This is a genomic window from Streptomyces sp. BK239, assembly GCF_004217285.1.
Classification (GTDB): domain Bacteria; phylum Actinomycetota; class Actinomycetes; order Streptomycetales; family Streptomycetaceae; genus Streptomyces.
In genome coordinates, this window is sequence record NZ_SHKS01000002.1 from 511,643 (window position 1) to 625,034 (window position 113,392).

A 113,392-nucleotide genomic window follows, 5' to 3' on the forward strand; every position below is an offset into this window, starting at 1 on the left:
CGGTGGCGGACAGCCCCGTGAGGGCGCCCGCGGCCAGGGCGCCCTTCAACAGCAGTCGTCGGCTGGGGGGTTCGGTCGCGGAGGGATGCCGGGGCGCGGGGCCGGGCAGGGCGGGGTCGGGCAGGGCGTCTTCGCGGCTCATGCGGACTGCCTTTCTGCGGGTTCTGCCGGTGGGGGGAACAAAAAGACACAGAAACGTTCGGCATTTCGCACAAGATCTGCCATCCCGAACGCCGAAAAGGTAAGGGCGGGTCACGGCGCGGTCAACGGGTTGCGCGTGACGGACCTCCGCCGGGCGTGCTCCCAGGGGCCGTCGGCGGGGCGGGGCTTCCGCATGCCGGACCGCCCGTTCACGGAGTGGACGATTCCGGCCCTCTGCGGTGGCGTCGACTAGCGTCGGGGCATGACCAGCGACACCTCCTCCCCGTCCGCCCCGCCGCTCGCCGGGGCGCTCGCCGCCGGCGCCGTCGTCCTCGACGGCGGCATGTCCAACCAGCTGGAGTCCGCCGGGCACGATCTGAGCGACGAGCTGTGGTCGGCTCGGCTGCTCGCCGAGCGGCCGGAGGCGATCACCGACGCGCACCTCGCCTACTTCGAGGCGGGCGCGAACGTGGCGATCACCTCCAGCTACCAGGCCACCTTCGAGGGCTTCGCGAAGCGCGGCATCGACCGCGCGGAAGGAGCCCGGCTGCTCGCGCTGAGCGTGGAACTGGCCCGGGACGCGGCCCGCCGGGCCCGGGACAAGGGGGTCACGCATCCGCTGTGGGTGGCGGCGTCGGTCGGCCCCTACGGCGCGATGCTCGCGGACGGCTCGGAGTACCGCGGCCGCTACGGGCTCACGGTCGAGGAGCTGGAACGCTTCCACCGGCCCCGCGTCGAGGTGCTGGCGGGCGCCGCGCCCGACGTGCTGGCGCTGGAGACGGTGCCCGACGCCGAGGAGGCGGAGGCGCTGCTGCGGGCGGTGCGCGGACTGGGGGTGCCGGCCTGGCTGTCGTACAGCGTCGCCGGCGACCGCACGCGGGCCGGCCAGCCGCTGGAGGAGGCGTTCGCCCTGGCCGCCGACGCCGACGAGGTGATCGCGGTCGGCGTGAACTGCTGCGCCCCCGAGGACGTCGAGTCCGCCGTGGCGACCGCGGCGCGGGTCACGGGGAAGCCGGTCGTCGTCTACCCCAACAGCGGTGAGTCCTGGGACGCCGACGCCCGCGCCTGGAACGGCAGCTCCACCTTCGCCCCCGAACAGGTGCGGAACTGGCGGGAGTCGGGCGCCCGCCTGATCGGCGGCTGCTGCCGCGTCGGCCCGGAAGCGATCACGTCGATCGCCGGCGCCCTGCGGGAGGGCGCGCGCTGACACTGACGCAGACCGGGCGGCGGAGGCCGGCAGGTGCACTCGCGGGACGATGAGCACGCGCCGCCTCCGGACGTGCGGTGGGGGGGCACTCCTGCGGATGCAGGGCGTGTGCCGGTGAAGGCGGAGGCTGGCTGCCGATGACGGCGGATGCGTGCCCGTGACAGCGGGGTGTGCGCCCGCCACACCGGAGGGCGCCCGCGGGCGGCAGGGGAACGCGCGCCCACAGCGGCGTCCTGTGCCCTTCGGCGGCGGCGGTCTCAGTGGTGGCGTGAGCGTCCCGTGCGGCGTAGGCGGCGGACCGCCGAGCGGAGTTCGGCCGCGCGCGGGGGGCGGGCGGTCGGCGCGTCCGGCGAGGCGTCCCGGCGGGGCACTTCGGGGGCCGTGGCCTCGTCGAAGACCGGGATGCCGTCAGCACCGCCGAGCAGTCCCTCCTCCCCGGGCGCGGTGATGTCGCCGGGAAGGAATCCCTCGGTGGCGGTTCCAGTGCCGCTCCCCCACAGTGCGAGGTCGCCGTCGCGCGGACCGTGCGCGGTGTACGCGCCCGCCCCGCCCCCGTCGCCGAACACGCGCACCGGGTGCGTGGGCCCCCACGCCTCCCAGCCGGGGTCGCCGGCCGAAGCGAACCGCACCCACGCCCCGTGCATGGCGTCGGCCAGCTCACGCGGCGCGCCCTCGCCGGCGAGCTTGACGGCCTCGGGCACGTCCCCGGTCTCGAAGACGAAGCCCAGCTCCAGGGCGTGGCAGGCGCCGAGCCGCGGTCGCCCCGACGGCCAGGCGAACTCGTACACGTACGCGGAGCCGGGCCGGGCGTCGGCCAGGCGCTGGAGCGGCCGGCGCAGCAGGTGGTCGGTGATCATCTGGCCGACGATCTCGGCGGTGCCGGCCTCCGGGTGCAGCGCCCGGTAGCCGCGCGGCACCTCGGGACCGCAGTGGCAGCGGGCCATGGCGCCGGCCAGCCCGACAGCGCCCAGCCGGTCGATGCGGTCCAGCAGGCCGCCGGGGACCAGCCAGAGCCGGTACTCGTCGCTCGTCCAGCCCATGAGCAGGTCGGCGTCGCGGGCGGCGTCGCCGTCGACGAGGGCCTGGAGGGGATCGCGCGGGACGAGCTCGCCGTCGACGACGATGCCGAAGGCGGGTCCGCCGAGAACGGGGCTGCTCAGCCTGCCGGTCTCGGCCTGGGCGCCCAGCAGCACCTCGCGATCGACGGCGGCGAACGCCTCGGCCGTGGCCGGGACGCGCATCCGGTTCGCCATCCGGCGGACCATGCGCCGCACCTTGTCGCGCGGGAGGGCTTCCGGCGGCCCGCTCTGCAGAACGGCGCGCCGGAACAGCCCCTGGGCCTGCGGGGCGGCGATCAGGGCGCCGACGCTGATCGCCCCGGCCGACTGCCCGGCCAGCGTGACCCGCATCGGGTCGCCGCCGAAGGCCTCGATCGACTCGTGGACCCAGCGCAGGGCGGCGAGCTGGTCGCGCAGGCCCGGGTTGGCCGGCGCGTCGGGGAACAGGCCGTAACCCTCCACGCCCAGGCGGTAGTTGACCGAGACGAAGACGGTTCCGTCCCGGGCGAAGTGCCGTCCGTCGTAGACCGGCGCGGCCGAGGCGCCTCTGGTGAGCCCGCCGCCGTGCAGCCACACGAGCACCGGCAGCCGCCCGGCAGCGCCCGGCGCGGGGGTCCAGACGTTGAGGTTGAGGCATCCGTCGCCGGGCACGACCGGGTCGGACAGGTACCGGGCGAACGCCTCGGAGTACGGCGGTTTGGGCGCCGTCGGCCCGAAGTCGCCCGCGTCCCGCACGCCGTCCCAGGGCTCGGGCGGCACGGGCGGCCGGAACCGGCGGGGCCCGACGGGGGGTGCGGCGTAGGGGATGCCCCTGAACACGCAGACCCCTGATTCGCGGCGTCCGCGGACGGCCCCGTAGGGGGTGCGGACCACGGGACCGGGCCGGTCCTCGGCCACGGTGTTCTTCCGGCCTGCCATCATCTGCCCACCAGCCCTCCAGGCCCCCGCGGCCTTGCGCCGCGCGCGTGCACCGGCGGCAGCGCCCGGGTGACCGACGCGCGGCGGCCGGTGACCGCCGCGCGATGCCGGGTGACCGACGCCGCCGGTACCACCAGAGCACCACAGCCGCGCCCGGTGTTCCGGCGCACGGGCCTTCCACAGGACTGTTCGGCGTACGCGGGGGCGCTCAAACCCTGCGACCCGCCGTCGCGCACGCCCGCTCGGGCCGATTGACCTCACTCCGGGCCGCACCTACCGTAGAGCGCGCTTTCAGAAAGCGCTTCCCAGGCACCTCAGGAGAGTCATGCCCAGCGCCCAGCTGCCCAGGGCCGTGTTCGCCATGGATCCGGTGCACCTCCCCCTGCTGTTCCCGGCACAGCTCCTCGCCCGGCTGCGGCGGACCGCCGACATCGACCCGGGGTTCGTGGTGCGGGACCTGCGGGACCTCACCGACCCCGCCGCAACCTCGGCACTGGCGGACGCGGAGGTCCTGATCACCGGCTGGGGCTGCCCACGCCTGGACGCGGAGGCGCTCACAGCGGTGCCGGGCCTGCGGACCGTGCTGCACGCCGCCGGCTCCGTGCGGCCCCTGGTAGGGGACGCGCTGTGGAGTCAGGGCGTGACCGTCTCCAGCGCGGTCACCGCCAACGCCGTACCCGTGGCCGAGTACACGCTGGCGATGATCCTTCTGGCCGGGAAGGACGCCTTCGCGCACCGGGAGCGTTTCCGGATCACCCGGACCCACCCCGGGCCCGCCGAGACGGCCGCTACCGGCAACCTCGGCCGGCGCGTCGGCCTGATCGGGGCGTCCCGCGTGGGCCGCCGCCTGCTCGAACTCCTGCGGCCGTACGACTTCGAGGTCCTGCTGTACGACCCCTACGTCGACGCCGCCGAGGCCGCCGCACTGGGCGCGCGGCCGCTCCCGCTGGAGGACCTGCTGCGGCACAGCGACATCGTCAGTCTGCACGCGCCCGACATCCCGGAGACCCGTCACATGCTCGACCGGGAGCGGCTCGCCCTCATCCGTGACGGCGGCATGCTGATCAACACCTCGCGCGGGGGTCTGGTCGACCACACGGCGCTGACCGAGGAGTTGGTCTCCGGCCGGCTGCACGCGATCCTCGACGTCACCGAACCCGAGCCGCTGCCCGCCGACTCCCCCCTCTACCGGCTGCCCAACGTCTTCCTCACCCCGCACATCGCGGGCTCCCTCGGCAACGAGCTGGAGCGGCTCGGCCTCGTCGTCGTCGAGGAGATGGAGCGGGTCGCGGCGGGCCGGCCCCTGGCCCACCAGGTCCGGCACACCGACCTGGCCCGCGTGGCGTGACCCGGTCACGAGGCCGGTACGGTCACTGAGACACGGCTGCCCGAGCGGCGGAGGGCAGTCATGCCGGACGGGAATCCTCCGCCGGAGCCGCGGCGGGGACGCCTCCGCCGGAGCCGCGGGCGGGAACAGCTCCGCCAGAGCCGCGGCGGGAACACCCCGCCAGAGCCGGAACCGGAACACCCCCGCCAGGGCCGGGGGCCGGAACACCCCCGCCAGAGCTGCGGCAGGAACACCCCCGCCGGAGCCGGGGCCGGATCACCCCGGCCCGCGGCTCTCAGCGCCCGCCTCCCGGGGCCTGCCTCAGCACCAGCCGGCGCAGCCGCCGGCGAACTGCTTGAACGCGGCCTGGGTTCCCGAGCCGGCGATCCCGTCGATCGCGCCGGTGTAACCCCAGTTCCGCAGCAGGCGCTGGAGCGCGCTCACCGTGCCGCCGCCGACTTCGCCGTCGATGGCGCCGGTGTAGCCCCAGTGGGTCCTGAGGTTGCGCTGGAACGCCTTCCAGCTGTTGGTGCCCAACTCGCCGTCTATGCGCCCGGTGTAGCCCCAGTTCGCCTTGAGCCAGCACTGGACGTATCCCGCCTGGGTGGCGTTCAGGCCGAGGTTGACCGTCGCGAGCGGAACCGCGGTCCGGGAGGTCGCCGCGGGGTGCGCGGCCGGCGCGGTGGCCGCGAACCCGGCGCTCGCCCCGGTGAGGCTCCCGGCCGCGAGGCCCGCGGCGGCGGTGAGAGTGACGATGGTCCTGGTCAGAAGTCGCATGCGTTTCCCTCTTCGATTCGTAGGGTGGCGCTTGACGTTGGCTGACGCGCTCGTCGTGACCGGTGTCGTGGTGGGCTCCCGCGGTCGCCGTCGCCCTGCGGAACGCTTCGAGAACTGCGCCTCGACGGACGGCACTTCGTGACCGGCGCGCGATGCTCGACGCACAACGCCCTGTGTACGGCGGGCAGTCGCCTGCGCGCGACTCCGCGACCGTGGTGGCGCCGTGCCCCCGGGCGGGACCGCCCGCGCCGGACCGGTACGCGGCCGAAGCTACCGTCTCCCCCGCGCCGGGCGCGTCATCAGAATCGGCCATTGGAGAGAGGGCCGTCGGCCGTGGTGTGCGACGGAGAGGACCGGCGTCTTCCCGCCGAGCCGAGGCACACCTAGGATAGCAAGCGCTTTCTGCGAGCCGTGGGGTTGGCTCCGAAAGGACGGTGGTCGAACTTTCGCTGGCCCTCGGGCGGGGCCGGAGAGGTGGTTCACGATGGTTCGCACGGGCAGTGCGAGCGTGACGGCCGGGCCGACCCTGGCGGTCGTGGCCCGGGAGGCGGGGGTGTCCGTGCCGACGGCCTCCAAGGTGGTCAACGGCCGTGAGGACGTGGCCCCCGAGACCCGCCGCCGGGTCACGGAGGCGCTGGACCGGCTGGGCTACGTGCGCAGACCGCGTTTCGACGCGACGAAACCGCCCCGGCTGGTCGATCTCGTCGTGCACTCGCTGGAAAGCTCCTCCTCGGGCGCGGTGCTGCACGGGGTGGAGGAGGCGGCCCATGACGCGGGCCTGGACGTGGTCGTCTCGGCGGCACTGTCCCGCACGAGGGCGGGCCGCCCGCAGCGCGGCTGGCTGGACAAGCTCACCGCCCGGGGGTCGGCCGGAGTCCTGTTCAACCTGGCCGAGTTGACGCAGTCGCAGTACGCCTGGCTGGAGCAGCACCGGATCCCGTTCGTGATGATCGACCCGGTGGTGGAGCCGCCGTCGGACGTGGTGTCGGTGGGCGCGGCCAACTGGCAGGGCGGCGTGACGGCGACCGAACACCTCCTTGCCCTCGGGCACGAGCGGATCGCGGTGATCGCCGGGCCGCGCCGCAGGATGAGCAGCGACGCCCGGATCGCCGGATACCGCTCCGCGCTGGCGGCGGCGGGGGTCGGCCACCGCCCCGAGTACGTTCGTCACGGCGGCTTCGACGAGACGGTCGCCCGCCGCCACATGCGCGACCTCCTCGATCTGCCCGCGCCGCCGACGGCCGTCTTCACCTGTTCCGACCGGCAGGCCCTCGGCGTCTACGAGGTGCTGTCCGAAAGGCGGTTGAAGGTGCCGGACGACATCAGCGTGGTCGGTTTCGACGACCTGCCCGAGTCCCGCTGGACCACCCCGGCGCTGACGACCGTCCGTCAGCCCCTCGCGGAGATGGCGGCGACGGCGTTACGGCTCCTGGTGCGGATGATGGACGGGGACCGCCCGGAGGGAACGCGGACGGAGCTGTCGACACGGCTGGTGGAACGGTCGAGCACGGCCGCGCCCCGCGTGCGGACGGGGTGATCCGTATCGGACGCGGCACTCCGCACGGCGCTTGGAGGGGCGTTTGCACCGGCCCCCGTCAGGGTGCGCCGAGGCAGCGCACCGGGCACGGACGTCGGCCGAGCGGTTCAGTGCACCCGGATCGCTTCCGCGGGCGCCGTTCGCAAGGCCTGGCGCGTGGGAAGTTCGATGGTCAGGTAGGCCGTGGCGGTGACCGTGAGGGCGAGGGCGGGCAGTAGCCAGGTGGGGCCGGCGGGCCAGGGGCGCCCGAGGAAGCCCTGGCCCAGGAGGGCCAGGGGGATCGCGGAGAACAGCACGGCCGTGGTGAGCGCGGTGGCGGCGGTCACCGCGGCCTCGCGGCGCATCATCGCGCGGATCTGGCGGGGTGTGGTCCCGTTGAGGCGGAGGGCGCCCAGTTCGGCCCTGCGCTGGGCGGTGGCCGCGACCAGTTTGTTGGCGATGCTCAGCAGGAGGTAGCCGAGCAGGACGACGATGGCGGCGAGATTGATCCATGTCTCGGGCGGAACGTCCTTCAGGCCACCGGCGGAAGGGGGGTCGGCAGGCGTGAGGGCAAGGCCGGGGCGGGACGCGGCGAGCGTCGTCAGGCTCTGCCGGGCCTTCGCCGTGCCGTCGGTCCGGATCAGGAGGGACTCGTCGAGTGCCGTGGTGGTGTGTCCGGCGGCCAGGTCGTGGGACAGCACGACCGTGCCGAAACCGAGGCCCCGGCCGTACACGGCGACCACCTCGGCGTCGACCCGTGTGCCGTCACCGAGGAGCAGGCTCACCCGGCGGCCCACCGTCGCGGAGCGCGAGCGGGCGACATCGCTGCTGACGGCGACGGTCGCGCCGGTCAGGCGGTCCAGGCCGCCGTCCTGCACGTCGAGGTCGAGGACGCCTGCCGCCTCCGGGCTGAGGACGGCCGCGGAACCGGACTCGGCCTCCTTGTCACCGAACTGCGTGTACTCCCACACCACGGCCGTCGTGCCGACGGGGGCGGCGGCCCGCACCCCTGCCGTCTTCCGGACGGCGGCGGGCACGTCAGACGGAACACCGCCCAACCCCGGAGCGCTCAGACGAAGTTGGGCCAGGGTGCCGGTACGGATGTCGTGGCCGGTGGCGGCCAGCACGGTGGTCTGGGTGAAGGTGTACGTCAGCACGAACACGACCGCCATGGTCAGGGTGGAGACGATCCCGGCGTTGCGCAGGGCGTAGGCGCGGAAGTTGGCCATGGCGAGCCAGGTCGGCGCGGAGCCGCTGCAGCGCGTCGCCCGGGCCGCAGCGCCGCCGACGCCCCGCACCAGTGCCGGACCTGCGACGGCCAGGCCGATCGCCCCGACGATGCCGGCGATCGGGGTGGCCGTGGCGCCGATGACCGTGCGCAGGAAGAGCGGCGGGACGGACATGATCACGGCGACGAGGACGACGAGCACGCCGATACGCGTCCGGGTCCGCGACGGGTCGCGCGGTTCGCTGCGTGATGCGGCGACCGCCTCGGTGGCCGGCATCCGCGAGGTGCTCCAGGACGAGCAGCGGGCCGCCGCCTGGACAGCCACGAGCAGCAGGAGGAACGCCGCGAAGGCGGGCAACGGGCTGAACGTGAGCGGGAGTTCGGGCGGTATGACGCCACGGTCCGCGAGCAGGCCGCGGAACAGTCCGGCGAGCAGATAGCCGAGGCCCGCGCCGGGCGCCACGGCCACGGCCGCGACCGCGGTGGACTGCGCGGCGGCCAGCCGACGGATCTGTCTCGGGGTGGCGCCGACCGCCCGCATCAGCGCCAGGTCGCGGCGCTGCCCGGCGATCGACACGGTCAGCGCGCTCGCCGTCACGAAACCGGTGATCAGCACGATGATCCCGGACAGCGAACCGGCGAGCAGCACCAGCAGCGAGCGGGAGGCGCCGGCGCCGGGCGCGGCCGCCTCACCCCGCTCCGCGCCGGTGACCACGCGCAGCCCGGTGCCCTTCACCTTCGTACGGATCTCGGCGGCCACCCGCTCCTCGACGCCGGGCGCGGTGCGCAGGCCCACCAGATCGACGCGGTCCGAGCGACCGGAGAGTCTCAGGGCGGTCGCATCCGCGAAGTAGACGCCCGCGCCGGGGGCGTCGACCACCGCCGAGACGTGGTAGTCCGTGGCCGGGCGTGCGTTGACGACGACCTGGACCTCGTCGCCCGGCTCGATGCCCGCCGCGGCGGCGGTGGCGCGGTCCACGGCGATCTCGTCGGAGGCGTTCGGCTCGCTGCCGGTGACGCGGGGGTCCGCCAGCAGCTTCGTCGAGGACCAGCCGTGCCCCGCCACCCGGGGGTCATCGGACGGTACGACCTGCCCGTGGGCGTCGACGAGGGCGGCGGGGAAGCCGATGTCGCCGACTGCCGTGGTCACACCGGGCAACCGGCCGAGCTCGCCGGCCAGTCGGGCCGGGATCCGACGGCGTTCCGAAAGGGCGAGCGGCAGGTCACCGGCCGGGTGGAACTCCTGGTCGGCCGCGACCACGACGGACGCGCCGGCCAGCCGGCCGGCGGGCAGACGGGAGTGGAGACCGGACTCCGCCAGGACGCCGGTGGCGGTGATCAGAGCCGCACCGCCGAGGACCGCACAGGCCACGGCGATCAGCGCGGTGACGCGGTGTCCGGCCATCTGTATCGCGAGACGGAACATGGGTCAGCTCTCTCCCAACGCGACCAGGCGGCTCGCCAGTTCAGGAGCGGTCGGCGACTTGACGGCCTCGACCACGCGGCCGTCCGCCATCACCAGCACCTGGTGCGCGCGGGCGGCGGCGGCCGGATCATGGGTGACCATCACCACCGTCTGGTGCAGGTCGGCGACGAGGTCGCGCAGCAGGTCGAGGACCTCGTGCGCGCTGCGCAGGTCGAGCGCGCCGGTCGGTTCGTCGGCGAACACGACGGCGGGCTTCGCGGCCAACGCCCGCACCAGAGCGGCCCGTTGCTGCTGGCCGCCGGACAGCTCCGCCGGGCGGTGGCTCAGCCGGTCGGCCAGTCCCACCCGCTCCACCAGGGTCCGCAGCCAGTCACGGTCCGCCGTACGGCCCGCCAGCCTCAGCGGCAGCGTGATGTTGTCCTCGATGGACAGCGAGGGGATCAGGTTGTACGCCTGGAACACGAACCCGACGCGTTCCCGACGCAGTCGGGTACGACGGGACTCCTTCAGCCCGGCGATCTCGTGACCGTCGATGCGGACGCTGCCCGAGGTCGGGGAGTCGAGGCCGGCGGCACAGTGCATCAGCGTGCTCTTGCCGGAGCCGGAGGGGCCCATGACGGCGAGGAAGGTGCCGCGTTCCACGGTCAACGACACGTCGTCGAGGGCGCGTACACCGCCCGGGTACGCCTTGCTGACGCCCTCCAGGGCGATGGCGGGGGCGCCTGCGGCGTTCATCGCCGGCCTCGCAGGTTCCGTACGACGAGCGTGCCCGCGCAGAGGACGGTGATCGCACCGCACACCAGGTGCACCCAGGTGTCGGCGCCGCCGAAGGAGGCCGCCACGTTGGCGAGCGAGCCTGCCACCACCGCCGTCCAGAGCAGGGTGCGGACGATGTCCTCGGAGTCGGGCCGGTCGGCGGGATCAGGGGCCGTCGTGTGCTGCATGGGGGTTGCTCCCGGAGTTCTGTGGTGTGCTCCTGCGGTGGCCGCGTGCCGTTCCCGCTGTCGTCACCGACGCTATGGATCAGCACCCCTGGCAGCCGATCCCGCAGCCCGCCCGGTTCGAGGTACAGCAGGCTGTACTGCCCCGCCGCCCGGGTGACGACGAACTCGGCGGCGGCATAGGCTCGTTCGCATGACAGCGGGCACGAGTGGAGCGGCAGACCGACGCGAGGGCCGCGAGAGCCTCAAGGTCGTCGCCCTCCGGAGCCTGAGTTCTGCCGGTGAGGCGATCGCCCAGTTGGCGTCCGGGCTGAACACGGCGCTGCTCGCCCTGTTGTTGCTGCTGTGGCTGGCTCTCACCGCCGCGATGAGCGTCCTCGGCGTCGGACTGCTCATGGCACCCGCACTGCTGCGCACCCTGCACGCCCTGGCCGGCCGGGAACGCGGACGGCTGGCACGCTGGGGCCACGAGGTGGTCGTCCCGCCGCCCCCGCCCACTCGACTGCGGGCCGCACTCGTCGACCGCACCACGGGCCGGGAACTGGCCTGGCTGGTCCGGCACTCCACGGTGGGCGGGCTGCTCGGACTGCTCGGCGTCCTGCTGCCGGCCCTCGCGGTGCGGGACACCGCCTTCTTGCTGTACTGGACGTTCATGCCCGAGGGCGCGACCGCCACCTCCGTGGGCATCGGAAACGCACGCACCTGGCCGGACGCCGTCGCCGTGACGCTGCTGGGCGTGGGCTGGATCGCCATCATCCTGGGGCTGACACCTGGTATGGCGCGGCTCCAGGCGGGCCTCGGGCGACGGCTCCTGTCGGCCGGCCCCGGTGCCGATCTCTCCCTGCGGGTCGCGGAGTTGACCGCCACGCGAGCCGCCGCCCTGGACGCCCACGCCATCGAACTACGCCGCATCGAACGCTCGTTGCACGACGGCGCGCAGAACCGGCTCGTCTCCGTCGCCGTGCTGATCGGGGCGTCCCGCCGCATGGTGGCCCGTGATCCGGCGGGCGCCGACGAGCTCCTGGAACGCGCCCAGTCCGCCGCCGAGGAGGCGCTGGCCGAGCTGCGTGCCGTCGCCCGCGGCATCCTGCCGCCGGTGCTGGCCGACCGGGGCCTCGCGGGCGCGCTCTCCGGTCTCGCCGCGAACTCCGCGGTGCCCTGCCGGATCGACGTGGACATACCCGAACGCTGCCCCGCCTCCGTCGAGGCGACCGCCTACTTCGTGGTCGCCGAGGCCCTGACCAACATCGCCAAGCACAGCGGCGCCCGGCACGCCGTCGTCACGGCACGCGGCGGCGGGGGCCGACTGGTGCTGTCCGTCGAGGACGACGGCAAGGGCGGCGCGGGGGGCGACTCCCGGGCTTCCGACGCCGAGGTGGAGAGCGGCGGCTCCGGGCTCACCGGCATCCGTCGCCGCGTCGCGGCGCTCGACGGCGACCTCACCCTGACCAGCCCGCCCGGTGGCCCGACCCTCCTGACAGTGGACCTTCCCTGTGGATCGTGACGACCGGAGCCCGACCCGTGGGGCTTCGCCCCCCTTGAACCGGACCCTTTGGAGCCTTGCATGCGGATTGTGATAGCCGAGGACGATCCCCTGCTGCGTGAGGGGCTCGCCCTGCTGCTGCGCGCCGAAGGGCTCGACGTGGTGGCCACCGCGGGCACCCCCGACGAGGCGCTGGGCGCCATCGACGTGCACGGACCCGATGTCGCCATCTTCGACGTGCGGATGCCGCCGACCCACACCGACGAGGGGATCGTCGCCGCGGTCGAGGCCCGGCGTCGCCGGCCCGACCTCGCCGTGCTCGTGCTGTCCGCGTACGTCGAGCAGAGTTTCGCCACCGAGTTGCTCGGCGGAGGTGTGAACGGTCTCGGCTATCTGCTCAAGGAACGGGTCGGCAGGGTCGAGGAGTTCCTGGACGCGCTACGGCGTGTGGCCGACGGCGGCACCGCCGTCGATCCGGAGGTCGTCGCCCAGCTGTTCACCCGCTCCCGTCAGGACACCCGCCTGGAACGGCTCAGCCCCCGCGAACGGGACGTGCTCGCCCTGATGGCCGAGGGGTTGGGCAACTCCGCCATCGCCGGGAGACTCGTCGTCACCGACGGCGCCGTCCACAAGCACATCCGCAGCATCTTCGCGAAGCTCGATCTGTCTCCGACGGACCAGGTGGACCGCCGGGTCGCCGCCGTCCTGCGGTATCTGGAGGATCTGCGGCGGCCGGCTTGAGGTGGCGCCGTACGAGGGTGCGGCGTCGTCGGTGTCGACGACTGCCGCCGACCGGGCCCCTCGCAGCGCGTCACTCCACCGTCCCGCCCCTCCCCGCCGATGTCCGTTTCCTACAAGACCGGGGCGCGCTCGGCCGCCTACGGTGAGCGCATGACTCCACGATTCGATGCCGTCGGCCTGGTCGTCTCCGACATGGCCGCCTCCCTCGCCTTCTACCGCAGGCTCGGCTTCGCCTTCCCGGAGGGGGCCGAGCATGAGCCGCACGTCGAGGCCCGACTGCCCGGCGGGCTGCGGCTGATGCTCGACACCGAGGCCGTCGTCCGGTCCTTCCGGCCGGACTGGCGGGCCCCCGTCGGCGAGGGCCGGCACTCGCTGGCGCTACGGTGCGACGGGCCGGCCGAGGTGGACTCCGTGTACGAGGAGCTGGTCGGCGCGGGGTACACGGGCGGGGTCAAGCCCTGGGACGCGGTCTGGGGCCAGCGGTACGCCGTCGTGCACGACCCCGACGGAAACGGTGTCGACCTGTTCGCCCCGCTGGCGCAGGAGTAGGTCGGTCAGCGTCATACCGCTCAACTCCCTTACGTCACGCGCGAGGTGGGCCTGGTCGGCGTACCCGGCGCGGGACGCGGTGTCCGCGTACGGCACTCCCCGCCGGGCCAGGGCGAGAGCGCGCTGGAGGCGCAGGATCCGGGCCAGGGTCTTCGGCCCGTACCCGAAGGCGGTCAGCGAGCGGCGGTGCAGCTGCCGTGCGCTCAGGCCGAGTTCGCCGGCGGTGGCGGCGACCGGACGGCCCTCGGCGAGGGCGGTCACGAGACGGCGCAGCGCCCGGTCGGGCGGGGCGGCCCGCTGCAGCGCGAGTTCCTCCAGCGCCGTCGCCGGGTGGGGCGCGGCTTCGACCCGGGCGCACAGGCGTCGCACCTCGGCCGCCGGCCACAGCTCGGCCAAGTCCACCCGCTGGTCGCGCAGTTCGTGCGCAGGAACGCCGAGCAGGGCGGGCGCGGCACCCGGGAAGAAACGCAGACCGGACCAGGAGGCGGGCGGTCCGTCATGAAGGTGGGCCCGCGTGTCGGGGCCGGCCACCAGCAGTCGACCCTCGTTCCACAGCAGGTCGATGCAGCCGTCGGGCAGCACCGGCTGAGTCCCGGCGCCCGCCGGGCTGTTGGTCCACACCACCGCGCCGGCCAGCCGGGAGGGCCGTTCCTGGTACACAGGCCCAGGCTACGCGCGGGGCGGATGAGACGCGTGGCGGGCCGCCGCCCTCACCGGGTGCTCCTGCGGGCTCCGCCCTCGGACGCGAACAAACACCCCCCGCCCGAGCCGCAGGACTTCTCGGGGTTCTGTCAGTGCGGGGGCGTGTGGAGGATGCCGTTGATCAGGACGTCGAGGGCCCAGGCGTCGCGGTCGCCCGGGGAGAACAGCGCCTGCCTCATGGAGGTGAGCATCGGGTAGCGGTCGGCGGGCAGGGCGGCGTAGTGGCGGTCCGCCGCGCTGACGGTGGTCTCTTCGTCGGACCCCTTGGTGTCGTGGTTGTTCTGCTCGACGGCGGCCGCGGCGATGTGGAGCCACAGGAGATCGACGGCCCAGGCGGCGGCGGTGTCGTCGAGGCCGCCCTGCTTGAGCAGGGCGAGCATGCGGTCCAGGACGAGCAGGGAGTTCCGTCCGGTGGGGATGGCTCCGAGGGCGACGCCGGCCAGGCCCTCGTGCCGGCTCATCGCCGCGATGGCGGCGGTGGCCAGGGCGCGCAGCCGTTCACGCCAGGTGCCCTCCTCGGTCGCCGCGACGGAGGCGAGGGCTTCGTCGAGCATGGCGGCCATGAGGTCGTCGCGGTTGGCGACGTAGACGTACAGCGAGGCCGGGCCGGTGTCGAGCGCCTTGGCGACGCTGCGCATGGTCAGGGCGTCCAGGCCGTCGCGGTCGAGGATCTCCAGGCCGGTGCGCACGACGGCGTCGCGGCTGAGGGGGGCCTTGGTGGGCCGCGCGCGGCGGCTGATCGGCTGCGTCCTCATGGAGGCAAGCCTAGCCGGGCGACGAACACCGTTTGACACGAACACCGTTCGCTCCCTAAGGTCCGACGAACAGTGTTCGTGACGAACATCGTTCGTCCCACCTCCGGAAAGTACACCATGACCAGCACCCTCGCCCCGCCCAGCCAGGCCGGGGCCCTCTCACCCGCGCGGCGCTGGGCCGTCCTCGCCGTGATCCTGGCAGCCGAGGTCCTGGACCTGATCGACGCCACGATCACCAACCTCGCGGCGCCGAGCATCACCGCCTCACTGAAGGGCGGACCGTCCCTCGTCCAGTGGCTGGGCGCCTCCTACGCACTCGCCCTCGGCGTGCTCCTGGTCGTCGGCGGCCGGCTCGGCGACAAGTACGGAAGGCGGCGCGTCTTCCTGACGGGCCTGGCCGGGTTCACCGCGGCCTCGGTGGCCTGCGGACTGGCCGTCGGTCCGCAGACGCTGATCGCCGCCCGCCTCGTCCAGGGAGCCTTCGGCGCCCTGCTGATCCCGCAGGGTTTCGGCATCCTCGGCGCCGTCTTCCCCCGCGACCAGACAGGCAAGGCGTTCAGCGCCTTCGGTCCCGTCCTCGGCCTGTCGGCGGTGGGCGGCCCGATCCTGGCCGCCACCCTCATCGACACCGACCCCTTGGGGCTCGGCTGGCGCTCCGTGTTCCTGATCAACATCGTGCTCGGCGGCGCCGCCCTGCTCGCCGCCCACCGCCTGCTGCCCCGGGACACCGGCGAACGCGGCACGGTGATCGACGCCCCGGGCGCCTTGCTGCTGGCCGGGGCGATGGCCACCCTGCTGTACGGGCTGATCGACGGACCCGCCCACGACTGGCGCGCCGTCTCATGGGCCGCACTCGGCGCCGCGGCGGTCTTCTTCGCCCTCCTGGCCCGCCGCCAGGCCACCGCCCCCCATCCGCTGATCCAGCCCTCGCTCTTCCGCAACCGGGGCTTCGTCTGCGGCCTCGTCCTGGGCGTCGCCTTCTTCGCGGCCGTCGCCGGGCTGCTCTACGTCGTCTCCCTGTTCCTCCAGGGGGGCCTGGGCTACTCGCCCCTGCGGACCGCCCTCACGGGCAGCACCCCCATGGCCGCCGGAATCGTCATCGCCTCGATCGCCTGCTACCGGCTCATCGGCCGCCTCGGCCGCACCCTCGTCCTGATCGGCCTGCTCACGACGCTGGCCGGCACCGCGGGGCTGTGGGCCGCCGTCCACACATCCGGCACCGCGACCGGCCCGGCCGCGATCATCGCCGCCACCCTGGTGACCGGGCTCGGCATGGGCACCTGCTTCGGCACCGTCTACGACATCACCCTCGGGGACGTCACCCCGGCCGAAGCGGGATCCGGCGCGGGGTCCCTGACCGCGGTGCAGCAGCTCGCCAACGCTCTCGGCGCCGCCGCCGTCACCACCGTCTACCTCCACACCCCCGGCCCCGCCCACGCGATGACCCGCAGCCTCCTGGTCGTGGCCGGCATCACCCTCGGCTGCTGCTGCCTGGTCCGCCTGCTCCCCCGCACCGCGCAGCCCCAGCACCACTGACCCGCACCACACCCGGAACAGACACGGAAAGAGCCCACTCATGATTCTCGTCACCGGAGGCCGCGGCGCGGTCGCCACCCGTCTGACCTCGCTGCTCCACCGCGACGGCCTGGCCGTCCGGGTCGGCTCCGCCGCCCCCGAGACGCTTTCCCCGCCCGACGGTGTGGAGGCGGTCCGTCTCGACCTCACCGCCCCGGACACCTTCCCCGCCGCCCTGGCGGGCGTCACCACCGTGTTCCTCTACGCCAGCCCGGAGCGCGTCACCGACTTCATCGACCACGCCCGAGGAGCCGGAGTCACCCACATAGTGCTGCTGTCCTCCTCAGCCGTGCTCAGCCCCGACCCCGAGAGCGACCCGCTCGCCAAGTCACACCTCGACGTGGAGCGCGCGCTGCTCGCCTCGCCGATCACCACCACGATCCTGCGGCCGGGTTCCTTCGCCTCCAACGCCGGCGGCTGGGCCTGGGCCGTCAAGGCCGGACGGCCCCTCAGCCTGCCCTTCCCCGACGCCCACACCGATCCCATCCACGAGACGGACGTCGCCGAAGCCGCCCACGCCGTCATCACCGACCCCCGCCACCACGGCGGCCGGTTCACCCTCACCGGTCCCGAATCGCTGACCTTCGCCGAGCAGGTCGGGCAGCTCGCCGCCGTCACCGGCCGGCCCGTCCCGATCGACCACGTCACCCCCGAGGCATGGAAGCGGGAGTCGGCCGAGTACATCCCCGCCGCCTTCGCCGACGCACTGCTGAAGTGGTGGGCATCCAACGACAAGCCCCTTCCCCTCACCCGCACGGTCGAAGAGCTCACCGGCCGCCCGCCCCGCACCTTCACCACCTGGGCCGAGGACCACGCCGCCGACTTCACCGACCACTGACACCCCGCCCGCACCCGCCCGTCAGCCGGTACGGCGGGTGCGGGAGCGGGCCAGTGCGCCGAGGACGACGGCGGTCAGGCCGAGGAGCATGGCGACGAAGGCGCCGCCCAGCCCGTTCCCGGTGCCGAGGCCGCCGTCGGCGGTGGCCGCGACCGTCCCGCCGACGGCCACGGCGACCGGACCCGCCACGAGAGCCGCGACGGCGCCGTTGCGCCGGGCCCAGGCACCGATGTGCCCCTTGCTGTCGGGGCGGGACAGAGCCAGACCGCCGCCCATCGCGCCCAGGAGGCCGACCAGCGCCGACAAAGAAGCCCCGACCCGGCCGACGCTCAGGGTGGTGACGCCGGCGGCGACCTGCTGCGACGGGTCCGCGGCAGCCGGTCCGGCGCACGCGAGCACGCCGATCAGGGCGACGGTCGCAAGGGTGAGAACGGATCGAACGGACATGAGACGTCCTGCTTTCCTCGAAGTGGTCTGAATGGGTCGTTCGTGAGACAGCCGTCCGCAGCGCGCCTCAGGCGGCGGGGCGCTGTGGCAGGCCCTGGGACAGCGCGTGGGCCAGGGCGAGGGTGCTGAGGGCGAACATCACCACGCCCAGGGGGACATGGAGCGAGGGCACATGGGCGACGCCCAGCGCGACCTGTGCGGAGGCGAGGAGGAGGAAGCCGGTGGCGTACAGGACGGGGCGCGGTGATCCACCGCCCCGTCGCCAGGCCAGGACCGTGGCGAGCACGTACAGCATGGCGGCCGCGTACATCACCTTCGACCCGAAGTCGTGCAGCCAGTAGCCGCGGGACGAGGTCAGCAGCAGGCCCGCGGTGACCGCCTGGAACAGGAGGGTCAGGGTCTGAAGGACGGTCGCGGTTCTGAGGAAGGTGAGGCCGCGGGGCGTGGCGGCCGTCGTCTGCGTGGTCATGGCGGGATCCCTCGTGACGGGTGCGGAGACGGACGGGTGCTTCGGAGCCGTCGGCGTCAGCGCAGGGTGAGCGGGGTCTCGGAGGTGACGCGGGTCAGCTTCCGGGGGTTGCGGACGAAGTAGAGGCCGGTGATGCGGCCGTCCTCGAGCCGGACGGCCATGACGCCGTCGAGCTCGCCCTCGCGGTGCACGGCGAGGGCCGGGCTGCCGTTGACCACGGTGGGCTCCCAGGTGATCGTGGCCTGGAACCGGGCCGCCGAGGCAGCGCCGCCGAGATAGAAGCGGACGATGTTCTCCGCGCCGACGACGGGCCTGAGCGCGGCGCGCTTCACGCCGCCGCCGTCGCTGAGCAGGACGACGTCGGGGGCGAGCACGTCGAGGAGGTCCTGCGGGTTGCCGGTCTGCAGGGCGCGCTGGAAGGACTCCAGGGCGGCCCGGGTCTCGCGCGCGGAGGCCGTCCGGCGGGGCCTGCGGGCGTCGACGTGCGCGCGGGCGCGGTGCGCGATCTGCCGTACGGCCGCCGGGGTCTTGCCGACGGCCCCGGCGATGTCGTCGTAGCCGACCTCGAAGACCTCGCGCAGCACGAACACCGCCCGCTCGGTCGGGGAGAGGCTCTCCAGGACGAGCATCATCGCCATCGACAGGCTCTCGGCGAGTTCCAGGTCCTCGGCCGCGTCCGGCGCGGTGACCAGCGGCTCGGGCAGCCACTGGCCGACGTACGCCTCACGGCGGCGCTTCATCGTCCGCAGCCGGTTGAGGGCCTGCCGGGTGGTGGTCCGCACCAGGTAGGCCCGCTGGTCGTCCACCCGGTCCGGATCGACCTTGCTCCACCGTAACCAGGTCTCCTGGAGGACGTCCTCGGCGTCGGCCGCCGATCCGAGCATCTCGTAGGCGACGGTGAACAGCAGACTGCGGTGGGCGACGAACGCTTCGGTCGCCGGGTCGGTGGTGCGGTCGGTCATCTCCGGGCCCCTCTCCCTCGGACACGCCTGGTCAGGCTGTCCTCAAGACACCACCGGCCCGCCCACCGTGACACCTTGTGAGGCAGATCACTTCTCGGGGGGCGGGGATTCCTCCTCGCCTGGGGCGGTGTTCTTGTGGGAGGTCTTCGCGTGGGCCCGCAGGCGGCCCGTGACGTCCTCCGGGGGGAGGAAGCGGGACCAGCGTTCGGGGAACTCGGAGGGCATGTCGGGGTCGTCCGGGTCGTCGTACTGGTGGGCCGCGGTCAGGCGGGCGACGTACTCGGCGGCCTCCTCCTCGCGCTGCCGCTCGGCGGCGGCCCGCGCGGCGGCGGTCGCGGCGGCCGGCCAGACCCGGTCGATCGCGGCGTTCACGGCCGCCCCGACGAGGACGGCGAAGGCGGACACGCCGATCCACAGCAGGACGGCGACGGCGGCGGCGAGGGAGCCGTAGATGGTGGCGCCCTCGATGGTGCTCTGCAGATAGATGCGGAGCAGGAAACTGCCGAGCACCCACATCGCCAGGGCGACCAGCGCGCCGGGGACGTCCTCGATCCACGGGGAGCGCACCGGCACGGAGACGTGGTAGAGCGTGGTGAGGAAGGCGATCGACAGGACGATCACGACGGGCCAGTACAGCACCTGGACGACCGTCGTAGACCAGGGCACGATCCGTACGACGGCGTCGGGACCGGCCACCATCAGCGGCAGCGCGACGGAGCCGATCAGCAGGGCGGCGATGAACAGCAGGAACGCCACCAGCCGGGTCTTGACGATGCCGCGCACCCCGTCGAGGCCGTACATGACGGTGATGGTGTCGATGAAGACGTTCACCGCGCGCGACCCGGACCACAGGGCGAACAGGAACCCTATCGAGATGACGTCGGGCCGGCCCCCCTTCATCACGTCGTCGAGGATGGGCTGCGCGATCTCGGCGACGCCCTTGTCGGACAGGACGGTGCGGGAGGCGTCGAGGAGGTTGGCCTCCAGGCTGCTGATGGTGTCGGTGCCGGTCCAGTCGTCGACGTAGCCGAGGAGGCCGATGAGGCTGAGCAGCAGCGGCGGCACGGACAGCAGGGTGAAGAAGGCGGCCTCGGCGGCCAGACCGAGGATGCGGTACTCGATGCAGGAGTTGACGGTGTCCTTCAGAAGCAGCCAGGCGGTCCTGCGCTTGGAGACGTTCCGGTAGAGGGCGCGGGCTCGGTGGAGACGCCCGGCGAGGGCCGCGTGGTCGTCGGGGCGCTCGGGGTGCTCGGGGGGCTGACTGGCTGGCTGCACGCCCTAAAGGTATCCGCCGTACGAGGCTCCACTCATCTCCGGTGGGCCCGCTCACGCCGTGCGTGTTGGGCGGTCATGACCTGCGGGGCGGCGGGTACGTTTCGCGGTATGGCAGGCAGCACGCACACCGTGACGAACCAGCCCCCGCCCCTGTTGGGCCATGACGTCTACGCCACCGATCAGGCCCTGGTCGCGGCCGTGGAACGCCATCTCGACCCGGAGCTGCTCGACGAGGCTCGCGGCGAGCTGTCCTCGCTGGGCCGGGCGGCCGGGTCGGCGCAGCTGCACGAGTGGGCGGCCCAGGCCGACGGCAACCCGCCGGTGCTGCGCACCCACGACCGCTACGGCCACCGGATCGACGAGGTCGACTTCCATCCGGCCTGGCACCGGCTGCTCGGCAAGGGCGTCGGCGCGCATCTGACGTCGGCGTGGGCGCGGCCGGGCGGGCATGTGCGGCGGGCCGCCGCCTTCGTGGTGTGGACGCAGGTGGAGGCGGGCAACTGCTGCCCGCTGTCGATGACCCATGCGGCCGTGCCCGCCCTGCGCGCCGATCCCGGCCTGGCCGCCGAGTGGGAGCCGCTGCTCACGTCGACGATCTACGAGCGTGAGCTGCGGCCGGCGCGTTCGAAGGCGGGCGCGCTGGTCGGGATGGGGATGACGGAGAAGCAGGGCGGCAGCGACGTCCGGGCGAACACGACGTCCGCGCGGCCGCTCGCCGAGGACGGGGCGTACCGGCTGACGGGGCACAAGTGGTTCTGCTCGGCCCCGATGTCGGACGGTTTCCTGGTGCTGGCGCGGGCGTCCGGTGCGCCGGAAGCCGGGGACGGCGGGCTGACCTGCTTCCTCGTGCCGAGGGTGCTGGAGGACGGCAGCCGTAACGTGTTCCGCATCCAGCGTCTGAAGGACAAGCTCGGCAACCGGTCGAACGCCTCCGCCGAGGTCGAGTTCGACGGAACGTGGGCGCGCCGGGTGGGCGAGGAGGGCCGGGGTGTGCGGACCATCATCGGGATGGTGGCCGCGACCCGGCTGGACTGCGTGCTGGGCTCGGCGGGGCTGATGCGGGCGGCCGTGGCGCAGGCGGCGCACCACTGCGCCCACCGGGAGGCGTTCGGCGGCGCGTTGCTCGACAAACCGCTGATGCGCAACGTCCTGGCCGATCTGGCGCTGGAGTCGGAGGCGGCGACGACGCTCGGGCTGCGGCTCGCGGCGGCGTACGACGACGGCGGCGAGCAGGAGCGGGCGCTGCTGCGGATCGCGGTGCCGGCGGCGAAGTACTGGGTGGCCAAGCGGTGTGCGCCGGTGGTGGTGGAGGCCGCGGAGTGCCTGGGCGGCAACGGGTACGTGGAGGAGTCAGGGATGCCGCGGCTGGTGCGGGAGTCGCCGCTGAACTCGATCTGGGAGGGCGCGGGCAATGTCCAGGCGCTGGACGTGCTGCGGGCGCTGAGGCGGGAGCCGGAGGCGCTGAACGCGTATCTGCGGGAGGTGGGGCTGGCGCGGGGCGCCGACCACCGGCTGGACGCGGCGATCAAGGCCCTGTTGACGGACCTGGCCGATCTGGACGGCGCCGAGGCGCGGGCGCGGCGGCTGACCGAGCGGTTCGCGCTGGTGTTGCAGGGGTCGCTGCTGGTGCGGTTCGCGCCGCCCGAGGTGGCGGACGCGTTCTGCGCCTCACGGCTGGGCGGCGACGCGGGCGGGGCCTTCGGGACGCTGCCGCACACCCTGGACCTGGGGGCGATCGTGGAGCGGGCCCGGCCTGTGGCCTGAGTCCGCGCCCCGTTTCGGTAGGCCGGGCATGGCGTCCGCCGCGGGCGGGGGTGGTGCCGCGCCGACACGGCACCACCCCCGCGGCGATGGCCCTGCGAGGCCAGGAGCGCCGCTCGGGACGGCGTGGCACAAGTTTCGGGGCACCCGGTGGTGGTCGGCCAGGGTTGCAGGGGGTTGCAACGCATTCGTCCCAGTGGGCGGAGTGTGCCCCTCCGTCACCGGTGGAGGGGCAGTATGGGAGGTCCGGCAGGACGGACGGGGAAGACGTTCGGCGCCCGTGTGCTCTCGGGGAGGCCCAGTGGCGATGTCGCCGATGAACGTGCCGCGGCTCGCGGCGGTCGACGCCGCGCGGGCGGCGCGGGTGCTCAGCGAGGTGCGCGACGCCCGGCTCGCCGGCCGGCGGTCGCCGGTCGCGCCCCGGCCCGTGATCGAGCAGTCCTGGCAGCGGGTGCTGCGCAGCGGAGTCGATCCGGACGCCGGTTCGGGAGCAGGGCTGTTGAGCGCGGAGGAGGTGCGCCGGCGGCGTGAGGCCTCGCCGTTGCGGGAGGTGCTTCCGGTGCTGCGGGAGGGCTTGCTGTCGGCGGCGGACGTGGCCCGGCACATCATGGTCGTGTCGGACGGCGAGGGGCGGGTGCTGTGGCGGGAGGGCTGCTCCCCGGTGCTGCGCAAGGCCGACCGCGTGGGTCTCGAGGTGGGTGCGGACTGGCGGGAGGACGTCGTCGGCACCAACGGCGTGGGCACGCCGGCGGTGGTCCGGCGGCCCGTGCAGGTGTTCGCGGGTGAGCACTTCGTGCGGTCGCACGCGGCGTGGACGTGCGCGGGCGCCCCGATCACCGATCCGCGGGACGGCCGGCTGCTCGGAGTGGTCGACGTCAGCGGGCCGTTGGAGACGATGCATCCGGCGACGCTCGCCTGGGTGGGCGCGGTGGCGAAGCTGGCGGAGGCCTCGCTGCGGGAGTCGCATCTGCGGTCGCTGGAGCGGCTGCGCGCGATGGCTGCGCCGGTGCTGGCCCGGTCGGGCGGGCGGGCCGCGGTGGTCGACGGGGACGGCTGGACGGCGGCCGTGACGGGGATGCCGTACGTGAGCCGGATCGTGTTGCCCAAGTCGCCCTCGCCGGGGCGGCGGTGGCTGCCGGTGCTCGGGTGGTGCTCGGTGGAGCCGCTGGCGGGGGGCTGGTTGGTGCGGTCGGCGGACGGGGCGGCCGAGCCGCCGCCGCGGGCCGCCACCCGGATCGTGCTGGACGTGTCGCGGGCGGGCCGCTGGTCGGTGACGGTGAGCGGCCCGGAGGGCGTGTGGTCCCGGGAACTGACGCCGCGGCACGCCGAGTTGCTGTATCTGCTGGCGGTGCACCGGGGCGGGCGCAGCGCCGCGGACCTGGCCGAGGACGTGTTCGGGGACCGGGGGCGCACGGTGACGGTGCGGGCCGAGATGTCGCGGGTGCGGCGCTATCTGGGCGCTCTGCTGGAACACCGGCCCTACCGCTACGGCGACGAGGTGGAGCTCGACGTGCTGCTGCCGGAGGACCCGGGGAGGCTGCTGCCGCATTCGACGGCGCCCGCGGTGGCCGGGGCCCGGACGGCTTCCGTGCCGTGAGCGTCACCGGCCGTGGTGTGAGCGGTGGTTCGGCGGAGTGTCGAAGTGGAACCCCCGTGCGACCAGCGGTTCGGCCCGGGTCCGAGGTCGACCGTTCCGTGCCCTGAATCGACTTGTGTCGCTGCGTCTTTCCCGCATTGTGAAGTCTTCCTGCCGGGCGGGGGCGCTCTGCCGTAGGCTCCCCCACGGGTCACCCCACCTGTTCCTCGGTCAACGTACGGACCGTTTGGAACAGTTGGCCCGCCTCGGGAGGACGAATGAAGCAACGCGGCCGACATCGCCGGCGCAGGCGGGGAAGAGCCGCGCGGGCGTTCCTGGCGGGAACCGCTCTCGCGCTCACCGCCGCAGCCACCATGATCAGCGCCTCCCAGGCCACGGTCACCGGCAGTCCCGGGGCGTTGAAGCCGCTCACGGCGGCCGCCGACACCGACGCGCTGCGGCTGACGGAGGAGCCGGTGCCGCAAGCCGCGCTCGACCGGCTCTCTGCCGAACTGGGCCCGCCGGTCGGGGTCGGCACCGTGCTGGGCGGCGCCGAGGGCGTGCTGCGCGACTCGGTCGACTGCACTCCCGACGAGCGGGCGGAGCTGCCCGTCTCCCCCGCGGCGGGGCGCGCCTACTGCTGGGGCACCGACGACACCCGGGGCTGGCAGCCGGGCGCGGTCACCACGTCCGGGGACGCCGACGACGACGGCCTGTGGGGTGCGCACCGGGTGGTGCTGTCCGGCTGGTCGCGCAGTACCGGCCCGACGGCCGAGCGGGGGCTGGCCCGGATCGCGCTGGTCGACGCGGGCGACCTGGACCGCATGCGGTACACGTGGGCGCTGCTGGCCGTCCCGGTCGACGGGGGGCGGGACTTCCGCGGGCTCGTCTCGCATGTCTCCGGCATGGTCTGGTACCAGAACAAGCTGCTGGTCACCACCGACGAAGGGGACGGCGCGGCGCTCTACGTCTACGACATGAACCGCATCCACCGCGCCACCGTCGCCGGTGAGGCGGTCGGGCGGGTGCCCGGCGGCTGGTCGGCGCACGGCGCCCGGTACGTCCTTCCGGCCGTAGCCGTGTACCGGACGGCCGGCGGCGCGGGCGCCCCGCATCCCGCCACCGTGTCCCTCGACCGGAGCACCACGCCGGACACGCTGGTGGCGGGCGAGTGGACGCTGGACGGCTCGGACACGGGCGCCCGGCTGTGGCGCTACGCCCTCGACCGGGGTCCCGGCCGCGCGGGCCTCCTCCACGGGGACGGGGCCGGGCAGGTCCGGGCGACGCAGGCGTACCGGTCGAAGCTGACCGGGGTGCGCGGGGTGCTGGCGTACCACGGCGCGTGGTATCTGACGCGCGCCGCGGGCGAGGACGGCGGGCGCGGGACGCTGTGGCGGCAGGACGCCGAGGGCGCGCGGGCCGCGCGCTGCGGGGCCGACGACTCGCGTGCCTGCTGGAGCCCGCTGACCGAGTCGCTCTCCTACGGGGCGGAGTCCGGCGAGGTGTGGGCGCAGTCGGGCCGCACGCTGTTCTCACTGCCGCTGGCCTCCATCGACAGATCAGCGGAGTAGATGATTCCCTGACGGGCATGAGCCTCATCCCCGTGACCACCTGGTCCCTGGAGCAGACCTCGCCGAGTGATCTCCTGCCGGCCGCCGCGCCCGACGGCGACGTGCGGATCGTCCGCTCCGAGGTGCCCTCGCCCGAGTTCAGCCGTTTCCTGTACGCGTCGGTCGGCGGCGACATCCGCTGGACGGACCGGCTCGGCTGGAGCCACGCGCGGTGGCAGGAGCACCTGGACCGGCCGGGCGTGGAGACGTGGGTGGCCTACGAGCGGGGCACGCCGGCCGGGTACGTGGAGTTCGAGCCGCAGGACGAGGGCGCGGTCGAGATCGTCTACTTCGGCCTGATCCCGGCCTTCCGGGGCCGGCGGATCGGCGGGCACCTGCTGTCCTACGGCGCCGCCCGCGCCTGGGACCTCGCAGAGCGCCGGCCGGGGCTGCCGCCGACGAAGCGGGTGTGGCTGCACACGTGCAGCAAGGACGGCCCGCACGCGATGGACAACTACCTGCGGCGCGGGTTCAGGCTGTTCGACACCAAGGTGGAGGAGGAGCGGGAGGTGGCGGCTCCGGGTCCGTGGCCCGGCGCGTTCCCCGTCTGACGCCGGCCCTCATAGCCCGGCCCGCGGTCGCGGACAAGCCGTCGTGCGCCGCATGTGACCGACACCACCCTGGTCTCACACTTCGGGACCACGGTGTCCACATGACGGACGAAGCTGGACTGTGTCCAGATCGCCGTGACACGCTTCCGTCATGTCCGGAACTGGAATTGCCTTGGTGAGTCGGCGGCACGTCGACCTCGGCCGCATGTCCAGCGCCATCTGTCGCGTGAGCTGAGCCCGCGACTCCCCCGGCATCCCCCCGTCTCCAGTTCTCCGCTCCGCGCAACGACGCGCACTTCTCCATGCGCCCGTCAGCGCAGCTCAGAGCCGCTTCCGTCTGTCCCGAAGGACTCATCACCATGGCCGCCACCCCGCAGAACCCTGCCGCCTCAGCGCCCCGCCGCAAGGTGAGCCGTCACCGCGGCGAGGGTCAGTGGGCCGTGGGTCATCACACCCCGCTCAACGGCAACGAACAGTTCAAGAAGGACGACGACGGTCTCAACGTACGGACACGCATTGAGACGATCTACTCCAAGCGCGGCTTCGACTCCATCGACCCCAACGACCTGCGCGGACGCATGCGCTGGTGGGGCCTGTACACCCAGCGCAAGCCCGGCATCGACGGCGGCAAGACGGCCGTCCTGGAGCCGGAGGAGCTGGACGACGAGTACTTCATGCTGCGCGTCCGCATCGACGGCGGGGCGCTGACCACACGTCAGCTGCGCGTCATCGGCGAGGTCTCGCAGGAGTTCGCGCGCGGCACCGCCGACATCACCGACCGGCAGAACGTCCAGTACCACTGGATCCGGATCGAGGACGTACCCGCGATCTGGGAGCGCCTCGAGGGCGTCGGCCTGTCCACGGTCACGGCCTGCGGCGACACCCCGCGCGTGATGATCGGCTCGCCGGTCGCCGGCATCGCGGAGGACGAGATCATCGACGCCACGCCCGCGCTGGAGGAGATGAAGCGCCGGGTCCTGAACAACAAGGCGTACTCGAACCTGCCCCGCAAGTTCAAGACGGCCATCTCGGGCTCGCCGCTGCTCGACGTGGTGCACGAGATCAACGACGTCGCGTTCGTCGGCGTCGAGCACCCCGAGCACGGCCCGGGCTTCGACGTGTGGGTCGGCGGCGGTCTGTCCACCAACCCCAAGCTGGGCGTACGGCTGGGCACCTGGGTGTCGATCGACGACGTCCCGGACGTCTACGAGGGCGTCATCTCGATCTTCCGTGACTACGGCTACCGCCGGCTGCGCACCCGCGCCCGGCTGAAGTTCCTGGTCGCCGACTGGGGCGCGGAGAAGTTCCGGCAGGTGCTGGAGGACGAGTACCTCGGCCGCAAGCTGTCCGACGGCCCTGCCCCCGAGCAGCCGTCCCAGCAGTGGCGTGACCACATCGGCGTGCACCGGCAGAAGGACGGCCGGTTCTACGTCGGTTTCGCCCCGCGGGTCGGTCGCGTCGACGGCGCCACCCTCACCAAGATCGCCGACCTGGCGGAGGCGCACGGCTCGGGCCGGGTGCGCACCACGGTCGAGCAGAAGATGATCGTCCTCGACGTCGAGGAGGGCCAGGTCGACTCGCTCGTCGAGGGCCTGGAGGCGCTGGACCTCACCGCCCGGCCGTCGTCGTTCCGGCGCGGCACCATGGCCTGCACCGGCATCGAGTTCTGCAAGCTCGCCATCGTCGAGACCAAGCAGCGCGGCTCCCAGCTGATCGACGAACTGGAGCGCCGTCTGCCGGAGTTCGACGAGCCCCTCACCATCAACCTCAACGGCTGCCCCAACGCCTGCGCCCGCATCCAGGTCGCGGACATCGGCCTCAAGGGACAGCTGGTCCTCGACGAGAGCGGCGAGCAGGTCGAGGGCTACCAGGTGCACCTGGGCGGCGCGCTCGGCCTGGACGCCGGCTTCGGCCGCAAGGTGCGCGGCCTGAAGGTGACCGCGGACGAACTGCCCGACTACATCGAGCGCGTCCTCAAGCGGTTCCTCGCCGAACGCGAGGACGGCGAGCGGTTCGCCGCCTGGACGGCCCGCGCCGGCGAGGAGTCGCTGACATGAGCGAGCGCGCCGCCCCGTTCTACTGCCCCTACTGCGGTGACGAGGACCTGCGTCCGAGTGAGGCCCTGGAAGGCGGTCACGGCGCGTGGGAATGCGCGGCGTGCAACCGGGCCTTTCAGTTGAAGTTCCTCGGGCTGCTGGCCCAGGGACTGAAGCGATCCGACTCCGGAGGGGCACAGACATGACGACCACTCAGGAAGAGCTCGACACCGAGGAGTTGAAGGCGCTCGCCGAGCAGGCGGGCCGCGACCTGGAGGACGCCTCCGCGCTGGAGATCCTCCAGTGGGCGGCCGGGACGTTCGGCAAGCGCTTCTGTGTGACCTCCTCGATGGAGGACGCGGTGGTGGCCCACCTCGCCTCCCGTGCGATGCCCGGCGTCGACGTCGTCTTCCTCGACACCGGCTACCACTTCGAGGAGACCATCGGCACCCGGGACGCGGTCGACGCCGTGATGGACGTCAACGTCATCACCCTGACCCCGCGCCAGACGGTCGCCGAGCAGGACGCGCAGTACGGCCCGAAGCTGCACGACCGCGACCCCGACCTGTGCTGCAAGCTGCGCAAGGTCCAGCCGCTGGAAGAGGGCCTGAAGGGCTACCGGGCCTGGGCGACCGGGCTGCGCCGCGACGAGTCCCCGACCCGGGCGAACACCCCGGTGGTCGGCTGGGACGAGAAGCGGCAGAAGGTCAAGATCTCCCCGATCGCCCGCTGGACCCAGGACGACGTGGACGCGTACGTCGCCGAGCACGGCGTCCTGACCAACCCCCTGCTGACGGACGGCTACGCCTCCGTCGGCTGCGCCCCCTGCACCCGCCGGGTGCTCGAGGGCGAGGACGCGCGCGCCGGCCGCTGGGCGGGCCGCGGCAAGACCGAGTGCGGGCTGCACGGATGACGACGACGATTCAGGAGAGTGACGTGAGGACCGGAGCCACCGTCTGGCTCACGGGTCTGCCGAGCGCCGGCAAGACCACGATCGCCTACGAACTGGCCGGCCGCCTCCGTGAGGAGGGCCACCGGGTCGAGGTGCTCGACGGCGACGAGATCCGCGAGTTCATCTCGGCGGGCCTCGGCTTCAGTCGCGAGGACCGGCACACCAACGTGCAGCGCATCGGCTTCGTCGCCGAACTGCTCGCCCGCAACGGGGTGCTGGCCCTCGTCCCGGTCATCGCGCCGTACCAGGACAGCCGCGAGGCGGTGCGCAAGCGCCACCAGGCGAACGGCACCGCCTACGTCGAGGTGCACGTGGCCACGCCCGTCGAGGTGTGCAGCGAGCGGGACGTGAAGGGGCTGTACGCCAAGCAGGCCGCGGGTGAGCTCACCGGGCTCACCGGGGTCGACGACCCGTACGAGGCGCCCGAATCGCCCGATCTGCGCGTCGAGTCGCAGAACCAGACCGTGCAGGAGTCCGCGGCGTCGGTGCACGCCCTGCTCAGCGAAAGGGGACTGGCATGACGACCGCTGCCACCGTGTCCGAGGAGACCGGCAGCCCGTACGCGCTGTCGCACCTCGACGCCCTCGAGTCCGAGGCGGTGCACATCTTCCGCGAGGTGGCGGGCGAGTTCGAGCGGCCGGTGATCCTCTTCTCCGGCGGCAAGGACTCCATCGTCATGCTGCACCTGGCGCTGAAGGCGTTCCGGCCGGCGTCGGTGCCGTTCTCGCTGCTGCACGTGGACACCGGGCACAACTTCCCCGAGGTCCTCGACTACCGCGACCGCACGGTCGACAAGCACGGGCTGCGGCTGCACGTCGCCTCCGTGCAGGACTACATCGACCGCGGTGTCCTCAAGGAGCGTCCGGACGGCACCCGCAACCCTCTGCAGACGCTGCCGCTGACCGAGAAGATCCAGTCGGAGAGGTTCGACGCCGTCTTCGGCGGCGGCCGCCGCGACGAGGAGAAGGCCCGGGCCAAGGAGCGGGTGTTCTCCCTGCGCGACGAGTTCTCCCAGTGGGACCCGCGCCGGCAGCGCCCGGAGCTGTGGAACCTGTACAACGGCCGGCACGCGCCCGGCGAGCACGTGCGCGTCTTCCCGCTGTCCAACTGGACCGAGCTCGACGTGTGGCAGTACATCGCCCGCGAGGGCATCGAACTGCCGGAGATCTACTACGCGCACGAGCGCGAGGTGTTCTCCCGCAGCGGCATGTGGCTGACCGCCGGCGAGTGGGGCGGGCCGAAGGACGGCGAGAGTGTCGAGAAGCGGCTCGTGCGCTACCGGACCGTGGGTGACATGTCCTGCACCGGCGCGGTGGACTCCGAGGCCGACACCATCGAGAAGGTGATCGTGGAGATCGCCGCCTCCCGGCTCACCGAGCGCGGCGCCACCCGCGCCGACGACAAGATGTCCGAGGCTGCGATGGAAGACCGCAAGCGCGAGGGGTACTTCTAGAGATGAGCACGATCACCACCGAGGAACTCGCGGAAACGACGCTTCTGCGGTTCGCCACCGCCGGCTCCGTCGACGACGGCAAGTCCACCCTGGTCGGCCGGCTGCTGCACGACTCCAAGTCGGTGCTCACCGACCAGCTGGAGGCCGTGGAGCGCGTCTCCGCGAGCCGGGGCCAGGAGGCGCCGGACCTCGCGCTGCTCACCGACGGACTGCGTGCCGAGCGGGAACAGGGCATCACCATCGACGTGGCCTACCGCTACTTCGCCACGCCCCGCCGCCGGTTCATCCTCGCCGACACCCCCGGGCATGTGCAGTACACCCGCAACATGGTCACCGGCGCCTCCACCGCCGAGCTGACGGTGATCCTCGTCGACGCCCGCAACGGCGTCGTCGAGCAGACCCGCCGGCACGCCGCCATCGCCGCGCTGCTGCGCGTCCCGCACGTGGTGCTCGCCGTGAACAAGATGGACCTGGTCGACTACCGGGAGCCGGTCTTCGCCGCGATAGCCGAGGAGTTCACGGCGTACGCGACCGAGCTGGGCGTCCCCGACGTCACCGCGATCCCGATCTCGGCGCTCGCCGGGGACAACGTCGTGGAGCCGTCCGCGACGATGGACTGGTACGGCGGCCCGACGGTGCTGGAGCACCTGGAGACCGTGCCGGTCAGCCACGACCTGAGCCACTGCCACGCCCGGCTGCCCGTGCAGTACGTGATCCGCCCCCAGGGCCCGGAGCACCCGGACTACCGGGGTTACGCCGGTCAGATCGCGGCGGGTTCCTTCCACGTCGGCGAGTCCGTCACGGTGCTGCCGTCGGGCCGCGCCTCGAAGATCTCCGGCATCGACCTGCTGGGAGAGCCGGTCGACGTGGCGTGGACGACGCAGTCGGTGACCCTCCTGCTGGAGGACGACATCGACATCTCGCGCGGCGACCTGATCGTTCCGAGCAAGGACGCGCCCGCGACCACGCAGGACATCGAGGCGACGGTCTGCCATGTCGCCGACGCCCCGCTGACGGTGGGCCACCGGGTGCTCCTCAAGCACGGCACCCGCACGGTCAAGGCGATCGTGAAGGACATCCCCTCCCGTCTCACGCTGGACGACCTGTCCCTGCACCCGCACCCGGGACAGCTCGCCGCCAACGACATCGGCCGGGTGAAGATCCGCACCGCGGAGCCCCTTCCGGTGGACTCCTACTCCGACTCGCGCCGTACGGGCTCGTTCATCCTGATCGACCCGAACGACGGCACCACGCTCACCGCGGGCATGGTCGGCGAGTCGTTCGCCGCCCCGGAGCCGGTCAAGGACCCCTCCGAGGACGACGGGTGGGACTTCTGACGATGAACTCCCTCGATGTCTTCTCCACGTTCGCGAAGGAGGGCGGCCGCGTCGGCAGCGGCGCCCTCGGCAGCGGGCAGGGTGGAGTGGCGCGATGTGCGCGCTGACGTACGCGCACCGCTTGCGCGCCCCGTCCCCCCACCCTCCCCCACATGCTCGGCTTCGCTCGCAGGCGGGGGGACCCCCACCCCGGAAGCGACGAAGACCTTCTGCCGATCTCCCGGCCACGACCTGAGAGACCGTGACCGCCGGGCCAACGAGAGGAAAGCCTCCCGTGCCTGCCAACCTGCCCCAGTCCGGGCTTCGCTCCACCGGGGGCGTCCGCGCCGCCCGTCCGGGCGCGTTCCGCCGCGGCGTGACCGTCCTGGCCGCCCTTCCCCTGCTCGCCCTCGCCGCCTGCGGTTACGGCTCCAAGTCCGACGACACCCCCTCCGCCCAGAAGGTCGCCGCCGGCGCGCAGAAGATCGACGGTCTCGACTCCGTCAAGATCGGCTACTTCGGCAACCTGACCCACGGAACGGCCCTGGTCGGCGTGAACAAGGGCTACTTCCAGAAGGCGCTCGGCGCGACCGAGGCCAAGTACCAGATCTTCAACGCCGGCCCCTCCGAGATCGAGGCGCTCAACTCCGGCGCCATCGACATCGGCTGGATCGGCCCCTCCCCCGCGATCAACGGCTACACCAAGTCCAAGGGCAAGAACCTGCGCATCGTCGGCGGTTCGGCGTCCGGCGGCGTGAAGCTCGTGGTCAACCCGGAGAAGATCAAGTCCCTCAAGGACGTCAAGGGCAAGAAGATCGCGACCCCGCAGCTCGGCAACACCCAGGACGTGGCGTTCCTCAACTGGATCGCGGAGCAGGGCTGGAAGGTCGACGCGGAGAGCGGCAAGGGCGACGTGTCGGTGGTGCGCACCGACAACAAGGTGACCCCGGACGCCTACAAGTCGGGTTCCGTGGACGGCGCGTGGGTGCCCGAGCCGACGGCGTCGAAGCTGGTCGCCGAGGGCGCGAAGGTGCTGCTGGACGAGTCCGACCTGTGGCCGGACAAGAAGTTCGTGATCACGAACATCATCGTGTCGCAGAAGTTCCTCAAGGAGCACCCGAAGGCCGTCGAGGCGGTGCTGAAGGCGTCGGTCGAAGCCAACAAGTACATCACCGCCGACCCGGAGGGGGCGAAGGCGGCGGCGAACGCGCAGCTGAAGGAGGACTCCGGCAAGGCGCTCCCGGCGAAGGTCCTGGACCCGGCGTGGAAGTCGATCCAGTTCACCAACGACCCGCTGGCCGCCACCCTCAACACCGAGGCGCAGCACGCGGTGAAGGCCGGTCTGCTGAAGGACCCGCTGCTGGACGGCATCTACGACCTGGCGCCGCTGAACAAGGTGCTGTCGGCCGCCGGTGAGAGCACCGTCGACGACGCCGGTCTCGGCGCGAAGTAACCCCGAAGTCGGATGAGTTCCCAGGAGGTGACGACCATGGCCACCACCCTCGCCAAGGCCGAGAGCGCCGAGTCGGTGGAGTACGCCGCGCGCATCGAGCACGTCTCGAAGTCCTTCGCCGGGCCCGCCGGGCAGCAGCTCGTCCTGGACGACATCACGGTCGATGTCGCGCCGGGAGAGTTCGTCACCCTCCTGGGGGCCTCCGGCTGCGGCAAGTCCACGCTGCTGAACCTGGTGGCGGGGCTGGACAAGCCGAGCTCCGGCCGCATCACGACGGACGGGCGTCCGGCGCTGATGTTCCAGGAGCACGCGCTGTTCCCGTGGCTGACCGCGGGCAAGAACATCGAACTCGCCCTGAAGCTGGGCGGAGTGGCGAAGAGCGAGCGGCGCGGCCGCGCCGAGGAGCTGCTCGAACTGGTGCGGCTGAAGGGCTCGTACGGCAAGCGGGTGCACGAGCTGTCCGGCGGTATGCGCCAGCGGGTGGCGCTGGCGCGGGCCCTCGCCCAGGAGAGCCGGCTGCTGCTGATGGACGAGCCGTTCGCGGCGCTCGACGCGATCACGCGGGACGTGCTGCACGACGAGCTGACCCGGATCTGGAAGGAGACGGGGGTGTCCGTCCTGTTCGTCACGCACAACGTGCGGGAGGCGGTGCGCCTCGCTCAGCGGGTGATCCTGCTGTCGTCCCGCCCGGGCCGCGTGGCGCGTGAGTGGACGGTCGGCATTCCGCAGCCGCGCCGCATCGAGGACGCGCCCGTGGCCGAACTGTCCCTGGAGATCACCGAAGTCCTGCGTGGGGAGATCCGCCGTCATGGCCAGCACTGAGACCACCGACCCGAAGGCCTCCGCCGAGGACGGCGCCGGGCTGCAGGGTCTGGAGGCGGGCCTCGACGCCCTGGAGAGCTCCTCGGCGGCCCGTACGCCGTTCCGCCAGACCCTCGTCAACAAGATCCTGCCGCCCGTCCTCGCGATCGCGGTGGTGCTGGTGGTCTGGCAGGCGCTGGTCTCCTTCAGGATCGTCGACGATCCGAGCAAGCTGCCCTCACCGGCCGACGTGGGCGGCGAGTTCGAGGACGCCTGGATGGAGGGCAAGCTCCTCGGGTACATCTGGACCAGCGTCTCGCGCGGTCTGCTGGGCTTCCTGCTCGCGCTGGCCATCGGTACCCCGCTGGGTCTGCTGGTGGCCCGGGTGCGGTTCGTGCGCGCGGCCATCGGCCCGGTCCTGTCCGGACTGCAGTCGCTGCCGTCGGTGGCGTGGGTGCCGCCGGCGGTGATCTGGCTGGGCCTGGACAACGAGATGATGTACGCGGTGATCCTGCTGGGCGCCGTGCCCTCCATCGCCAACGGTCTCGTCTCCGGCATCGACCAGGTGCCGCCGCTGTTCCTGCGGGCGGGCCGGACGATGGGGGCGACAGGGCTGAAGGGGGCCCGCTACATCGTCATGCCGGCCGCGCTGCCGGGCTACCTGAGCGGTCTGAAGCAGGGCTGGGCGTTCTCGTGGCGGTCGCTGATGGCGGCGGAGATCATCGCCTCCTCCCCCGACCTGGGCATCGGTCTGGGCGCGCTGCTGGAGAACGGCCGCAACGCCAGCTCCATGTCCATGGTGTTCGAGGCGATCATCCTGATCCTGTTCGTCGGCATCGCGATCGACCTGCTGATCTTCAGTCCGCTGGAGCGGCGGGTGCTGCGCGGCCGCGGGCTGCTGGTGAAGGGCTGAAAGGCTGACTGCCATGTTCCACAAGCCGGTTCGTCCCGTCCTCGTCGTCATCGCGCACGGCAGCCGCGACCCTCGGCACGCGGCGACCGTCCACGCCCTGGTGCGGCGGGTGCGGTCACTGCGGCCGGGCCTGCGGGTGGAGACCGGCTTCCTGGACTTCAACGTCCCCTCGGTGCAGGGGGTGTTGGAGTCCCTGGCGGCGGAGGGCGTGCGGGACGTGGTGGCGCTGCCGCTGCTGCTGACCCGCGCCTTCCACGCGAAGGCGGACATCCCGGCGGTCCTGCGGGAGGCGCCGGCGCGGCTGCGGATCCGCCAGGCGGACGTGCTGGGGCCGTCGCCGCTGCTGCTGTCCGCGCTGGAACGGCGGCTGTACGAGGCGGGGTTGACGCCCGCCGACAAGTCCTCGACCGGGGTCGTGCTGGCCTCGGCGGGGTCCTCCGACCCGGAGGCGATCGCGGTGATCGCCGACATCGCGCGGGAGTGGTGGCACACCGGTTGGTGCGCCGTGCGACCCGCGTTCGCCTCCGCATCCCTGCCCCGCACCGAGGACGCGGTGCGGGAGCTGCGCGCGCTGGGCTGCTCCACGGTGGCGGTCGCCCCGTACGTCCTGGCCCCCGGCTTCCTCCCGGACCGCATCGCCCGCGGCGCGGCCGGAGCCGACGTGCTGGCGGACGTCCTCGGCCCGGCCCCCGAGGTCGCCCGTCTCCTCCTCGACCGCTACGACACGGCCCGCACGCACCTGCCGGCGGCCGTGAGCGCCTGAGCCGCTCGACCCTTCCGCCGGCGGGGCCGGGTCACCGGCACAGGTCGTCGCCGAGCCGCGTGCGCGCGTACCGCACGGTCCTGCCGCTGCGGGTGCGGGTGAGGAGCCCGGCGTCGTGGAGGATCGCGAGGTGCTGGCTGACGGCGCCCGGGGTGACCTCCAGCCGGTGCGCGAGTTCCGTCGTGGAGGCCGGTTCGGCGAGCAGCAGGAGCAGACGGGCCCGGGGGCGGCCGAGGAGGCGCACGAGGGCCTGGCCTACGACCGGGGGCGGCTGTTCGGCGAGGGTGGCCCTGCCGCGCGCGGGATAGATCAGCAGCGGCGGGCGGGTCGGATCGATCAGGGGCTGGGCGCCGCGCGCGAACAGGGTCGGCAGCAGCACCATGCCCCGGCCCGCGATGCTCATGCCGGCCCATGGCGCGGGCACCAGGAAGTCCCTGGTGTCCAGCCGGAGATGGCTGTCCGCCCAGGTGAGTCGCGCGTCGAGGCCCGGCAGCATCTCGGCCGCGCCCCGCTCCGCGAGCACCCGTCCCCGGTGTGCGAGATCGGCTTCCAGGACGCTCTGTGCGCGGGGCCACCACTCGGCGGCCAGACAGGTGTGCCAGTAGGCGTCGAGCGCGTCCGCGAGCCGGGTGAGGAAGCGGTCGGGGCGGGTAAGCCCCCGGGCGACGACCGGGGGCAGCGCGTCCTCGCTCCGGTAGGCGGCCCGCAAGTCGGCGGCGACGACGTCGGGTTCGGTGAGGCGGACCCGGTCCAGTTCGTCGGCGAAGGCGGGCCGGGCGCGGTCGGGGCGTGGGGTGAGGAAGTCGGGGATCCACATCCAGGGGGCGACCAGCGAGGTGAGCAGCTCACCGTCGAGACCTTCGAGCCGCGGCCGGATCCGGCGCAGCCACGGCCGGTGATGCGGGAAGCGGGCGGGGTCGTTGAAGCAGCGCAGGGAGAACACCGCCTCCTGCAGCGGGGAGTAGGCGAACGAGGTGGTGGCGAGGTCGTCGACGGTGAACCGGAACTCGATCATTGAGCGCCACGCTAAATCAATGCCGCCGCCCGGGGTGCGCCGGGTTGGCTGTCGGCCATGACCATCACCCCGGCCAACTCGGCTCCTGACAGGAGCAGTTCCTCCGAACCCGTGACAAAGGGGCCCGTCTCGCGGGCCGCCGGACTGCTGCCCGCCGATCCCGTGCTGCGCCGTGCCGCGCTGCTGACCCTCGTCAACTCCCTCGGCAACGGCCTCTACTTCCCTCTCGGCGTCCTGTACTTCACCCGGATCGTCGGCCTCGACGCCACATCCGTCGGGCTCGGGATGACGTGCGCGGGACTCGTCGGGGTGGCGGCGGGGGTGCCGGCGGGACGGGCGGCGGACCGGTGGGGCGCCCGGCGCGTGGCCGCGCTGCTGTGGGCGGGCACAGGGGTGGCCACGGCCGCGTACGTGCTCGTGCACACCTACGTAGGTTTCCTCGTCGCGGTGGTCTGCGCGACCGGGTTGCAGATGGCGTCTCGCGGTGTGCAGGGGGCTCTGTACGCGGAGGTGCTGCCGGTGGCCACCCGGGTGGAGTCGCGGGCGTACCTGCGGACGGTCACCAACGTGGCCATGGGGCTGGGCGGCCTGTTCGGGGCGGTCGCGTTGCAGGTCGACACCCGTGAGGCGTACACGACGGTCATCGCGCTGAACGCGGTGTCCTTCGCCGGGCCGGCGCTGCTGATCCCCGGTCTGCCCCTGGCCGCGCACGCCCTGGGCCGTCCGGCCCTCGGCGACGACGCCCCGGCCGGGGACCGCTGGCGGGCGGTGCGCGATCTGCCCTATCTGACGGTGACCGTGCTGAACGCGGTGCTGGTCGTGCAGTACACGCTCGCCGAGGTGGGGCTGCCGCTGTGGATCGTCGAGCGGACGGACGCGCCGCGCTGGACGGCCGCCCTGCTGATGATCGTGAACTGCGCGCTGGTGGCCCTGCTCCAGGTGCCGGTCGCCCGCCGCTTCTCCCAAGTGCCCGGGGCGGTGCGGGCCATGGGCTGGTCCGGGCTGCTCCTCGCCGTGGCCTGCGCGGTGTACGCCCTGTCGGCGGGGCTCTCCCCCGTCTGGGCCGTCGTCGCCCTCACCGCCGGCGCCGTCGTCCACGTCCTCGCCGAGGTGCTGTCGGCGGCGGGCGGCTGGACCCTCGGCTACGCCCTCGCCGACGCCCGCGTCCACGGCGTGTACCAGGGGGTCTTCGGCGCGGGCATGTCGGCGGGGATGATGGCGGGCCCGGCCCTGGTCACGATCACCGCGATCGGTCACGGCTCGGCTGGCTGGGCGGCCCTGGGCCTGCTGTTCGCCGCGGCGGGCCTGGCCGTGGGACCGGCGGTGCGGTGGGCGGGCCGGGACGACTGGCGGGGTGAGGGCGGGTGAGGCTCTCTCACACCTGCGGGCGGGGGTCGCGGCCGCTCGCCGCCAGCGCGCGCTCGAACGGCGGGGCGTCCGGCGGGCAGGGGACGGGGGCGGCGAAGCCGTCGTACCGGCGGTAGAGGTCGCCGTGGCGTTCGACCACGTCGAGGACGAGCCGGGCCGCGCCGTCGGAGACGTGGAACGCCTGCCCGGTGCTGACGGCGACGTCCCAGCCGTGGACGGCCGTCTCCTTGACGATCATTGCGGCGAGGTCCGCCGCGGGCAGCGTGCCGCCGCCGAGATCGACCTCGCCCTCCCAGACCGCCGGGTCGGCCCACGCGTCGACCGCGCGGTCGAGCCGGGCCGCGTACGCCTGCGCCCACAGCGGGTCGGCGGTGAAGTCACGGGTGAGGAGCTCTTCGGGGAGCTGCTTGCGCAGGGCGCGGTGCTCCAGGCCGTGGGAGGTGTAGAGGACCCAGTGGTTGACCATGGCTCTGAGGTCCCAGTCCGCGCAGTGCGTGGGCTTGTCCAGGTCCGCCGCCGGGACGCCGCGGGCGACGCGGGCCGCCTCGGCGGCGCACTCGGACATGTACCGGTGTGTCTCGTCGTGCTTCATGCGTCTCACGCTAGGGGCGGACGCGGCCCGGCTCTTGAACGAACGCGACGGCGTCGTCCGCCAGGCGGGTCAGTTCGCGCACCGGCAGCGAGCCGGGCTCCCTGCGGTCGCGCGCGTGCTCGTTGGCGAGCCGTTGCAGCAGTTCGTTCAGCGGGGTCGGGACGCCGTGCAGCCGGCCCAGGAGGACGATCTCGCCGTTGAGGTGGTCGGCCTCGATGGTCCCCGCGCCCCGGCTGAGGGACTGCCAGGAGGAGCCGCCGACGCGCGGGGCGCCGTCCAGCGGGACCAGGGTGACCTTGTCGCCGCGGACCGCCCGCTGTTCCTCGGCGCTCGCGTACGCGATGCCGGCTGCCCGCAGCACGGCCTCCCCCTCGGCCCGGACCCTCCCGAGCAGCGCCGCCGCCTCCTCGCCGTCGACCGGGCCGCTCAGCGCCTCCAGGGCATTGCCCAGGTTGGACAGCAGCTTGGCGTACTGCCAGCGGGTCACGTCCGGCACGACCGGCGCCTCGAAGTGCGCCTTCTCCAGGTCCGCGGCGATCCGGCGGGCGGTGTCGTCGGCGCCGTGCGGGTAGCGGCCGAGGTGCAGGATGCCGGTGAGGGGGGCGCCGGCGGCGCTGACCGCGCCGGGTTCGAGGTGGGTGCAGGGCAGCCAGACGCAGACGCCGTAGACGTGCCGGAAGCGGCGCAGGGCCAGGCGCTGGCTCTCGACGCCGTTCTGCGCGCAGACCAGGGGCAGCCGCTCGGCGGCCGTGCCCCCGCCCTCGACGGGCGCCGCGCCCCACGCGCGCAGGGCCGCCTCGCTGTCCTGGGTCTTCACGGCGAGGACGAGGACGTCGTCGGCGCGCAGCGTGCCGAGCGCCTCGGGTCCGTCGACGACGGGCAGCCGGTACGTCAACTCCCCCTCGGGCACCCGCAGTCGCAGCCCGCCCTCACTCAGCGCCGCCCGGTGCGCGCCCCGCGCGACCAGTACGACGTCGTGCCCGGCTCCCGCGAGCCGCCCGCCGACGGTTCCGCCGACCGCCCCTGCCCCGATGATGACGTAGCGCATGCGACGAGCCTCGCACACGCGTGTGCACGCCCGGTCAGCCGCCCGTCAACTTCACGAGTTCGACGACGGTGTTCCAGTTGCGGGTCGTCGCGACGAGCCCCTTGGTGAGCCGGGGCCGGGACAGCTGCTGGGAGAGCTTGGAGCGGCCGAGCCCTTCGGGCGCGTAGAGGTACAGGGCGCGGTCGCCGAGGCGGAACCGCTCCGGCAGGAACGCCTCCTGGTCGATCCCGGCGAAGCGTTCCGGGGCGACGGGCGCGGAGAAGTAGGTGACGTGGAGCTGCCTGGCCTCCAGTGCGGCGGCCGGGAACGGGCAGGCCTCGGCGACCGCCTTCAGATAGGCGTGGTCGCGGACGATCACGTCGACCGCGAAGCCGAACCGCTCCTCGACGGCCCGCGCGAGCTGTGCGGCGAGGCCGTCCTCGTCGCCGTGGGCGTTGGAGAACACGGCCTGGCCGCTCTGGAGGTAGGTGCGCACGTCGTCATGGCCGAGGTCCTCCATGAGGGCGCGCAGGTCCGCCATCGGGACCTTCCGGGCGCCGCCCACGTTGATGCCGCGCAGGAGGGCGGCGTAGGTCGTCGTCATGCGCACACCGTAGGCCTTCGCCAGGGCCCGCCCCTGATGATCGGCCCCGAGACGGTGGAACTAGATGTAAGGGCCTTCCTCCTCCCCAGCGGTGAGACGACGCGCTCCGAGGGGAGGACCCGGGCGGAGCGGAGGTCACCGGGCAGCACGACGATTTGGCTTTATCCGAGCCCTACCTTCGTGGTGAAAGGTGGTGGCAGGGGGCCGCCGCCGCGCCTCGAGGGGGAAAGCCCGTCATGGGGAAGAGCGGAGATTCGCGGGTGCGGGGCATCGCCGCGCGGGCCGGCGGCTGGAGCGCCCGGCACCGGTGGGCCGCCGTCGGGATCTGGGTGCTGTTCGTCGCCCTGTCCATGGGACTCGGGTCGGCGGCGGGCCGGGTCGACGTCAAGGAGAGCGACCAGCTGAAGGGCGAGACGCACACCGCCGCCAAGATCATCGAGGAGGCGGGGATCGAGGAGCCGGCGAGCGAGTCGGTTCTCGTGCAGGCCAGGGACGGCCGCCTGAAGGCCACGGACGCCGAGTTCCGGCAGGCCGTCGAGGCGGTCGTGAAGGCCGTCGAGGGCACCGGACAGGTCACCGACGTCACCTCTCCCTACGACACGCAGACCATCTCCAGGGACGGCCACAGCGCGCTGGTGCAGTTCGACATGCGCGGTGACTCCGACACCGCCGGCGAGCGGGTGGAGCCGGTCCTCAAGGCCGTCGACGGCGTGCAGAAGGAGCACCGGTCGCTGCGGATCGAGGAGATCGGCGGCGCGAGCATGATGAAGACGTTCAGCGACGCGTTCGGGGACGACTTCCAGAAGGCCGAGTACTCCGCGGTGCCGGTGGCCTTCGGCATTCTGCTGATCGCCTTCGGCGCGCTCGTCGCGGCGCTGCTGCCGGTGCTGCTGGCCATCACCGCGATCATGGCGACGATGGGTCTGATGGGCCTGGCCAGCCATGTGGTGCCGATGAGCGACACCGCCAACTCCGTGATGCTGCTGGTGGGTCTGGCCGTCGGCGTCGACTACTGCCTGTTCTACCTGCGCCGGGAGCGTGAGGAGCGGGCGGCCGGCCGGGACGCGCAGACCGCGCTGCGGATCGCCGCGGCGACCAGCGGCCGGGCGATCGTCGTCTCCGGTGTCACGGTGTGCGTGGCGATGGCGGGCATGCTGTTCACCGGGCTCGCCGAGTTCGAGGCGATGGGCCTGGCCTCGCTGATGGTGGTGGCCGTGGCCATGGTCGGTTCGGTGACCGTGCTGCCGGCGCTGCTGTCGCTGCTGGGCGAGCGGGTCGAGAAGGGCAAGATCCCCTACCTGCACCCGGAGAGCCGGCTGCGCCGCAACCGGGGGCGGGGCAACGGCGAGAGCCGGTTCTGGACGGCCGTGCTCAAGGGCGTGCTCGCTCGGCCGGTGATCTCGGTCGTCGTCGCGGCCGGCGCGCTGCTCGCCATCTCCGTGCCCGCGCTCGGCATGAAGACGCAACAGCTCACGCTGGACCAGGAGTTCGGCGACTCGCTGCCCATCGTGCAGACCTACAACCGGCTCAACGAGGCCTTCCCCGGCGGCTCCCAGCCGGCCGAGGTGGTCGTCCGGGCGAAGGACATCAACGCACCCGAGGTGAAGTCGGCGCTCGCCGAGTTCCGTACGCAAGCGGTCAGTTCGGGCGCCTCGCGCGGCCCGGTCGAGATCAAGCTGCACGACCAGCAGAACGTCGCCTTCGTGTACGTCCCGCTGGTCGGCGGCTCCGACCTGGACAAGGCGGGCGCGAGCCTGGACAAGCTGCGCGACGAGGTGCGGCCGGCCACGCTCGGCAAGGTGGACGGCCTCGACGCGCCGATCACCGGACAGGTCGCCGGGTCCGAGGACTTCAACGACCAGTTGGGCGGGGCCGTCGTCCCGGTCTTCGCGTTCGTCGTGGTCTTCGCCTTCGCTCTGATGCTGCTGTCGTTCCGCTCGCTGACGATCGCGATCACGTCGATCGTGCTGAACCTGCTGTCGGTGGGCGCCGCGTACGGCATCCTCGTGGGCGTCTTCCAGCACGGCTGGGGCGCGTCGCTGGTGGGCGCGGAGGGCGTGGGCGCCATCATCACCTGGCTGCCGCTGTTCCTGTTCGTGATCCTGTTCGGCCTGTCGATGGACTACCACGTGTTCGTGGTCTCCCGGATCCGTGAGGCGCGGCTGCGGGGACGGACGACGAAGGACGCGATCATGCACGGCGTTGTCACCACGGCGGGCGTCGTGACCAGCGCCGCCGTCATCATGGTCGCCGTCTTCGCGATCTTCGGAACGCTGTCCATGCAGTCCATGAAGCAGATGGGGGTGGGCCTCGCGGCCGCGGTGCTGATCGACGCGACGATCATCCGGGGCGTGCTGCTCCCGGCGGTCATGGCGCTGCTCGGCGAGCGCAACTGGTACCTGCCGAAGTGGCTGCACCGGCTGCCCGACCTCACGCACGACGAGTCGCCGGAGGCGATCGCGCCGGTGACTCGGGACGACGAGGGCGAGCCCGTCAAGGTCTGAGCGGGGTAGCTGATCGACGGCCCGCCAGGGCTCCCACGCTGCGAGGGCCCGCCGGTCTCCAGGGAGGCCGGCGGGCCCTCGGTCATGCCGGGTTCGAGCGCGGCTCGGCTCGTCTCACGGCCGGTCGAGCCGGCTCAGGACCGGTTCCGGGGCAGCTCGGCCTCGATCAGGTCGGCGGCGCGGAGTGTGCCGCCCTCGGCCGCCGTCTCCGCCTGGAGTTCCTTCAGCCGGCGGGCGACCTCGGGGTCGTCGACCAGGGCCAGGGCGGCGTCACGCAGACTCTCGGCGGTGGCCTCCTCCGTCGGGACGTGCCGGGCCACGCCGAGCGCCTGGAGCATGTCCGCGTTCCCGAACTGGTCCACGGCCTGCGGTACGGCGATCATCGGGGTCGCCGTGGCCAGCCCCTCCTGGCTGCCGCCCGCGCCGGCGTGGGTGACGAACAGGTCGGCCTGCTTCAGGATCGCCAACTGCGGTACCCAGGAGTGGAGTTCGACGCTGTCCGGCAGCTCCCCGAGTTCGGCGGGGTCGACGTGCCGGCCGATCTGGAGCACGAGGTGCCAGCCGGGCAGCGCGGCGAACGCCTCGACGCAGGCGCGGTAGAAGTCCGGCTGTTTGGTGAAGGCGGAGCCGAGCGAGACGAGCACGACCTTCCGCGCGTCGGCGGGCCGCGTCCAGGCGCCCTCGGCGGCACGGTCGCCCTGGCAGGCGCCGACGAACGTGTGCACGCTCTCGTCGACCCGGTCGGCGTTCGGCTGGAGCGCCTTCGGGATGACCACCAGGGAACGGGCGGGCCGTCCGACGAAGGCGTCGGGGTGCCGGGTGATCCCGTTCTCCTCCAGCCACGCCGCGAACCGGGCGTAGTAGGTCTGCCCCCTCTCGGTCTTCCTCGGTTCCGCCCACATCGGCTCGGCGACCTCCTGCTCGTAGCCGTCCCAGGCGACGAGGTTGGGCGAGAGGGAGATCGCGGGGACGCCCCATCGGTGGGCCAGGACGCGGGCCGGGTAGGAGGTGATGTCGTGCAGGACGAGGTCGGGTTCGTCCCCGTCGTAAGCCTCGGCCAACTGGGGCAGCGCCTGGATCGCGTCGTCGAGGAAGCGCTCCACGTGGTCGAGGAGGGTGGCGCCCCAGGCCGACGGGTCGGCGTCGGGGCCGGGCAGCGTGGAGTGCCAGGGCACGACCTCGGCGCCGGTCCCGGCGACCTTGTCGGCGAGGGCGGGCGGGATGGCGTAGGTGACCCGGTGACCGCGCGCGACGAGTTCACGGATCACCTCGAGGCTGGGGTTCACATGCCCGTGGGCGGCGACGGAGAACATGGCGATGTGCGCGGGAGTGGTCATGCCGGGACCGTAGACGAGACGAGACGTCTCGTGCAAGCGAGTTCATGGACGCGCACTCCTTGCTAGCATCGCTAGACAATCGAGCGGCATTAGGTCTAGCATTGCCTCACCGGCTAGCAACGCTAGATTGATTCCAGGAGGGGTCTTCATGCTCAACGCACTCGAGGTCTTCACCACCGTGATCGTCGGCGTGATGGTGGGGGTGGAGTTCTCCGTCGCCTTCTTCGTCAACCCCATCCTGGGCGGCCTCCCCGGCGACAACGGCCTGCGCGGCCGGATTCACGGGGCCCGGCTGCTCGGCGCCGTGATGCCGTTCTGGTACATCGGCTCGCTCGTCCTCAGCGCGGTCTGGGCCGTCGCCGGACGGCGCCACGACGGCGCGGGCCTCGTCGTCAGCGCCGCCGCGCTGCTGATCATCAGCGTGGTCATGTCGATCCTGCTGCTCGTCCCGATCAACAACCGCGTCAAGACGTGGACCGCGGACGGCCTGCCCGCCGACTGGGAGCAGCAGATGAACCACTGGGACCGCTTCCACTACGTCCGCGTCGCCGTCATCGTCGCCGCCTTCGCCCTGCTGGTCACCGCCCTCGCCTGAACCGAGGGCCGGCACGAGGCGCCCTACGGGCGGGGCGGCAGCACCTCGATCGAGCCGTCGCGGCCGACCTTGCGCCACGGGTACTCGCACACCAGCCGCTTGGCGGTGGGCGGTTCGACGACGGGGCGGTTCGGGAAGTCCTGGCACTCGTGCCGGTCGGCGTACGCGGGGCAGGCGCCGTCGGGCTTGCGGAACTGGTGGGCCTGCCAGGCCATCACGCCCACCTGCCGCTCAGCGGGCGCGGTGGGAAGGTACTGGTTGGCGAAGAACGAGCCGATCATGCCGCCCGCCAGGGCCAACGCGAGCAGCGCTCCGACGGCGGAGAACTGCCGTGAGGGCGAGGTCCCGGCCCGGCGGACGAGCGGCGCCAGCTTTCCGGCCGCGAGGACGCACGCCAGGACGGCGAGGGCTGTGAGCGTCACCTGGATCTGCAGCGTCGTCCGGGGGAAGAGCTGGACCTGCTGGTCCGCCTCCATGTGCCCGGCCAGCCAGAACCGGATGAACCAGGCGCTCGCGAAGCAGGCGAGCGGGGCGACGACCACCGCCTTGCGCAGCCCGAGCGCGACGGCGACGCCGAGCCCGATCAGGACGATCACGGCGTAGGTGTGCAGTCCGGCGAACTCCCCGAAGCCCGGGTACTCCCCCGGCTCGTCCCAGGCCCGGCTGCTGAGCGGGGTGGTGCCGATGTACGCGGGCTCGGTCAGCGCGAACCCGGAGCACCACTGGTCGCGGGTGCCGGTGGCACCGAGCAGCACCCGCAGATACGGGCCCGCGACGAGCAGGAACCCGGCCAGCGAACTGCCGAGGAAGAGCAGTCCTCGCAGCCGTCCGGTCTGCCAGGGGTAGAAGAAGAGGACGGCGACGAGCACGCCGGGCAGGGACCACACGTGCCAGCCGGAGTACACGAGGAAGAGCAGCCCGAAGACGACCCCGAGGAACGCGCCGCGCCCCGCCGTCCCGCGGGTGGTGAAGCGGGGCGAGGCGCGCAGCCACAGCAGCAGCTTCGCGATGAGCGGCACGAGGGCGACGAGGACGAACGGGCTGTACGGCTTGTGCGGCAGCGTCTGCTGGAGCGCGGGCAGCAGGCCGACGGCGAGCGCCGGCAGCGGCCGCAGGCACGACCGCCAGGCGAGGTAGGCGACCGGCCCGGTCAGCGCGACGAACGCGATGAACAGCCACTTCAGGCCGAAGGCCGGCTGCCCGTCGAAGAGGCCGGCCTTGGCCGCGTAACCGAGTATGTAGGGCACGGCGGGCGGGTAGAACGCGTCCATCGAGCCGGTGTGCAGGATCTCCTCGGCCCAGCCGAGGATGCGGTTGTTGTCGCCGTAGGGTCCGTTGAGGGGCCAGGGGGTCCCGCGCAGGGCGAACACCTGGCCCGCGCCGATGAACCCGGTGCTCAGCCCGGCGACGGCCGCCGCGGCCAGCCGGACCGTCACCGCCCGCACCCGCTCGCTCCCGCGCACGGTCGCCCAGCCCACCACGGCGAGAACCACCAACACGAGCAGGGCGAGCCGGAACTGAAGGTTCGACAGCCCGCTCACCTGACCCACCCGCGTGACCGGGTTGTCGTCGACCGTCACACCCCAGGCGGTGAAGCCGAGCGCCGTCGCCACGGCGACCACGCACTCGGCGGCGGCCGGCCACCGACGACGGGTCAGGGTGCGGGCGAACCCTTCACGCGCGGACCGGGCGGGTACGCCCGGGCCGCCGTTCGGGGTCGGCGCGAGGGTCTCCAGGGCCGAAGCGGTGGTCAACTGAGTCTCCAGGAGGCGCGGCGCACGGGGCGGAGTCGCCGCCGTGAACGAGCGGCGAGCGGGACGGTGCCCGTGTGACTTTCGTGGACCCCGGTGACGTGCGCGTGGCCGACGACTGCACAACGGGTGTCCATCAACCCGCCTGACAGCTCCGGCCGGTTCCGCCTACGTCGTGGCCGGCCGCGTCCCGGACGGTCGCCGACGCCGGGGCGGCGCCCTGGTCGGCGACGCCCTGTGCCGCGAGAACCGTGCAGATCAGCTGGGCGGCCGCGAGCTCGCCCAACAGATCCACCCTTCGCGTCAGTTCGATCGTCACCTGGACGCCCTTCGTGCGTACCCGCACGAGGTCCGGGCCGGTCGTGCGGGTCGTCGTGCGCCCCGGCGGCAGCAGTGTGGTGAGGCGCTGGGCGCGTTCCTCCGGCGTCGGGCCCTGGAGCAGGGCGTCGACGGCGGACTCGACGCCGACCGGCGCGGTGGTCCTGCGGGGCACGTCGACGAGGGTCTCGCCCACCACGAAGTAGACGTGTGCCCGAGGCATGACACCACCTGCGGGGCGGCCCGCCTCGATCACGCCGGTCGTGGGGATGCCGCAGGAGGCGAGAGCGGCCAGCGCCGGAAGGCACAGCAGGGCGGCTCGGTGCACGGATCTCACGGTCGGCCCTCCTCGGACCAGGGCCCGTCCGGGCGGAGCGGGATCTCGACGGTGAACACGGCGCCGCCCTCGGGCCGGTTGGCGGCGCGGACGGCGCCGCCGTGCACCCGGACGTTCTCGGCGGCGATCGCGAGGCCCAGACCGCTGCCCTCTGTGCGGGTGCGGGCGGCGTCGGACTTGTAGAAGCGCTCGAAGACATGGGGCAGGACCGTCGCGGGGATGCCGGTCCCGCTGTCCAGCACCTCGATGACGGCGATCCTCCCCTCGCGCCTCCCGCTCGCGTCCTGCCGCTCCCGCAGGCGCAGTCGGACGGGGCGGGCGCCGTGCCGCAGCGCGTTGCCGACCAGGTTGGCGACGACGACGTCCAGGCGGCGCGGGTCGACGCGTCCGCGCAGGACGTCGGGCGGCGGCAGATCGGTCTCCACACGATCGGTCCAGGCGCGGGCCGCGAGGGTGCGGCGCAGTGACTCGGCGAGGTCGATCTCGTCGAGGTGCGCCACCGCCGCGCCCGCGTCGAAGCGGGAGATCTCCATCAAGTCGTCCACCAGCCGGGCCAGTTTCACAGTCTCCTGGCTGATCAGCCGGACGGCGGTGGCGGTGTCCGGGTCGAGGCGGTCGGCGTCCTCGTCGAGGACGTCGGTGACCGCCGCCATGGCGGCCAGCGGGGTGCGCAGTTCATGGGAGACGTCGGCGGCGAACCTGCGGGCCCGGGCCTCCATGCCCCGCAGCTCGGCCACGGACTCCTCCAGCGCGGCGGCCGTCTCGTTGAACGTGCGGGACAGATCGGCGAGTTCGTCGGATCCGTGGACGGCGAGCCGGGTGTCGAGTTTCCCTTCGGCGATGCTGCGGGTGGCGTGGCGCAGGGCGCGCACCGGGCGCAGCACCCCGCGTGCCGCGAGCAACGCGAGCAGCACGGCCAGCGCCAAGGCGGGCACGGTGGCCCGTTCGGCCGCGTCGACCAGGGCGTCGACGTACGCCGCTTCGGTGGTTTGCGGCACCGTCATGTAGACCTGCACGCCGCTTGCGAACGCGCTCGCCCCGTCGGCCTTGTCATAGATGACGGGCATGCCGACGACGAGCGCGGTGTGGTCGCCGCTGCGCACCCGCTGGAAGACGGTGGCCGTACGGGAGCTCACCGCCTCGCGCAGGGCGGGGGTCAGTTCGGGGAACGGGTCGTTCGGGGTGGAGGTGGCGCGCAGCTCACCGTAGGCGACCAGCACGCGCCAGCTCCTGGTCGGGTCGGCGGAGGCCACCTCGTCCGCGAAGTCCTTCAGGTCCTCCTGCTCGGCCGGGAGACTGATGACGACGCTCAGTCCGTCGACCTTGTCGCGCAGCAGTTTGATCACGGTGTCCTGGCTCTGCTGGAGCACTCCGGTGCGCGCCTCGCGGAAGGTCAGGGAGCCGGTGGCGGCGGCGGTGAGGGCGGCGACGAGCGTGAAGGCCACCACCAGCCTGGTTCGCAGACCGAGCAGATGGCGGAGGCGGAGCCGGGCGGCCGGCAGCGCTCGCCTCACCGGGACGCGAACCGGTAGCCGAAGCCGCGCACGGTCTGGATGTAGCGGGGCTCGCGCGGGGGCTCGCCCATCTTGGCGCGCAGTCGTTTGACGCAGGCGTCCACCAGCCGGGCGTCCCCGTGGTAGCTGTGCTCCCAGACCGCTTCGAGGAGTTGCTGCCGGCTGAACACCTGGCCGGGTGCGGCGGAGAGGGTGAGCAGCAGGCGAAGTTCGGAGGGGGCGAGCGCGACGCGCGCGCCCCGCCAGGTCACGGAGAGTCCGGCGCGATCGACGGCCAGGTCGCCGTAGGTGTCGATCCTGGGTATGCCGCGGTCGGCGGGCACCGCTGCGGCCCGGCGCAGCACGGCCCGGATGCGGGCCTCCAGCACCCGTGCCTGCACGGGTTTGACGACGTAGTCGTCCGCCCCGGACTCCAGCCCCACGACGATGTCCTCGTCGTCGCCGCGCGCGGTCGCCATGACGATGGGCAGGGTCTGGTCGAGGGCGCGCAGTGCGCGGCACACGTCCAGGCCGGGCATGCCGGGCAGCATCAGGTCCAGCACCACGACGTCCGGCCGGAAGGACCGGAGCCGTTCGAGCCCCTCCTCGCCGGTCACGGCGACGGCGACCTCATGGCTGCGGCGGCGCAGGGCAAGGGCGATCCCCTCCCGTACGGCACGGTCGTCTTCGATCAGCAGAACGCGTGACATGCGCTCAGTATCCGTACACCGAGCGGCCGTTCGGATTTCTGTTACCGGATGATCATATGGACCCGCGGAGCATGGGCCGTTATTGCTTCGTTATCATTCGAGCCAGATTCGATCACATCACGATCACAACCTGGACGACCATGAGCACGCACCGATCACATTCCGCCCGTCGCCGTCACCGTCGGGGCGGCTCCACTCCCGCCTCCGGGCGGCGGCGCGCCGGCGTGCTGTGGGCGGGACTGGCCGCGCTCACCGTCCTCGGAGCCAGCGGTTTCGCGGTCGCCGGATGGGCGGACGACGGCGAGAAGGCGGCCGGGAGCCGTGGCTCCTCCCCCGCACCGGTCCGGCCCACCGACCGGTTACCGTCGGCCCCCTCCCCGTCCGGCCCACCCGCCGCTCCGTCCGCCGGCCCGTCCGGCCCGGTCGCCGCCGGCTCACCGGCTCCACCCGCGGCATCCCCCTCCGCGCCCGTCATCCCGGCCACCGGCCCCGGCACCTTCGTCGTTGCTCCCGGTGGCAGCGCGCAGGCGGGGAAGGGGAAGGTGCTGCGCTACCGGGTCGAGGTGGAGAAGGGACTCGCGCTGTCCGCCGCGGACGTCGCACGGCAGGTGGAGGGCGTCCTCGCCGACCGTCGCGGCTGGACCGCCGACGGCCGCTCGGCGTTCCGGCGGGTGTCGGGCGGCGCCGCCGACTTCGTCGTACGGGTCGCGACGCCGGGGACCGTGGACGAGATCTGCGGTCGGTTCGGGCTGGACACCGGCGGCGAGGTCAACTGCAACGTGGCCGACAGGGTCATGGTGAACCTCAAACGCTGGCTTCTGGCGACGCCCGTCTACGCCAAGGACGTGACCGCGTACCGTGCCCTGATCATCAACCACGAGATCGGCCACTTCCTCGGCCACGGCCACGTCGACTGCCCCGGACCGGGCCGCCCGGCCCCCGCGATGATGCAGCAGATCAAGGGCATGCGGGGCTGCGTGCCCAACGTCTGGCCCTACGACGCGAAGGGACGACTCGTGACCGGCCCCACGCTCACCTGAAACCCGGCCCCACCTGTGCGAATGCGAGACTGGCCGTCGGATGCCCCGAGGCCTGCGCGACGGCCGGGGCGGGGCACGGAAGCGACACGGAGGCGGACCATGGACGAGGCACGCGCGCGGGACGTACTGGCCGCGGCGGGGGTGCTGCCCGGCCCGGCCGGGGACGCGCGGCTCCTCGCCCTGGGCGAGAACGCGGTGTTCGCCGCCGGCCCCCTGGTGGTGAAGGTGGGCCGCGACGCCGAACTCCTCGACCGGGCCCGCCGCGAACTGGACGTCGCCGCGTGGCTGGAGGAGGCCGGCGTCCCCGCCGTGCGCGCCGCCGAACCGCGCGCCCTGCTGGTCGAGGGCCACCCGGTGACGGTGTGGCGCAGGCTGCCGGACCCGGTACGGCCCGCCGAACCGCGCGACCTGGCCGCCCTCCTGCGCAGGGTGCACGCCCTGCCCGCTCCCTCTTTCGCCCTGCCGCCGCGCGATCTGCTGGCCGGCGTGGAGCGCTGGCTGCGGCTCGCGGGCGACGCGATCGACCCGGCCGACGCCGCCTTCCTGCGCGAGCGCCGGGACGGTTTCGCGACGGCTGCCGCCGCGCTCACCCCGCACCTGCCGCCCGGCCCCGTCCACGGCGACGCCCTGCCCCGCAATGTGCACATCGGCCCGGACGGCCCCGTCCTGGTGGACCTGGAGACCTTCGCCGCCGACCTGCGCGAGCACGACCTGGTCGTCATGGCCCTCTCCCGCGACCGCTACGGCCTTCCCGCCGACGCCTACGACTCCTTCACCGCCGCCTACGGCTGGGACGTGCGGGAGTGGGCGGGCTGCGGTGTGCTGCGCGGCGCTCGCGAGACGGCGAGCTGCGCCTGGGTCGCCCAGCACGCGCCGAGCAATCCCGCGGCCCTGGCCGAGTTCGAGCGCCGGGTCGCGTCACTGCGGGACGGGGACGAGGCGGTGCGCTGGTACCCGTTCTGACGGTCGCCCCGGTCGGGGACGCGGCCGCTCAGACCGGTTCGTCGGCGGGTTCCTTGACCGGCCAGGTCCCGTCGACCACCGCCTCGGTGTCGCCCTTGCGCCGCAGGAAGGCCTGGAAGTCGGCGGCCCATTCGGCGTACCAGTCGATCTGCCTCAGGTGCAACTCCGCGGGGCCGAGGCCGGCGACCTTGGGGTGGCGCTCGGCTATCGCGCGGGCCAGGCGGGCCGCGGCGAGCGCGTCGGCGCAGGCGTCGTGCGCCGCGTCGAGGACGACGCCGTACTCGGCGCAGACCGCTTCGAGGTTGCGTTTGCCCCGGCGGTAGCGGTCGGCCCAGCGGTCGATGGTGTAGGGATCGATGACCGGGGCCGGGGCCCGGCCGCCCAGCCGCTCGCGCAGCGACGGCAGGGAGTGCCGCCTGAGTTCGGCGGACAGCAGCGAGAGGTCGAAGGCCGCGTTGTAGGCGACGACCGGCACGCCCGTCTTCCAGTACGTCACCAGGACGTCCGCGATGGCGTTCGCGACCTGGTCGGCCGGGTGGCCCTCGGTCGCCGCCCGCTCGTTGCTGATGCCGTGCACGGCGACGGCGTCGGCCGGGATCTCCACGCCCGGATCGGCCAGCCACTCCCGACGGCCCAGGACCTGCCCGCCCTTGACCTCGATCACGGCCGCTGTGACGATGCGCGCCTCGCGCGGATCCGTGCCGGTCGTCTCCAGGTCGAAGCCGATGAGCAGCTCTCGGTGCCAGGCCATGGTGGCCCCCCTTCTCGGTGGTGCTTTCCCCCAGTGGTCCCCACCTTCGCACGCGCCACTGACAATCAGAGGGCCGCGTTCCGGTTGCCCGGCCCATCGACGCTCCGGCCGCCCGGCCGACCGGCGCTCCGAAGCCCGGTCCTCCGGCGTCCCGGCCGCCCGGCCGTCCGGCGTCCCGCTCGCGCGGCCGACTCGGCGGAGGAACCGGGAGGTTCAGGACACCGGACGCGAATCCACCCAGGCGAGCTCGAACTCCTCGCGGTACGCCCCGAAAAGCCCGCCTTCGTCCGTATCGCCCGACCTGACCACCCGGCTGCCGTTGCGCAGGACCAGCACCGGCGCCTCCATCCCGCGCATGCGCCGCAGATACGACTGCACGACCGCGACGCCGTCGGTGCCGTCGCCGTCGACCAGGTAGGCGGTGAAGCGGGGCGTCTCGTCGTACACCTGGATCTGGAAGGCGCCCGGGTCGCGCAGCCGGGAGCGGACCCGGCGCATGTGCAGGATGTTCATCTCCACCGAACGACTCAACTCACCCCGCTTCATGCCGAGTTCGCGCTCCCGGCGCTTGACCGCGCTGGAGGCGGGGTTGAGGAACAGCAGCCGGACCCGGGCGCCGGCCTCGGCGAGCCGGATCAGCCGGCGGCCGGAGAAGTTCTGCACGAGCAGGTTGAGGCCGATGCCGATCGCGTCGAGACGGCGGGCGCCGTCGAAGATGTCCTCTGCGGGGAACTGCCGCATCAGCCGCACCCGGTCGGGGTGCACGGCGACCACGTCCGCGTACCGGTCGCCGACGAGGTCCTCGACCGCGTCGACGGGCAGTCGGCGCGCGGAGGGCACGTCACCGCCCGTTCCGAGCGTCTCCAGCAGCCGCGCGGAGGCGCGTTCGGCCTGGCCGAGGACCGCCTCGGACAGGGCCCGGTTGCGGGAGACGACGTTGCGGGTGACCTCCAGCTCGTCCAGGGCGAGTTCGACGTCGCGGCGGTCGTCGAGGTACGGCTCGAAGCAGGGCCAGTGCTGCACCATCAGCTCGCGCAGCTGCGGCAGCGTCAGGAAGGAGATGACGTTGTCGTCGGCCGGGTCGAGCAAGTAGCCCTTCCGTCGGCTGACTTCGCGCACGGCGACCGCGCGGTGCACCCACTCCTGTCCGGCGGGCCCGGCCGCGGCGACCACCCAGTCGTCGCCGTGGACGGGTTCGTAGATGGGCCGCAGGACGGCGGACACGACCGCGCGCAGCCGCTGTTCGACGAGGTTCAGCCAGATGTAGGCCCGGCCGGCCCGCTGGGCGCGGGTGCGGACCTCACGCCAGGCGTCGGCGTCCCAGTCCAGCTCCGGTCCGATGGCGCCCTCCATCGGACGGGCCAGGGACACCGTGCCGGAAGGGACGTCTGTGGAGGAGCCTCCCTCGTGACCCTCGTCACCAGGGGGCAGCTCCAGCCCTCCCGAGCCCACCCGCGTACCGCCTTCCGCTCCCCCGGGCACCCTGGTCCCAGCGTCGTTCCCGGCGCCGAGGCGCCCGCGTTCTTCCTACGATCTGCCAACGATCAAGGAAGGGTACTCCGCGAGCGGTCGGCGGTGCAGCCGGATGCACAGGTCGTTTCCCAACTACTCGGGCCCGCAAGCGCGTTCCGTCCGGCAGGGGCGCTCCCAGTGATCGGATTCATGGTGCTCACGGCGCGCTGGGCGAGCCGCGGGCTCTGTCCGCGGACCGGCACGGGCCGTGGGACCGCACCGCGCGCGACACGGCGGGATCCGGGGTTCACCCAGGTCACGGGGCGGGTGGGGGCCTTCCGCCCGCTCGCCCGCCGGCGTGTCCGCCGCGCCGGGAGCCGGCGGAGGGACGGTTTCGCCGCCGGCCCGCGGCCCGTACTTGTCGTACCGGGGTGAAGCGGACGACGCGCAGGGTGAAGAGGACGCGCCGGTGTTTACCTTCGGCACTTTCCGGGAGACTCGATGGCAAGGGACCCCCAGCGGGACGGCACACCTGAAAGAGTCGTATCCATGCAGGTCTGGCCTGGAGAGGCATACCCCCTCGGCGCCACGTACGACGGCGCCGGAACGAACTTCGCGGTCTTCACGGAGGCCGCGGACCGAGTAGAGCTGTGTCTGCTGCACGACGACGGCTCGGAGACGGCGGTGGAACTGCGGGAGAGCGACGCCTTCGTGCGGCACGCGTACCTGCCGGGCGTCATGCCGGGGCAGCGGTACGGCTTCCGTGTGCACGGCCCGTACGCACCCGAGCGCGGCCTGCGCTGCAACTCGGCGAAGCTGCTGCTCGACCCGTACGCGAAGGCGGTCAGCGGCTCGGTCCGCTGGGGCGAGGAGGTGTACGGCTACCACTTCGGCTCCCCCGAACGGCGCAACGACCTGGACTCGGCGCCCCACACGATGACGTCCGTCGTGGTCAACCCCTATTTCGACTGGGGCGACGACCGCAGCCCCCGTACGGAGTACCACCACACGGTGATCTACGAGGCGCACGTGAAGGGCCTCACGATGCGCCATCCGGGGCTGCCGGAGGAACTGCGCGGCACCTACGCGGCCCTCGCGCACCCGGCGATCCTCGAACACCTCACCGAGCTGGGCGTCACAGCGCTGGAGCTGATGCCCGTACACCAGTTCGTCAACGACCACCGGCTCGTCGACATGGGCCTGAACAACTACTGGGGCTACAACACGATCGGCTTCTTCGCCCCGCACAACGCGTACGCCTCCTGGGGCGACCGCGGGCAGCAGGTGCTGGAGTTCAAGTCGGCGGTGCGGGCGCTGCACGAGGCGGGCATCGAGGTCATCCTCGACGTGGTCTACAACCACACCGCCGAGGGCAACCACCTGGGCCCGACGCTGTCCTTCCGGGGTCTGGACAACCCGCAGTACTACCGGCTGGCCGACGACCCGCGCTACTACATGGACACCACCGGGACCGGGAACTCGCTGCTCATGCGGTCCCCGCACGTGCTCCAGCTGATCATGGACTCGCTGCGGTACTGGGTGACGGACATGCACGTCGACGGGTTCCGCTTCGATCTGGCGGCGACGCTGGCCCGGCAGTTCCACGAGGTGGACCGGCTGTCGTCGTTCTTCGACCTGGTGCAGCAGGACCCGATCGTCTCCCAGGTGAAGCTGATCGCCGAGCCGTGGGACGTGGGCGAGGGCGGCTACCAGGTGGGGAACTTCCCGCCGCTGTGGACCGAGTGGAACGGCAAGTACCGGGACACCGTGCGGGACCTGTGGCGGGGTGAGCCGCGCACGCTCGCGGAGTTCGCCTCCCGGCTGACCGGGTCCTCCGACCTCTACCAGGACGACGGTCGCCGACCGCTGGCCTCGATCAACTTCGTGACCTGCCACGACGGGTTCACCCTGCACGACCTGGTGTCGTACAACGAAAAGCACAACGAGGCCAACGGGGAGGACAACCGCGACGGCGAGAGCCACAACCGGTCGTGGAACTGCGGCGTGGAGGGCGAAAGCGACGACCCCGAGGTGCTGGAGCTGCGCGCGCGGCAGATGCGCAACTTCCTGGCCACCCTGATGCTGTCCCAGGGCGTGCCGATGATCAGCCACGGGGACGAGGTGGCGCGCACCCAGCGCGGCAACAACAACGCCTACTGCCAGGACAGCGAGCTGGCCTGGGTGGAGTGGCCCGAGCCCGGCGGGGAGGGCGGCGAGCTGCTCGACTTCACGCGCGCGGTGGTGCGGCTGCGCAAGGAGCACCCCGTGTTCCGGCGGCGGCGCTTCTTCCACGGGCGGCCGGTGGAGGGGACCCACGACGACCTGTCGGACATCGCCTGGTTCACTCCGGAGGGCAAGGAGATGGCCCAGCGGGACTGGACGTCGGCACAGGCGTCGGCGCTGACGGTGTTCCTCAACGGCAACGCGATCTCGGAGCCCGGGGCGCGCGGGGAGCGGATCAGCGACGACTCGTTCCTGCTGATGTTCAACGCCTCGCCGCGCCCGCTGGAGTTCGTGGTCCCGGTCGACCACGGCCCACGGTGGCAGGTCGTCGTGGACACGGCGAACCCGGGCGCGGTGGCGGGGGACGAGGCCGTCGAGGTCGCCGCCGGTGACCGCCTCACCCTGACGGACCGCAGCATGACCGTCCTCCAGCGGCCGGCCTGACGGGCCGGGGCGGGCGGGATCGCCTCGGCGTCCCGGGGTGGGCGGGGCCCCGGGCTCGCGCCCGGCCCGCCTGTTCGGGCGGTTCCGAGTGTCAGGAAAGGGGCGGGAGAGGGTACGTAGGGTTCCATGACCTCTGAGCGTGTCGGACCCGTCGTGCCCACGGCCACCTATCGCCTTCAGCTCCAGCCCCGGTTCCCGTTCGGCGCCGCCGCCGCGGCCGTGCCGTACCTGGCCTCGCTCGGGGTGTCGCATCTGCACCTGTCGCCCGTGCTGGAGGCGGTGCCCGGCTCGCTGCACGGGTACGACGTGGTGGACCACGCGCGCGTGCGCGAGGAGTTGGGCGGCGAGGAGGGGCTGCGGGACCTCGCGCGCACCGCGCGGGAGCACGGGCTCGGGCTGGTCGTGGACATCGTCCCCAACCACATGGCCATGGCCCCCGCCCACAATCGCGCCCTGTGGGAGGTGCTGCGGGAGGGCCCCAAGTCGCCGTACGCGCGCTGGTTCGACGTCGACTGGCAGGCGCAGGGCGGCCAGCTGCTGCTGCCGGTGCTCGGCGGGCCGCTGGGCGACGTGCTGGACGACCTGCGCGTCGACGGGGACCTGCTGCGCTACCACGACCATGTCCTCCCGCTGCGCGAGGGCACCGGGGACCTGCCCCTGCCGCAGCTGCTGGACGCGCAGTGGTACCGGCCGGTGTGGTGGCGGCTGGCCCGGACCGAGCTGAACTACCGGCGGTTCTTCAGCATCTCCGAGCTGATCGGGGTGCGGGTGGAGGACCCCGGGGTCTTCGAGGCCACACACGCCAAGATCCTCCAGCTGCTGCACGAGGGCGTGGTGGACGGGCTGCGCGTCGACCACCCCGACGGGCTCGCCGACCCCGGCGGCTACCTGGAGCGGCTGGACGAGGCGAGCGGCGGCCGCTGGACGGTCGTCGAGAAGATCCTCGCGGACGGCGAGCGCCTCCCGGACACCTGGCCGGTCGCGGGCACCACCGGCTACGACGCCCTGCGCCACGTCGACGGCCTGTTCACGGACGCCCAGGGCGCCGGGGAGCTCCAGGACCTGTACCGGCGTCACGCGGCCCCCCGGCCGGATGCGGGCGGCGACTGGCCGGCGACCGCGCGGCGGGCGGCGTACGCGGTGCTCCGGCACGAACTGGCCACCGAACTGGACCGGCTGACCCGGACGGCGGTGCGTGTGTGCGCCGCCTCCTGCGACCCCGCGCTGCGCGACCGCGCGCCCTGGGCGCTGCGCACGGCGCTGGTGGAACTGCTGGTGCGCATGGAGGTCTACCGGCCCTACGGCCCGGGCGACGCGGCCGCCGTCGTCACGGAGGAGGCCGCCGAGGAGGCGCGGCGCGCCTTCGCCGTGCCCGAGGAGGCGGGCGCGGTGGACGTGGTGCGCGCTCTGGTGCTGGGGCGCGGCGAGGGCCCCGCGGCGGCGGAGTTCCGGGCCCGGTTCGCGCAGACGTCGTCCGCGCTGCGGGCCAAGGCGCTGGAGGACACGGCGTTCTACCGGTACGTGCCGCTGCTGTCGGCGAACGAGGTGGGCGGCGATCCGGGCCGGCAGGGGGTGTCCCCGGCCGTCTTCCACGCGTACTGCGCGCGCGTGCAGCGTGACTGGCCGGCCGGCGGGACGGTCGTGTCGACGCACGACACCAAGCGCAGCGCCGACGTACGGGCCGCGCTGGCCGTGCTGACGGAGTGCCCGGGGCGCTGGGCGCGGGTGCTGGAGCAGGTCACGGGCGCGGACGAGGGTGCGCCGGACGGGCAGACGGCGTGGGCGGCCTGGCAGACGGTGTTCGGGCTCGGCCCGGCCGACGCGGAGCGGGTCCGTCAGGCGCTGCTGAAGCACGTGCGCGAGGCGGGGCTGCGCACGAGCTGGACGGAGCAGGAGCCGTCGTACGAGGAGGCGGTGGCGGCGTTCGTCGAGGCGGGGCCGTGCGGGCCGCCGGGCGAGCGGGTGGCCGCGCTGCGCGGCGCGCTGGAGCCGCACGTCCGGGCGAACGTGCTGGGCACGGCGCTGGTGCATCTGACGATGCCGGGCGTGCCGGACGTCTACCAGGGCACGGAGGACGAGTACCTGGCGCTGGTGGACCCCGACAACCGGCGTCCGGTCCGTTTCCCGCCGGCGGATCCGGGCGTCAAGGCGGAGGTGAGCGCGGCGGCGCTGCGGCTGCGCCGGCGGTGGCCGGACGCCTTCGGCACGTCGGCGACGTACGAGGCGCTGCCGGCCGAGGGCCCGGCCGCGGAGCACTGCCTGGCTTTCGCCCGTTCCGGGCGGGCGGTGACGGCGGTGACCCGCCTGTCGATGCGGCTGGCGGAGGCGGGCGGCTGGGGTGACACGCGGCTGACGCTGCCGCCGGGGCGGTGGGCCGACCTCCTGTCGCCGGGGCGGGAGTTCACCGGGCACACGCGGGTGGAGGAGCTGTTCGAGCGGCTGCCGGCGGCCCTGCTGGAACGGGTGGACTGACCGGTTCCGGCGGTCCCCTCGCGGCTCCACGGAGGCGTCCTTGACAGGGCCCGGAGTCCGTGGGGTACTGCGGATGCGAAGGCCGGGCGGACAAGACGGGGGTGAGTCTCCTGCCGGAGCTGCGCTACCCCACGGTGACCGAACTGACGTCCCGGGCAGGGGCGTTGGCTGCGTCACGCCCCGGGCTGTGCACGCTGCGACAGGTGGGGACCTCACGCGCAGGACGCCCTCTGCGCCTGCTGTCCGTGGGGCACGCCCGGCGGGCGGTGCTGGTCGTCGCCGGGGCGCACGCGAACGAGCCGACCGGTGGCCCCACGCTTCTCGCCGTCGCCGAACGGGTGGTGCGTGAGCCGGAGTTGCGGGACGGCACGTCCTGGCACTTCCTGCTGTGCGCGGATCCCGACGGGGCCAGTCTGCATGTGACGCCGGCGCCGAGCAGCCTGCTGGAGTACCACCGGGGCTTCTTCCGGCCGGCGGGACCGGAACAGCCCGAGTGGTCGCCCGCCGTGCTCCCGCCCGACCGGCTGCCGCCCGAGACGCGGGCGCTGACCCGTGTCATCGACGAGCTGCGCCCCTACCTCCAGGTGACGCTGCACGGCACCGATCTGGGCGGCAGCTGGGTGCAGTTGACGAGGGACATACCCGGGCTGGCGGAACCGTTCGCCAAATCCGCGGCGCAGTGGCACATCCCGGTGGAGACGGGCGCCTCGGACGCGGCGGGCTGGCCGGCGTCCGGTCCCGGCGTGCACGTGATGCCGGGGCCTGGGGCGCGTGCGGCGTACCCGAGCCTGCCGGACGACGCCCGGCACAGCACCTGGTACCACGCGCACCGCTACGGCGGTCTGACGGCGGTCGTGGAGGTGCCGATGTGGGCGAGCGACCTGGTGGACGACCCCGCGCCGCATCCGGCCCCGGCGGCGGCGATCCGGCGTCTGGCGGAGCGGCTGCGGCGGGACGCGGCGGAGGTCGAGCTGCTGCTGGCGGACGCGCTGCCGCGCCTGGAGGGCGTCGACGGGCCGCTGCTGAGGGCGGCCCGCTGGACGCTGGAACTGACGCCCGGTCTGGCCTCGGACTGGGTCCACACCCCGCCCGCGGGCACCTCCATGGCGTACGTGGGCAGCGTGGACGCCTTCGCCCGCCGGCTGCCGCTGCGGGCCGCGGCCATGCTGTGGCGGGTCCTGCGGGAGCAGGACGACCGCGCCGCCCCGCGTCTCGGGCGCCTCGTCGAGACCTGGAGCGGCACCTTCGCGGAACGCTTCCGCGCGCGCTGGGTGCCGCTGGAGCACCAGGTCGAACACCAGTCCCGGACGGTCGTCGCCGCGGCCCTGCACGCCCGCGAGGGCGCGGCACGGTGAGCGCCGGCCCGCGGTGCCGCCGACGGAGGCGGCACCGGCGGGGCGCACGGTCGTCAGCGGATGGGCGCGGGTCGTCCAGGTCAGGGCGGCGCGTGCCTTGTCTACGGCAGGCCGGGCCCGGCCGTCTTCGGGACGTTCTCGTAGGTCTTCTTGCACTCGCCCTCGCTGGCGGGCCGTCGGAGCCGGTCGCCGGGGATGCCGGCCTCGGCGGGGGTGACGGCGCCGATGGAGAGCAGCAGGGCGGCCGCGCCGGGGAGGGCGGCCAGCAGGTGCGGCGTGGGAAGGGGGTTCATGCCCGGTGCATCGGCACGACGGGCCCGGTTCCCCAGTCCCGCTCACCCGATCGTGCGGCGGTGGTCCGGCGGGTTGCCGGAGTCAGGTCGTCGACAGGCGGAAGGCCATGCGGCCGAAGGCGACCATGTCGCCCTCCCGGACCACGGCCGCGCCGATGACGCGGCGGCCGTTGACCGTCGTGCCGTTGGTGGAGCCCAGGTCGCGCAGGACCCATATGCCGCCTTGGCGTCTGAGTTCGGCGTGCGCGCGCGAGACGCTCTCGTGGTGCAGCCGGAGCCCGTTCCCCGGGTCCCGGCCGATGCGCAGGGCGTACGCGGTGTCGGGGTGCGGCAGCAGCAGCTTGGGCAGCCGCTCGGCCTGCCAGGCGCGGCGCAGCCGGACGCCGAAGCCGGAGACCGCCTCGACGGCGCCGAAGACGACGCGGGAGAAGCGGTTCTCCTTGGGAAGGTCGGCGGTGAGGGCGACGAGCTCGTCGGAACGGCGGGCGGCGAGCGCCAGCTCCATGCGGCGGATGAAGGTGTCGTGCGACAGCCTGCCCAGGGCGACGCCGTCGCGGAGCTCCTTCAGCGCCCGGTCGCGCTCCGCGTCCGAGAGCCGCGCGGGGGAGGTGTTGAACTCGAAGGACGACGTCACGCTCGTGATTGTCGGTCAGCGGACCCCGGGTGTCCAGAAAACGGGAGAACGACGGCCACGCGTGCCCGTTCCGGCGCCCGCGTCGCGACACCTCAGGGCAAGCGGAGCGTTCCGAAAGCGGATTGATCCCGTTTGGAGCACGATGGGACCGGCTACATCCCGGTGAGCAGACGAAGGGGAACCGTCCGTGCAGTTCGAGGTGTGGGCACCGCAGGCCGAACGTGTGACGCTCCAGTGCGACGGCGTCACGCGCGCGTTGGAACGCGATCCGGACCGGGCGGGCTGGTGGACCGGTGAGGCGGAGGCCGCCGACGGCAGCCGGTACGGCTTCGCGGTGGACGACGGGCCCGTGCTGCCCGATCCGCGCTCCCGCCGTCAGCCGGACGGCCCCGACGGGCTGAGCGCGGTCGTCGACCACGGCCGCCACACGTGGCGTGCGCGGTGGGCGGGCCGTCCGCTGGCGGGCGCGGTCCTCTACGAGCTGCACGTGGGCACGTACACGCCCGAGGGCACCCTGGACGCGGCCGCGGACCGGCTCGGTCATCTCGTCGAACTCGGCGTGACACACGTCGAGTTGATGCCGCTGTGCCCCTTCCCCGGACGGCACGGCTGGGGCTACGAGGGCGTGTCGCTGTGGGCGGTGCACGAGCCGTACGGCGGGCCGCAGGCGCTGAAGCGGTTCGTGGACCGGGCGCACGAGCTCGGCCTCGGCGTCGTCCTGGACGTCGTGCACAACCATCTGGGGCCGTCCGGGAACTACCTGCCCGCCTTCGGCCCGTACTTCACGGACACCCACCACACGCCGTGGGGCTCCGCCGTCAACCTGGACGCCCCCGGCTCGGACGAGGTCCGCGCGTTTCTGCTGGGCAGTGCGCTGGCGTGGCTGCGCGACTACCGGCTGGACGGGCTGCGCCTGGACGCGGTGCACGCGCTGGCCGACACGCGCGCGTACCCGTTCCTGGAGGAGCTGGCGGAGTCGGTGGACGCGCTCGCCGCGGAGACGGGCCGGCCGCTGTTCCTGATCGCCGAGTCCGACCTGAACGACCCCCGGCTGATCACGCCCCGCCGGGAGGGCGGCCTGGGCCTGCACGCGCAGTGGAACGACGACTTCCACCACGCCCTGCACACCGCCCTGACCGGCGAGTCCCAGGGCTACTACGCCGACTTCGCGCGCGACCCGTTCGGGGCGCTCGCCAAGACCCTGACCGGCGGCTGGTTCCACGACGGCACGTACTCCAGCTTCCGGGGCCGCCGCCACGGGCGGCCGCTGGACCGGACCCGGCTGCCCGGGCACCGGCTCCTCGGGTACGGCCAGACCCACGACCAGGTGGGCAACCGCGCCCAGGGCGACCGGTTGTCGGCCTCGCTCTCCCCCGGCCTGCTGGCCTGCGCGGCCGCGCTGATCCTGACCTCCCCGTTCACGCCGATGCTGTTCATGGGCGAGGAGTGGGCGGCCGGCACACCTTGGCAGTTCTTCACCGACCACACCGACCCCGAGCTCGCGGAGGCCGTACGCCAGGGCAGGCGCAGGGAGTTCGCGGCGCACGGCTGGGCCGAGGAGGACGTGCCCGACCCGCAGGACCCGGCGACGCGCGAGCGTTCCTGCCTGGACTGGTCGGAGCCTGAGCGCGAGCCCCACGCGCGCGTGCTGGAGTGGTACCGCAGGCTGATCGCGCTGCGGCACGAGCTGGCGGACCTGACCGACCCCGACCTGGCCGACATCAAGGTCGCCCATGACGCGCGGGCCCGCTGGCTGGCCTTCCGCCGGGGCGACGTCCGGGTGGTGGTCAACCTCGGCAAGGACCCGGCGGCCGTTCCCCTGGGCACCCGCCCCGCCCGGGTGCTGGCGGCCTGGGAGCCGGTCGAGGCCCCGGGGCCGGACGGGCTGCTGCAGGTGCCCGGGGAGGCGTGCGTGGTGCTGGAGCAGGACTGAGGGGCGCCGCACCCCTGAGGCGGGGCGCCGGGCGCCGGTCACAGTTCCGGGTCCGCTCCGTCCTCGTCCTCTCTCAGCTCGGTCACGCGTTCCAGCAGGATCGCCTCCCATGCCCTGCGGAGCCGGGTGCGCAGCAGGGGCAGGGAGGCGGTGGAGCGGCCGTCGAGCCGGTCGGCGAGGCGCAGAACGGTGTCGCAGCGGGCCAGCCACAGACCGCGCAGGCAGGGGCGGGCGCCGTAACCGGTGAGGGTGGCGGCGCGGACGGCGGCGCCGGAGCCGACGGCGAGGGCGAGCGTGGCGATGTCCTCGGCGGGGTCCCCGAGGACCGTCCGGGACCAGTCGAGGACGCCGCGCACCCTGCCGTCGGGGCTGACCACGAGGTGCTCGCCGGTCAGCGCGTGGTGGACGAGGACGGTGGTGGCGGGCTGGGCGGCGAGCTGGGCCGCGCCCAGCGGGGTGAGCTGGCTCAGCCGGGCCGGGTCGAACTCGTCGGCATGGGCGAGGCGTTCGGCGGCGGCGACGGCCATGCGGCGAAGCGCCTCCAGTGAGCGCGGGGCGGTGCGGGGCACGCCGAGGGCCTCGGCCTGCCGGGCCGGGACCTCACGCAGACCGCCCAGCAGCCCGGCGAGGTCGGCCTCGCCGACGGCCGACACGTCGTGCTCCTCGCCGGTGCCGCCCGCCAGCCGGACGTCCAGGGTGTAGGGCAGGCCCGGGGACCAGTCGCCGTGCGCGACGCTGACCGGCACGGCGACCGGCAGGTGCGGGCGGACGAGGTCGCGCAGGCGCAGCTCGCGCCGCCTGCGGTCGGCGGCCTCACGGTCGGCGGCGAGCCGCAGGACGTGGCGGGAGCCGACCCACCAGGTCCGTGCCCCGCCGTCGGCGGCGGGCCGCACGGGCCGCACCTCGGGCCCTGCGCCGCCCCCGGTTCCGCCGCTCTCCTCGCCCTCCTCGAGGAGCGCGCGGACCAGTCGGCGGACGGTGTCCGCGGTGGGGATGGGTGCCTGGGTCATGGTCGCGCCGTCGCCGTTCGGGGTGGATGCCGGGGATGCCACGGGAGCCTTCAGTCCACTGTGACCAGTTCGCGGGTGGTGTCGTTGAGCCGGCGGCCGCCGTCCTCCGTCACCGTGACGATGTCCTCGATGCGCACCCCGAACCGGCCGGGCAGGTAGACGCCGGGCTCCACGGAGAAGCACATGCCGGGCACGAGGGGCTGCTCCTCGCCCTCGATCATGTACGGCGGCTCGTGCGTCGTGACGCCGATGCCGTGGCCGGTGCGGTGGATGAAGTACTCGCCGTACCCGGCGTCGGCGATGACCGCGCGGGCGGCCCGGTCGACCTCCTGGCAGGCGACCTCGGGCCGCACCGCCCGGAAGCCCGTCTCCTGGGCCTCGCGCACCAGGTCGTGGACCCTGCGTTCCTCGTCGGTGGGTTCGCCGACGTGGACGGTGCGCGAGGTGTCGGAGCCGTAGCCGTCCTTCAGTCCGCCGAAGTCGAGGACGACCATGTCCCCGCGCTCGATGACGCGCTCACCGACCTCGTGATGCGGATTCGCGCCGTTCGGGCCGGAGGCGACGATGGTGAAGTCGACCTGGGAGTGCCCGAACCGCCGCAGCAGGTCCGCGAGGTCGGCGCCCACCTCGGACTCGCGCCGGCCGGCGAAGGGAACCTTCCGGATCTCTTCGAACGTCGCGTCCGCGGCCGCTCCCGCGGCCGCCATCAGCCGCAGCTCCGCCGGGTCCTTGACGGCCCGCAGCATGGGCAGGGCCTCGGTGAGGGCGGCGTAGGAGGTGTCCGGCAGGGCCTTCTGCAGGCCGAGCAGGTGCATCGCCCAGGCGTTGTCGCTGACGCCGAACCGGCCGCGCGCGTCGAGCAGCGCGGCGGTGACGGCATAGGGGTCCTTGCCGTCGGTCCAGTCCCGCAGGGTGAGCGCGGGCGCGCCGACCGCCTTCGCGGCGTCGGGGGCCTCCAGGGTGGGCACGACGAGGACGGGGTCGCGGCCGGGGGCCAGGACGAGCAGGGTGAGCCGCTCGGTGGCGGCGGGTGGCGCGTAGCCGGTGAGCCAGACGAGATCGGGGCCCGGCGCGACGAGGAGTGCGGCCAGCCCGGCGTCGTCTGCCGCGCGGGCGGCCCGCTCCATGCGGGTCCGGTAGTCGTCGGCGGTGAAGGGCGCGGGCGTACGGCCGGTCATCCGGGCCTCCCTGGGGAGCTGGCGAAGGACGTGTGGCTACGGGCAGCATCCTGCCCGCACAGCGGGGGCCGCGCGAGCCGATTCACACCGGTTTCCGCACGCCACACCTCTCACTCGGCGCCCATCGGACCCTGCGGTCCGGCGGGCTAACGGTTTGGGATTGCGCAGCCATTAGCGCTAATGGTTAGATCCGTTCACAGCATTAACAGCCCGCCGGCCTGTCCGCCGCGGTGCTCCCCTTCTCCCTGGAGGCCGACCGCCGTGCTCGTACTCGCCCACATCAGCGACCTGCACCTGGACGGGAGCGCGCGGGCCACCGAACGCGCCGAGCGGGTGCGGGACCGGCTCTGGAGCCTGCCGGGCCGTTTGGACGCCCTGCTGGTCACCGGCGACATCGCCGACCACGGGGCGGAGGACGAGTACGAGGAGGCGGCCCGCATCCTCGGGCTGCGCGACGGCGGCGCGCCCTTCCCGGTGCTCACCTGCCCGGGCAACCACGACAGCCGCGCCCCCTACCGCAAGGCCCTCCTCGGCCGGCCCGCAGGCGACGGCCCTCTCGACAGCGTCCACGTCTTCGACGACGCCGCCGTGCTGATGTGCGACTCCAGCATCCCGGGCGAGGACGACGGCGCGCTGGCGGACGAGACGTACGACTGGATCGAGGAGACCCTCGACGAACTGGGCGGGGACCTGCCGGCGCTCCTCGCCTTCCACCACCCGCCCGTGGCCGTGCACCACCCCCTCCCCGACTCGTTCCGGCTGGGCGACCCCGGCCGGCTCGCGGCCCTGCTGGAACGCCGGCCGGAGATCGCCGGGATCATCACCGGCCACGCCCACACCCCGGCCGCGACCGTCTTCGCCGGGCGTCCGCTGATCGTGGGGCCCGGAGTGACGTGGACGCTGCGGCTGCCCTGGGAAGGCGAGCCGGTCGCCGACCGGGACGCGCCGGTCGGCCTCGCCTTCCACGTCCTGGACGACGACCGCAGGCTCACCAGCCACTTCCGTACGGTCGCCTGACGCCCCCCTCCCGGCTCAGACCACCACACCGAGGACCAGCGACAACCGCCGCTGCCCGCCGTTGCTCTGACATACCGTCATGTCGATCCTCCGTCCCGGCCCGGCCCGTTCGACCGCCCGGGCGAGATCCGTCGCCGAGTCGATCCGGGTCCGGCCCAACGTCAGCAGCACGTCCCCGCGCACCAGGCCGGCCGTGTAACCGGGGCCCGGGACGTGCACGGCGACGACCCGTGCGCCCCGCTTCCCCCCGTCCACGACTTCGAGACCCAGGCTGGCGCGCGCGCCGTCCCGGGCGGTGACCGAAGCCCCGGACCCGCCGGGCGACCTGGAGCCGACCGGCGCGGACAGGACGCCCGGTCTCCCGTCCCCGGCCGGTTCGCCCGGCGTCCGTGACGCCTCCCGCGCGATCTGGTCCCGCAGTTCCCCCAGCTCCCTCATCGCGACCACGCTCGTCCCGAGCGCGCCGAGGGCCACTCCGGACAGGACCAGGACAACCCCGGCGAAGAGGCCGCACAGCAGGGAGGCGGGCCCCCGGCCCGGGTGCCCCCCGGTGTGGGGCCGGTGGTCGACGCGGCCCTCCGCACCCGCCCCGGCGTCCCCACCGACCCCGCCGGCTCCGCCGCCGTCGTCGGGCTCCTGACCGGGAAGTGGCCTGGGACGCAACACGATCTGTTCCATTTCTCCTCCGGCCGGCGCGCTCAGCCGACCGGCACGGCGGGGAGGGCCGGCACGTGGTCCGGGAGGAAGCCGTGGGAACGCCTGCTCAGATAACCGGACTTGTAGCGGTCGACCGCGCGGTGCCAGTTCAGGATCCCCGCCAGCCAGTTCTCCAGGTCGGCCACATAACCGTCCATGGCGGCCCGGCCCTCCGCCGAGAGCTCGAAGTCGTCGTACAGCACGGGCAGTTCATGTGACACGACATGCTCGAACTGGCGCATGCGCTGGGTCATCAGATCGTGGACGACGCCGAGGGCCGTCGGGTAGTCGCAGCCGAAGAAGTTCTGCACGACGAGGATCGCGTTGTGGATCTCCCCCTCGTACTCGATCTCCTTCTGGTACGAGAAGACGTCGTTGACGAGGCAGGCGTAGTCGATCGCCGCGTTCTCCAGCGAGCGGACGGGACCGCTGCGGTAGATCTCCGGCGGCACGGCGGGACCGTGGCCCATTCGGCACAGGCTGAGGGTGAGGTCGGAGCCGAAGGTGGCGCGGCGCATCTCCAGGTAGTCGACCGGGTCGGGGACACGGTTCTGGAACTGGTTGGACAGCTCCCACACCCAGCTCTCCGTCATCGCGTCGACCGCCGTCCTCAGGGTGCGCCGCTGCTCGGTGTTCATCTCCGCCGTGGTGCGCCCCCACAGGTCGATCAGCGCGCGCTCCATGGCATTGACGGGGACGACGGCCGGCGCGTCGCCCTCGACGGGCATGCACGCCGAGAGGCGGGCCGTGGTCAGCCGGGCAGCGGCCAGGTCGCGGCGGCGGCCGTAGACGAGCGGGTAGTAGTCGTCGCCGTACGTGCCGAACGCGAGCCACGCGGCGCTGAGGTCGAGGGCCTCGGGCGTGGCGTCGGGGTCCAGTCCCGCCGAGCAGAGCGCGAGGTCGCAGGAGGCGAGCTTGTCCTCGTCCCAGACCCCTTCGGACAGCACGCCCATGCGACGCGTCCACTCCACGAGACGATGCCGGGCATCGTCGAGGTGCGGGCTCAGCTCCACCTGGAACGGCATGTGGAAATCGGGCAGCCGGGACGGCCCGACCTTCTCGTACGGCAGGTGCCCGTGCGCGCGCAGCCGTTGCCGGGCGGCCGAGGCGAGCAGCGCGCCGACGTCGGCGGCGGAGGTGCCGGGGCCGGTGAGCCGCTGCCAGGGCGGGGCGGAGGCGGCCGCGCCCTGGTTCATGTAGCGGCTGGAGCGCAGGTGCCACTCGTGTCCGCCGGACTGCCAGTCCTGAAGTCCCTTGGTGTAGGCGGCGATCGCGGCGACCTCGTCGGGCCTGAGTCCCGAGTCCAGGGCCAGCGCGGGCACTTCGGTGAGCGCGGTGTGCTCGAACTGGTGAAGGCGGGAGGTGAGGATGTCGTTGACGGTGTCGGCGGCCTGCTGGGTGGTGCAGCCGAAGAACGTCTCCAGGACGAGCACGCCGTTGCTGTTCTCGCCCTCGTCCTCGACCTCGCGCTGGTAGGAGAACAGGTCGTTGCGCAGGTGGACGCCGTCGGAGAAGGTCTCCATCAGCACGCGCAGGGGCCTGGACCCGGCCACGGCGGCGGGGACTTCGGCGGTGGCGTACTCGACGAGACCGGCCGACCAGGGGGCGCCGCCCACCTTGCGGCGCATCTCGATGTACTCGACGGGGTTGGCGATCCGCCCTTCGTTGATGTTGGACAGCTCCCACATCGACTCGTTGAGCAGGTGCTCCGTGGCGACGGCGAAGCGGCGGCGCCAGTCGGCGGACATCGCCGGGACGGTCCGCTGCCACAGGTCGGCCAGTCCGGCCTCGACCGGGTTGCGCGGCTCGGGCACGGATGCGGCGAGGTCGAGCGGCATGAACAGCGGCAACCGGTCCAGGTGGGCCTTGCCGGCGGCCCGGTCCGGGGTGCGTTTGAACATGTCGAGGAAGTGGTCGTCGAAGAAGAACACCCACACGTACCAGTCGGTGATCAGCGACAGTGCGGGGCCGTCGCAGTCGGGGTGGGTGTAGGCGCAGAGCAGGCCGTAGTCGTGCGCCTCCAGGTCGGCCTGCTCCCAGATCCCGGAGCCCTCCAGCATGCCCATCTCGCGCGCCCATCGCGTCGAGTGGGCGCGTGCCTCGTCGACGTGCGGGTTGAGCCGCGCGGGATACGGCATGTAGAAGTCCGGGAGTTCGAACGGCTGCGTCATGGCCGGGCCCTACCCGCAAGCTCCGGGGGCCATCCGCGGGGCGGCGCACGGTCACACCATCGCGTGAACCGGGCGGGAATGCTTACCTTTCGTGGCCCACGTGAGGTGCGACGGCGGGGCCGGTCAGGTCCTGGCCTGGATCAGGGCGCGGGTTCCGGCGGTGCGCCAGCGCTGACCCTCCGAGGCGTCCAGGGCCTCCTCGGTGGCGGCCGAAAGACCCGTGATCACATCCGACTTGAGCGTGCGCAGGGCGACGACCGGGCCGGGGAAGTGGGCGGTGACGTCCGCGAAGGGGGTCGTGGGCGGCCAGAGCCGGTCGCCCACCAGACGGCGGTAGTTGAGGTCGCCCTTCATGATCGTGAGGGTGGCGGCGGCGAACTCCGCCCGCAGGTCGCCGGGCATCTCGGCGTAGGGCAGCGGCGCGGCGGCGAAGGGGTGGGCGCGCAGTGCGAGGGTGCCGTCGGCCATCGCGGCCCACAGCCGGCGCCCGTACGCGGCGGCCTCGCCCGGGGCGGCGGTCAGCGCGCGCAGCGCGTCGACGACGTCCGCGGTGGTGGCGTCGGAGACGTAGTAGGGGTACGGCTTGACGTACAGGACGACCCGCCCGGTCCGCCCGTGGGCGAGGAGGTGGGCGGCGAGAAGGAGGTCGGGGACGAGTTCGCGGCCCGCGTTGTCGGCGACCAGACACAGGGTGCCGGAGGCGCCCGAGGTGGCGGGCAGCAGCGACCAGAGGGCCTCGCTGTCGTCGGCGACCAGTCCGGGCGCCGCGGCCCGGTGCCGGGCGTCCGCGTCGGAGAGGCGGAAGCCGAGGTCCGCGCGGTTCCCCCAGAGCGAACCGTGCAGCAGGGCCCGCGCCCGCTCGTCGGCCGGGCGGGTGGCCAGTCCGTCGAGCGCGGCCAGCTCCTGACCGGTCTCGGGCGCTTCCAGCTCGGCCAGCTTGAACGGACGGAACGGGTCGACGCCTTGCCAGGGTCCGTCGCCGAAGTAGCCGACGGCTTGGAGGAGTCGCCGGTAGAAGTAACTCTCCGCCCACAGCCACGGGATGTCGTGCCAGGAGCGCCCGACGTGGGCGTCGAGCCCCCAGCTCCGCCAGCGCTCCCGGTCGTGGGCGTCCTCGGGCAGCGGCGGGACGACGCCGTCGGCGCAGCTCTCCAGCAGCGCGTCCAACGCCCCGCGCACCGCGGGATCGTAGGGGAACGCCTCGCGGACCTGCCGGATGATCGCGGGGTGCCGCTCGGCGAGCACGCCGTGCGGGAAGGAGCCGGGCGTGTCTCCGAGGATCACGGGCGGGACGTCGTCGTCGGACATACGGATCACGGTATCGCGGCCGCCGGCTCACACCACGGCCATGACCTCGTGCTCCAGGCGGGCCGCCAGGGTCAGGTAGCGGGGGCGGCGAGGGACCGGGACCAGGCCCCGGATCAGCACGTGCCACATCTCCGCCGTGCGGCGCGGGAGGCGGGCGGCCGGTTCCCGGGAGCGGCCGACGACGCGGGTGCCGACGAAGAAGCAGACCAGTGAGTGGGCGACGGCGTCGACGTCGACGTCAGGGTGGATGTCGGCCTCTCTGACCGCGCCGGCGAGCCGCCGGTCGACCAGGTCCCGCCACTCCGCGAAGGGGTGCGGCAGGGGCGGCCGGATCGCGACGCCTCCGGTGGCGAGCCGCAGGCCGGCGCGGGTGATCGGCCCCTCGACGGACAGCCGCGCCATGCCGAAGGTGAGACGCATCAGCGCTTCCAGGGAGGAGCAGCCCCGCTCGTCGATCTCACCGGCGACCCGGCGGGAGGCCTCGGACTGCAGCTCGAGGATGGCGTGGGCGAGGTCCTCCTTGGCCGCGAAGTGGAAGTAGAGCGCGCCCTTGGTGACACGGGCGTGCTCGACGATGTCACTGAGGCTGGTGGACTCGTAGCCGTGCCGGTCGAACAGCTCGGCCGCGGCCCTGATGATCGTCGCGCGGGTCTGTTCGGCGCGTAACTGCCTCGCCATCGCCTGGCACTCCTGGCTGTAAAGAACGGGTCATGCCGTTTGTTTCCTGCCTCCTGTACACCATAACTCACCGCGCCGCGGTGGCCACCAGGCATTCGAAGACCGTCGACTCCCCCTGTACGCCGACCACTTGCACCCCGTCCCGGGGTCCGTCCCGCGCCTCTATCCAGACGGGTTCGTCCAGCTCGGCGTACTGGTGGAAGCGCGCCCGGTAGGCCACCGGGGGGTGTTCGGCGCCGGTGCGCAGACGGGCCGCCTGGCGGGCCGCCTCCAGCAGGAGCATGCCCGGCACATGGTCGAGCGGATGGTCGAAGAAAACGGGGTGTGCGGTATCGACCCTGAGCTGCCAGCGGTCCCGGCTCCCCGCTCCGGCCAGGACGACGTCCGCGGCCAGAGCCCGGCCGACGCCGGCGGCGGCCACCGCCTCGGGCACGGGAACGGTGGTCACGCCGCCCGGGGTGCGGCCGCCGCGCAGCCTGCGGTAGACGCGGGCGCTGACGGAACTGAAGGCGACGTCGGCGGTGGCCACGGGGTCGCCGTCGCGCAGGACGCGCGCGCTGTAGCGCACCGCGGCGGGGCGCCGGCCCCGGTACCGGACGTCGGTGAAGGCGAGTTCGACCTCCGGTTCGGCGGGCAGCGGTCCGACGCCCAACTTCCCTGCTACCGTGGCGATCCGGAACTCCTGGAGCACGAAATGGTGGTCCAGCGGCACGTCGTACTCGGTGTGCGCGACCAGGGTGCCGCTCTGCCGGACGGTTTCGACGACGAGCAGCGGATCGTAGGCCGACCGGTCGCAGGACACGTGCACGGGGTGGACGCGGGGCCACTGGGCCGAGACCGAGAAGCGGTCGGTTCCGGTGCGCCGCCAACCGGTGAGGAACGTCTCGGCGACGGCGGCGCGGTGCACGAGTTGCCGGGCGACGGTCGCCGTGAGGGACGGGGCGTCGGCTGGCTGCCGCGGTCGAGTCATCTCTCTTCCCCCGGGTCGGCCATGGCAGACGGAGATCCGTCCGCTTCGTCGAGCGTTAGAGTACGAGGCGACCGGTTTGTTTTTCAATGAGATCAGTCGACGGCATCCCATGAACGGGCCGCGCCCGCGCACGATCGCGGGTGAGGTCAACTCGCCGCCGTGAAGGGGCTGTTATGGCAAGACAGGAGCGCGCGATCAGGACGCGGAGAGCGATCCTGGAAGCGGCCGGCGCGGTCTTCGACGAGTACGGCTACGCCTCCACCACCATCGCGATGGTCCTGGAGCGCGCCGACGTCACCAAAGGCGCCTTGTACTTCCACTTCCCGTCGAAGGAGGCGCTCGCGCGGGCGGTGCTGAGCGAGCAGGTTCCCTTCGGGGCGGTCCCGCCGCAGCCGTGCAGGCTCCAGGAGATCGTCGACATGACGTTCGTCGTGGGCCAGCGGCTGCGCGACAACGCCTTGTTGAGGGGCAGCATGCGGCTCGCGGTGGACCAGGAGACGCCTTCGGGCGTGGACCACGCCGAGCCGTTCCTGCAGTGGGCGCGCCGGTTGACCGAGCTGCTCGAACAGGCCGGGGAGAAAGGCGAGTTGCTGCCCACGGTACGGGCGGCGGCGACGGTCGAGCTGCTGGTGGGCTCCTTCACCGGCATCCAGTTGATGTCGCGGGCGCTCACGGACCGGGCGGACCTCGGGGAGCGGCTGGCGGTGATGTGGTCCCACATCCTGCCGAGCATCGCCGTGCCGGGGCTGCTGCCCGGCCTCGACACCCGGGCCGACCGGGGGGTCCGGGTGCTGGCCTCGTTGGAGCGCGCGGCTTCCTGAGGGGGCCTCGCACGGCGCCGGTCCGGGGCGCACGGCCCGCGAGCGGACGTGCGGCGGGCCGGCCGGTGTCCATCCACACCGGCCGGCCCGCCCGTTCACCGGCAGCTCACGCTGCCCGGGCTGCTCAGAAGGTCAGCTGCCAGCTGTTGAGCCGGCCCGTGTCCTGCGCCGCCACGTCCTGGACGCGCAGCTTCCAGGTGCCGTTGGCGACCTCGCTGGAGGCGTTCACCGAGTAGGTGGTGACCACGTCGTCCGCCGAGTCCGAGCCCGAGGACTTCAGGCGGTACGCCGTGCCGTCCGGGGCGACGAGGTCGATGACCAGGTCGCCGCGGTAGGTGTGGGTGATGTTCACGCCGACCTGGAGGGCGGCGGGCGCGTTCCCGGTGCGGCCGGTGACCGCGATGGCGGACTCGATCGCCGCGCCGTTGTCCGGGACGGCCACGGCGGTGGTGCTGGAGAAGGTGGCTCCCGGGGTGGAGCCGGTGCCGGTGACGGCCGCGACCGTTTTGGCCGCGTCCGCGAGACCCGCGCCGCAGCCGCCCGAGCAGGCGCCGGGCAGCGCGCGGGCGTTGGCCTTGATGGCCGACTCGATCTGGGCCGGGGTCAGCGACGACTTCGCCGACTTCAGCAGCGCCGCGAGGCCCGCGATGTGCGGGGTGGCCATGCTGGTGCCCTGGTAGTAGGCGTAGTTCTCGCCCGACGGCGTCTTCGTGCCGGAGTTCAGCGTGGACAGGATGCCGTTGGCGGTGCCGGTGCTGGTCTGCCCGCCGGGCGCGGAGATGTCCACCAGGGAGCCGAAGTTGGAGTAGGACGCCCTGGCGCCGGTGCGGCTGGTCGCGGCGACCGAGATGACGTTGTTGCAGTTGCCCGGGGAGTGGTTGGCGACGTTGTCGTTCTCGTTGCCCGCGGCCACGACGACGGTGGTGCCCCGGTTCACGGCGTTGTTGATCGCGGTCTGGGTCGCCGAGGTGCAGGCGCCGTCGCCGCCGAGGCTCATGTTGATGACCTTGGCGACGTTGGAGTTGGCGGGCACGCCGGAGACGGTGCCACCGGACGCCCAGGTGATGGCGTCGATGATGTCGGAGTCGTAGCCGCCGCACTTGCCGAGCACCCGGAGCGGGGAGATCTTCGCGCCGTGGGCGATGCCCGCGATGCCCTTGCCGTTGCCGGTGACGGCGGCGATGGTGCCGGCCACGTGGGTGCCGTGCCAGGAGGAGGTGGAGGCGGGCACGCCGGAGCCGCAGTCGCCCGCGTTGTACCAGTCGCCCGGGTCGGCCGGGTTGCTGTCGCGGCCGTCGCCGTCCACCGAGACGGCGGTGTCGGCGATGAAGTCGTAGCCGCCGACGATGTTGGCGGCGAGGTCGGAGTGGGCGACGTAGCCGGTGTCGATGACGGCGACCGTGACGCCGGCGCCGGTGGCGGTGTTCCAGGCGGCGGGGACGTTCATGCCGGCGGTGGGCTCGAACAGGTCCCACTGCTTGGCGTACTCGGTGTCGTTCGGGTCGGCCTTCGGGGTGTTCAGGCGGTCCGGGACGACGTAGGCGACCTGCGGGTCGGCCCGGTACTCGGCGACGACGTCGGCGACGTCGGCGCTGCTGAGGTTCTCGCCCAGGTCGACCAGGGCGGCGCCGGTGCCGAGGCGGCGCTGGAAGTCGACGTCCTCGCCGGTCTCCTTGCCCTTGGCCGCGGCGTCGGCCTCGGCGGCCGGGTTCGACTTCGCCTCGGCGGCGTCCGACTTGTAGCCGACGATGAGGCGCTCGGCGGGGGCGCCGGGCGCGGCCTCGGTCTGGGCGGCGGGGACGGCGGCGGCCTGCGGGTCTCCGTCGGGGGTGGCGGAGACCGAGGCGGTGGAGGCGGCGGTGAGGAGGGCCGCGGAGAGGGCGGCGACGGATATCAGCTTGCGTCTCAGGGCAGGGGAGGTGCGCAACGGCGTGCCTTTCGTGGCCTGCTCCGGACAGGGCGGAGCGGCAGTCGATTCGCTTCGGCGTCGAAGCGGCGGGGGTGAATCGAAGAGCGACGCATGGGCCGGCCAGGCGGAGGAACCGCTCCTTGTAGGGGTCACCTGTGGGGCGGTTGTGGGGGAACGATAGGCAAAGGAATCGGCAAGCGGATACCGGGGAAACCCTCGATCGGGCCGGAACATCACCCTCGACGCCGTCAACTGGCCCGCGAATGGGCGGGTTTGCTCGGGTGAGACCCGGTGCGTGGGCGTGGTGAACGCGTCACACCGGTTCCCCGTACTGCACGGCAGACCGTATCCGCGCCGGCCGAGGAGACGTCCCCGATGCCCCGCACGACCGCACACCGCACCGCCGCCCTGGCCGTCACCTCGCTCGGCCCGCTGCTTCTGGGCCTGTGGGCCGCGGGCCCCGCACAGGCGCACGGAGCGCCCACGGACCCGGCGAGCCGGGTGTACGCCTGCTCCCCCGACGGCGGCTCGGCGTCGCGTTCGGCCGCGTGCCGGGCCGCCGTGCGGGCGAACGGCGGGCAGCTGGGCGCCTGGGACAACCTGCGGGTCGCGAACGTGAACGGCCGGGACCGGCAGACGATCCCCGACGGCGAGCTGTGCAGCGGGGGTCTGTCCGCCTACAAGGGGCTGGACCTCGCGCGCGCCGACTGGCCGTCGACGCGGGTCGCGCCGGGCGGGACGCTGCGGATGACGTACGTCTCGACGATCCCGCACAAGGGCACGTTCAAGCTGTATCTGACGAAGCAGGGCTACGATCCCGCCAAGCCGCTGACCTGGTCAGATCTCCCGCAGCGTCCGTTCGCCGAGGTCAGGGACCCGGCGCTGACCGGTGGCGCCTACCGCTTCTCGGCGAAGCTGCCCGCCGACCGGACGGGGCGTCAGGTGCTGTACACCGTCTGGCAGAACAGCAGCACGCCGGACACGTACTACTCGTGCTCGGACGTGGTGTTCCCGGGGGCCGCGGCCTCCTCGCCGACCGCGCCCACGTCCACCGCCCCGTCCGCCGCGCCCACGCCGGCCGCGTCGGCCCCCGCGGCGGGCGGGGCCTCCGGGCGGCCGTCGGCGAGCCCCTCGGCGAGCGGCGGCCCCTCGACGGCGGCCGCGCCGGCGCGCGGGGGCGTCGGCGCGGGGAATCCCGCGGCCCCTGCCGCGGACACGGCGAGCACCCCGGTGGCGGATGCCACCGGGGCCGGTTCGGGGCCGTCCACGCCGCTCGTCGCGGGCGGCGCCGCGGCGGCACTGCTGCTCACCGGCGGCGTCGCCCTGGTACTGCGACTGCGACGGCGCTGACGCGGACGGACCCGGTGAACTCGTCGCTGCTTTCTACTAGTTGACGATGACCGGGCCGCCGGCGGCGGTCACCGGGGCGTACTTGGCACTGAAGAAGGCGTTGGCGAAACACAGCGACGAGCCGGACACCTTGGCGAACGGCTGGTTGACGAATGCGATGCTGCTGTCGGCGTTGTCCGCCGTGCCGACCAGGCTGGCGCCCTCGTAGACGCAGCTGACGCTGCCCAGCAGGGTGCGCAGGCTGACGGTCGTGCGGATGTGGGCGCCGGGCGCCGCGGTGACGTTGACGCCGCCGCCGGAGGTGACCGCCGCGGTGTACGGGAGGTTGTTGACGGTGATGCTGTTGACGCCGAGCACGCCCAGGACGTTCGAGGTGCAGCCGGTGAAGTTCTGCTGCGTGAGCGACTCGGAGGCGGTGCCGGGGGCGGCCGGGTTGCCGGTGACGGTGGCGGAGAAGCTGGAGGTCGTGCAGGAGATGCCGCTGGTGCCGGTGGCGCTGGAGTAGAACGTGGCGTTGGTGCCGGCGGCCAGGGACGCGGTGAGGACCTCACCGGCGGCGATGTCGCCGCCCGCGGTGGAAAGGACCGCGGGGTCGGCCGCCGACGCGGGGCTGACGGCCGTCAGCGAGAGGGCGGCGACGGAACCGGCGGCGGCGAGGAGGGTACGGACGCGCATGCGGGTGCCTCATTTCTGAAGTGGGGGGTCGTTCGGGGAAGTCGGCCGAACGAAGGGGATCGGGTGGGGGGTTGGGCGAACACGCTGGTCGTGGGAACAGAGGGGACGCGAGTCCGCGTCGGCCGGAACCGGCCCGTCACGCCTTCTCCGTACGTGACGGACCGGCAGCGGTGAGAGGCGTCGGACCCCACGGACAGGGGGGTGGTGGCCGTGGGCGGCGCCGGTGGACGAATGGGACTCGGGGCGCGGAAAGCCCGTGCTGGATGCCCGGGCGGGAATGCCGTTACTGACAGGAGGTCCGGCCGCCGGCTGACGGCGGCCGGACCCGTGTCCGGGAGCGCGGCCGATGTCACCACGCTGCGGATCCGGCGCCACGGATCCGGTCTGAGCCACGAGAGTTGTAGACCTGAGGGTCAGTCAACGTCAAGCATTTGAAGCCAAGTTGATGATCCATTCGACATAAACGCGCACCTGGGTGACAGTGTGGATCACAGGCGATACACAATGGACACCGTTTTTCCACATCTCCCTTGACCCCTGGGTGTAACCATCGGTAACTTCCGAAGAGGCTACTGACGCGTAACGGGTAAGCCCTTGCGACAACATCCGGGAGTTGTGAGGAGCGGTGCGCGACAGTCCGCTGTCCGCGCCAGGACAACGACGCCACTGAAGCCCAACCCGCATGACTATGCCCATGGGAGCAGACATGGCCTCGTCCCCGGACGTCACGTCGTCCGCCGACAACACCCCCGAGAACCCCGAGAGCGGTCCGGCCGTAAGACGCGGCCGGGTCCGGCTTCGCCGGGCCGCCGTGATGGCGGTGCCCGCGACCTTCGTCGCGGCCGGCCTCGCGGTCCTGACCGCCCAGGGAGCGCTGGGTGTGCAGTTCGCTATTTCCGGTATGCCGTTCGTGGTCACCGCCGACAAGCTCGAGGGCGACGGCTTCGCCCAGTTCGGCGCGCTGGACCACATGATCGAGAACAGCCCCAACGAGGGCGACACCGGCGGCCAGGTGCTGGTCGTCACCTCGGTCGTGAAGAAGGGCAAGCTGACCAACCTGTGTCAGAGCGTCGACCTCGGCGGCATCCAGCTCGTCCTCACCGCGGGCGACAAGGGCACCAAGGTCGACGTGGAGAACCTGGCCATCGACTCCGACGACATCACCGGTGACGCCGCCTTCAACAACATCGAGATCGGCCGCGACTCCAGCACCTTCGACAAGGTCGGCAAGCAGGGCCCGGCCGGCGTCTACGGCCAGCAGGCCGACAAGGTCGTCATCACCGACCTCTACCAGCACAACTACGCCGCCACCGCGGCCGTGTTCAAGCTCCCCGACCTCCACATGAGGTTCGGGGGCAAGGGCTGCCCGCAGTGAACCGCTTCCAGGACTGGAAGAGGCACCGGCCCTTCGCCGGCGGAGTGCTGCTCGTCCTGGGCGGCGCGGAGATCCTGCTGACCATGAAGGCTCCGCTGCCGGTCCTGTTGCGCATCGGCATGCAGGGACTGGCGGGCTACCTCCTGCCGTCCGTGATGCTGCTGTGCGGGTTGCTGATCCTGTTCAACCCCTCGCAGCGCCTCTTCTACTCGATCATCGGCGTCCTGTGCTCGCTGGGCTCGTGGGTCACGTCGAACATCGGGGGCTTCGTCATCGGCCTGCTCCTCGGCGTCACGGGGAGCTGCATGGCCTTCGGGTGGGTGCCCGACCAGGAACCCCGGCGCAGCCGCCGTCAGCGGCGCAAGGACGCCCTGGCGGACAAGGCCATGACCTTCCCCCACCGCGGGGAACCGGCCTGACCCCGTACGGCACGGTCAGCGTTGTCGTCCTCTGTGCCGGCGCCGGCGACGGCGTCGGCACGGGCATGCGCCCGTCCGGGGGCTCCGAGACAGGCACGCGCCGTCCGCTCCGGGCCGCCGTGCGCCTTCCACTTTGATTGACAGTCAGTCAATCCACCTGCGGTGACCTCTCCGCGCGGGCCCGTGGGCTCCGTTCCACATCACGATGCGGCAGCAGCACCTCACCACGAGTGGTCGTTCACTTGACTACCGGCGGTCACACGCGGTTGGCTCCGAGCCAGCGAAACCTTTCGCCGGTACGCGCCCCTTCGTTCCGGCAGCGCTCGCACGTCCTCCTGCTCTGCCGCACAGCGAGGTACAGCCCCCCATGAACACTCCCCTCCCCGCTCGCTCGCCCTCCGCTTCCCCGGGAGCCGCGCGGGCGGCCGCCTCCGCCGCCCTCTGTCTCCTCCTCGTCGCCGGCTGTTCCGACGCGACGGCCTCCGGCCCGGACCCGGACCCGGCAGGACGCCCCGGCGACCGGATCAGGGTCGCCCTGGTCACCCACGGCGCGCAGGGCGACGCCTTCTGGGAGTCGGTGCGCAGGGGCGCGGAGACGGCCGCCGCCAAGGACGGCGTCGAACTGACCTACGCGAGCGACGCCGACGCCGCGGGACAGGCCGCGCTGGTGCGGGACGCGGTCCGCGACAGGGTCGACGGCATCGCCGTGACCCTGGCCAAGCCCCGGGCGATGAAAGGCCCGGTGACGCAGGCCAGGGCGGCGGGCATCGCCGTGGTCGGCCTCAACTCCGGGATCGACGCCTGGCGTTCCGCCGGGCTGCTGGCGTACTTCGGGCAGGACGAGAGCGTCGCCGGCCGTGCCGTCGGCGACAGGCTCGACGCACTCGGCAGGAAGCACGCGCTGTGCGTCATCCACGAGCGGGGCAACGTCGCCCTGGAGGCCCGCTGCGCCGGGGTGAAGAAGGCCTTCGCCGGCGAGACCGAGATGCTCTACGTCGACGGCACCGACCGGGACGCGATGACCGCCGCGGTGGCGGCCCGCCTCGGGCGGGACCCGTCGGTGGACCAGGTCGTCGCCAACGGTGCGCAGGTCGCGCTGGCCTCGGTGAAGGCGGTGAGGGACGCCGGCAGCGGTGCCGAGGTCGCCACCTTCGACCTCGACAAGGACCTGGTCGCCGCCGTCCGCGACGGCAGGGTCCGGTTCGCGGTGGACCAGCAGCCGTGGCTCCAGGGCTATCTCGCCGTGGACGCGCTCTGGCTCCACGAGACGAACGGCGGCGTCAGCGGCGGCGGCACGGCCCCGGTCCTGACCGGCCCCGCCTTCGTCACGAAGGCCGATGTGGCCGACGGGGCCCGGTACGCCACCGCCGGAACCGGCTGACCGGCCGCTGCCCGGCCGCTGAACGACCGCTGACCGGTCCGCACGCCCCGCCCCGCTCCCCGACTCCCCCGCCGCTCGCCCAAGGACGACCATGTCACCACGGACAGGTGCCCGGCGCCGCCGTCTCGGCTCCATACGTCTCTCCCTGATCCTCCTGGCGCTGGTGCCCGGCGTCACCCTCGCCGCCATGTGGAGCGTGACGACGATCCAGATGTTCTCCGAGGGCATGCGGCTGCGCGCGCAGACCGAACTGAGCCGCTCCACCGGCGCCATGGGCACCGAGGCCACGCTCGCGCTGCAACAGGAACGCAGCCTGTCGGCCGTGTGGCTGGCCTCGCCCCAGGGTTCCCCCGCGGCGCTTCAGGCGCAGCGCGCGAAGACGGACGCGGTGGTCGCGAAGCTGGTCGCCCGCGCGAACGACATCCAGCGGGCGCCCGCCCGCGTCCGCGAGCGGATGTTCTCGGTGATCGCCTCCGTGGGCAGCCTGGAGTACTACCGGGGTCAGGTGGACGACCCCACCGACATCACCGCCGCTCAGGCGCTGGACCAGTACACGTCGATCATCGACGACCAGATCCACGCCTTCCAGGAGCTGTCCCAGGTCGACGACGGCGACCTCACCTCGCAGGCCGGCCCGCTCGTCGCCCTGGAGCACGCCGCCGAGCTGGTCTCCGAGGAGGACCTGTACCTCACGCTCGCCGGCCCGAAGGGACGCATGGACGAGAAGGAGTGGGCCGCGTTCGCGCAGACGGTGAACGCCCGCCGCTGGCTGGTCCAGGACCAGATCGTGCCCTCCCTCACCGGCTCGACGAAGACGCAGGCCGAGAAGATCCTGCGCAGCCCGCAGTGGCGCACCCTGGAGTCCGTCGAGGACAGGGTCCTCGCCGCCCGGTCCGACCAGCGCGAGAACGGCGACGTCCCCCTGCCCGACGTGCGGGGCCAGTGGCGCGCCGCCCTCATCGAGGTCTCCGACCAGTACTCGGCGCTGATCCGGCAGCGGACCGGGGCGCTGCTCGAAAGCAGCGCGGTGGAAGCGCGCGATCTGCTGGTCAAGGCCGCAGCACTGAGCGCCGCCGGGCTCGTGGCGCTGCTGCTGTGCGTCGGGATGTCCTGGCGGATCACCCGTTCGCTGTTCCGGCGGCTGCGCGGACTGCGGAGGGCCACGCTGGGTCTGGCCCGGGAGACGCTCCCCGAGGTGGTGGCCCGGCTCGACCGGGGAGAGACTGTCGACGTGGACTCGGCGGCCCCGCCCCTCGACTACGGCGGCGACGAACTCGGCCAGGTGGCCGAGGCGTTCAACACCGCGCAGCGCACGGCCGTGCACACCGCCGTCGAACTCGCCGACACCCGGCGCGGTTTCCAGAAGATCATCCTGGGCATCGCACGGCAGAGCCAGAACCTGGTCAACCTCCAGCTGAGCAAGCTGGACGCGCTGGAACGCGCCCACCAGGACCCGGACGTCCTCAAGGGACTGTACGAACTGGACTCCGCGGCCTCCCAGTTGCGCCGCTACGAGGAGAACCTCGTCATCATCAGCGGCGGACGGCCCGGGCGCAGCTGGTCGGAGCCGGTCGCGCTGGTCGACATCCTGCGCAGCGCCGTCGGCGAGGTCGCCGAGTACGCGCGGGTGGAGGTGCACACCGAGGAGGAGGTGTGCGTCGCCCCTCCGGCCGTGGCGGACGTGATCCACCTGCTGGCCGAGCTCATCGACAACGCGACGTCCTACTCCCCGGCGCCGAGCCCGGTCGCGGTGCGGGCGACGTCGGTGGCCAAGGGCCTGGCGGTCGAGGTGGAGGACCGCGGTCTCGGGCTGTCCGAGGAGGACTACGCCTCGTTCAACGCCCAGTTGGCGGTGGAGCCGCAGTTCGACGTGGTGGCGCTCGCCGACGACCTGCGGCTGGGCATGTTCGTGATCGCCCGGCTGGCCACCCGGCACGGCATCGCCGTGACCCTGCGCCCCTCGCCGTACGGTGGCACCACGGCGATCGTGCTGCTGCCGAAGGACGTCGTGGTGCGTGAGACGGCGGACGGCGAGCGCGCTGAGCCGGACGACTCTGGGCCGACCGGGCCGACCGGGCCGACCGGGCCGACCGGGCCGACCGGGCCGACCGGGCCGACCGGGCCGACCGGGCCGACTGTCGAGCCGGACATCCCGCACTCCGCTGTGTCATCGCCCGCGCCGGGCGTGCTGGAAGCGGTGCGCGAGGCGCTCACCGCACCGTCCGCCACGACCGCGCGGGACGCCGGCGGCCCGGCGGACGACGAGGCGCACGCGTCGCAGCCGCCGGACGCGTCAGCCACGCCGGACGAGTCTCAGGCGCCGAGCGCGCCCGACGGCCCGCCGCCCTCCCCGCCGGCTTCCGACACCGGCCTGCCCGTCAGGACGCCCGGCGCCGCGGGGGTGCGGACGCGCAAGGAGACGCCCGCCGGGACGGCCGCGAGCCCGCCCGCGCCCGGTGCGGCGGGCTCCGGCCGCTCACCCGGCGCCCCGCCGCTGCCCCGCCGGGTCCCACAGACCAGCCTCGTCGCCGAGTTGCGCGAGGAGCCGGCACGCGACGGGACAGGCGGCCGCACCGACGACGGCGACGCGTTCGAGGAGTTCACCGCCGAGCGCGCCGCCTCCTCCCTCGCCGGTTTCCAGCGCGGCACCCTGCGCGCACGCGACGACGCCGACAGGCCACCCTCCCGCCCCGAGGAGACGGCCGCAGCCGCCCCGACCCCGACACCGCCCGCCGACCGCTCATGAAGGACACCGCGATGACATACTCCACGCCCGCCACCGACACCAAGCTCGACCAACTGCTCACCGGACTGGTGGAGAAGGTCGCCGATGTGAACCAGGCCGTCGTGCTCTCCGAGGACGGGCTGGTGGTCAGCAAGTCCCTGGGCTTCACGCGCGAGGACGCCGAGCGGCTGGCGGCGACCGCGTCCGGCCTGATGAGCCTCAGCAAGGGCGTCAGCATGGACTTCCGCGGCGGCCCGGTGCGCCAGGCGCTCATAGAGATGGCGAACAGCTACCTGATCCTCACCTCGGCCGGGCCGGGGGCCCACCTGGTCGTGCTGGCCGGCTCGCACGCGGACGTCGGCGTGGTGGCGTACCAGATGAACATGCTGGTGAAGAAGATCGGCGAGCACCTCAGCGCGGCGCCGCGGACCGGTGTCGGTCCCGCCTCGCGCCGTCTCGGCGGGTGAGGTGAGCGGAGGCGACGAAGCGGGCCGGCTGGTGCGGCCGTTCGCCCTCACCGGCGGGCGGACCCGGCCCAGCCGTGCCGACTTCACGCTCATCACTACGGTGACCGCGGTGGACCCACCGCCGGAGCGGGCGACCCGGCCGCAGCCCGAGCATGCGCGGATCGTGCGGATCTGCGCCCGGCCGGTCGCCGTTGCGGAGCTCGCGGCGCTGCTGGACCTGCCGGTGAGCGTGGTCGTCATCATGCTCTGCGATCTGCTGGAGGCGGGGCTGATCACGGCCCGGCCGCCCCGTCCCGTGACCGGTGACGGCGGCCGGGACCTGGAGCTGCTGCAGAAAGTGAGGGACGGCCTTGACCGCATCTGACCCCACCGCCGCCGGGGCCCCTGCGGCCCCCGACGCGGTGAAGATCCTCGTCGCCGGCGGTTTCGGCGTCGGCAAGACCACGATGGTCGGCTCGGTCAGCGAGATCGCGCCCCTGCGCACGGAGGAGCCGCTGACCGTCGCGGGCCTGGACGTGGACGACCTGAAGGGCATCGAGGAGAAGCGGTCCACCACCGTGGCGCTCGACTTCGGGCGGATCACCATCGGCGACGACCTGGTGCTGTACCTGTTCGGCACGCCGGGTCAGCAGCGGTTCTGGTTCATGTGGAACGACCTGGCCGTCGGCGCGCTGGGAGCGGTGGTGCTGATCGACGTGCGCCGGCCGGACGCCGGTTTCGCGGCGATCGACTTCTTCGAGCGGCGCAAGATCCCGTTCGTCGTCGGGGTCAACGGCTTCCACGGGCTGCACCCGTATCCGGCGGACGAGATCCGTCAGGCGCTGGCGCTGCCGGCGGGCGTTCCGGTGCTGCTGTGCGACGCCCGGGAACGGGAGTCGTGCCGGGACGTGCTGATCGCGCTGCTCGATCTGCTGATCGCCGACGCGGGCCGGTAGATCCCCTGTTGACGTCTCGTCAGATTGTGGCTCCGGCCGCGCGCAGTACGGCGATCGTCTCCGGGTACGGCCCCGTGGCCGCCCACTCCAGCGGGGTGCGGCCGGTGCCGTGGTCCTCGCGGCGGGCGGGGTCGGCGCCGTGGGCCAGGAGGACGCGGACGGTGTCGGTGTGCCCCCAACATGCGGCCGCGCACAGAGGTGTTCCCTCGGAGCCGAGGCCGCCGCTCTCCACGTCGGGCGGGGCTCCGGCGGCGAGAAGGAGCCGGGCGGTCTCCGCCGCCCCGTGCACGGAGGCCGCGTAGAGGGGGGTACGACCGTCGGTGTCGGCCACCGCCGGATCGGCGCCGGCGCGCAACAGCGCGGCCACGCCCTGCCGGTCGCCGGACCCGGCCGCGCCGACCAGGCGTGCCGTCAGCTTCTTTTGCCGTCTTCTGTTCACGGCCGACGAGGGTAGCGGGGGCCGCTGGCGGTCGCCTCCCGTTTTCCGGCGGACCGGGAGCAGGTCACGACCCGGCCCGCCCCGGCAGCCGCGGACCTCAGGACAGGCCGGCCGACTTCAGCCACGCCTTGGCGACGTCCAGCGGGTCCTTGCGCTGGAGCTGCACCTGATCGTCCAGGTCGAGCAGCGTCTTGGTGTCGAGCTTGGCCGAGACCGCGTTGAGCGCGTCGACGCCCTCCTTCGAGAGCCCGCTCTTGTAGACCAGCGGGGTCACGTTGGCGAAGCCGAAGAGGTTCTTCGGGTCCTTGAGGACGACGAACTTGTCCCTGTTGATGGTCGGGTCGGTGGTGAAGATGTCCGCGGCCTGCACGGTGTCCTTCTTCAGCGCGGCCTGGGTCAGCGGGCCGCCGGCGTCGAGCGCCTTGAAGGACTTGAACTTCAGGCCGTACACCGCTTCCAGGCCGACCATGCCCTGCTGCCGGGTCTGGAACTCGGGCGAGCCGCCGAGGACCAGCTGCGGGGCGATGTCCTTGATGTCGTCGAGGGTGGACTCCGCGGTGAGGTTGTGCTTCTTCGCGGTCTCCTGGTTGAGCGCGACGGAGTCCTTGTCCTCGGCCGCGGAGGACTCCAGCAGCGTCAGCTTGGGGTCGAGCTTGGCCTTCACGGCGGCGTTGACCGCCTCCGTCGACTTCTGCTCGGCCTTCGCGTCGAAGTAGGCGAGCAGGGAGCCGTTGTACTCGGGCAGAACGGTGATGGAACCGTTCTTGAGCAGGCCGTACGTGGTCTCGCGGCTGCCGATGTTGGGCTTGTAGGACACCTTGATGCCCTTGGCCTTGAGGGCCTCGCCGTAGATGTCCGCGAGCAGGATGCTCTCGGCGAAGTTGTTGGAGCCGACGACGACGGTGCTGCCGTCCGCCTTCCCCTCGGCGAGCGGGTCGGTGGTGTCGTCGGAGGAGGAACATCCCGCCAGCAGGACCGTCGTCGCGACGAGGGCGACGGCTGCCGCGCCGGGGTGGTGCCGGAGGGACCTGCTGCTGTGGGCGTTGGAAGTCACGGTTGCCGTTCCGGGCTCGGGGGTCGGTGAGAGGGAACTGAAGCACGCTGCAACTGATCCAATCCATCCGCTTCTCCATCAGTCAAGTGCCTCCGGGTTACCGATCGGCTTCGATTCGTGACCGATCGTGTCCGCGAAAGGGGCGCTTCGTAATGGATTCTTGACTTAGGGCGACAACCCGACCGCACAAAGGCGCGATAGTGTCACGGCAGTTGACGTCGGTCACAACGGCGTGCGCCTGCGAGACCCTGAAGGAGGCCTGGTGTCCACGAAACCGGTGGACGCGCCCGCCCGGCCGCCCGGGGCGGCCTCACCGGTCCGCCGGGGCCGGCGGGGCTTCGCCGACAGATGGCCTTTCCAGCGCAAGCTCAACGTCCTCGTCGGCGTACCGATGACGGTGATCGCACTGCTGCTGACGTACCTCGTCGTGAACCTGGTCGAGGAGTCCGACCGCGCCGAGTCGGCGGCCCGGCTGGTCCGGGACAGCGCCGAGGTGGCCCGACTCGTCACCGACCTACAGGCGGAGCACCAGCAGGCCATCCTGCTCTCGGTGCGGCACGAGGCGTCGTTCGACGGCGGCACCCCCTCCACCAGCGCCTACCGGGTCGCCCAACTCGCCGTAGACTCACAGGTGCAGAAGGTGCGCGACACGTTCGGCGGGCGGCTGCCGGCCGGCGAGGCACAGGCGCTCAGGGAGATCGAGGGCCTGGCCGGCCTGCGCGACACCATCGAGCAGGGCTTCCTCCCCGCCGACAACATCGACCCCGCGTACACGGGCGCCGCCGACGGCCTCATCGACGGACTCGGCCTGGACCGCAGCTCCGACCTCGCGACGACCTTCACCGGCAACCTGCTCGACTCGCTGTTGCGCGCCGACGCCGCGCACGGCGCCTTCGAGACCGGTGTCTTCTCCGCCCGTACCGGCGACAGCAACGCCCTCATCGAGTTCATGAACGCGGTGGGCTCCGCCGAGTCGTACGCCTACCAGTCCGGGCGGTTCGCCCGGTTCGCCACCGAGGCGCAGACCGACGAGCTCGGCGGCGTCGAGCACAACTCCTCGATGGCCGCGATCGGCCGGCACTACGCCGAACTGGCCGTCGACCCCAGCGTGTTGCAGGCCGGCTCCAAGGACGAGCTGCGCGCGGCGTTCCGGGAGGCGCTCGACTCCTACCACCTCTACAACCAGCAGGCCTCGACGCGGGTCGAGATCACCGGCTCGCTCATCGGCCAGATCGCCGACCGGGCCGACGACGCGTCGACCAGCGCCCAGTGGCGTGCCGGTCTGCTGCTCAGCCTGGCGCTGCTCGGCTTCGCCCTGTGGATCGCCCTCGCGGTCCTGGTGCGCCGTAGCGTGATCCGCCCGGTGCTGGCCCTGACGGGGGCCGCTCAGGAGGTCGCCGACGTCGCCGGGCGCGAGCTCGCGCGGGTGGCGGACGACGACGCCGAGGAAAGCGGGCCGCCCCGTCTGCGCGAGCTGCCGGTCACCGCGGACGACGAGATCGGCGAACTCGCCGAGGCCTTCAACAACGTTCAGACCACGGCGGCCGCGCTACTTGAGCGCCAGGTGCTCAGCCGGCGCAACGTGGCGGAGATGTTCGGCAACGTGGGCCGCCGCGTCAGTAACCTGACGACGCGTCAACTCGCGCTGATCGACGCGGTGGAGCGTGGCGAGACCGACCCCGCGCTGCTCGAACGGCTCTACTCCATCGACCACATCGCCGTCCGGTTGCGCCGCAACGCCGACAGTCTGATGCTGCTGGCCGGCATCCGCGAGGCCGTCCTGGACTCCGGCCCCAGCGCGCTGACCAACGTGGTGCGTGCGGCGCTCGGCCAGATCGAGGGCTTCCAGCGGGTACGGCTGCACGCCGGGACCGAGGTCATGGTGGAGCCCGACGTCATCGGCGACCTGACGCTGATGGTCGCCGAACTCCTGGAGAACGCCGTGTCGTTCTCGCCTGAGGGCAGCCCCGTCGAGGTGGCCGTCGACTCCGTCGACGGCGGTGCGACGATCACCGTGGCCGACCACGGTCTGGGCATGAGCGCGGAGCGCCTGGCCGAGGAGAACGCCCGTCTGGTGCGCCGCGAGCGCCTCGACGTGGTGCCGACGAAGGTGCTCGGCCTGTTCGTGGTGGGCGCGCTGGCGCGCCGCTGGGACATCGCCGTCACCCTCTCCCGCACGCCCGGCGGTGGTGTGACGGCGGAAGCGGTGATCCCCTCCGCCCTGCTGCTGACTCCGAGCGGCACGAGCGACGCCGGGACCGCGCGAGCGCTCACGGGGGCGGACCCGGACGCGGAGGCGTACGGTTCGCTTCCCGCGCCCTCGGCGCCCGCGTCCGGCCCCTCCCGTGCCCTCTCCGTCCCGGCCTGGGCCGCCGACGACGGTGAGCCGGCCCCGCTCCCCCGCCGCGTCCCCCGGCGCGACCCGGCGTCGGCCGACGAGACGCGGCCCCCGCACCCGGCCCACGCGAGGACGTCCGACCCGGATCTCCCCGACGGCACCGGAACGCACGGCGAGGAACAGGTCCCGGCCCCCACCGAAGCCCACGAAGGCGCGCCCGCCCCCGCCCACACCGGCACCGCGACCCACCAGGCCGCCCCGGCCCCCCGCACCGAGGCTCCCCGGACCGCCCGCCCCCAGGCCGACCACACCGCCCCGGCCGCCGCCACCGCCTCCACCGAGGCCCGCGACCCCGCCCCGGTCCCCCACCCCCGTACCGAGGGCGGCACCTCCGGCCGTCCCGTCCGGGCCGACCGCCCGGCGGAACCCCAGCCCGACGGCCCCCGCCCGCTGCGCCGCAGGGTCCGCGGCGCCACGCTGCGCACGACCGCCGACGCCGCCCAGCAGGCCGCGCGCGGCCCCGCACGGCCCGCGGACGCGGACGCCGTCCGCAGCGCGCTGGAGGAGTTCGAGGCGGCCGTGGAACGCGCCCACCGCGACACCGGCGAGCACCCCCGCCCCGCGGTCCCCGCCGCCATCCCCGTCACCGAAGACACGCAAGACACCCAGGACACCGACCACCGGAACCCCGCGCACCGCCAGAACCACCTTCCGGAAGGAGCCGAGCAGTGAGCACGTCGACAGGTGAGACTCCCCCGGGAGACGCCACGCCGACCGATCTGCGGGCCGCCGCAGCCGACTTCACCTGGCTGCTCAACCGATTCGCCACCGAGACCGCCGGGGTGGTGGACGCCATCGCGGTGTCCTCCGACGGCCTGCTGATCGCCGTGTCGGAACTGCGCGAGCACGCCGACTCCGAGCGGCTGGCCGCGATCGTCTCGGGCATCACCAGCCTGGCCGCGGGCGCCTCCGGCAACTACGGCCTGGGCGGTCTGAACAAGGTCATCATCGACCTCGAAGGCGGCCACGTCCTGGTCTCCGCGATCGGCAGCGGCGCCGTCCTCGGCGTGGTCACCGACAAGGAGGCCAAGCTGGGCAACATCGCCTACGAGATGACGGTGTTCGCCAACCGGGCGGGCGCCGCGCTGAGTCCGCAGCTCGTTCTGGAGCTGAAGAACAGCGTCGGCGCCGTCAGGTCGCGCTGACCGGCCGTCGGCGCCCGGCCCGCCGGTCCAGAGAGGAAGCGAAGCAGCGATGGCGGACGGCCGCACCGCGCGCGACGCCGGCGAGGACGGCGCCGCACCGGTCGGTCCCGCGTCCGCCGTCCGGCCCTTCCTGGTCACCGCCGGGCGGGTCGCGGGCGCGGGCGCGGCGTCGTCCGGGCGGACGATGCCCGTCGAGACCCAGTTGGTGGCCACCGCCGACGGGCTCGGCGCCCTCGACCGGCTCTGTTTCGAACAGCACGACATCGTCGCCGCCTGCCGGGTGCCGCAGTCGATCGCGGAGATCGCGGCCCGGCTGCGGCTGCACCTGAACGTCGTGCGGGTCCTCGCCGAGGACCTGCGCGCGGCGGGGCAGCTGTCGGTGCACGTGCCGGACGCCGGCGTCGCCCACGACGCGTCCGTCCTGCGCAGGCTCATCGATGGCCTCCGTGCCATCCCCGACTCCCGGGGGGTACTCCGTGACTCCGACTGAACCACTCGTACGGCACACCGCCGACCAGGCCGCCGTACGGCCCCCGCTGCCGGTGAAGCTGGTGATCGCGGGCGGCTTCGGCGTGGGCAAGACCACCGCCGTCGGCGCGATCTCCGAGATCGAGCCGCTGACCACCGAGGCGGCCATCACCGAGGTCGCCGCGGGCGTGGACGACCTCAGCCACACCCCGCGCAAGACGACGACCACCGTCGCCATGGACTTCGGCTGCATCACCATCGACCCCACCCTGAAGCTGTACCTGTTCGGCACGCCCGGGCAGGAGCGGTTCGGGTTCATGTGGGACGACATCGTGGAGGGCGCGGTCGGCGGGCTCGTCATCGTCGACACGCGCCGCCTGGACGACTGCTACGCCGCTGTGGACTACTTCGAGCACCGGCGGATCCCGTTCGCCGTGGCCGTGAACGCCTTCGACGGCCAGGTCGCGCACACGCTGGAGGAGGTCCGCTGGGCGCTCGACGTGTCCGAGGGCGTGCCGGTGCTGGTCTTCGACGCCCGCGAGCGGGGCTCGGTCCGCGACGCGCTGCTGGTGGTGCTGGAACAGGCGCTGGCGCGGACCCAGGGGTGAGCGCGCCTCCCCTCGCGGGGCGGTGGCGCGCCTCCCCTCGCGGGCGTCAGGCCTTGGGGTCGCCCCGGCGCACTCCCGGCGACACCGCCACCCGGGCCACCGCCCAGAACACGGCGAGGGTCGCCAGGGCCATCACGGCGGTCAGACTGGCGCCGCCCACGACCTTCTCGTAGTCGCGCTGGTAGAGGCCGTCGACGATGTAGCGCCCTAGGCCGCCGAGGCTGACGTACGCGGCGATGGTGGCGGTGGAGACGATCTGGATGGCGGCGGAGCGCAGGCCGCCGAGGATCAGCGGGAGCGCGACCGGCAGCTCCACCCGGAAGAGGATCCCGCTCTCCCGCATGCCCATGCCCCGGGCGGCGTCGACCGGGGAGGGGTCGACGGAGCGCACGGCCTCGTACGTCGTGACCAGGATGGGCGGGACGGCGAGGACGACCAGCGGGATCATCACCGGCAGCATCCCGAAGCCGAGCAGCAGGGTCATCAGCACCAGCAGGCCGAAGGTGGGCAGTGCCCGCCCCGCGGTGGCGACCATGGACAGCGCGTTGCCGCCGCGGCCGTAGTGCCCGGTGAGCAGGCCGACCGGCAGTCCGACGGCGGCGGCGAGGGCGAGCGCTTCGAGGGTGTAACCGGCGTGCTCCCCCAGGCGGGTGGGGATGCCGTCGTAGCCCTGCCAGTGGGCGCCGTCGCTGAAGAAGGCGTGGATGAAGTTGAGGACGTTCACCGGGTCGCGACCGCCTTCCGCGGCGTACGGGCGCCGCTCGGCATCCACGGCGTGAGCAGGACGCGCAGGAGCACCAGCAGGCCGTCGGCGAGGATCGCGAGGACGGCCATGGTGAGCACGGCGTTCCAGGCGAGTTCCGGCCGGTTGTAGATGGTGGCGTCGTGCAGGAGGTTGCCGAGGGCGCCCTGGTTGCCGATGAGGGCGCCGACGCTGACGAGGCTGATGCTCGACACGGTCGCCACCCGCAGCCCGGCGATGATCGCGGGCACGGCGATCGGCAACTGCACCTGGAGGTAGCGGCGTACGGGGCCGAAGCCCATGGCGGTGGCGGCGGCGAGCGTCTCCCGCGGCACCGAGCGCACCCCGTCGACGATCGCGGGGACGAGGACGACCAGCGTGTAGACGGTCAGCGGGATCATCACGGTGAGCTCGGTCTGGCCGGTGTAGTCGATGAGGACGACGAAGAAGGCCAGCGAGGGGATGGCGTACAGCACGGTCGTCACCCACAGCACCGGCGGGTACAGCCAGCGCAGCCGCACGCAGAGTTGGGCGAGCGGCAGGGCGAGCAGCAGACCGGCCAGGACGGGCAGCAGGGCCTCGCGCAGATGCAGCCCGATGAGACCGGCCCAACTGTGCTGGAGGTCGCTCGGGATGTCGAAGAACCCGTTCACCGGACGGCCTTCACCGCGGTCTCGGCCGCCTCGTCGCGGCCTTCGGCGTGGGCGCCGCGGATCGCCTCGCCGATGCTCTGCTGGGAGACGACGCCGGCCGCCCGGCCCTCCTCGTCGACGGCGACGGCCCAGCCGGTGGGCGAGAGCACGGCGCAGTCCAGCGCGGCCCGCAGCGAGTCGGTGCCGGCGGTGAACGGCCTGCCGCAGGAGAGCAGCCGGGCGGGGTCGATCCGCCCGGCCGTCAACTCGTCCGGCTCGCCCCAGCCCAGCGGCTTGCCCTCGACGTCGGTGACGAGGAGGTAGGGGGCGCCGGCGCGGGCGGCGATCTGCTCGGCGCTCGCGTCGACGGCGACGATCGGCGTGGTGAGCAGGTCGAGTCCGGCGCAGGTGAAGAAGGACAGGCGCCGCACGCCGCGGTCGGCGCCGAGGAAGTCCTCGACGAACTCGTCGGCCGGATGGCTCAACAGCTCGGCGGGCGGCGCGAACTGGGCGAGCCGGCCGCCGGTGCGCAGCACCGCCACCATGGTGCCGATCTTCACCGCCTCGTCGATGTCGTGCGTGACGAAGACGATCGTCTTGCCCAACTCGTCCTGCAAGCGCAGGAGTTCGTCCTGGAGTCCCTTGCGGACGACGGGGTCGACGGCGGAGAACGGCTCGTCCATCAGCAGGACCGGCGGATCGGCGGCGAGCGCCCGTGCGACGCCCACGCGTTGCTGCTGGCCGCCGGAGAGCTGGTAGGGGTACCGCTTGGCGAGCGAGGCGTCGAGACCGACCCGCTCCATCAACTCCCGCGCCCGCGAGCGGGACTTGTCCTTGCTCCAGCCGAGCAGGCGGGGCACGGTGGCGATGTTGTCGACGATCGTGCGGTGCTGGAAGAGACCGGCGTTCTGGATGACGTATCCCATGGACCGGCGCAGGGTTTCGACGGGTTGCCGCTGGATGTCCTCGCCGTCGAGGAGGATGGCGCCCTCGGTGGGCTCGACCATCCGGTTGATCATGCGCAGGGTCGTCGTCTTGCCGCATCCGGAGGGGCCGACAAGGACGGTGATGGAGCGGTCCGGTATGTCGAGGGAGAGCCGGTCGACCGCCACGGTGCCGTCCGGGTATCGCTTCGTGACTGAATCTATCCGTATCAAAACGCCGAATGCCCTTCGGGTCTGACAGTCTCCGCCCGCTCTCGACCTTTTGAGGTCGGGCCGTTGCGGAGAGAGTCTAGACCTGTCGTTTTTCGGCAGGGCGCGGGGCCGCGGCCGTCAGGAGGTCCGCGCGTCGATGGCGGCCTGGAGGGACTTCTTGTAGCCCTCGCTGGTCACCGTCGCCCCTGACACCGTGTCGATGTCCGCGCTCTGCGCCTGAAGCGTCCCCGCGATCAGCCTCGGCACCGCGGCCGTCGTCTGCGGGTGGTCGGGCTGCTTCAGCATCCTGACGGCCGTGATCCGGCCGCCCTCGTAGGTCACCTCGACCTGCACGTCCCCCTTGTCGGTGCTCACGACCGTGCCCTTGACGACGACGGACGAGCCGGACGCGGAGCCGGACGCGGGCCCGGCGGCGGAACCGGCCGGCGAAGTCGTCTGCGCCGGCGCCGCGACCGCGCCGGACGACGGCACCCCCGAGGACGGCTCGTAACGCCACACCGGGATGAGCCCGGCGATGCTCAGGACCAGGACAGGCAGTGCTCGCTTCACGGTCTTCCTCTCATCCCGCCAGGCTGAAACGCTCGAAGTGGACCTGCGTCCGGGGCACGTCCAGCGCGCGCAGGCTGCCCAGCACGGCGTTCATCATCGGCGGCGGTCCGCACAGGAACACGTCCCGCTCGGCGATGTCCGGCACCAGCCGGACCAGCTCGCCCGGGGCCAGCCTGTCGGGGACGGGCGGGCCGGTCACGAGGTGCAGCTCGGCGCCCTTGGCGTGGGCGAGGTCGCGCAGCTCGTCGTGGAGGACGGCGTCCCGGTCGGCACCCACGCGGTAGATCACGACGGCGTGGCCGTGCAGTTCCTCCAGCAGCGCCCGGATGGGCGTGACCCCGACGCCGCCGGCGATGAGGACGGCCTCCGGCCGGGTGCGGTGCATCGCGGTGAAGGCGCCGTAGGGGCCCTCGGCGAAGACGCGGGTGCCGGGCTGGAGGTGACGCAGCCCGGCGGAGCCGTCGCCGGCGGCCTTGACGGTCAGGCGCAGGGTGCGCCCGTCGGGCGCCGCCGACAGCGAGAACGGGTTGGCCTGCCACCAGCGGTCCTTGGTGAGGAACCGCCACAGGAAGAACTGCCCCGCGCGGGCCGGCAGCCGGTCCAGGTCACGTCCGGTGACGTAGACGGAGACGACGTCGTCCGACTCGGGGACGACCGCCTCGACGCGCAGCCGGTGACGCCGGTTGCGCCACAGCGGCAGGACGATCCGGCCGGCGAACACCGAGCCGAGGGCGACGCCCCACACGCCGTACCAGTACGCCGTCGCGGCGGACGAGGCGGTGAAGGTGGTGCCGGCGGCGACCTGGTGGGTGAAGGCGAGCACCACGGCGACATAGGCGTACAGGTGGACGAAGTGCCAGGTCTCGTAGGCCAGTCGGCGGCGGGCCCAGCGGGCGGAGGCCCCGCCGACGACCAGCAGGAGGCCCGTCGCCACGACCGCGCGGAAGACGCCCTCGACGGTCTCGGCGAGGTCGACCACCTGGCTGACCGGGTCCAGGGAGGACGACTCGGCGTAGCCGAAGGCGATGAACACGACATGCCCGACGAGCGTCCACAGCAGGCCGAAGCCCGTCCAGCGGTGCCAGTTCGTCAGCCGGTCCATGCCGATGCGGCGGTCCAGCCAGGGGAGCCGGGCGACCAGCAGCAACTGGAACGCCATCAGCAGCGCGGCGTACAGACCTGCGAACCGGCCCACCACGACGAGGGCGTTGGAGGCGAAGCCCGCCTGGACGGCGAAGAGGGTCACGACGGCCGCGTTGGCGGCCAGCACGGCGTACAGACCGGTGCGGGCCACGGCCCGGGGCCGTATCGTCGCGGTGCGCGCGGGAGGCGACTGGACGGTCGTCACGGACGGGAACTCCTCGGCCTCAGGGGCCCTGGGGGGCCTCAGGACACCGAGCCTGGCCGCCGGAGCTGTCGATCTCCTGTCGTACAACTTTCAAGTGTGTATCGATCTGCGCACGGGTGCGGAACCGGGCTCCGGTCCGGCCGGTTCGGTGACGCAGTATGACCCCGTGGACAAAGTGCGACTCCTCGTGGTGGACGACGACCCTCCGATCGCCGATCTCGTGGCGACGGTCGCCCGTTACGAGGGCTGGGAAGCGGTCACCGCGAACACGGGCGAGGAGGCGCTGCGCCGCGCCGCCGAGTTCCGCCCCGACATCGTGGTGCTCGACCTGATGCTGCCGGACGTCGACGGCTTCGGCGTCCTGGACCGTCTGCGGCGGTCCGGGACCATGGTGCCGGTGGTGTTCCTGACCGCCCGCGACGGCGTCGCCGACCGGGTCGCGGGGCTGACCCGCGGCGGGGACGACTACCTGGTCAAGCCGTTCGCGGTGGAGGAGCTGATGGCCCGGCTGCGCACCGTGCTGCGGCGCAGCGCGGGACCCGCCTTCCAGCGGTCGGTGCTGCGGGTGAGCGATCTGACGATGGACGAGGACACCCGTGAGGTGCGGCGCGGCGAGCGCCTGCTGACGCTGACGCCGACGGAGTACGAGGTGCTGCGCTACCTGATGCGCAAGTCGCCCACTGTGCTGACCAAGGCGCAGATCCTGGACCATGTGTGGGAGTACGGCTTCGGGGGCCGCTCCAACGTCGTGGAGCTGGTGGTGAGCCGGCTGCGGCGCAAGCTCGACGCGACGGGCGCGCCGCTGATCCACACCGTGCGCGGCTTCGGGTACGTGGTCCGGCAGGCGGCCCGGTGATCCGCAGGATCCGGCGGGCGTACCGCAGGCTCCGGCTCGGCACCCGGCTGGCGCTGGGCCTGGGCGCGCTGGCGCTGGTGGTGTTCGCCATCGTCGGCACGGCCCTGACGACCTATATGCGCGACTATCTGTCCGCGCAGCTCAACGAGCAGCTGAAGCTCGCCCAGGTCGCGCAGTCCAAGAGCATCGCCGACTCCGGCACGCTGACCGGCAAGAAGTACTACCGCTGGTACTACGCCGTGTACGACGTGTCGGCCGACGGCACGCCGGTGCTGCGCAGGCCCGAGGACGCCGGCGACCTGCCCGGCGACCCGGCCGGCGTCGCCGACTTCACCGCCCTGGCGAGGACGCAGACGTCCACGGGCGCGGAGGTCCTGCGCACCGAGCACCTCAGGGGCGAGGGCGTGTACCGGCTGCGGGCCTGTTCGGCGGGGCCCGGCGTGGTCCTGGTCAGCGGCGCGCCGATGGACGCCATCGAGGGCACCGTACGGCGGCTGGTCACCGTCCAGGTCGTCACCTTCGGCCTCGCGCTGCTGGCGCTCGTGGTGTGCGGCCGGGCGATGCTGCGGCGCGGGCTGAAACCGCTGAGCGACATGGCGCACACCGCGCACGGCATCGCCTCGCACGACCTGACGGAGTCGGCGTCCCGGCTGCATTTGCGCGCGCACGCGCCGGGCGGCGGCCCGGAGGTGGAGGAACTGCGCACCGCGTTCAACACGATGCTGGAGCACATCGACGACTCCCTCGCGGTCCGCGCCCGGGCCGAGCAGCGGCTGCGCAGCTTCGTCGCGGACGCCTCGCACGAGCTGCGCACCCCGCTGATGTCGGTGCGCGGCTACGCGGACCTCTTCCAGTACGCGGCGGCCAACGCCCCCGAGGAGCGTGACCGGCATCTGGCCCGGCTGCGCGCCGAGGCCGCGCGGATGGGCGTCCTCCTCGACGACCTGCTGCTGCTCGCCCGGCTGGACGCGGCGGAGGTGGAGACCCCGCTGCGCATGGCGGACGCCGACCTGGTCTCGCTGGTCGAGCAGGCCGCCGACGCGTTCCGTGCGAGCCATCCCGGCCATCCGCTGACCGTGCGTCCCGGGCCGGAGTCGGTACGGCTGCGGCTGGACGCGCACCGTGTCCGCCAGGTGCTGGACAACCTCCTCACCAACGCGGCCGTGCACACTCCGCCCGGCACCCCGGTGTCCGTCGCGGTGTCGGTGACGGGGGACTCCGCGCTGGTGCGGATCTCCGACGAGGGGCCAGGCGTCCCGCCCGGCGACCGGGAGCGGGTCTTCGACCGCTTCTACCGCGTCGACAAGGCCCGAAGCCGCGACCGGGGCGGCAGCGGACTCGGACTGTCGGTGGCCCGTTCGCTGGCCGACGCCCACGGCGGCTCCCTCACCCTGGCCGGCGCGGCGGGCCCGACGGTCTTCGCCCTCGCCCTGCCGGCGACGTCGTCCGGATGACGCCGTCGGGGCACCTTTGAGCTGTGCGGGGCGCGGGCAGAACTCTCCCAGCCCCCGCCCGCGGACATGACGCGAAAGGACGCCGTGCGCCGTGCCCCCGCTGCCGCTCGACGGTCCCGCCTCCCCGCTCCCCCGCGCGGACGACCGCCCCCCGCCGACCGTCACGTCCGCCCGCCCCTCGGCGGCCCGCGCCTCCGGCTCGTCCGTCGTACGCCGGGTCCTCGCCCTGCTGCCGCTGCTGATGCTCGCCGGGTGGGCCGCCCTCGACCGGCGCTCCCTGAGCGAGGGCGCCGCCCGTCTCGCCGCCGCCGACCCCTGGTGGCTGCTGGCCGGGTGCCTGTTCACCGGCGCGGGTTGGATCGCCGCCGCCTGCTCCCGCCAGGGCGCGGTCGCCGACCGGCTGCCCAAGGGCCTGCTGCTGGTGTCCCAGATCGCCGCGGGCGCCGCGAACAACCTGCTGCCCGCGGGCATCGGCGCCCACGCGGTCACGGTCCGCTTCCTTCAGCGCCGGGGCGTCCCGCTGCCCCGCGCCACCGCCTCCGTCGCCCTGTACTCCCTGGTCAGGGCAGTGGCGAAGATGCTGGTGCTCCTGGTACTGCTGCTGGCCGCGCCGACCGCGGCGCCCCCGGTCGAGCTTCTTCCCGAAGGGCGGACGCTGCTGACGGCCGCCGCGGGGGCGGTCCTGATCCTCACCGCGGGCGCGGCTCTCCTGGTTCTCGTACGCCCCCTGCGCCGGCCCGCCGTGGACTTCGTCCGCACGGCGCTCACCGACGCCCGCCGGCTGCACCGCCGCCCGGCCCGCTTCCTCCCCCTGTGGGGCGGAGCGACGGCGGCCCCGCTGCTCCAGGCCTGCGTCCTCGCCTCGGTCGGCACGGCACTGGACGTGCCGCTGACCTGGCCGCAGCTGCTGTTCGCGTTCCTCGCCGCGAGCACCGCCGCCGGCGCCGTCCCGGCCCCGGGCGGCATCGGGCCCGTCGACGCGGCCCTGGTCCTCACCCTGGCCGGCTACGGCGCCCCGCTCCCCCTGGCCACCGCCACCGTGATCGGCTACCGCGTGCTGACCGTCTGGCTGCCCATGCCGCCGGGCATGCTGGCGCTCTCGGCCCTGGTGCAGCGCGAGGCGCTGTGAGCGCCCGGCCCCTCGGACCGGACGCTCACCCCTGCTCCCGTGCCGACGTCAGCTCTCGGCCGGCGTCAGCCGCAGCGACACGCTGTTGATGCAGTACCGCTGGTCGGTCGGGGTGGGGTAGCCCTCGCCCTCGAAGACATGGCCGAGGTGCGAGCCGCAGCGCGCGCAGCGCACCTCGGTGCGCACCATGCCGTGCGAGCGGTCCTCGATCAGCTCGACGGCGTCGCTGTCCTTCGGGTCGAAGAACGACGGCCAGCCGCAGTGGGACTCGAACTTGGTGTCGGAGGTGAACAGTTCAGCGCCGCAGGCCCGGCAGGAGTACACGCCCCGCGTCTTGGTGTCGGTGTACTCACCGGTGAAGGCGGGCTCGGTGCCCGCCTGGCGCAGCACGGCGTACTCGGCCGGGGTGAGCTCCGCCCGCCACTGCTCGTCGGGCTTTTCGACGTCGTACGACATGAAGGCCAACCCCTCTGTTTCTCTCTACCGCTGTGCGAGACGGTCCAGGATCCTCGGGCCCAGGTCGGTCACGTCTCCCGCGCCCATGGTGAGAACGAGATCGCCGGGCTTGGCCATTCCCGCGACGAGGGCCGGCGTCTCCTCCTTGTCGTGGACCAGGGTCACGTCCGCGCCCGCCGCCCGGCCGGCGGCGATGATCAGCTCGCTGGTCACACCGGGGATCGGGTCCTCGCGGGCCGGGTAGATGTCGAGGACGAGGGAGGTGTCGGCCAGGGCCAGCGCCTCGCCCATCTCCTTGCCCAGCTCCTGCGTGCGCGAGAACAGGTGGGGCTGGTAGACGACGAGGATGCGGCCGTCTCCGGCGGCCCCGCGCATCGCCTCCAGGTCGGCGGTCATCTCGGTGGGGTGGTGCGCGTAGGAGTCGATGACCTGGACGCCCGCGGCCTCGCCCTTGAGCTGGAGGCGGCGCTTGACGCCGGTGTACGCGCCGAGCGCCGTCGCCAGCGCGGTGGCGGGGACGCCGAGGGCGACGCCGGCGGCGAGCGCGGCGACCGCGTTGTGCGCGTAGTGGCGGCCGGGCACGGAGACCGTGAAGGTGATCTCCTGGCCGTCCAGGGCGACGGTCACGCTGCTCTTCAGCCCCTGGGCCGTCACGGACAGGATCCGCACGTCGGCGTCGGCGGACTCGCCGTACGTCACCACGCGCAGGCCGCCCTCGATCCGCCGCGTCAGCTCGCGCGCGCCCTCGTGGTCGGCGGAGATCACCAGCGTGCCGCCGGGGACGACCTTGCGGACGAAGGTCTCGAAGGACTCGTAGATCTCGTCCATGGAGGCGTAGTTGGCGTGGTGGTCCAGCTCCACGTTGAGGACGATGGCGACCTCGGGCGCGTAGGTGTGGAAGCTGCGGTCGGACTCGTCCGCCTCGGCGACGAAGATCTCGCCCTCGCCGTGCTCCGCGTTGGAGCCGGGGACGTCCAGGTCGCCGCCGATCGCGTACGAGGGGTGCAGGGCCAGCTCGGTCAGCGCGACCGCCAGCATGGACGTGGTGGTGGTCTTCCCGTGGGTGCCGGCGACCGCGATCGGGCGTAGACCGTCCATCAGCCGGGCGAGAGCGTCCGAACGGTGGACGACCGGAATGCCCAGCTCCCCCGCGCGGGTGAGCTCCGGGTTGTCCGCGCGGATCGCCGACGACACCACGACACAGGTCGCGTCGTCGGCCAGGTGCCCGGCCGCGTGCCCGATGTGCACGGTGACGCCGAGCGCGCGGAGCGCCTCGGCGGTCGCGGTCTCCTTGGCGTCGCTGCCCGCCACCCGGGCCCCGCGCCGAGCGAGGATCTTGGCGATGCCCGACATCCCGGCGCCGCCGATGCCGATGAAGTGCGGTCGGTCCATGGCGGTAGGAAGGCCAGGTGCCATGCGTGTTCTCCCAAGTTCCGTACGACACTGAAGGCGCCCCCGTGCCGGAGCGCGCCCCCAGACTATTGCGTACAGAACCGACGCGTCCCGGTAGGGCGTGTTTCGAAAGTAGCGTCGTCGGCCCGCAGGGCGGGGCTCGCGGCGTCCGGTGCGGTGCATCGCACGGCGCGCGGCGAGGCGCCGTGCCAGGCGTCGCGAGTCGGACGGTGGTTTCGAAACACGCCCTGGGTGCCCGGAGTGCGCCCGCGTGCCGGGTCAGGTCTTGCTGTGTGAGAACAGTTTGAGCACGGGCACGCCGACCTTGTGGCGGGCGCGGGAGGCCCAGTCGCGGTGGAAGAACTCCTCCACGTAGTGCGGATCGGTAAGGACGATCACCTCGTCCGCGTTCACCTCGTCGACGAGGGACTTCAGCGCGTCCAGCGGGTGGTCCTCCACCAGCCGCCCCACCGCCCCGCTCCCGGCGGCGTGCAGCGCCTGCAGCGAGACCTCCAGGGCGCGCTCGCCGAACCCCTTCGCCTCGTCGCCCTCCGGCGTCTCCCCCTCGCGCGCGGCCTCGTCGATCTCGCCGAGCGCCACGTCGTCGATGGCCCGCAGCAGGCGGTCCGCCTGGTCGCCGCGCGGCTGGAGCAGCACGTGGAAGGCGACCTGCTCGTCGCCGTGCAAGGTGGTGACGAACTCCACGTCGGCGGACGTCAGGGCCTTCTCGATCATCAACACGCTTGTGAACACCAGCGCCCCATTCTCCTTCGAGGACCCCCGTGGCCCTCAGTCCTCCGTGAGCCGTGCCCGGCCCTGCCGAAACCATCCTTCCCCGTACTCGCACGGGAAGCGCGCGGCGTGGTCCACCCGCGCGCCGTGCCCGCCTGCCCCGGATCCGGCCCGCCACACCCGGGTGCGTCCAGCCGGCGCCGGCACGTCAGTCGCCTCGCTCCCGGCGGTAGCTGCCGTAGAGGAAGCCGTCCTCCTCCAGGAGGGAGGCCAGCGCGTACCGCTGCGGCACGGCGATGGCGGGGCCGCCCGCGATCCGCTGCGCGTCACCCGCCGTGAGCAGCGGCGAGAGGGTCACGCACAGTTCGTCCAGCACGCCGGCGGCGACGAGCTGCCCCAGCAGCCGGGGGCCGCCCTCGGTCAGCAGCCGGGTGTGCCCGAGGCCGGCGAGGGCCGGCACGACCCGGTGCGGCTCGACGCCCGTGCCGTCGCCGGCGACGACCACCCGGGCGCCGGCCTTCTCGGCGGCCGCGACCCGGTCGGGGGCGGCCGCCGCGCCCGTCAGGACGAGGGTGGGGACCAGCGGCGAGGTGAACAGCGGGAGGGAGAAGTCGAGGTCCAGGCTCGCGGAGACGACGGCGATGGCCGGCGCGGGCCCCTGCCCGGCGGCCTCCCTCCGCCGGGCGAACTCCGCACGCGCGCGTGCCGGGCGGTACCCCTCCTGGCGTACCGTCTCCGCGCCGACGAGCACCACGTCAGCGAGGGCCCGCAGGGTCCCGAAGATCCGCATGTCCGTGGCGTTGGAGATGGGCTGGGAGCGCCCGTCGTGCTGGGCGGCGCCGTCGAGCGTGGACACCATGTTGGCCCGCAGCCAGGGCGCGGGCCCGCCCGGCCCCGGCCGGGGATAGGCGTAGGCCTCGGCGATGTCGTCGAGCCCCCACTCCCGGGGCTCGGTCGCTGTCTTGTCGGTCACAGGGAACAGCCGTCGCATGCCAGGCAGTCTGGCACGCCCCGCACGGCCCCGGCGGGCGGCGTTCGCCGCGGCAGTACGATGGGGAACCGTGTCGTCCTCCACTCCCGCCTCCGCCCAGACGTCCCCTCACGGGCCGATAGCCGACGCCGCGCCGGTGTCCCTGTGCGCTCGTGAGCCGCGGGTCCCCGCGGACCGGCTGGTCGCCGAGATGGTTCCGCCGCCGCGGTTCGACTCGGTCCGGTTCAGCACGTACATCCCGGACCCGAACCAGCCCAGCCAGACCGAGGCGGTCGGCGTGCTGGAGGGTTTCGCGGCGGGGCTCGGCGCGCGGGCGGCCGGTTCCGCCAAGCGGGGGTTCTTCGGCTTCGGCAGGGCGAAGGCGCCGAGGGCCGCGCCCGGCCCGCGCGGCGTCTACCTCGACGGCGGCTACGGCGTGGGCAAGACGCACCTGCTGGCCTCGCTGTGGCACGCCACCGAGGCCGAGCCCGAGCTCAAGGCGTTCGGCACGTTCGTGGAGCTGACCAACCTGGTCGGCGCGCTCGGCTTCCAGCAGACCGTGCGGACGCTCTCCGGTCACCGGCTGCTGTGCATCGACGAGTTCGAGCTGGACGATCCCGGCGACACCGTCCTCGTCTCCACCCTGCTGGGCAAGCTGGTCGACGCGGGCGTCGCGCTCGCCGCCACCTCCAACACCCTGCCGGGCAAGCTCGGCGAGGGCCGCTTCGCGGCGGCCGACTTCCTGCGCGAGATCCAGGGCCTGTCGGCCCACTTCCGCGCCCTGCGCATCGACGGCGAGGACTACCGCCACCGCGGCCTGCCCGAGGCGCCGGCGCCGTACTCCGACGAGCAGGTGAAGAAGGCCGCGTACGACGTCGAGGGCGCCTCGCTCGACGACTTCCCCCGGCTGCTGGAGCACCTCGCCAAGGTCCACCCCAGCCGCTACGGCGCGCTGACCGACGGCCTGAAGGCGGTCTGCCTCACCGACGTGCGGCCGGTTCCCGACCAGTCGACGGCGCTGCGTCTGGTCGTCCTCGCCGACCGGCTCTACGACCGCGAGGTGCCGGTGCTGGCCTCCGGGCTGCCCTTCGACCGGCTGTTCAGCGAGGAGATGCTGAACGGCGGTTACCGCAAGAAGTACTTCCGGGCGATCTCGCGGCTCACCGCGCTCGCCCGTGACGCGGGCCGCCTCGTCGAAGGCGGCTGACACACCCGGCCGACAGGCTCATTACCCCGAGAGACCGAAGCGGATCAAGAGGCTTTTCCAGCCGTCCACCCCGCACGCTTCAGCCTGTCTTCAGCTCGAAACGTTAAGTTAACCCTGCAAACGACTTTGCAGGGTTAATGTGTTTCTTGACCATCCGTTGACCAACCGTTGGTCCGGACTAGAGGCGTGAACGGCCGGGAGGGGGGCGTGTGTTCCGGGGTACGACCGTCAAAGCCCTGGTGGCGCTCCTCGCTGCCGCCCTGCTCGCCCTCCCGCTCCTCACGCCCGCCGAGTGCTTCGCAACCGCGCACAAGGCCCGCCATGCCGAGGCCAAGACCCAGTCCGGAACCAAGCTCTCCGGCAAGGCGCTCCGCGACACGAGCACGTCGCCCCGACCCTGCGACCCCTCCGGGGACCCGACCGGTCCCCTGCGCGCCCGCGACCGGCACCGCGCCGCCGACCTCCCCCCACAGGGAATCGAACGGCCCCTGCCGGCCCAGGACCGGACGGACCCACCCCCACCCTCCGCCCGCGCCGCGCTCACCCTGCCGAGACCGTCGGCAGCTCACTCCCCGGCCGCACTCCAGGTCTTCCGCTGCTGACCGCACAGAGCAGTTCCCCCCACCTCTGTCACGCAAGCCCGACGCGCCGTTCGGCGCGCCAGGAGGAGTCAACACGCCATGCAGCCCCTCATCGACAACGCCCGCACGCACGGACAGCGCCCTGAGGAGTTCGCCCCGCTGGCCCAAGGCCAGTCACCGCAGGTCCTGTTCATCACCTGCTCCGACTCCAGGGTCGTCCCGGCCCTGATCACGGGCGCCCGGCCCGGCGAGCTCTTCGAGCTGCGCACCGCGGGCAACATCGTCCCGCCGTACGCCTCCGAGCACCCCACCAGCGAGGCGGCCACCATCGAGTACGCCGTGGAGGTCCTCGGCGTCAGCGACATCGTGGTCTGCGGACACTCCCACTGCGGCGCCGTCGGCGCCCTGGTCCGCGGCGACGACCTCACCGCCGTGCCGGCCGTGCGGGAGTGGCTCACGCGGACCGAGCCCCGCCCCACCGGAGCGGTCGAGGACCCGTGCGTGGCCGAGGGCGTGCAGAACCACATCCTGGCCCAGGTGCTGCGGCTGCGCTCGTACCCGTTCATCGACAAGAAGCTGTCGGCCGGTGAACTCACCGTGCACGCCTGGTACTACGAGGTCCACACCGGTTCGGTGCTGAGCCACGACACCGCCTCCGACGCCTTCCGCGCGCTGTGAGGGGCCCCGTGAACATAGCCAGGACATCCAGGTTCCCCCATCTCAAGGCGGACTTCGCCGCCTCCCTCGTGGTCTTCCTGGTCGCGCTCCCGCTGTGCGTGGGCGTGGCCGTGGCCTCCGGCGTGCCGGCCGAGCTCGGGCTCGTCACCGGCATCGTCGGCGGCATCGTCACCGGTCTGATGCGGGGCAGCAGCCTCCAGGTGTCCGGTCCGGCGGCCGGTCTGACCGTGCTGGTCTTCGAGGCGGTGCAGGAGTTCGGGCTGCCCGCGCTCGGCGTCATCGTGCTCGTCTCCGGGCTGCTGCAGATCGCCATGGGCGCGCTGAAGCTCGGGCGGTACTTCCGGGCCATCTCGGTCTCCGTCGTCGAGGGCATGCTGGCCGGGATCGGCCTGGTGCTGATCGCCGGGCAGCTCTACTCGATGGCCGGCACCAAGGCGCCGGAGTCCGGGCTCGCGAAGATCGCCGGGCTGCCGGAGGCCCTCGTCACGTCCCTCGGCGACACCGGCGCGCTGGCCTCGCTGGGGCTCGGCGCCGGCACCATCGCCGTGCTGGTGCTCTGGAAGCGGATGCCGGCCAAGGTGCGCACGGTGCCCGGGCCGCTGGCCGCGGTCGGTCTCGCGACGCTGGCCGTGCTGGTGTTCTCGATGCCGGTGGCCACCGTCGAGGTGCAGGGGCTGCTCGGTTCGATCCAGCCGCCGCCGCTGGGCGAGTTCGGCGAGCTCGCGAGCGTCGGTCTGCTCGGCACCGTCATCGCCTTCACGCTGATCGCGTCCGCGGAGTCGCTGTTCAGCGCGGCGGCGGTGGACCGGCTGCACGACGGGCCGCGCACCGAGTACGACAAGGAACTGGTGGCGCAGGGCGCCGGCAACGCGGTGTGCGGTGTGCTCGGCGCGCTGCCGATGACCGCGGTGATCGTGCGCAGCTCGGCCAACGTCGCGGCGGGCGCCCGCACCAAGGCCTCCCGGGTGATGCACGGCGTCTGGCTGCTGCTGTTCGCGGCGCTGCTGCCGAGCGTGCTGGCCTACATCCCGCTGCCGGCCCTCGCGGGCATCCTCGTGCACGCCGGCGCCAAGCTGGTGCCGCTGCGCGCGATCGCCACGCTGTGGCGCGAGCACCGGGGCGAGGCGCTGATCCTCGTCGTCACGGCCGTGTCGATCGTCGCGGTCAGCATGTTCGAGGGCGTCCTGATCGGCCTCGCGCTCGCCGTCGTGAAGACGGCCTGGGAGGCCTCGCACATCAGGGTCCAGGTGATCGACAAGGGCGCGGGCCCGGTCCGGGTGTACCTGTCGGGCAACGCGACCTTCCTGCGACTGCCCAAGATCCTCGACGATCTGGAGGCCCTCCCCCAGGACCGCCCCGTCGAACTGGACCTCACCGGCCTCCACCACCTCGACCACGCCTGCCGAACCGCCCTGGAAACCTGGGCGGAACGCCACAGCGCGGTAGGCCCGGAACCGGTGAAGGTACGAGAACCCCAGCCGGAGCCGGCCACAGCAGCGTGACGCCCTGCCGGGCGGCCGGTCTGGTACGGGGCTGGCTCGGTTGGCCGGTTCAGCCGGACCGGCTCGCCCGGCCGGACCGGCTCGCCCGGCCGGACCGGCTGGTACGGGGCCGGCCCGGCGGAGGCTGATTCCGCTGGGGCTGGCCCGGCTCGTCCAGCCGGTTCGGCCGGTTCGGCTCGTTCGGCCGGCGGGACCATGATGGTTCGGCCGAGGCGGTCGCTGCGGCAGCGCGGCCCGTTTGGGAGTGCCGCGGGGTGCTGCCGGTCTCGTTGGCGCAGCCGACGCTCCGGTCGTTTGTCCGTCCCCGACGGAACCAGCCGCCCACCTGTTCCGACCCGGCGGCTCCGCCAGGCTCCGCCGGTTCGGCGCGGGACCATGGTGGTTCGGCCGAGGCGGTCGCTGTGGCAGCGCTGCTGTGGGGTGCTGCCGGTCTCGTTGGTGCGGCCGACGCCCGGTCCCCGTGTCCGTACCCGACGGACCCAGCCGCCCACCTGTCCTGGCCTGGCTGCTCCGCCAGGCTCAGCCCGCTGGTGTGCCGGCCCCACATCCCCGCGGTTCTCCTGCCGTCCGGCTGGCTTCCGGACGGCGGTCCCTTTCGATACAGCCGCCCTCGCCGGACCACCCGACCGACCTGCCGGCCATCCCCTCCAAATGCCGGCCCCGCCGGACCACCCGGCCTGCCGGAGCCGCGCCCGTCGGGGTGCATGGCTCGGGTGACATCCAGGGGCATATCGTTGCATAGCAGGCTTTTGGGCGGGGGGTGGGGTGAGGAGGTCGTCATGCTGGAGGATCTGCTGGCGGCGGGTGCGGCGGTCGGGATCGCCGGGCTGGCGTATCTCATCGCGGGTGCGCGGGTGGTCAAGCAGTACGAGCGCGGGGTGGTCTTCCGGCTGGGCCGGGTCATCGGCGACATCCGCAAGCCCGGCTTCACTCTGGTGATCCCCGCCGTCGACAAACTGCGCAAGGTCAACCTGCAGATCGTGACGATGCCCGTGCCCGCCCAGGAGGGCATCACCCGGGACAACGTGACCGTGCGGGTCGACGCCGTCGTGTACTTCAAGGTCGTGGACCCCGAGGCGGCGATCGTCAACGTCGAGGACTACCGCTTCGCCGTCTCGCAGATGGCCCAGACCTCCCTGCGGTCGATCATCGGCAAGAGCGAACTGGACGACCTGCTGTCCGACCGGGAGAAGCTCAACCAGGGCCTGGAGCTGATGATCGACAGCCCGGCGGTGGGCTGGGGCGTGCAGATCGACCGGGTCGAGATCAAGGACGTCTCCCTGCCGGACACGATGAAGCGGTCGATGGCCCGCCAGGCCGAGGCGGACCGGGAGCGGCGGGCCCGGATCATCAACGCGGACGCCGAACTCCAGGCGTCGAAGAAGCTCGCCGAGGCGGCACAGCAGATGGAGGACACGCCCTCCGCGCTCCAACTGCGGCTGCTCCAGACGGTGGTGGCCGTGGCCGCCGAGAAGAACTCGACGCTGGTGCTGCCCTTCCCGGTGGAACTGCTGCGGTTCCTGGAGAAGGCCCAGCAGCCGGCGCCGGCGACGCTCCCTCCGTCGAAGAGCCCGCAGAACAGCCCGCCTCATCCTGAACGCGCCACGCCGTGACACGTGCTACGCGCGTGGTTCCCGGGGCGCGCGGCGAGTGATAGACACGGGCGGGTCAGTGTGTTCCTGTCCGCCAGCAGGAAGGTGACTGCCCGTGCCGCAAACCCCTCGCCCCACGCCCCCCGCCGCCCCCGCGCCGGAGGCCTCCTCCGCCACCCGCCGCCAACTCCTCGCGCGTACCAGCGCGTTGGGCGCGGGTATCGTCTTCTCCGGAGCCCTCTCCGAGCTGTTCCCGGCCACCGCCGCCGCCGAGGACCTCGGCCACAGCGGCTACGGCCCCCTCGTCCCCGACCCCGACGGCCTGCTCGACCTGCCGAAGAGCTTCCGCTACCGGGTCCTCTCCCGCGAGGGCGATCCGCTGCGCTCCGGCGAGGGCCCGGTGCCCTCCAACCACGACGGCATGACGGCCCTCCCCGCCCGCGGCGGCCGCGTCCACCTCGTCCGCAACCACGAGAACCGCCCCACGGCGAAGATCGGCGTCCCCACCGTCGAGGGCCTGACCTACGATCCCGCCGGCAAGGGCGGCTGCACGGCCCTGACCCTCGGCCCCGGTGACAGGGTGCTCTCGGAGCGGGTCGCGATCGCCGGCACGGCCGTCAACTGCGCCGGCGGACCCACCCCTTGGCGCACCTGGATGACGTGTGAGGAGACCGAGGACAAGGCCGGCGTGAACGGCTACACGAAGGATCACGGCTTCATCTTCGAGGTGGACCCGGCGGACCCGCACCGCACCGGCGCCGTCCCGCTGACCGCGATGGGCCGCTTCCAGCACGAGGCGATCGCCGTCGACCCGGTGCGCGGCATCGTCTACGAGACGGAGGACGCGTTCCAGAAGCCCTTCGGCCTGTTCTACCGGTTCCTGCCGAGGAAACCGCTCGGCGGCGTCGGCTCGCTGCGCGCGGGCGGCCGGCTCCAGGCGATGCGGGTGCCCGGCGTGCCCGACCTGTCGGCGGTGCAGGACACCGGCGCGTCCTTCGACGGCGTCGAGTGGGTCGACGTACCGGACCCGCTGGCCGTCGGGACGCCCGTCCGGCTCCAGGACTTCGGGCCGGGGGGCATCACGCACGCGCAGAAGCTGGAGGGGTGCTACTGGGGCGGCCGCTGCGTGTACTTCGTGTCCTCGTTCGCGCGCGGCGCGGACGGTTCGGCGGCCGACCACTTCGGCCAGATCTGGCGCTACGACCCGGACCGCCGCCGGCTGACCCTGGTGATCGTCTTCGGTCCCGACACGGACGTGCAGCTGCCCGGCGAGTCCCCCGACAACATCTGCCTCGCGCCCAGCGGCGGCCTGATGGTCTGCGAGGACGGCAACGGCGCCCAGCACGTCTTCGGGGTGACCCGCGGCGGCGAGGTGTACGCGATGGCCCGCGGACGCCAGAACATCGGCACCCCCGAGGAGCCCGAGTGGGGCGAGTTCGCCGGCGTCACCTTCTCCCCCGACGGCCGCACGATGTACGTCAACTGCTACACCCCTGGGACGACGTTCGCGGTGACGGGCCCCTGGCGGCGTTAGCTCCGCCGACCCGGTGATCCGGGCGGGTGACAGAACCGAAGACGCGAGCATATTTACACACGAGTGATCGCTCGTTTCTCGTACTTTCATCGGGTGATCACTCCTGTACGTCGTCTCGCCGTGGTCTGTGCCCTGGGCGCCGCTCTGGCCGCCTGCGGCCAGGCCCCGGCGCCCCCGGCCGCCCGCCCGGCCCCCGACCGTCCCAGCCCGTCCGGCTCCCCCACGGCTTTGCCGTCCGGCGCACCCACCGCCACGGCGCCGCCATCCCGCACGAGCCCTTCCCCCGCGCCCACGCTGGCCCCGGGGCCGGCCGGCCTGACCCCCGTCTTCGAGCACGGTTCCCGCACCGGCGGCAAGACCGTCGCCCTCACCTTCGACGCCGACATGACCGCCGATCAGGGGCCGCGGGCGGCGGGCGGGGAGCGTTTCGACCACCCGCAACTGATCGCCGCGCTGCGCGAGCTGAAGGTGCCGTCCACCGTGTTCATGACGGGCCGGTGGGCCGAGGAGTACCCGGACCAGGCGCGTTCCGTCGGACGCGACCCGCTGTTCGAGGTCGCCAACCACTCCTACAGCCACTACGCCTTCACCGACGACTGCTACGGCCTGCCCACGGTGCCGAAGGAGCGGATGCGCGCCGACGTGGAGCGGGCGTACGCCGCCTTCCGGGCGGCCGGGGTGCCGAACGCGATGCCCTACTTCCGCTTCCCCGGCGGCTGTCACGACCGGCGGGCGCTGCGCGAGGTGAGCGGCGCGGGCGTCACCGCCGTGCAGTGGGACGTGGTGAGCGGCGACGCGTTCGCGACGGACGCGGACGCCGTGGCCCGGCAGGTGCTGGACGGGGTGAGACCCGGGTCGGTGGTCGTCATGCACTGCACCCGCAGCGCAGCCCCCACGACCGAGCGCGCGGTCCGCGCGATCGTCCCCGAACTGCGCCGCCGGGGCTACCGTTTCGTCAAGGTCTCCGAGCTGATCCGGGTGGCCGGCGAGCGGCGCTGAGACACACCCGCGCGCGGGCGGCGCGTTCGTACCCTGGAAGGTATGAGCGACGAGAGCGGCAACGCCTACTGCCTGATCGACGACGCCCGGCCGCCCCGGGCCGACGGGCCGCCGTACGCGGCCTGCGTGCTCTGCCAGGAGCCGACGGAGTACCCCGACTCGTACAAGGGCATCACCCTGTGCCCCGTCTGCGAATGGCAGGAGGCCCAGCGCACGGCCTGCTCGGGCTGAACGTACGTCTGCCCGTCGGCGGCTTCAGGCCGACCGCCGGGACGTCAGCGCGCACGCCACCGCGGTGGCCGCGGCGGAGATCAGCGCCGCCGCGGCCAGCGGCAGCAGCGGCGGATGCACCGTCGCCGACCGCGACCCGCTGACCAGGCCCTCGACCGCCGCCTGAGCCGGAGAGCCGGTCGCCACCAGCGCGAGCAGCGCCGCGAGCAGCAGCGAGGGCACCGCACGGCCGGGCGTGCGCAGGACGGGCCAGGCGGTGAGCGCGCCCACGGCCGTGCCGAGCAGCGCACAGGTCAGAGCCGCGAGCAGCCCCGCCGCGGCGGCCTCGGGCAGGGGGATCCGCTGCTGGTGGTCGGCGCTCACCGGGTCGCTGATCAGCGTCAGGACCGCCGTCGCCGCCGTCCCGAGCACGGCGGCGGCCGTCAGCGCCGCCAGCACGGCGGCCAGGTGCGCCCGCGCGGGTCCGGCCGCCGCCGCGACGACGGTACGGGCCGCCGGGGGCTCGTCGGTCACACAGATCCGCACCAGCCAGGCGGCGACGGGCAGCAGGGCCGCGGCCGCGTAGCCGAGCGAGTCCAGCACGGGCTGGCCGCTCTGCACGCCGACGCCCAGGAACACGGCGTACAGCAGGAACGGCGGCAGCCAGCGCTGGGAGCGCACGAGCAGGGCGGCCCGGTACCGCAGGAGGGCTTTCACGAGGCGCCTTCACGGTCGGGCCCGGTCGCCGCTGCCGGGCCGACGCCGATCACGTGCCACGGCGGGCGGGCGGTGAGCAGGGCGCGGAGCAGCACGTCGGAGCGGGAGGCGGGGACGGTGAGGCGGTGGACTCCGGGGGCTGTCTCCTCGGCGGTGACGGCCAGGCGCAGCGCCTGGACCGGCAGCGGCCCGGGCGGCCCCTGCACCTCGACGGCCACGTGCGGTCCCGGGTCGGCGGGGGGCGGTTCCGTACGGGGGTGCAGGCCGCCGTCCCGGACCGTGTACTCGGCGTCGGTGGTCCCGGCGAGGCGGCGCGGGTCGTGGTCGACGAAGACGACGGCCGCGCCGGACGCCGTCCTCTCGGCGACCGCCCGCTCCAGTTCGGCCCGCGCGCCGGCGTCCAGTCCGGTCCACGCCTCGTCCAGGACGAGCAGTTCCGGCTCGGCGAGGAGCGCCTGCGCCACGGCGACCTTCTGGCTGGTCCCCTTGGACAGCCGGGCCATCGGCACGCGCGCGTGGGCGACGACGCCGAAGCGGTCCAGCCACTCCTCTGCGGCCCGCCCGGCGGCGGGGCGGGCCAGGCCGTGCACGGTCCCGAGGTGGGTGAGGTAGCCGACGGCGGTGAAGGGCAGGGCGGCGGGGAAGCGTTCGGGGACGTACGCGGTGCGGGGGCGGCCGGTGAGCCGTCCCTCCGTCGGGGCGTCGACGCGCGCCAGGAGGCGGAGCAGGGTGGACTTGCCGGTGCCGTTGGCCCCCTGGACGCGGGTGAGAGCGCCGGGCGTCAGCTCCAGGCTCGCGTCGCGGAACACCCAGGGACCACGCACGCCGTAGCGGCGGCCCACCCTGTCCAGACGTAACACGTAGGTCATCGCCACATCCTCCCGTACGCCCGCCCGCGGACGAGGAGGGCGGCCCCTCTCCAGGAGGACTGTCCGGGGCCCCTTAGGGTTGGCCGGTGTGAGTTCTGATCGTGCGTCCGCAGGTGACAGTCCCTTCCGCTCCGAGGTGAGCGCGCGCGACGCCGCGCCGCAGTTCGTGCTGCCCCTCGTCCTCCACCTGGAGAAGGCGGCTCCTCCTGCCCGTACCGACGCGCTGGAGACGGCCGCCCGGGCGGTGCTCGTGCTGCTCGGCGACGAGCGGGCCGTCGGGGACGGCGAGTGGGCGCAGGCCGTGCGGGACTGGCAGGACGCCCGGATCCGGAAGGTCGTACGGCGGGCCCGGGGCGCCGAGTGGCGGCGGGCCGAGGCGCTGCCGGGGATCACCGTCACGGGGAAGGCGGCCGAGGTGCGGGTGTTCCCGCCGGTGCCGCTGGACGGGTGGCCCAAGGAGCTCGCGAAACTCCAGGTGTCCGGCACCGAGCTGGATGACCCCGAGATCCCGGCGAAGCCGGATCCGGACGCTCCGGTGCTGTGGATGAGCCCGGAGGTGGAGATGTCCGCGGGCAAGGCGATGGCGCAGGCCGGGCACGGGGCGCAGCTCGCCTGGTGGGAGCTGACGGACGACGAGCGGTCGGCGTGGCGGGAGTCGGGGTTCGCGCTCTCGGTGCGGACCCCGGAGCCCGCACGGTGGCGTGAACTGACCGCGAGCGGGCTGCCGTTGGTGCGGGACGCCGGTTTCACCGAGATCGCTCCCGGCAGCTGCACGGTGGTCGCGGACCATCCGGCCCTGCGGGCGCGGTCGACGCGGTGAGGGCGCCCCGTCCGGCTCCCCTGCGTTGACGTGCACGCGGTCGATTCCTCTCCTCTCCTTTGAACCCGCTGTGCCCGGCGCGCGTACCAGACGGGGACGGGGACCGGCGGGCGCTGCCCGCACGCTCCGGGCCGAACCTCAAATGTTGCTCTGAAGGACGGGGGCGGGCGGTTCGGGGGGCGGTGCCCGGGTCATATCCCCGTCACCGCGGTGGGGGCCGGACGGAGGAGGGGACCATGACGCGACTCGGGACGGGAATCGGCTGGCGGCCGGAGATCGCGGACGCCGTCGAGCGGATGCCGGGCATCGACTGGGTCGAGGCGGTGGCGGAGAACGTCTGCCCCGGCCACCTCCCCGACTCCCTGCTGCGGCTGCGCGAGCGCGGCGTCACCGTCGTACCGCACGGCGTCTCGCTCGGGCTCGGCGGCGCGGACCGGCCCGACGAGGGGCGGCTCACGGCGCTGGCCGAGCGGGCCGAGGCGCTGGGCTCGCCGCTGGTGACCGAGCACATCGCGTTCGTCCGCGCGGGCGGTCCGCTGACGGCCTCCCCGCGCCTGGAGGCCGGGCACCTGCTGCCCGTGCCCCGCACCCGCGACGCCCTCGACGTGCTGTGCGAGAACGTGCGCATCGCGCAGGAAGCGCTGCCCGTGCCGCTCGCCGTGGAGAACATCGCCGCGCTCATCTCCTGGCCCGGCGATGAGATGACCGAGGGCCAGTTCCTCTACGACCTCGCCGACCGCACCGGCGTGCGGCTGCTGATCGACGTCGCCAACCTGCACACCAACCACGTCAACCGTGGTGAGGACCCGGCCGAGGCGCTCGCCGAACTGCCCCTGGAGGCCATCGCGTACGTCCATGTCGCGGGCGGCTTCGAGCGGGACGGCGTCTGGCACGACAGCCACGCCCACCCGGTGCCGCGCCCCGTCCTCGACATCCTGACCGACCTCGCCTCCCGTGTCTCCCCGCCCGGGGTGCTTCTGGAGCGCGACGAGAACTTTCCCGAACCGGCAGAGCTGGAAGGGGAGTTGAGCGCGATCCGGGATGCGGTGGAGCGGGGCGCGCGCACCCGCCCCCAGGCGGAGGGCCGCCCGGAGCAGCGGGCCCAGGACCACGCCGCTCCGGTGCCTCCCGGCGGCGAAGCGGCCCGGCAGCGTCTCGCCCTGGCCCAGGCCGCGCTGCTGTCCGCGCTGGTCGCCGGGACTCCCGTCCCGGAGGGGTTCGACCGGGTGCGGCTCGGGGTGCAGTCGCGGGCGCTGGCGGCCAAACGGGCGGACGTGGTGGCGAAGGTCGCCCCGGAGCTGCCGTCGATCCTCGGCACGGAGTACCGGGCCGCCTTCG

The 113,392-nt window shown here is 73.1% G+C and carries 105 protein-coding genes and 1 pseudogene (2 of these 106 cut by a window edge); 59 read left to right on the forward strand and 47 right to left on the reverse strand.

The features are described 5' to 3' along the window. Positions 1-142: the 5' end (the start) of a family 43 glycosylhydrolase gene (locus EV567_RS08145; protein ID WP_130437971.1), read on the reverse strand. Its footprint begins 992 nt before the window's first position; only the first 142 of its 1,134 coding nucleotides appear in the window; its start codon is at positions 140-142; its stop codon lies off the left edge, out of view. Positions 143-403: 261 nt separating this feature from the next. Here EV567_RS08145 and mmuM point away from each other — a divergent pair, with 261 nt between their 5' ends. Beyond that, positions 404-1,348 (forward strand): homocysteine S-methyltransferase, encoded by a 945-nt coding sequence (gene mmuM / locus EV567_RS08150; protein ID WP_130437972.1) that lies wholly within the window; start codon positions 404-406, stop codon positions 1,346-1,348. A gap of 257 nt (positions 1,349-1,605) precedes the next feature. Here mmuM and EV567_RS08155 read toward each other — a convergent pair whose 3' ends face one another. Next, complete coding sequence (locus EV567_RS08155) at positions 1,606-3,327, reverse strand: carboxylesterase/lipase family protein (protein ID WP_242620718.1); 1,722 nt, start codon at positions 3,325-3,327, stop codon at positions 1,606-1,608. Between the two features lie 322 nt (positions 3,328-3,649). Here EV567_RS08155 and EV567_RS08160 point away from each other — a divergent pair, with 322 nt between their 5' ends. Then, positions 3,650-4,672, forward strand: coding sequence for a hydroxyacid dehydrogenase (locus EV567_RS08160; protein ID WP_207228706.1), 1,023 nt, complete (start codon positions 3,650-3,652; stop codon positions 4,670-4,672). 300 nt (positions 4,673-4,972) lie between these two features. Here the strand turns inward: EV567_RS08160 and EV567_RS08165 are convergent, their stop codons facing one another. Beyond that, the gene (locus EV567_RS08165; RefSeq protein ID WP_130437973.1) at positions 4,973-5,428 is read right to left on the reverse strand and encodes a peptidoglycan-binding protein; all 456 of its coding nucleotides are present in this window, start codon (positions 5,426-5,428) and stop codon (positions 4,973-4,975) included. A 484-nt stretch (positions 5,429-5,912) separates the two neighbouring features. On the opposite strand from EV567_RS08165, the gene EV567_RS08170 reads away from it, so the two are divergent. After that, entirely contained in the window at positions 5,913-6,965 is a 1,053-nt protein-coding gene (locus tag EV567_RS08170; protein WP_130437974.1) for a LacI family DNA-binding transcriptional regulator, read from the forward strand. A gap of 107 nt (positions 6,966-7,072) precedes the next feature. On the opposite strand, the gene EV567_RS08175 is transcribed toward EV567_RS08170, so the two are convergent. Genes EV567_RS08175 through EV567_RS08185 form a run of 3 tightly spaced genes read right to left on the reverse strand, consistent with a single transcriptional unit; the run spans position 7,073 to position 10,542 of the window. Next, positions 7,073-9,598 (reverse strand): ABC transporter permease, encoded by a 2,526-nt coding sequence (locus EV567_RS08175; RefSeq protein ID WP_130437975.1) that lies wholly within the window; start codon positions 9,596-9,598, stop codon positions 7,073-7,075. A gap of 3 nt (positions 9,599-9,601) precedes the next feature. Beyond that, positions 9,602-10,333: an ABC transporter ATP-binding protein gene (locus EV567_RS08180; RefSeq protein ID WP_130437976.1), complete on the reverse strand. Its 732-nt coding sequence runs from the start codon at positions 10,331-10,333 to the stop codon at positions 9,602-9,604. Then, entirely contained in the window at positions 10,330-10,542 is a 213-nt protein-coding gene (locus EV567_RS08185) for a hypothetical protein (RefSeq protein ID WP_130437977.1), read from the reverse strand. The genes EV567_RS08180 and EV567_RS08185 overlap by 4 nt, the downstream gene beginning before the upstream one ends. Before the next feature lie 190 nt (positions 10,543-10,732). On the opposite strand from EV567_RS08185, the gene EV567_RS08190 reads away from it, so the two are divergent. From EV567_RS08190 to EV567_RS08200, 3 genes are all read left to right on the forward strand, one after another. After that, positions 10,733-12,043 (forward strand): sensor histidine kinase, encoded by a 1,311-nt coding sequence (locus EV567_RS08190; RefSeq protein WP_130437978.1) that lies wholly within the window; start codon positions 10,733-10,735, stop codon positions 12,041-12,043. A gap of 60 nt (positions 12,044-12,103) precedes the next feature. Then, positions 12,104-12,763, forward strand: coding sequence for a response regulator transcription factor (locus tag EV567_RS08195; protein WP_130437979.1), 660 nt, complete (start codon positions 12,104-12,106; stop codon positions 12,761-12,763). A gap of 99 nt (positions 12,764-12,862) precedes the next feature. Further along, the gene (locus EV567_RS08200; protein ID WP_130437980.1) at positions 12,863-13,312 is read left to right on the forward strand and encodes a VOC family protein; all 450 of its coding nucleotides are present in this window, start codon (positions 12,863-12,865) and stop codon (positions 13,310-13,312) included. Here EV567_RS08200 and EV567_RS08205 read toward each other — a convergent pair. Continuing rightward, a pseudogene (locus tag EV567_RS08205) lies at positions 13,307-13,972 on the reverse strand (helix-turn-helix domain-containing protein); the annotation flags it as partial. The gene EV567_RS08200 and the pseudogene EV567_RS08205 sit on opposite strands and share 6 nt — an antisense overlap. Positions 13,973-14,103: 131 nt before the next feature. Next, positions 14,104-14,769 (reverse strand): TetR/AcrR family transcriptional regulator, encoded by a 666-nt coding sequence (locus EV567_RS08210; protein ID WP_130437981.1) that lies wholly within the window; start codon positions 14,767-14,769, stop codon positions 14,104-14,106. A 117-nt stretch (positions 14,770-14,886) separates the two neighbouring features. Between EV567_RS08210 and EV567_RS08215 the strand changes: the two genes are divergently transcribed. Together EV567_RS08215 and EV567_RS08220 are read left to right on the forward strand one after the other, a co-directional pair. Further along, positions 14,887-16,305: an MFS transporter gene (locus EV567_RS08215; protein WP_130437982.1), complete on the forward strand. Its 1,419-nt coding sequence runs from the start codon at positions 14,887-14,889 to the stop codon at positions 16,303-16,305. Positions 16,306-16,345: 40 nt separating this feature from the next. Continuing rightward, entirely contained in the window at positions 16,346-17,182 is an 837-nt protein-coding gene (locus EV567_RS08220) for an SDR family oxidoreductase (RefSeq protein ID WP_130437983.1), read from the forward strand. A gap of 21 nt (positions 17,183-17,203) precedes the next feature. Here EV567_RS08220 and EV567_RS08225 read toward each other — a convergent pair whose 3' ends face one another. The 4 genes from EV567_RS08225 to EV567_RS08240 form a co-directional block, all read right to left on the reverse strand. Next, on the reverse strand, positions 17,204-17,629 hold the full coding sequence (locus EV567_RS08225) for a DUF6223 family protein (protein ID WP_130437984.1): 426 nt from the start codon (positions 17,627-17,629) through the stop codon (positions 17,204-17,206). Between the two features lie 67 nt (positions 17,630-17,696). Then, entirely contained in the window at positions 17,697-18,098 is a 402-nt protein-coding gene (locus tag EV567_RS08230; RefSeq protein ID WP_130437985.1) for a hypothetical protein, read from the reverse strand. Positions 18,099-18,154: 56 nt separating this feature from the next. Next, positions 18,155-19,060, reverse strand: a complete 906-nt coding sequence (locus EV567_RS08235) for an RNA polymerase sigma-70 factor (protein WP_130437986.1) — start codon at positions 19,058-19,060, stop codon at positions 18,155-18,157. Between the two features lie 87 nt (positions 19,061-19,147). Next, entirely contained in the window at positions 19,148-20,335 is a 1,188-nt protein-coding gene (locus EV567_RS08240) for a YihY/virulence factor BrkB family protein (RefSeq protein WP_130437987.1), read from the reverse strand. A gap of 108 nt (positions 20,336-20,443) precedes the next feature. Here EV567_RS08240 and EV567_RS08245 point away from each other — a divergent pair, with 108 nt between their 5' ends. From EV567_RS08245 to EV567_RS08310, 15 genes are all read left to right on the forward strand, one after another. Beyond that, positions 20,444-22,099 carry an acyl-CoA dehydrogenase family protein gene (locus EV567_RS08245; RefSeq protein WP_130437988.1) on the forward strand — a complete coding sequence of 552 codons (1,656 nt, stop codon included), beginning with the start codon at positions 20,444-20,446 and terminating at the stop codon, positions 22,097-22,099. 313 nt (positions 22,100-22,412) lie between these two features. Further along, the gene (locus tag EV567_RS08250) at positions 22,413-23,693 is read left to right on the forward strand and encodes a helix-turn-helix domain-containing protein (RefSeq protein ID WP_207228724.1); all 1,281 of its coding nucleotides are present in this window, start codon (positions 22,413-22,415) and stop codon (positions 23,691-23,693) included. Between the two features lie 257 nt (positions 23,694-23,950). After that, positions 23,951-25,243 (forward strand): hypothetical protein, encoded by a 1,293-nt coding sequence (locus EV567_RS08255; protein ID WP_130437990.1) that lies wholly within the window; start codon positions 23,951-23,953, stop codon positions 25,241-25,243. 17 nt (positions 25,244-25,260) lie between these two features. Next, the gene (locus EV567_RS08260; RefSeq protein ID WP_130437991.1) at positions 25,261-25,833 is read left to right on the forward strand and encodes a GNAT family N-acetyltransferase; all 573 of its coding nucleotides are present in this window, start codon (positions 25,261-25,263) and stop codon (positions 25,831-25,833) included. 151 nt (positions 25,834-25,984) lie between these two features. Beyond that, entirely contained in the window at positions 25,985-26,068 is an 84-nt protein-coding gene (locus tag EV567_RS28580; protein ID WP_351092434.1) for a putative leader peptide, read from the forward strand. A 124-nt stretch (positions 26,069-26,192) separates the two neighbouring features. Continuing rightward, positions 26,193-27,890 (forward strand): nitrite/sulfite reductase, encoded by a 1,698-nt coding sequence (locus EV567_RS08265; RefSeq protein WP_130437992.1) that lies wholly within the window; start codon positions 26,193-26,195, stop codon positions 27,888-27,890. Further along, positions 27,887-28,075: a hypothetical protein gene (locus EV567_RS08270; RefSeq protein WP_130437993.1), complete on the forward strand. Its 189-nt coding sequence runs from the start codon at positions 27,887-27,889 to the stop codon at positions 28,073-28,075. Before EV567_RS08265 ends, EV567_RS08270 begins: the two co-directional genes overlap by 4 nt. Further along, on the forward strand, positions 28,072-28,782 hold the full coding sequence (locus EV567_RS08275) for a phosphoadenylyl-sulfate reductase (RefSeq protein WP_130437994.1): 711 nt from the start codon (positions 28,072-28,074) through the stop codon (positions 28,780-28,782). Before EV567_RS08270 ends, EV567_RS08275 begins: the two co-directional genes overlap by 4 nt. A gap of 23 nt (positions 28,783-28,805) precedes the next feature. Further along, a complete protein-coding gene (gene cysC, locus EV567_RS08280; RefSeq protein WP_130437995.1) occupies positions 28,806-29,342 on the forward strand; it encodes an adenylyl-sulfate kinase in 537 nt (178 codons plus the stop codon). Continuing rightward, positions 29,339-30,274: a sulfate adenylyltransferase subunit CysD gene (gene cysD / locus EV567_RS08285; protein ID WP_130437996.1), complete on the forward strand. Its 936-nt coding sequence runs from the start codon at positions 29,339-29,341 to the stop codon at positions 30,272-30,274. Before cysC ends, cysD begins: the two co-directional genes overlap by 4 nt. 2 nt (positions 30,275-30,276) lie before the next feature. Then, complete coding sequence (locus tag EV567_RS08290) at positions 30,277-31,611, forward strand: sulfate adenylyltransferase subunit 1 (RefSeq protein ID WP_130437997.1); 1,335 nt, start codon at positions 30,277-30,279, stop codon at positions 31,609-31,611. A gap of 355 nt (positions 31,612-31,966) precedes the next feature. Then, entirely contained in the window at positions 31,967-33,043 is a 1,077-nt protein-coding gene (locus tag EV567_RS08295; RefSeq protein WP_407071577.1) for an aliphatic sulfonate ABC transporter substrate-binding protein, read from the forward strand. A 12-nt stretch (positions 33,044-33,055) separates the two neighbouring features. Then, positions 33,056-33,865 (forward strand): ABC transporter ATP-binding protein, encoded by an 810-nt coding sequence (locus EV567_RS08300; protein ID WP_165430330.1) that lies wholly within the window; start codon positions 33,056-33,058, stop codon positions 33,863-33,865. Beyond that, positions 33,852-34,757, forward strand: coding sequence for an ABC transporter permease (locus tag EV567_RS08305; RefSeq protein WP_130437999.1), 906 nt, complete (start codon positions 33,852-33,854; stop codon positions 34,755-34,757). The genes EV567_RS08300 and EV567_RS08305 overlap by 14 nt, the downstream gene beginning before the upstream one ends. Positions 34,758-34,770: 13 nt before the next feature. Then, positions 34,771-35,520, forward strand: a complete 750-nt coding sequence (locus EV567_RS08310; RefSeq protein ID WP_130438000.1) for a sirohydrochlorin chelatase — start codon at positions 34,771-34,773, stop codon at positions 35,518-35,520. 31 nt (positions 35,521-35,551) lie between these two features. On the opposite strand, the gene EV567_RS08315 is transcribed toward EV567_RS08310, so the two are convergent. Further along, entirely contained in the window at positions 35,552-36,535 is a 984-nt protein-coding gene (locus EV567_RS08315; protein ID WP_207228708.1) for an ArsR family transcriptional regulator, read from the reverse strand. Between the two features lie 57 nt (positions 36,536-36,592). Here EV567_RS08315 and EV567_RS08320 point away from each other — a divergent pair, with 57 nt between their 5' ends. Then, the gene (locus EV567_RS08320; RefSeq protein ID WP_130438001.1) at positions 36,593-37,903 is read left to right on the forward strand and encodes an MFS transporter; all 1,311 of its coding nucleotides are present in this window, start codon (positions 36,593-36,595) and stop codon (positions 37,901-37,903) included. 7 nt (positions 37,904-37,910) lie between these two features. On the opposite strand, the gene EV567_RS08325 is transcribed toward EV567_RS08320, so the two are convergent. The 3 genes from EV567_RS08325 to EV567_RS08335 are packed head-to-tail and all read right to left on the reverse strand — an operon-like array spanning position 37,911 to position 40,126. After that, the gene (locus EV567_RS08325; protein WP_130438002.1) at positions 37,911-38,495 is read right to left on the reverse strand and encodes a TIGR03086 family metal-binding protein; all 585 of its coding nucleotides are present in this window, start codon (positions 38,493-38,495) and stop codon (positions 37,911-37,913) included. A gap of 10 nt (positions 38,496-38,505) precedes the next feature. Next, a complete protein-coding gene (locus EV567_RS08330) occupies positions 38,506-39,543 on the reverse strand; it encodes a ketopantoate reductase family protein (RefSeq protein WP_130438003.1) in 1,038 nt (345 codons plus the stop codon). A gap of 34 nt (positions 39,544-39,577) precedes the next feature. Further along, positions 39,578-40,126, reverse strand: a complete 549-nt coding sequence (locus EV567_RS08335) for a DUF1697 domain-containing protein (protein ID WP_130438004.1) — start codon at positions 40,124-40,126, stop codon at positions 39,578-39,580. Positions 40,127-40,362: 236 nt separating this feature from the next. On the opposite strand from EV567_RS08335, the gene EV567_RS08340 reads away from it, so the two are divergent. Beyond that, on the forward strand, positions 40,363-42,630 hold the full coding sequence (locus EV567_RS08340; RefSeq protein WP_130438005.1) for an MMPL family transporter: 2,268 nt from the start codon (positions 40,363-40,365) through the stop codon (positions 42,628-42,630). A gap of 134 nt (positions 42,631-42,764) precedes the next feature. On the opposite strand, the gene mgt is transcribed toward EV567_RS08340, so the two are convergent. Further along, positions 42,765-43,967, reverse strand: a complete 1,203-nt coding sequence (gene mgt, locus EV567_RS08345; protein WP_130438006.1) for a macrolide-inactivating glycosyltransferase — start codon at positions 43,965-43,967, stop codon at positions 42,765-42,767. A 148-nt stretch (positions 43,968-44,115) separates the two neighbouring features. On the opposite strand from mgt, the gene EV567_RS08350 reads away from it, so the two are divergent. Then, complete coding sequence (locus EV567_RS08350) at positions 44,116-44,562, forward strand: DUF1772 domain-containing protein (RefSeq protein WP_130438007.1); 447 nt, start codon at positions 44,116-44,118, stop codon at positions 44,560-44,562. 23 nt (positions 44,563-44,585) lie between these two features. Here EV567_RS08350 and EV567_RS08355 read toward each other — a convergent pair whose 3' ends face one another. The 4 genes from EV567_RS08355 to EV567_RS08370 form a co-directional block, all read right to left on the reverse strand. Further along, positions 44,586-46,316 (reverse strand): hypothetical protein, encoded by a 1,731-nt coding sequence (locus EV567_RS08355; RefSeq protein ID WP_130438008.1) that lies wholly within the window; start codon positions 46,314-46,316, stop codon positions 44,586-44,588. A gap of 133 nt (positions 46,317-46,449) precedes the next feature. Continuing rightward, complete coding sequence (locus EV567_RS08360; RefSeq protein WP_130438009.1) at positions 46,450-46,968, reverse strand: hypothetical protein; 519 nt, start codon at positions 46,966-46,968, stop codon at positions 46,450-46,452. After that, positions 46,965-48,482 carry a HAMP domain-containing sensor histidine kinase gene (locus tag EV567_RS08365; RefSeq protein ID WP_242620720.1) on the reverse strand — a complete coding sequence of 506 codons (1,518 nt, stop codon included), beginning with the start codon at positions 48,480-48,482 and terminating at the stop codon, positions 46,965-46,967. Before EV567_RS08365 ends, EV567_RS08360 begins: the two co-directional genes overlap by 4 nt. Beyond that, positions 48,479-49,171 carry a response regulator transcription factor gene (locus tag EV567_RS08370; protein WP_130438010.1) on the reverse strand — a complete coding sequence of 231 codons (693 nt, stop codon included), beginning with the start codon at positions 49,169-49,171 and terminating at the stop codon, positions 48,479-48,481. Before EV567_RS08370 ends, EV567_RS08365 begins: the two co-directional genes overlap by 4 nt. A gap of 140 nt (positions 49,172-49,311) precedes the next feature. Here EV567_RS08370 and EV567_RS08375 point away from each other — a divergent pair, with 140 nt between their 5' ends. Further along, positions 49,312-50,211, forward strand: coding sequence for a DUF3152 domain-containing protein (locus EV567_RS08375; protein ID WP_130438011.1), 900 nt, complete (start codon positions 49,312-49,314; stop codon positions 50,209-50,211). A 99-nt stretch (positions 50,212-50,310) separates the two neighbouring features. Then, positions 50,311-51,174 (forward strand): phosphotransferase enzyme family protein, encoded by an 864-nt coding sequence (locus EV567_RS08380; protein ID WP_130438012.1) that lies wholly within the window; start codon positions 50,311-50,313, stop codon positions 51,172-51,174. Positions 51,175-51,202: 28 nt separating this feature from the next. On the opposite strand, the gene EV567_RS08385 is transcribed toward EV567_RS08380, so the two are convergent. Both EV567_RS08385 and EV567_RS08390 read right to left on the reverse strand, forming a co-directional pair. Continuing rightward, complete coding sequence (locus tag EV567_RS08385) at positions 51,203-51,925, reverse strand: 3'-5' exonuclease (protein ID WP_130438013.1); 723 nt, start codon at positions 51,923-51,925, stop codon at positions 51,203-51,205. A 213-nt stretch (positions 51,926-52,138) separates the two neighbouring features. Beyond that, positions 52,139-53,377 carry an SAV2148 family HEPN domain-containing protein gene (locus EV567_RS08390; RefSeq protein WP_130438014.1) on the reverse strand — a complete coding sequence of 413 codons (1,239 nt, stop codon included), beginning with the start codon at positions 53,375-53,377 and terminating at the stop codon, positions 52,139-52,141. Between the two features lie 549 nt (positions 53,378-53,926). Here EV567_RS08390 and glgX point away from each other — a divergent pair. From glgX to EV567_RS08405, 3 genes are all read left to right on the forward strand, one after another. Next, positions 53,927-56,044, forward strand: coding sequence for a glycogen debranching protein GlgX (gene glgX, locus EV567_RS08395; protein ID WP_130438015.1), 2,118 nt, complete (start codon positions 53,927-53,929; stop codon positions 56,042-56,044). Positions 56,045-56,170: 126 nt separating this feature from the next. Continuing rightward, positions 56,171-58,516 carry a malto-oligosyltrehalose synthase gene (gene treY, locus EV567_RS08400; RefSeq protein ID WP_130438016.1) on the forward strand — a complete coding sequence of 782 codons (2,346 nt, stop codon included), beginning with the start codon at positions 56,171-56,173 and terminating at the stop codon, positions 58,514-58,516. A gap of 101 nt (positions 58,517-58,617) precedes the next feature. Then, a complete protein-coding gene (locus EV567_RS08405; RefSeq protein ID WP_130438017.1) occupies positions 58,618-59,871 on the forward strand; it encodes a M14 family zinc carboxypeptidase in 1,254 nt (417 codons plus the stop codon). A 101-nt stretch (positions 59,872-59,972) separates the two neighbouring features. On the opposite strand, the gene EV567_RS08410 is transcribed toward EV567_RS08405, so the two are convergent. Both EV567_RS08410 and EV567_RS08415 read right to left on the reverse strand, forming a co-directional pair. Beyond that, positions 59,973-60,164, reverse strand: coding sequence for a hypothetical protein (locus tag EV567_RS08410; protein ID WP_130438018.1), 192 nt, complete (start codon positions 60,162-60,164; stop codon positions 59,973-59,975). 82 nt (positions 60,165-60,246) lie between these two features. Beyond that, positions 60,247-60,798: a DUF1707 and FHA domain-containing protein gene (locus tag EV567_RS08415; protein ID WP_130438019.1), complete on the reverse strand. Its 552-nt coding sequence runs from the start codon at positions 60,796-60,798 to the stop codon at positions 60,247-60,249. 187 nt (positions 60,799-60,985) lie between these two features. On the opposite strand from EV567_RS08415, the gene treZ reads away from it, so the two are divergent. After that, the gene (gene treZ / locus EV567_RS08420) at positions 60,986-62,731 is read left to right on the forward strand and encodes a malto-oligosyltrehalose trehalohydrolase (RefSeq protein ID WP_130438020.1); all 1,746 of its coding nucleotides are present in this window, start codon (positions 60,986-60,988) and stop codon (positions 62,729-62,731) included. Positions 62,732-62,769: 38 nt separating this feature from the next. On the opposite strand, the gene EV567_RS08425 is transcribed toward treZ, so the two are convergent. Both EV567_RS08425 and EV567_RS08430 read right to left on the reverse strand, forming a co-directional pair. Next, on the reverse strand, positions 62,770-63,741 hold the full coding sequence (locus EV567_RS08425; protein WP_130438021.1) for an aminoglycoside phosphotransferase family protein: 972 nt from the start codon (positions 63,739-63,741) through the stop codon (positions 62,770-62,772). Positions 63,742-63,791: 50 nt separating this feature from the next. Next, on the reverse strand, positions 63,792-64,919 hold the full coding sequence (locus EV567_RS08430) for an aminopeptidase P family protein (protein ID WP_130438022.1): 1,128 nt from the start codon (positions 64,917-64,919) through the stop codon (positions 63,792-63,794). Between the two features lie 261 nt (positions 64,920-65,180). On the opposite strand from EV567_RS08430, the gene EV567_RS08435 reads away from it, so the two are divergent. Then, on the forward strand, positions 65,181-65,936 hold the full coding sequence (locus EV567_RS08435; protein ID WP_207228710.1) for a phosphodiesterase: 756 nt from the start codon (positions 65,181-65,183) through the stop codon (positions 65,934-65,936). A 15-nt stretch (positions 65,937-65,951) separates the two neighbouring features. Here EV567_RS08435 and EV567_RS08440 read toward each other — a convergent pair whose 3' ends face one another. The 5 genes from EV567_RS08440 to EV567_RS08460 all read right to left on the reverse strand — a co-directional run bounded on the left by EV567_RS08440 (position 65,952) and on the right by EV567_RS08460 (position 71,759). Then, positions 65,952-66,614: a PDZ domain-containing protein gene (locus EV567_RS08440; RefSeq protein ID WP_130438024.1), complete on the reverse strand. Its 663-nt coding sequence runs from the start codon at positions 66,612-66,614 to the stop codon at positions 65,952-65,954. Positions 66,615-66,634: 20 nt separating this feature from the next. Next, positions 66,635-68,803: a germacradienol/geosmin synthase Cyc2 gene (gene cyc2, locus EV567_RS08445; protein WP_130438025.1), complete on the reverse strand. Its 2,169-nt coding sequence runs from the start codon at positions 68,801-68,803 to the stop codon at positions 66,635-66,637. 123 nt (positions 68,804-68,926) lie between these two features. Continuing rightward, positions 68,927-70,111: a damage-control phosphatase ARMT1 family protein gene (locus tag EV567_RS08450; RefSeq protein ID WP_130438026.1), complete on the reverse strand. Its 1,185-nt coding sequence runs from the start codon at positions 70,109-70,111 to the stop codon at positions 68,927-68,929. 27 nt (positions 70,112-70,138) lie between these two features. Continuing rightward, positions 70,139-70,789 carry a ScbR family autoregulator-binding transcription factor gene (locus tag EV567_RS08455; RefSeq protein ID WP_130438027.1) on the reverse strand — a complete coding sequence of 217 codons (651 nt, stop codon included), beginning with the start codon at positions 70,787-70,789 and terminating at the stop codon, positions 70,139-70,141. A 67-nt stretch (positions 70,790-70,856) separates the two neighbouring features. Continuing rightward, positions 70,857-71,759, reverse strand: a complete 903-nt coding sequence (locus tag EV567_RS08460; protein WP_130438028.1) for a ScbA/BarX family gamma-butyrolactone biosynthesis protein — start codon at positions 71,757-71,759, stop codon at positions 70,857-70,859. 173 nt (positions 71,760-71,932) lie between these two features. Here EV567_RS08460 and EV567_RS08465 point away from each other — a divergent pair, with 173 nt between their 5' ends. Then, the gene (locus tag EV567_RS08465; protein ID WP_130438029.1) at positions 71,933-72,580 is read left to right on the forward strand and encodes a ScbR family autoregulator-binding transcription factor; all 648 of its coding nucleotides are present in this window, start codon (positions 71,933-71,935) and stop codon (positions 72,578-72,580) included. Between the two features lie 124 nt (positions 72,581-72,704). Here EV567_RS08465 and EV567_RS08470 read toward each other — a convergent pair whose 3' ends face one another. Continuing rightward, positions 72,705-74,507: a S8 family serine peptidase gene (locus EV567_RS08470; RefSeq protein ID WP_130438030.1), complete on the reverse strand. Its 1,803-nt coding sequence runs from the start codon at positions 74,505-74,507 to the stop codon at positions 72,705-72,707. Positions 74,508-74,864: 357 nt separating this feature from the next. On the opposite strand from EV567_RS08470, the gene EV567_RS08475 reads away from it, so the two are divergent. Continuing rightward, positions 74,865-75,839: a lytic polysaccharide monooxygenase gene (locus EV567_RS08475; protein ID WP_130438031.1), complete on the forward strand. Its 975-nt coding sequence runs from the start codon at positions 74,865-74,867 to the stop codon at positions 75,837-75,839. A gap of 36 nt (positions 75,840-75,875) precedes the next feature. Here the strand turns inward: EV567_RS08475 and EV567_RS08480 are convergent, their stop codons facing one another. After that, entirely contained in the window at positions 75,876-76,514 is a 639-nt protein-coding gene (locus EV567_RS08480; protein ID WP_130438032.1) for a Tat pathway signal sequence domain protein, read from the reverse strand. Between the two features lie 706 nt (positions 76,515-77,220). Here EV567_RS08480 and EV567_RS08485 point away from each other — a divergent pair. The 7 genes from EV567_RS08485 to EV567_RS08515 all read left to right on the forward strand — a co-directional run bounded on the left by EV567_RS08485 (position 77,221) and on the right by EV567_RS08515 (position 83,816). After that, positions 77,221-77,889, forward strand: a complete 669-nt coding sequence (locus tag EV567_RS08485; protein WP_130438033.1) for a DUF6230 family protein — start codon at positions 77,221-77,223, stop codon at positions 77,887-77,889. Next, positions 77,886-78,308 carry a DUF6114 domain-containing protein gene (locus EV567_RS08490; protein WP_130438034.1) on the forward strand — a complete coding sequence of 141 codons (423 nt, stop codon included), beginning with the start codon at positions 77,886-77,888 and terminating at the stop codon, positions 78,306-78,308. The genes EV567_RS08485 and EV567_RS08490 overlap by 4 nt, the downstream gene beginning before the upstream one ends. Positions 78,309-78,675: 367 nt before the next feature. Then, a complete protein-coding gene (locus tag EV567_RS08495) occupies positions 78,676-79,689 on the forward strand; it encodes a substrate-binding domain-containing protein (RefSeq protein WP_130438035.1) in 1,014 nt (337 codons plus the stop codon). Between the two features lie 91 nt (positions 79,690-79,780). Then, positions 79,781-82,435, forward strand: a complete 2,655-nt coding sequence (locus EV567_RS08500; RefSeq protein WP_130438036.1) for a nitrate- and nitrite sensing domain-containing protein — start codon at positions 79,781-79,783, stop codon at positions 82,433-82,435. Positions 82,436-82,446: 11 nt separating this feature from the next. Further along, entirely contained in the window at positions 82,447-82,881 is a 435-nt protein-coding gene (locus EV567_RS08505) for a roadblock/LC7 domain-containing protein (RefSeq protein ID WP_130438037.1), read from the forward strand. 1 nt (position 82,882) lies between these two features. Further along, the gene (locus tag EV567_RS08510; protein WP_130438038.1) at positions 82,883-83,245 is read left to right on the forward strand and encodes a DUF742 domain-containing protein; all 363 of its coding nucleotides are present in this window, start codon (positions 82,883-82,885) and stop codon (positions 83,243-83,245) included. After that, complete coding sequence (locus EV567_RS08515) at positions 83,232-83,816, forward strand: ATP/GTP-binding protein (RefSeq protein ID WP_130438039.1); 585 nt, start codon at positions 83,232-83,234, stop codon at positions 83,814-83,816. The genes EV567_RS08510 and EV567_RS08515 overlap by 14 nt, the downstream gene beginning before the upstream one ends. Before the next feature lie 19 nt (positions 83,817-83,835). Here the strand turns inward: EV567_RS08515 and EV567_RS08520 are convergent, their stop codons facing one another. After that, positions 83,836-84,255, reverse strand: a complete 420-nt coding sequence (locus EV567_RS08520) for an ankyrin repeat domain-containing protein (RefSeq protein WP_130438040.1) — start codon at positions 84,253-84,255, stop codon at positions 83,836-83,838. Positions 84,256-84,352: 97 nt separating this feature from the next. Continuing rightward, complete coding sequence (locus EV567_RS08525; RefSeq protein WP_130438041.1) at positions 84,353-85,309, reverse strand: ABC transporter substrate-binding protein; 957 nt, start codon at positions 85,307-85,309, stop codon at positions 84,353-84,355. Between the two features lie 262 nt (positions 85,310-85,571). Between EV567_RS08525 and EV567_RS08530 the strand changes: the two genes are divergently transcribed. The 4 genes from EV567_RS08530 to EV567_RS08545 are packed head-to-tail and all read left to right on the forward strand — an operon-like array spanning position 85,572 to position 89,928. Beyond that, a complete protein-coding gene (locus EV567_RS08530; protein WP_130438042.1) occupies positions 85,572-88,379 on the forward strand; it encodes an ATP-binding protein in 2,808 nt (935 codons plus the stop codon). Next, complete coding sequence (locus tag EV567_RS08535) at positions 88,376-88,852, forward strand: roadblock/LC7 domain-containing protein (protein WP_130438043.1); 477 nt, start codon at positions 88,376-88,378, stop codon at positions 88,850-88,852. The genes EV567_RS08530 and EV567_RS08535 overlap by 4 nt, the downstream gene beginning before the upstream one ends. A gap of 49 nt (positions 88,853-88,901) precedes the next feature. Then, positions 88,902-89,342, forward strand: a complete 441-nt coding sequence (locus EV567_RS08540; protein ID WP_130438044.1) for a DUF742 domain-containing protein — start codon at positions 88,902-88,904, stop codon at positions 89,340-89,342. Then, a complete protein-coding gene (locus tag EV567_RS08545) occupies positions 89,329-89,928 on the forward strand; it encodes an ATP/GTP-binding protein (RefSeq protein ID WP_130438045.1) in 600 nt (199 codons plus the stop codon). The genes EV567_RS08540 and EV567_RS08545 overlap by 14 nt, the downstream gene beginning before the upstream one ends. 46 nt (positions 89,929-89,974) lie before the next feature. Here EV567_RS08545 and EV567_RS08550 read toward each other — a convergent pair whose 3' ends face one another. The 5 genes from EV567_RS08550 to EV567_RS08570 form a co-directional block, all read right to left on the reverse strand. After that, the gene (locus tag EV567_RS08550; RefSeq protein ID WP_130438326.1) at positions 89,975-90,652 is read right to left on the reverse strand and encodes an ABC transporter permease; all 678 of its coding nucleotides are present in this window, start codon (positions 90,650-90,652) and stop codon (positions 89,975-89,977) included. After that, positions 90,649-91,323: an ABC transporter permease gene (locus tag EV567_RS08555; RefSeq protein ID WP_130438046.1), complete on the reverse strand. Its 675-nt coding sequence runs from the start codon at positions 91,321-91,323 to the stop codon at positions 90,649-90,651. Before EV567_RS08555 ends, EV567_RS08550 begins: the two co-directional genes overlap by 4 nt. After that, complete coding sequence (locus EV567_RS08560) at positions 91,320-92,459, reverse strand: ABC transporter ATP-binding protein (protein WP_165430331.1); 1,140 nt, start codon at positions 92,457-92,459, stop codon at positions 91,320-91,322. Before EV567_RS08560 ends, EV567_RS08555 begins: the two co-directional genes overlap by 4 nt. A gap of 117 nt (positions 92,460-92,576) precedes the next feature. Next, the gene (locus tag EV567_RS08565; RefSeq protein ID WP_130438047.1) at positions 92,577-93,008 is read right to left on the reverse strand and encodes an FMN-binding protein; all 432 of its coding nucleotides are present in this window, start codon (positions 93,006-93,008) and stop codon (positions 92,577-92,579) included. A gap of 10 nt (positions 93,009-93,018) precedes the next feature. Continuing rightward, entirely contained in the window at positions 93,019-94,356 is a 1,338-nt protein-coding gene (locus EV567_RS08570; protein ID WP_130438048.1) for a ferric reductase-like transmembrane domain-containing protein, read from the reverse strand. Positions 94,357-94,522: 166 nt separating this feature from the next. Here EV567_RS08570 and EV567_RS08575 point away from each other — a divergent pair, with 166 nt between their 5' ends. From EV567_RS08575 to EV567_RS08585, 3 genes are all read left to right on the forward strand, one after another. Continuing rightward, on the forward strand, positions 94,523-95,212 hold the full coding sequence (locus tag EV567_RS08575) for a response regulator transcription factor (protein WP_130438049.1): 690 nt from the start codon (positions 94,523-94,525) through the stop codon (positions 95,210-95,212). Then, the gene (locus EV567_RS08580) at positions 95,209-96,666 is read left to right on the forward strand and encodes a cell wall metabolism sensor histidine kinase WalK (RefSeq protein ID WP_130438050.1); all 1,458 of its coding nucleotides are present in this window, start codon (positions 95,209-95,211) and stop codon (positions 96,664-96,666) included. The genes EV567_RS08575 and EV567_RS08580 overlap by 4 nt, the downstream gene beginning before the upstream one ends. A gap of 91 nt (positions 96,667-96,757) precedes the next feature. Continuing rightward, complete coding sequence (locus tag EV567_RS08585) at positions 96,758-97,795, forward strand: lysylphosphatidylglycerol synthase transmembrane domain-containing protein (RefSeq protein ID WP_130438051.1); 1,038 nt, start codon at positions 96,758-96,760, stop codon at positions 97,793-97,795. A 48-nt stretch (positions 97,796-97,843) separates the two neighbouring features. On the opposite strand, the gene msrB is transcribed toward EV567_RS08585, so the two are convergent. The 4 genes from msrB to EV567_RS08605 all read right to left on the reverse strand — a co-directional run bounded on the left by msrB (position 97,844) and on the right by EV567_RS08605 (position 101,366). Continuing rightward, the gene (gene msrB / locus EV567_RS08590; RefSeq protein ID WP_130438052.1) at positions 97,844-98,251 is read right to left on the reverse strand and encodes a peptide-methionine (R)-S-oxide reductase MsrB; all 408 of its coding nucleotides are present in this window, start codon (positions 98,249-98,251) and stop codon (positions 97,844-97,846) included. A gap of 24 nt (positions 98,252-98,275) precedes the next feature. Further along, positions 98,276-99,667, reverse strand: a complete 1,392-nt coding sequence (gene murC, locus EV567_RS08595) for a UDP-N-acetylmuramate--L-alanine ligase (protein ID WP_130438053.1) — start codon at positions 99,665-99,667, stop codon at positions 98,276-98,278. A gap of 255 nt (positions 99,668-99,922) precedes the next feature. After that, entirely contained in the window at positions 99,923-100,396 is a 474-nt protein-coding gene (locus EV567_RS08600; protein WP_207228711.1) for an indole-3-glycerol phosphate synthase, read from the reverse strand. A 187-nt stretch (positions 100,397-100,583) separates the two neighbouring features. After that, positions 100,584-101,366, reverse strand: coding sequence for a pyrimidine reductase family protein (locus tag EV567_RS08605; RefSeq protein WP_130438054.1), 783 nt, complete (start codon positions 101,364-101,366; stop codon positions 100,584-100,586). Between the two features lie 70 nt (positions 101,367-101,436). Between EV567_RS08605 and zapE the strand changes: the two genes are divergently transcribed. The 8 genes from zapE to EV567_RS08645 all read left to right on the forward strand — a co-directional run bounded on the left by zapE (position 101,437) and on the right by EV567_RS08645 (position 109,669). Next, on the forward strand, positions 101,437-102,552 hold the full coding sequence (gene zapE / locus EV567_RS08610) for a cell division protein ZapE (RefSeq protein WP_130438055.1): 1,116 nt from the start codon (positions 101,437-101,439) through the stop codon (positions 102,550-102,552). Positions 102,553-102,761: 209 nt separating this feature from the next. Further along, the gene (locus EV567_RS08615; RefSeq protein ID WP_130438056.1) at positions 102,762-103,154 is read left to right on the forward strand and encodes a hypothetical protein; all 393 of its coding nucleotides are present in this window, start codon (positions 102,762-102,764) and stop codon (positions 103,152-103,154) included. Between the two features lie 78 nt (positions 103,155-103,232). Next, positions 103,233-103,811: a carbonic anhydrase gene (locus EV567_RS08620; RefSeq protein ID WP_130438057.1), complete on the forward strand. Its 579-nt coding sequence runs from the start codon at positions 103,233-103,235 to the stop codon at positions 103,809-103,811. Positions 103,812-103,819: 8 nt separating this feature from the next. Further along, on the forward strand, positions 103,820-105,313 hold the full coding sequence (locus EV567_RS08625; protein WP_130438058.1) for a SulP family inorganic anion transporter: 1,494 nt from the start codon (positions 103,820-103,822) through the stop codon (positions 105,311-105,313). A 779-nt stretch (positions 105,314-106,092) separates the two neighbouring features. Beyond that, positions 106,093-106,926, forward strand: a complete 834-nt coding sequence (locus EV567_RS08630; RefSeq protein ID WP_130438059.1) for a slipin family protein — start codon at positions 106,093-106,095, stop codon at positions 106,924-106,926. Positions 106,927-107,020: 94 nt separating this feature from the next. Next, positions 107,021-108,439, forward strand: a complete 1,419-nt coding sequence (locus tag EV567_RS08635; protein ID WP_130438060.1) for an alkaline phosphatase PhoX — start codon at positions 107,021-107,023, stop codon at positions 108,437-108,439. A 93-nt stretch (positions 108,440-108,532) separates the two neighbouring features. Beyond that, positions 108,533-109,438 (forward strand): polysaccharide deacetylase family protein, encoded by a 906-nt coding sequence (locus tag EV567_RS08640; protein WP_130438061.1) that lies wholly within the window; start codon positions 108,533-108,535, stop codon positions 109,436-109,438. Between the two features lie 42 nt (positions 109,439-109,480). Further along, a complete protein-coding gene (locus EV567_RS08645; RefSeq protein WP_130438062.1) occupies positions 109,481-109,669 on the forward strand; it encodes a hypothetical protein in 189 nt (62 codons plus the stop codon). A 24-nt stretch (positions 109,670-109,693) separates the two neighbouring features. On the opposite strand, the gene EV567_RS08650 is transcribed toward EV567_RS08645, so the two are convergent. Both EV567_RS08650 and EV567_RS08655 read right to left on the reverse strand, forming a co-directional pair. Further along, a complete protein-coding gene (locus tag EV567_RS08650; RefSeq protein ID WP_130438063.1) occupies positions 109,694-110,365 on the reverse strand; it encodes an ABC transporter in 672 nt (223 codons plus the stop codon). After that, on the reverse strand, positions 110,362-111,234 hold the full coding sequence (locus tag EV567_RS08655; RefSeq protein ID WP_130438064.1) for an ATP-binding cassette domain-containing protein: 873 nt from the start codon (positions 111,232-111,234) through the stop codon (positions 110,362-110,364). Before EV567_RS08655 ends, EV567_RS08650 begins: the two co-directional genes overlap by 4 nt. A gap of 88 nt (positions 111,235-111,322) precedes the next feature. Between EV567_RS08655 and EV567_RS08660 the strand changes: the two genes are divergently transcribed. Next, positions 111,323-112,054: an aminoacyl-tRNA hydrolase gene (locus EV567_RS08660; RefSeq protein WP_130438065.1), complete on the forward strand. Its 732-nt coding sequence runs from the start codon at positions 111,323-111,325 to the stop codon at positions 112,052-112,054. A 236-nt stretch (positions 112,055-112,290) separates the two neighbouring features. Next, on the forward strand, positions 112,291-113,392 hold the 5' portion of the coding sequence (locus EV567_RS08665) for a DUF692 domain-containing protein (protein WP_130438066.1). The gene runs 212 nt beyond the window's last position; 1,102 of the gene's 1,314 nt are visible here — the first part of the coding sequence; it begins with the start codon at positions 112,291-112,293; its stop codon lies off the right edge, out of view.

What these genes read in the sequence shown, in the direction of transcription:
- mmuM (WP_130437972.1), top strand. Translation starts at nt 404, where the DNA reads ATGACCAGCGACACCTCCTCCCCGTCCGCCCCGCCGCTCGCCGGGGCG.
- EV567_RS08155 (WP_242620718.1), bottom strand. Translation starts at nt 3,327, where the DNA reads ATGATGGCAGGCCGGAAGAACACCGTGGCCGAGGACCGGCCCGGTCCC.
- EV567_RS08160 (WP_207228706.1), top strand. Translation starts at nt 3,650, where the DNA reads ATGCCCAGCGCCCAGCTGCCCAGGGCCGTGTTCGCCATGGATCCGGTG.
- EV567_RS08165 (WP_130437973.1), bottom strand. Translation starts at nt 5,428, where the DNA reads ATGCGACTTCTGACCAGGACCATCGTCACTCTCACCGCCGCCGCGGGC.
- EV567_RS08170 (WP_130437974.1), top strand. Translation starts at nt 5,913, where the DNA reads ATGGTTCGCACGGGCAGTGCGAGCGTGACGGCCGGGCCGACCCTGGCG.
- EV567_RS08175 (WP_130437975.1), bottom strand. Translation starts at nt 9,598, where the DNA reads ATGTTCCGTCTCGCGATACAGATGGCCGGACACCGCGTCACCGCGCTG.
- EV567_RS08180 (WP_130437976.1), bottom strand. Translation starts at nt 10,333, where the DNA reads ATGAACGCCGCAGGCGCCCCCGCCATCGCCCTGGAGGGCGTCAGCAAG.
- EV567_RS08185 (WP_130437977.1), bottom strand. Translation starts at nt 10,542, where the DNA reads ATGCAGCACACGACGGCCCCTGATCCCGCCGACCGGCCCGACTCCGAG.
- EV567_RS08190 (WP_130437978.1), top strand. Translation starts at nt 10,733, where the DNA reads ATGACAGCGGGCACGAGTGGAGCGGCAGACCGACGCGAGGGCCGCGAG.
- EV567_RS08195 (WP_130437979.1), top strand. Translation starts at nt 12,104, where the DNA reads ATGCGGATTGTGATAGCCGAGGACGATCCCCTGCTGCGTGAGGGGCTC.
- EV567_RS08200 (WP_130437980.1), top strand. Translation starts at nt 12,863, where the DNA reads ATGTCCGTTTCCTACAAGACCGGGGCGCGCTCGGCCGCCTACGGTGAG.
- EV567_RS08210 (WP_130437981.1), bottom strand. Translation starts at nt 14,769, where the DNA reads ATGAGGACGCAGCCGATCAGCCGCCGCGCGCGGCCCACCAAGGCCCCC.
- EV567_RS08215 (WP_130437982.1), top strand. Translation starts at nt 14,887, where the DNA reads ATGACCAGCACCCTCGCCCCGCCCAGCCAGGCCGGGGCCCTCTCACCC.
- EV567_RS08220 (WP_130437983.1), top strand. Translation starts at nt 16,346, where the DNA reads ATGATTCTCGTCACCGGAGGCCGCGGCGCGGTCGCCACCCGTCTGACC.
- EV567_RS08225 (WP_130437984.1), bottom strand. Translation starts at nt 17,629, where the DNA reads ATGTCCGTTCGATCCGTTCTCACCCTTGCGACCGTCGCCCTGATCGGC.
- EV567_RS08230 (WP_130437985.1), bottom strand. Translation starts at nt 18,098, where the DNA reads ATGACCACGCAGACGACGGCCGCCACGCCCCGCGGCCTCACCTTCCTC.
- EV567_RS08235 (WP_130437986.1), bottom strand. Translation starts at nt 19,060, where the DNA reads ATGACCGACCGCACCACCGACCCGGCGACCGAAGCGTTCGTCGCCCAC.
- EV567_RS08245 (WP_130437988.1), top strand. Translation starts at nt 20,444, where the DNA reads ATGGCAGGCAGCACGCACACCGTGACGAACCAGCCCCCGCCCCTGTTG.
- EV567_RS08250 (WP_207228724.1), top strand. Translation starts at nt 22,413, where the DNA reads ATGAACGTGCCGCGGCTCGCGGCGGTCGACGCCGCGCGGGCGGCGCGG.
- EV567_RS08255 (WP_130437990.1), top strand. Translation starts at nt 23,951, where the DNA reads ATGAAGCAACGCGGCCGACATCGCCGGCGCAGGCGGGGAAGAGCCGCG.
- EV567_RS08260 (WP_130437991.1), top strand. Translation starts at nt 25,261, where the DNA reads ATGAGCCTCATCCCCGTGACCACCTGGTCCCTGGAGCAGACCTCGCCG.
- EV567_RS28580 (WP_351092434.1), top strand. Translation starts at nt 25,985, where the DNA reads ATGTCCGGAACTGGAATTGCCTTGGTGAGTCGGCGGCACGTCGACCTC.
- EV567_RS08265 (WP_130437992.1), top strand. Translation starts at nt 26,193, where the DNA reads ATGGCCGCCACCCCGCAGAACCCTGCCGCCTCAGCGCCCCGCCGCAAG.
- EV567_RS08270 (WP_130437993.1), top strand. Translation starts at nt 27,887, where the DNA reads ATGAGCGAGCGCGCCGCCCCGTTCTACTGCCCCTACTGCGGTGACGAG.
- EV567_RS08275 (WP_130437994.1), top strand. Translation starts at nt 28,072, where the DNA reads ATGACGACCACTCAGGAAGAGCTCGACACCGAGGAGTTGAAGGCGCTC.
- cysD (WP_130437996.1), top strand. Translation starts at nt 29,339, where the DNA reads ATGACGACCGCTGCCACCGTGTCCGAGGAGACCGGCAGCCCGTACGCG.
- EV567_RS08290 (WP_130437997.1), top strand. Translation starts at nt 30,277, where the DNA reads ATGAGCACGATCACCACCGAGGAACTCGCGGAAACGACGCTTCTGCGG.
- EV567_RS08300 (WP_165430330.1), top strand. Translation starts at nt 33,056, where the DNA reads ATGAGTTCCCAGGAGGTGACGACCATGGCCACCACCCTCGCCAAGGCC.
- EV567_RS08305 (WP_130437999.1), top strand. Translation starts at nt 33,852, where the DNA reads ATGGCCAGCACTGAGACCACCGACCCGAAGGCCTCCGCCGAGGACGGC.
- EV567_RS08310 (WP_130438000.1), top strand. Translation starts at nt 34,771, where the DNA reads ATGTTCCACAAGCCGGTTCGTCCCGTCCTCGTCGTCATCGCGCACGGC.
- EV567_RS08315 (WP_207228708.1), bottom strand. Translation starts at nt 36,535, where the DNA reads ATGATCGAGTTCCGGTTCACCGTCGACGACCTCGCCACCACCTCGTTC.
- EV567_RS08320 (WP_130438001.1), top strand. Translation starts at nt 36,593, where the DNA reads ATGACCATCACCCCGGCCAACTCGGCTCCTGACAGGAGCAGTTCCTCC.
- EV567_RS08325 (WP_130438002.1), bottom strand. Translation starts at nt 38,495, where the DNA reads ATGAAGCACGACGAGACACACCGGTACATGTCCGAGTGCGCCGCCGAG.
- EV567_RS08330 (WP_130438003.1), bottom strand. Translation starts at nt 39,543, where the DNA reads ATGCGCTACGTCATCATCGGGGCAGGGGCGGTCGGCGGAACCGTCGGC.
- EV567_RS08335 (WP_130438004.1), bottom strand. Translation starts at nt 40,126, where the DNA reads ATGACGACGACCTACGCCGCCCTCCTGCGCGGCATCAACGTGGGCGGC.
- EV567_RS08340 (WP_130438005.1), top strand. Translation starts at nt 40,363, where the DNA reads ATGGGGAAGAGCGGAGATTCGCGGGTGCGGGGCATCGCCGCGCGGGCC.
- mgt (WP_130438006.1), bottom strand. Translation starts at nt 43,967, where the DNA reads ATGACCACTCCCGCGCACATCGCCATGTTCTCCGTCGCCGCCCACGGG.
- EV567_RS08350 (WP_130438007.1), top strand. Translation starts at nt 44,116, where the DNA reads ATGCTCAACGCACTCGAGGTCTTCACCACCGTGATCGTCGGCGTGATG.
- EV567_RS08370 (WP_130438010.1), bottom strand. Translation starts at nt 49,171, where the DNA reads ATGTCACGCGTTCTGCTGATCGAAGACGACCGTGCCGTACGGGAGGGG.
- EV567_RS08375 (WP_130438011.1), top strand. Translation starts at nt 49,312, where the DNA reads ATGAGCACGCACCGATCACATTCCGCCCGTCGCCGTCACCGTCGGGGC.
- EV567_RS08380 (WP_130438012.1), top strand. Translation starts at nt 50,311, where the DNA reads ATGGACGAGGCACGCGCGCGGGACGTACTGGCCGCGGCGGGGGTGCTG.
- EV567_RS08385 (WP_130438013.1), bottom strand. Translation starts at nt 51,925, where the DNA reads ATGGCCTGGCACCGAGAGCTGCTCATCGGCTTCGACCTGGAGACGACC.
- glgX (WP_130438015.1), top strand. Translation starts at nt 53,927, where the DNA reads ATGCAGGTCTGGCCTGGAGAGGCATACCCCCTCGGCGCCACGTACGAC.
- treY (WP_130438016.1), top strand. Translation starts at nt 56,171, where the DNA reads ATGACCTCTGAGCGTGTCGGACCCGTCGTGCCCACGGCCACCTATCGC.
- EV567_RS08410 (WP_130438018.1), bottom strand. Translation starts at nt 60,164, where the DNA reads ATGAACCCCCTTCCCACGCCGCACCTGCTGGCCGCCCTCCCCGGCGCG.
- EV567_RS08425 (WP_130438021.1), bottom strand. Translation starts at nt 63,741, where the DNA reads ATGACCCAGGCACCCATCCCCACCGCGGACACCGTCCGCCGACTGGTC.
- EV567_RS08430 (WP_130438022.1), bottom strand. Translation starts at nt 64,919, where the DNA reads ATGACCGGCCGTACGCCCGCGCCCTTCACCGCCGACGACTACCGGACC.
- EV567_RS08440 (WP_130438024.1), bottom strand. Translation starts at nt 66,614, where the DNA reads ATGGAACAGATCGTGTTGCGTCCCAGGCCACTTCCCGGTCAGGAGCCC.
- cyc2 (WP_130438025.1), bottom strand. Translation starts at nt 68,803, where the DNA reads ATGACGCAGCCGTTCGAACTCCCGGACTTCTACATGCCGTATCCCGCG.
- EV567_RS08450 (WP_130438026.1), bottom strand. Translation starts at nt 70,111, where the DNA reads ATGTCCGACGACGACGTCCCGCCCGTGATCCTCGGAGACACGCCCGGC.
- EV567_RS08455 (WP_130438027.1), bottom strand. Translation starts at nt 70,789, where the DNA reads ATGGCGAGGCAGTTACGCGCCGAACAGACCCGCGCGACGATCATCAGG.
- EV567_RS08460 (WP_130438028.1), bottom strand. Translation starts at nt 71,759, where the DNA reads ATGACTCGACCGCGGCAGCCAGCCGACGCCCCGTCCCTCACGGCGACC.
- EV567_RS08465 (WP_130438029.1), top strand. Translation starts at nt 71,933, where the DNA reads ATGGCAAGACAGGAGCGCGCGATCAGGACGCGGAGAGCGATCCTGGAA.
- EV567_RS08475 (WP_130438031.1), top strand. Translation starts at nt 74,865, where the DNA reads ATGCCCCGCACGACCGCACACCGCACCGCCGCCCTGGCCGTCACCTCG.
- EV567_RS08480 (WP_130438032.1), bottom strand. Translation starts at nt 76,514, where the DNA reads ATGCGCGTCCGTACCCTCCTCGCCGCCGCCGGTTCCGTCGCCGCCCTC.
- EV567_RS08485 (WP_130438033.1), top strand. Translation starts at nt 77,221, where the DNA reads ATGGCCTCGTCCCCGGACGTCACGTCGTCCGCCGACAACACCCCCGAG.
- EV567_RS08495 (WP_130438035.1), top strand. Translation starts at nt 78,676, where the DNA reads ATGAACACTCCCCTCCCCGCTCGCTCGCCCTCCGCTTCCCCGGGAGCC.
- EV567_RS08500 (WP_130438036.1), top strand. Translation starts at nt 79,781, where the DNA reads ATGTCACCACGGACAGGTGCCCGGCGCCGCCGTCTCGGCTCCATACGT.
- EV567_RS08505 (WP_130438037.1), top strand. Translation starts at nt 82,447, where the DNA reads ATGACATACTCCACGCCCGCCACCGACACCAAGCTCGACCAACTGCTC.
- EV567_RS08540 (WP_130438044.1), top strand. Translation starts at nt 88,902, where the DNA reads ATGGCGGACGGCCGCACCGCGCGCGACGCCGGCGAGGACGGCGCCGCA.
- msrB (WP_130438052.1), bottom strand. Translation starts at nt 98,251, where the DNA reads ATGTCGTACGACGTCGAAAAGCCCGACGAGCAGTGGCGGGCGGAGCTC.
- murC (WP_130438053.1), bottom strand. Translation starts at nt 99,667, where the DNA reads ATGGCACCTGGCCTTCCTACCGCCATGGACCGACCGCACTTCATCGGC.
- EV567_RS08605 (WP_130438054.1), bottom strand. Translation starts at nt 101,366, where the DNA reads ATGCGACGGCTGTTCCCTGTGACCGACAAGACAGCGACCGAGCCCCGG.
- EV567_RS08620 (WP_130438057.1), top strand. Translation starts at nt 103,233, where the DNA reads ATGCAGCCCCTCATCGACAACGCCCGCACGCACGGACAGCGCCCTGAG.
- EV567_RS08630 (WP_130438059.1), top strand. Translation starts at nt 106,093, where the DNA reads ATGCTGGAGGATCTGCTGGCGGCGGGTGCGGCGGTCGGGATCGCCGGG.
- EV567_RS08645 (WP_130438062.1), top strand. Translation starts at nt 109,481, where the DNA reads ATGAGCGACGAGAGCGGCAACGCCTACTGCCTGATCGACGACGCCCGG.
- EV567_RS08655 (WP_130438064.1), bottom strand. Translation starts at nt 111,234, where the DNA reads ATGACCTACGTGTTACGTCTGGACAGGGTGGGCCGCCGCTACGGCGTG.